119 protein-coding genes and 1 tRNA gene (1 of these 120 only partly in view) are annotated in these 113,466 nt (G+C 58.0%); 68 read left to right on the top strand and 52 right to left on the bottom strand.

Going from position 1 to position 113,466, the window contains the following annotated elements:
• Nucleotides 1–113: 113 nt before the first annotated feature.
• The 3 genes from RA28_RS20770 (at nt 114) to RA28_RS20760 (ending at nt 2,317) form a co-directional block, all read left to right on the top strand.
• Nucleotides 114–1,130, top strand: a complete 1,017-nt coding sequence (locus RA28_RS20770) for a Fe(3+) ABC transporter substrate-binding protein (protein ID WP_039532992.1) — start codon at nt 114–116, stop codon at nt 1,128–1,130.
• A 117-nt stretch (nt 1,131–1,247) separates the two neighbouring features.
• The gene (locus tag RA28_RS20765) at nt 1,248–1,802 is read left to right on the top strand and encodes a helix-turn-helix domain-containing protein (RefSeq protein WP_039532930.1); all 555 of its coding nucleotides are present in this window, start codon (nt 1,248–1,250) and stop codon (nt 1,800–1,802) included.
• On the top strand, nt 1,799–2,317 hold the full coding sequence (locus RA28_RS20760) for a GNAT family N-acetyltransferase (protein WP_039532927.1): 519 nt from the start codon (nt 1,799–1,801) through the stop codon (nt 2,315–2,317). The genes RA28_RS20765 and RA28_RS20760 overlap by 4 nt, the downstream gene beginning before the upstream one ends.
• Nucleotides 2,318–2,340: 23 nt before the next feature.
• Here the strand turns inward: RA28_RS20760 and RA28_RS20755 are convergent, their stop codons facing one another.
• The gene (locus RA28_RS20755; protein WP_039532925.1) at nt 2,341–2,595 is read right to left on the bottom strand and encodes a BolA family protein; all 255 of its coding nucleotides are present in this window, start codon (nt 2,593–2,595) and stop codon (nt 2,341–2,343) included.
• A 107-nt stretch (nt 2,596–2,702) separates the two neighbouring features.
• Between RA28_RS20755 and RA28_RS20750 the strand changes: the two genes are divergently transcribed.
• On the top strand, nt 2,703–3,329 hold the full coding sequence (locus RA28_RS20750) for a J domain-containing protein (RefSeq protein ID WP_039532923.1): 627 nt from the start codon (nt 2,703–2,705) through the stop codon (nt 3,327–3,329).
• A gap of 58 nt (nt 3,330–3,387) precedes the next feature.
• On the opposite strand, the gene RA28_RS20745 is transcribed toward RA28_RS20750, so the two are convergent.
• Nucleotides 3,388–3,900, bottom strand: coding sequence for a hypothetical protein (locus RA28_RS20745; RefSeq protein ID WP_039532922.1), 513 nt, complete (start codon nt 3,898–3,900; stop codon nt 3,388–3,390).
• A 413-nt stretch (nt 3,901–4,313) separates the two neighbouring features.
• Here RA28_RS20745 and cobS point away from each other — a divergent pair, with 413 nt between their 5' ends.
• The 15 genes from cobS to RA28_RS20670 all read left to right on the top strand — a co-directional run bounded on the left by cobS (nt 4,314) and on the right by RA28_RS20670 (nt 26,717).
• Nucleotides 4,314–5,300, top strand: coding sequence for a cobaltochelatase subunit CobS (gene cobS / locus RA28_RS20740; protein WP_039532919.1), 987 nt, complete (start codon nt 4,314–4,316; stop codon nt 5,298–5,300).
• A 23-nt stretch (nt 5,301–5,323) separates the two neighbouring features.
• Nucleotides 5,324–5,890 (top strand): hypothetical protein, encoded by a 567-nt coding sequence (locus RA28_RS20735; protein WP_039532917.1) that lies wholly within the window; start codon nt 5,324–5,326, stop codon nt 5,888–5,890.
• 82 nt (nt 5,891–5,972) lie between these two features.
• Nucleotides 5,973–6,674 carry an aspartate/glutamate racemase family protein gene (locus RA28_RS20730; protein ID WP_039532916.1) on the top strand — a complete coding sequence of 234 codons (702 nt, stop codon included), beginning with the start codon at nt 5,973–5,975 and terminating at the stop codon, nt 6,672–6,674.
• Nucleotides 6,675–7,012: 338 nt separating this feature from the next.
• On the top strand, nt 7,013–7,294 hold the full coding sequence (locus RA28_RS20725) for a hypothetical protein (RefSeq protein WP_193747444.1): 282 nt from the start codon (nt 7,013–7,015) through the stop codon (nt 7,292–7,294).
• A 95-nt stretch (nt 7,295–7,389) separates the two neighbouring features.
• Entirely contained in the window at nt 7,390–9,267 is a 1,878-nt protein-coding gene (gene cobT / locus RA28_RS20720; protein ID WP_039532912.1) for a cobaltochelatase subunit CobT, read from the top strand.
• 300 nt (nt 9,268–9,567) lie between these two features.
• A complete protein-coding gene (locus RA28_RS20715) occupies nt 9,568–10,734 on the top strand; it encodes a winged helix-turn-helix domain-containing protein (RefSeq protein WP_039532910.1) in 1,167 nt (388 codons plus the stop codon).
• Between the two features lie 76 nt (nt 10,735–10,810).
• Nucleotides 10,811–12,601: an aminopeptidase P family protein gene (locus RA28_RS20710; protein WP_039532991.1), complete on the top strand. Its 1,791-nt coding sequence runs from the start codon at nt 10,811–10,813 to the stop codon at nt 12,599–12,601.
• 63 nt (nt 12,602–12,664) lie between these two features.
• Nucleotides 12,665–13,009 (top strand): DUF427 domain-containing protein, encoded by a 345-nt coding sequence (locus tag RA28_RS20705; RefSeq protein WP_039532909.1) that lies wholly within the window; start codon nt 12,665–12,667, stop codon nt 13,007–13,009.
• Between the two features lie 157 nt (nt 13,010–13,166).
• The gene (locus tag RA28_RS20700) at nt 13,167–14,489 is read left to right on the top strand and encodes a nucleotide disphospho-sugar-binding domain-containing protein (RefSeq protein ID WP_039532907.1); all 1,323 of its coding nucleotides are present in this window, start codon (nt 13,167–13,169) and stop codon (nt 14,487–14,489) included.
• Nucleotides 14,490–14,610: 121 nt separating this feature from the next.
• Nucleotides 14,611–15,774, top strand: coding sequence for an acyl-CoA dehydrogenase family protein (locus RA28_RS20695; RefSeq protein ID WP_052261537.1), 1,164 nt, complete (start codon nt 14,611–14,613; stop codon nt 15,772–15,774).
• Between the two features lie 92 nt (nt 15,775–15,866).
• Nucleotides 15,867–17,015 carry a HupE/UreJ family protein gene (locus RA28_RS22315; protein WP_193747443.1) on the top strand — a complete coding sequence of 383 codons (1,149 nt, stop codon included), beginning with the start codon at nt 15,867–15,869 and terminating at the stop codon, nt 17,013–17,015.
• The gene (locus tag RA28_RS20685; RefSeq protein ID WP_039532905.1) at nt 17,015–18,532 is read left to right on the top strand and encodes an amino acid adenylation domain-containing protein; all 1,518 of its coding nucleotides are present in this window, start codon (nt 17,015–17,017) and stop codon (nt 18,530–18,532) included. Before RA28_RS22315 ends, RA28_RS20685 begins: the two co-directional genes overlap by 1 nt.
• Nucleotides 18,513–18,776: an acyl carrier protein gene (locus tag RA28_RS20680; RefSeq protein ID WP_039532904.1), complete on the top strand. Its 264-nt coding sequence runs from the start codon at nt 18,513–18,515 to the stop codon at nt 18,774–18,776. Before RA28_RS20685 ends, RA28_RS20680 begins: the two co-directional genes overlap by 20 nt.
• Nucleotides 18,777–18,784: 8 nt before the next feature.
• Nucleotides 18,785–22,885, top strand: a complete 4,101-nt coding sequence (locus RA28_RS20675) for a non-ribosomal peptide synthetase (protein ID WP_082029877.1) — start codon at nt 18,785–18,787, stop codon at nt 22,883–22,885.
• Between the two features lies 1 nt (nt 22,886).
• On the top strand, nt 22,887–26,717 hold the full coding sequence (locus tag RA28_RS20670; protein ID WP_039532901.1) for a non-ribosomal peptide synthetase: 3,831 nt from the start codon (nt 22,887–22,889) through the stop codon (nt 26,715–26,717).
• 4 nt (nt 26,718–26,721) lie between these two features.
• Here the strand turns inward: RA28_RS20670 and RA28_RS20665 are convergent, their stop codons facing one another.
• The 3 genes from RA28_RS20665 to RA28_RS20655 are packed head-to-tail and all read right to left on the bottom strand — an operon-like array spanning nt 26,722 to nt 29,107.
• A complete protein-coding gene (locus RA28_RS20665) occupies nt 26,722–27,105 on the bottom strand; it encodes a carboxymuconolactone decarboxylase family protein (RefSeq protein ID WP_039532899.1) in 384 nt (127 codons plus the stop codon).
• Between the two features lie 35 nt (nt 27,106–27,140).
• Nucleotides 27,141–28,223 carry an aromatic ring-hydroxylating oxygenase subunit alpha gene (locus RA28_RS20660; RefSeq protein WP_039532897.1) on the bottom strand — a complete coding sequence of 361 codons (1,083 nt, stop codon included), beginning with the start codon at nt 28,221–28,223 and terminating at the stop codon, nt 27,141–27,143.
• Nucleotides 28,220–29,107 carry a MurR/RpiR family transcriptional regulator gene (locus RA28_RS20655; protein WP_039532895.1) on the bottom strand — a complete coding sequence of 296 codons (888 nt, stop codon included), beginning with the start codon at nt 29,105–29,107 and terminating at the stop codon, nt 28,220–28,222. Before RA28_RS20655 ends, RA28_RS20660 begins: the two co-directional genes overlap by 4 nt.
• A 65-nt stretch (nt 29,108–29,172) precedes the next feature.
• Between RA28_RS20655 and RA28_RS20650 the strand changes: the two genes are divergently transcribed.
• From RA28_RS20650 to RA28_RS20615, 8 genes are read left to right on the top strand one after another with little or no spacing between them, the layout of a single operon-like run.
• Nucleotides 29,173–31,626 carry an FAD-dependent oxidoreductase gene (locus tag RA28_RS20650; RefSeq protein WP_039532986.1) on the top strand — a complete coding sequence of 818 codons (2,454 nt, stop codon included), beginning with the start codon at nt 29,173–29,175 and terminating at the stop codon, nt 31,624–31,626.
• Nucleotides 31,623–32,705: an alcohol dehydrogenase family protein gene (locus RA28_RS20645; RefSeq protein ID WP_039532893.1), complete on the top strand. Its 1,083-nt coding sequence runs from the start codon at nt 31,623–31,625 to the stop codon at nt 32,703–32,705. The genes RA28_RS20650 and RA28_RS20645 overlap by 4 nt, the downstream gene beginning before the upstream one ends.
• On the top strand, nt 32,702–33,280 hold the full coding sequence (locus RA28_RS20640; protein ID WP_039532891.1) for a dimethylsulfonioproprionate lyase family protein: 579 nt from the start codon (nt 32,702–32,704) through the stop codon (nt 33,278–33,280). The genes RA28_RS20645 and RA28_RS20640 overlap by 4 nt, the downstream gene beginning before the upstream one ends.
• Nucleotides 33,277–34,383, top strand: coding sequence for a mandelate racemase/muconate lactonizing enzyme family protein (locus tag RA28_RS20635; protein WP_039532888.1), 1,107 nt, complete (start codon nt 33,277–33,279; stop codon nt 34,381–34,383). The genes RA28_RS20640 and RA28_RS20635 overlap by 4 nt, the downstream gene beginning before the upstream one ends.
• Nucleotides 34,380–34,664 carry a cupin domain-containing protein gene (locus RA28_RS20630; RefSeq protein ID WP_039532885.1) on the top strand — a complete coding sequence of 95 codons (285 nt, stop codon included), beginning with the start codon at nt 34,380–34,382 and terminating at the stop codon, nt 34,662–34,664. The genes RA28_RS20635 and RA28_RS20630 overlap by 4 nt, the downstream gene beginning before the upstream one ends.
• On the top strand, nt 34,661–35,767 hold the full coding sequence (locus RA28_RS20625; protein ID WP_039532884.1) for a mandelate racemase/muconate lactonizing enzyme family protein: 1,107 nt from the start codon (nt 34,661–34,663) through the stop codon (nt 35,765–35,767). Before RA28_RS20630 ends, RA28_RS20625 begins: the two co-directional genes overlap by 4 nt.
• Nucleotides 35,764–36,867 carry a mandelate racemase/muconate lactonizing enzyme family protein gene (locus tag RA28_RS20620; RefSeq protein ID WP_039532881.1) on the top strand — a complete coding sequence of 368 codons (1,104 nt, stop codon included), beginning with the start codon at nt 35,764–35,766 and terminating at the stop codon, nt 36,865–36,867. The genes RA28_RS20625 and RA28_RS20620 overlap by 4 nt, the downstream gene beginning before the upstream one ends.
• Nucleotide 36,868: 1 nt before the next feature.
• Nucleotides 36,869–38,146 carry an aspartate aminotransferase family protein gene (locus tag RA28_RS20615; protein ID WP_039532879.1) on the top strand — a complete coding sequence of 426 codons (1,278 nt, stop codon included), beginning with the start codon at nt 36,869–36,871 and terminating at the stop codon, nt 38,144–38,146.
• On the opposite strand, the gene ureG is transcribed toward RA28_RS20615, so the two are convergent.
• The 9 genes from ureG to RA28_RS20575 all read right to left on the bottom strand — a co-directional run bounded on the left by ureG (nt 38,143) and on the right by RA28_RS20575 (nt 43,616).
• The gene (gene ureG, locus RA28_RS20610) at nt 38,143–38,796 is read right to left on the bottom strand and encodes an urease accessory protein UreG (protein WP_039532878.1); all 654 of its coding nucleotides are present in this window, start codon (nt 38,794–38,796) and stop codon (nt 38,143–38,145) included. The genes RA28_RS20615 and ureG overlap by 4 nt on opposite strands.
• On the bottom strand, nt 38,793–39,464 hold the full coding sequence (locus RA28_RS20605; RefSeq protein WP_241481182.1) for an urease accessory protein UreF: 672 nt from the start codon (nt 39,462–39,464) through the stop codon (nt 38,793–38,795). The genes ureG and RA28_RS20605 overlap by 4 nt, the downstream gene beginning before the upstream one ends.
• Complete coding sequence (locus tag RA28_RS20600; RefSeq protein ID WP_039532874.1) at nt 39,430–39,882, bottom strand: urease accessory protein UreE; 453 nt, start codon at nt 39,880–39,882, stop codon at nt 39,430–39,432. Before RA28_RS20600 ends, RA28_RS20605 begins: the two co-directional genes overlap by 35 nt.
• 34 nt (nt 39,883–39,916) lie before the next feature.
• Nucleotides 39,917–40,141 carry a hypothetical protein gene (locus tag RA28_RS20595; RefSeq protein ID WP_039532872.1) on the bottom strand — a complete coding sequence of 75 codons (225 nt, stop codon included), beginning with the start codon at nt 40,139–40,141 and terminating at the stop codon, nt 39,917–39,919.
• A gap of 130 nt (nt 40,142–40,271) precedes the next feature.
• Nucleotides 40,272–42,032: an urease subunit alpha gene (gene ureC, locus RA28_RS20590; protein ID WP_039532871.1), complete on the bottom strand. Its 1,761-nt coding sequence runs from the start codon at nt 42,030–42,032 to the stop codon at nt 40,272–40,274.
• Nucleotides 42,032–42,337, bottom strand: coding sequence for an urease subunit beta (locus RA28_RS20585; RefSeq protein ID WP_039532869.1), 306 nt, complete (start codon nt 42,335–42,337; stop codon nt 42,032–42,034). Before RA28_RS20585 ends, ureC begins: the two co-directional genes overlap by 1 nt.
• Nucleotides 42,334–42,495, bottom strand: a complete 162-nt coding sequence (locus tag RA28_RS22910; protein WP_206539642.1) for a hypothetical protein — start codon at nt 42,493–42,495, stop codon at nt 42,334–42,336. Before RA28_RS22910 ends, RA28_RS20585 begins: the two co-directional genes overlap by 4 nt.
• Before the next feature lie 19 nt (nt 42,496–42,514).
• Nucleotides 42,515–42,817: an urease subunit gamma gene (locus RA28_RS20580; RefSeq protein ID WP_039532867.1), complete on the bottom strand. Its 303-nt coding sequence runs from the start codon at nt 42,815–42,817 to the stop codon at nt 42,515–42,517.
• Between the two features lies 1 nt (nt 42,818).
• On the bottom strand, nt 42,819–43,616 hold the full coding sequence (locus RA28_RS20575; protein ID WP_039532865.1) for an urease accessory protein UreD: 798 nt from the start codon (nt 43,614–43,616) through the stop codon (nt 42,819–42,821).
• Nucleotides 43,617–44,033: 417 nt separating this feature from the next.
• On the opposite strand from RA28_RS20575, the gene urtA reads away from it, so the two are divergent.
• From urtA to urtE, 5 genes are read left to right on the top strand one after another with little or no spacing between them, the layout of a single operon-like run.
• The gene (gene urtA, locus RA28_RS20565) at nt 44,034–45,314 is read left to right on the top strand and encodes an urea ABC transporter substrate-binding protein (RefSeq protein WP_039532862.1); all 1,281 of its coding nucleotides are present in this window, start codon (nt 44,034–44,036) and stop codon (nt 45,312–45,314) included.
• A 60-nt stretch (nt 45,315–45,374) separates the two neighbouring features.
• The gene (gene urtB / locus RA28_RS20560; protein ID WP_039532860.1) at nt 45,375–47,327 is read left to right on the top strand and encodes an urea ABC transporter permease subunit UrtB; all 1,953 of its coding nucleotides are present in this window, start codon (nt 45,375–45,377) and stop codon (nt 47,325–47,327) included.
• A 3-nt stretch (nt 47,328–47,330) separates the two neighbouring features.
• Nucleotides 47,331–48,560, top strand: a complete 1,230-nt coding sequence (urtC, locus tag RA28_RS20555) for an urea ABC transporter permease subunit UrtC (protein ID WP_039532857.1) — start codon at nt 47,331–47,333, stop codon at nt 48,558–48,560.
• Complete coding sequence (gene urtD / locus RA28_RS20550) at nt 48,557–49,297, top strand: urea ABC transporter ATP-binding protein UrtD (protein WP_039532855.1); 741 nt, start codon at nt 48,557–48,559, stop codon at nt 49,295–49,297. Before urtC ends, urtD begins: the two co-directional genes overlap by 4 nt.
• 3 nt (nt 49,298–49,300) lie before the next feature.
• The gene (urtE, locus tag RA28_RS20545) at nt 49,301–49,996 is read left to right on the top strand and encodes an urea ABC transporter ATP-binding subunit UrtE (RefSeq protein ID WP_039532853.1); all 696 of its coding nucleotides are present in this window, start codon (nt 49,301–49,303) and stop codon (nt 49,994–49,996) included.
• A 36-nt stretch (nt 49,997–50,032) separates the two neighbouring features.
• On the opposite strand, the gene RA28_RS22310 is transcribed toward urtE, so the two are convergent.
• Complete coding sequence (locus RA28_RS22310) at nt 50,033–50,557, bottom strand: ZrgA family zinc uptake protein (protein ID WP_193747441.1); 525 nt, start codon at nt 50,555–50,557, stop codon at nt 50,033–50,035.
• 233 nt (nt 50,558–50,790) lie between these two features.
• On the opposite strand from RA28_RS22310, the gene RA28_RS20530 reads away from it, so the two are divergent.
• The 10 genes from RA28_RS20530 (at nt 50,791) to speB (ending at nt 61,842) form a co-directional block, all read left to right on the top strand.
• Entirely contained in the window at nt 50,791–52,059 is a 1,269-nt protein-coding gene (locus tag RA28_RS20530) for an imelysin family protein (RefSeq protein WP_039532852.1), read from the top strand.
• A gap of 134 nt (nt 52,060–52,193) precedes the next feature.
• The gene (locus tag RA28_RS22565; protein ID WP_082029874.1) at nt 52,194–52,487 is read left to right on the top strand and encodes a (2Fe-2S)-binding protein; all 294 of its coding nucleotides are present in this window, start codon (nt 52,194–52,196) and stop codon (nt 52,485–52,487) included.
• Nucleotides 52,435–52,920: a bacterioferritin gene (gene bfr, locus RA28_RS20525; RefSeq protein WP_039532850.1), complete on the top strand. Its 486-nt coding sequence runs from the start codon at nt 52,435–52,437 to the stop codon at nt 52,918–52,920. Before RA28_RS22565 ends, bfr begins: the two co-directional genes overlap by 53 nt.
• A complete protein-coding gene (locus tag RA28_RS20520; protein ID WP_193747440.1) occupies nt 52,880–54,427 on the top strand; it encodes a di-heme oxidoredictase family protein in 1,548 nt (515 codons plus the stop codon). Before bfr ends, RA28_RS20520 begins: the two co-directional genes overlap by 41 nt.
• Before the next feature lie 3 nt (nt 54,428–54,430).
• Nucleotides 54,431–55,441 carry an imelysin family protein gene (locus tag RA28_RS20515; RefSeq protein WP_039532847.1) on the top strand — a complete coding sequence of 337 codons (1,011 nt, stop codon included), beginning with the start codon at nt 54,431–54,433 and terminating at the stop codon, nt 55,439–55,441.
• Between the two features lie 4 nt (nt 55,442–55,445).
• A complete protein-coding gene (locus tag RA28_RS20510) occupies nt 55,446–56,534 on the top strand; it encodes a DUF1513 domain-containing protein (RefSeq protein ID WP_039532845.1) in 1,089 nt (362 codons plus the stop codon).
• A 100-nt stretch (nt 56,535–56,634) separates the two neighbouring features.
• Nucleotides 56,635–58,524 carry a biosynthetic arginine decarboxylase gene (gene speA, locus RA28_RS20505; RefSeq protein ID WP_039532844.1) on the top strand — a complete coding sequence of 630 codons (1,890 nt, stop codon included), beginning with the start codon at nt 56,635–56,637 and terminating at the stop codon, nt 58,522–58,524.
• 22 nt (nt 58,525–58,546) lie between these two features.
• A complete protein-coding gene (locus RA28_RS20500) occupies nt 58,547–59,758 on the top strand; it encodes a saccharopine dehydrogenase family protein (protein ID WP_039532842.1) in 1,212 nt (403 codons plus the stop codon).
• A gap of 75 nt (nt 59,759–59,833) precedes the next feature.
• Nucleotides 59,834–61,003 (top strand): carboxynorspermidine decarboxylase, encoded by a 1,170-nt coding sequence (gene nspC / locus RA28_RS20495; RefSeq protein ID WP_039532841.1) that lies wholly within the window; start codon nt 59,834–59,836, stop codon nt 61,001–61,003.
• Nucleotides 61,000–61,842, top strand: a complete 843-nt coding sequence (gene speB, locus RA28_RS20490; RefSeq protein ID WP_039532839.1) for an agmatinase — start codon at nt 61,000–61,002, stop codon at nt 61,840–61,842. Before nspC ends, speB begins: the two co-directional genes overlap by 4 nt.
• A 35-nt stretch (nt 61,843–61,877) precedes the next feature.
• Here speB and lptF read toward each other — a convergent pair whose 3' ends face one another.
• Together lptF and RA28_RS20480 are read right to left on the bottom strand one after the other, a co-directional pair.
• A complete protein-coding gene (gene lptF / locus RA28_RS20485; RefSeq protein WP_039532837.1) occupies nt 61,878–63,005 on the bottom strand; it encodes an LPS export ABC transporter permease LptF in 1,128 nt (375 codons plus the stop codon).
• 134 nt (nt 63,006–63,139) lie between these two features.
• A tRNA-Trp gene (locus tag RA28_RS20480) sits at nt 63,140–63,215 on the bottom strand.
• Nucleotides 63,216–63,360: 145 nt separating this feature from the next.
• On the opposite strand from RA28_RS20480, the gene RA28_RS20475 reads away from it, so the two are divergent.
• Nucleotides 63,361–64,065, top strand: a complete 705-nt coding sequence (locus RA28_RS20475; protein WP_039532980.1) for a lysophospholipid acyltransferase family protein — start codon at nt 63,361–63,363, stop codon at nt 64,063–64,065.
• A 71-nt stretch (nt 64,066–64,136) separates the two neighbouring features.
• On the opposite strand, the gene RA28_RS20470 is transcribed toward RA28_RS20475, so the two are convergent.
• Nucleotides 64,137–65,006, bottom strand: a complete 870-nt coding sequence (locus RA28_RS20470) for a transferrin-binding protein-like solute binding protein (RefSeq protein WP_039532836.1) — start codon at nt 65,004–65,006, stop codon at nt 64,137–64,139.
• Nucleotides 65,007–65,199: 193 nt separating this feature from the next.
• On the opposite strand from RA28_RS20470, the gene RA28_RS20465 reads away from it, so the two are divergent.
• Nucleotides 65,200–66,456 carry a surface lipoprotein assembly modifier gene (locus tag RA28_RS20465; RefSeq protein WP_193747439.1) on the top strand — a complete coding sequence of 419 codons (1,257 nt, stop codon included), beginning with the start codon at nt 65,200–65,202 and terminating at the stop codon, nt 66,454–66,456.
• A gap of 182 nt (nt 66,457–66,638) precedes the next feature.
• On the opposite strand, the gene tuf is transcribed toward RA28_RS20465, so the two are convergent.
• The 3 genes from tuf to parC form a co-directional block, all read right to left on the bottom strand.
• On the bottom strand, nt 66,639–67,814 hold the full coding sequence (gene tuf, locus RA28_RS20460) for an elongation factor Tu (protein ID WP_039529249.1): 1,176 nt from the start codon (nt 67,812–67,814) through the stop codon (nt 66,639–66,641).
• A gap of 112 nt (nt 67,815–67,926) precedes the next feature.
• On the bottom strand, nt 67,927–68,433 hold the full coding sequence (locus RA28_RS20455) for a hypothetical protein (protein WP_241481181.1): 507 nt from the start codon (nt 68,431–68,433) through the stop codon (nt 67,927–67,929).
• Between the two features lie 181 nt (nt 68,434–68,614).
• On the bottom strand, nt 68,615–70,963 hold the full coding sequence (gene parC / locus RA28_RS20450; RefSeq protein WP_039532830.1) for a DNA topoisomerase IV subunit A: 2,349 nt from the start codon (nt 70,961–70,963) through the stop codon (nt 68,615–68,617).
• 201 nt (nt 70,964–71,164) lie between these two features.
• Here parC and RA28_RS20445 point away from each other — a divergent pair, with 201 nt between their 5' ends.
• From RA28_RS20445 to RA28_RS20420, 6 genes are all read left to right on the top strand, one after another.
• The gene (locus RA28_RS20445) at nt 71,165–71,785 is read left to right on the top strand and encodes an SH3 domain-containing protein (protein ID WP_241481180.1); all 621 of its coding nucleotides are present in this window, start codon (nt 71,165–71,167) and stop codon (nt 71,783–71,785) included.
• Nucleotides 71,786–71,854: 69 nt separating this feature from the next.
• On the top strand, nt 71,855–72,682 hold the full coding sequence (locus RA28_RS20440) for an SDR family NAD(P)-dependent oxidoreductase (protein WP_039532828.1): 828 nt from the start codon (nt 71,855–71,857) through the stop codon (nt 72,680–72,682).
• Nucleotides 72,683–72,758: 76 nt separating this feature from the next.
• Complete coding sequence (locus RA28_RS20435; protein ID WP_039532826.1) at nt 72,759–72,962, top strand: twin transmembrane helix small protein; 204 nt, start codon at nt 72,759–72,761, stop codon at nt 72,960–72,962.
• Entirely contained in the window at nt 72,963–73,535 is a 573-nt protein-coding gene (locus tag RA28_RS20430; protein ID WP_039532823.1) for a cob(I)yrinic acid a,c-diamide adenosyltransferase, read from the top strand.
• 184 nt (nt 73,536–73,719) lie between these two features.
• Nucleotides 73,720–74,478: an electron transfer flavoprotein subunit beta/FixA family protein gene (locus tag RA28_RS20425; RefSeq protein WP_039532821.1), complete on the top strand. Its 759-nt coding sequence runs from the start codon at nt 73,720–73,722 to the stop codon at nt 74,476–74,478.
• Nucleotides 74,478–75,407: an electron transfer flavoprotein subunit alpha/FixB family protein gene (locus tag RA28_RS20420; protein WP_039532819.1), complete on the top strand. Its 930-nt coding sequence runs from the start codon at nt 74,478–74,480 to the stop codon at nt 75,405–75,407. The genes RA28_RS20425 and RA28_RS20420 overlap by 1 nt, the downstream gene beginning before the upstream one ends.
• A 47-nt stretch (nt 75,408–75,454) precedes the next feature.
• Here the strand turns inward: RA28_RS20420 and RA28_RS20415 are convergent, their stop codons facing one another.
• Complete coding sequence (locus RA28_RS20415; protein ID WP_241481179.1) at nt 75,455–76,273, bottom strand: DUF6473 family protein; 819 nt, start codon at nt 76,271–76,273, stop codon at nt 75,455–75,457.
• Nucleotides 76,274–76,435: 162 nt separating this feature from the next.
• Between RA28_RS20415 and RA28_RS20410 the strand changes: the two genes are divergently transcribed.
• Entirely contained in the window at nt 76,436–77,311 is an 876-nt protein-coding gene (locus tag RA28_RS20410; RefSeq protein WP_039532816.1) for a 3-hydroxybutyryl-CoA dehydrogenase, read from the top strand.
• Between the two features lie 80 nt (nt 77,312–77,391).
• On the opposite strand, the gene RA28_RS20405 is transcribed toward RA28_RS20410, so the two are convergent.
• From RA28_RS20405 to RA28_RS20375, 7 genes are read right to left on the bottom strand one after another with little or no spacing between them, the layout of a single operon-like run.
• Entirely contained in the window at nt 77,392–78,291 is a 900-nt protein-coding gene (locus RA28_RS20405; protein ID WP_039532814.1) for a lysophospholipid acyltransferase family protein, read from the bottom strand.
• 41 nt (nt 78,292–78,332) lie between these two features.
• Nucleotides 78,333–78,602: an HPr family phosphocarrier protein gene (locus RA28_RS20400; protein ID WP_039532977.1), complete on the bottom strand. Its 270-nt coding sequence runs from the start codon at nt 78,600–78,602 to the stop codon at nt 78,333–78,335.
• A 17-nt stretch (nt 78,603–78,619) separates the two neighbouring features.
• On the bottom strand, nt 78,620–79,012 hold the full coding sequence (locus RA28_RS20395; protein WP_039532812.1) for a PTS sugar transporter subunit IIA: 393 nt from the start codon (nt 79,010–79,012) through the stop codon (nt 78,620–78,622).
• Entirely contained in the window at nt 79,009–79,902 is an 894-nt protein-coding gene (gene rapZ, locus RA28_RS20390; protein ID WP_039532809.1) for an RNase adapter RapZ, read from the bottom strand. Before rapZ ends, RA28_RS20395 begins: the two co-directional genes overlap by 4 nt.
• Nucleotides 79,887–80,357, bottom strand: coding sequence for an HPr kinase/phosphorylase (locus tag RA28_RS20385; RefSeq protein ID WP_052261534.1), 471 nt, complete (start codon nt 80,355–80,357; stop codon nt 79,887–79,889). The genes rapZ and RA28_RS20385 overlap by 16 nt, the downstream gene beginning before the upstream one ends.
• A 4-nt stretch (nt 80,358–80,361) precedes the next feature.
• A complete protein-coding gene (locus tag RA28_RS20380) occupies nt 80,362–82,071 on the bottom strand; it encodes an ATP-binding protein (RefSeq protein WP_039532806.1) in 1,710 nt (569 codons plus the stop codon).
• A gap of 33 nt (nt 82,072–82,104) precedes the next feature.
• Entirely contained in the window at nt 82,105–82,809 is a 705-nt protein-coding gene (locus RA28_RS20375; RefSeq protein WP_039532805.1) for a response regulator transcription factor, read from the bottom strand.
• 347 nt (nt 82,810–83,156) lie between these two features.
• On the opposite strand from RA28_RS20375, the gene RA28_RS20370 reads away from it, so the two are divergent.
• From RA28_RS20370 to RA28_RS20355, 3 genes are all read left to right on the top strand, one after another.
• A complete protein-coding gene (locus RA28_RS20370; protein ID WP_039532975.1) occupies nt 83,157–84,755 on the top strand; it encodes a phosphoenolpyruvate carboxykinase in 1,599 nt (532 codons plus the stop codon).
• A 399-nt stretch (nt 84,756–85,154) separates the two neighbouring features.
• Nucleotides 85,155–85,445 (top strand): hypothetical protein, encoded by a 291-nt coding sequence (locus RA28_RS20360; protein ID WP_039532801.1) that lies wholly within the window; start codon nt 85,155–85,157, stop codon nt 85,443–85,445.
• A 23-nt stretch (nt 85,446–85,468) separates the two neighbouring features.
• A complete protein-coding gene (locus RA28_RS20355) occupies nt 85,469–86,017 on the top strand; it encodes a hypothetical protein (RefSeq protein WP_342585428.1) in 549 nt (182 codons plus the stop codon).
• A 4-nt stretch (nt 86,018–86,021) separates the two neighbouring features.
• Here RA28_RS20355 and RA28_RS20350 read toward each other — a convergent pair whose 3' ends face one another.
• Nucleotides 86,022–86,786: a sulfite exporter TauE/SafE family protein gene (locus tag RA28_RS20350; RefSeq protein WP_039532798.1), complete on the bottom strand. Its 765-nt coding sequence runs from the start codon at nt 86,784–86,786 to the stop codon at nt 86,022–86,024.
• 143 nt (nt 86,787–86,929) lie between these two features.
• On the opposite strand from RA28_RS20350, the gene RA28_RS20345 reads away from it, so the two are divergent.
• The 3 genes from RA28_RS20345 to RA28_RS20335 all read left to right on the top strand — a co-directional run bounded on the left by RA28_RS20345 (nt 86,930) and on the right by RA28_RS20335 (nt 89,807).
• Nucleotides 86,930–88,621: an acyl-CoA dehydrogenase family protein gene (locus tag RA28_RS20345; RefSeq protein ID WP_039532796.1), complete on the top strand. Its 1,692-nt coding sequence runs from the start codon at nt 86,930–86,932 to the stop codon at nt 88,619–88,621.
• A 198-nt stretch (nt 88,622–88,819) separates the two neighbouring features.
• The gene (locus RA28_RS20340) at nt 88,820–89,374 is read left to right on the top strand and encodes a hypothetical protein (protein WP_342585427.1); all 555 of its coding nucleotides are present in this window, start codon (nt 88,820–88,822) and stop codon (nt 89,372–89,374) included.
• A gap of 40 nt (nt 89,375–89,414) precedes the next feature.
• A complete protein-coding gene (locus RA28_RS20335; RefSeq protein ID WP_039532793.1) occupies nt 89,415–89,807 on the top strand; it encodes an META domain-containing protein in 393 nt (130 codons plus the stop codon).
• Here the strand turns inward: RA28_RS20335 and recO are convergent.
• Nucleotides 89,791–90,516, bottom strand: coding sequence for a DNA repair protein RecO (recO, locus tag RA28_RS20330; RefSeq protein ID WP_039532970.1), 726 nt, complete (start codon nt 90,514–90,516; stop codon nt 89,791–89,793). The genes RA28_RS20335 and recO overlap by 17 nt on opposite strands.
• A gap of 223 nt (nt 90,517–90,739) precedes the next feature.
• Between recO and RA28_RS20325 the strand changes: the two genes are divergently transcribed.
• Nucleotides 90,740–91,129 (top strand): VOC family protein, encoded by a 390-nt coding sequence (locus RA28_RS20325; protein WP_039532968.1) that lies wholly within the window; start codon nt 90,740–90,742, stop codon nt 91,127–91,129.
• 49 nt (nt 91,130–91,178) lie between these two features.
• On the opposite strand, the gene RA28_RS20320 is transcribed toward RA28_RS20325, so the two are convergent.
• Nucleotides 91,179–91,508, bottom strand: a complete 330-nt coding sequence (locus RA28_RS20320) for a DUF1491 family protein (RefSeq protein WP_039532791.1) — start codon at nt 91,506–91,508, stop codon at nt 91,179–91,181.
• On the bottom strand, nt 91,505–92,413 hold the full coding sequence (gene era, locus RA28_RS20315) for a GTPase Era (RefSeq protein WP_039532789.1): 909 nt from the start codon (nt 92,411–92,413) through the stop codon (nt 91,505–91,507). The genes RA28_RS20320 and era overlap by 4 nt, the downstream gene beginning before the upstream one ends.
• 162 nt (nt 92,414–92,575) lie before the next feature.
• Here era and RA28_RS20310 point away from each other — a divergent pair, with 162 nt between their 5' ends.
• Nucleotides 92,576–93,952, top strand: a complete 1,377-nt coding sequence (locus RA28_RS20310; RefSeq protein ID WP_039532967.1) for a multicopper oxidase family protein — start codon at nt 92,576–92,578, stop codon at nt 93,950–93,952.
• Here RA28_RS20310 and RA28_RS20305 read toward each other — a convergent pair.
• The 13 genes from RA28_RS20305 to folK all read right to left on the bottom strand — a co-directional run bounded on the left by RA28_RS20305 (nt 93,949) and on the right by folK (nt 103,799).
• Nucleotides 93,949–94,473, bottom strand: coding sequence for a GNAT family N-acetyltransferase (locus RA28_RS20305; protein ID WP_039532787.1), 525 nt, complete (start codon nt 94,471–94,473; stop codon nt 93,949–93,951). The two genes, RA28_RS20310 and RA28_RS20305, sit on opposite strands and share 4 nt — an antisense overlap.
• A 22-nt stretch (nt 94,474–94,495) precedes the next feature.
• Entirely contained in the window at nt 94,496–95,173 is a 678-nt protein-coding gene (gene rnc / locus RA28_RS20300) for a ribonuclease III (protein ID WP_039532784.1), read from the bottom strand.
• Entirely contained in the window at nt 95,170–96,009 is an 840-nt protein-coding gene (lepB, locus tag RA28_RS20295; RefSeq protein WP_039532781.1) for a signal peptidase I, read from the bottom strand. The genes rnc and lepB overlap by 4 nt, the downstream gene beginning before the upstream one ends.
• Nucleotides 96,010–96,069: 60 nt before the next feature.
• Nucleotides 96,070–96,489: a holo-ACP synthase gene (gene acpS / locus RA28_RS20290; protein WP_039532778.1), complete on the bottom strand. Its 420-nt coding sequence runs from the start codon at nt 96,487–96,489 to the stop codon at nt 96,070–96,072.
• Between the two features lies 1 nt (nt 96,490).
• Nucleotides 96,491–97,468 (bottom strand): NADPH:quinone reductase, encoded by a 978-nt coding sequence (locus tag RA28_RS20285; RefSeq protein WP_039532776.1) that lies wholly within the window; start codon nt 97,466–97,468, stop codon nt 96,491–96,493.
• Between the two features lie 16 nt (nt 97,469–97,484).
• Nucleotides 97,485–97,811 (bottom strand): Dabb family protein, encoded by a 327-nt coding sequence (locus RA28_RS20280; RefSeq protein ID WP_039532774.1) that lies wholly within the window; start codon nt 97,809–97,811, stop codon nt 97,485–97,487.
• Between the two features lie 16 nt (nt 97,812–97,827).
• Nucleotides 97,828–98,451: a LysE family translocator gene (locus tag RA28_RS20275; protein WP_039532772.1), complete on the bottom strand. Its 624-nt coding sequence runs from the start codon at nt 98,449–98,451 to the stop codon at nt 97,828–97,830.
• Between the two features lie 89 nt (nt 98,452–98,540).
• The gene (locus RA28_RS20270) at nt 98,541–99,161 is read right to left on the bottom strand and encodes a LysE family translocator (protein WP_052261532.1); all 621 of its coding nucleotides are present in this window, start codon (nt 99,159–99,161) and stop codon (nt 98,541–98,543) included.
• Complete coding sequence (locus tag RA28_RS20265; protein WP_039532770.1) at nt 99,158–99,904, bottom strand: pyridoxine 5'-phosphate synthase; 747 nt, start codon at nt 99,902–99,904, stop codon at nt 99,158–99,160. The genes RA28_RS20270 and RA28_RS20265 overlap by 4 nt, the downstream gene beginning before the upstream one ends.
• Entirely contained in the window at nt 99,897–100,595 is a 699-nt protein-coding gene (locus tag RA28_RS20260; protein ID WP_039532768.1) for a DUF2062 domain-containing protein, read from the bottom strand. The genes RA28_RS20265 and RA28_RS20260 overlap by 8 nt, the downstream gene beginning before the upstream one ends.
• A 16-nt stretch (nt 100,596–100,611) precedes the next feature.
• On the bottom strand, nt 100,612–102,744 hold the full coding sequence (locus tag RA28_RS20255; protein WP_039532766.1) for a RelA/SpoT family protein: 2,133 nt from the start codon (nt 102,742–102,744) through the stop codon (nt 100,612–100,614).
• 25 nt (nt 102,745–102,769) lie between these two features.
• Complete coding sequence (rpoZ, locus tag RA28_RS20250) at nt 102,770–103,123, bottom strand: DNA-directed RNA polymerase subunit omega (protein WP_010437681.1); 354 nt, start codon at nt 103,121–103,123, stop codon at nt 102,770–102,772.
• Nucleotides 103,124–103,217: 94 nt separating this feature from the next.
• On the bottom strand, nt 103,218–103,799 hold the full coding sequence (gene folK / locus RA28_RS20245) for a 2-amino-4-hydroxy-6-hydroxymethyldihydropteridine diphosphokinase (RefSeq protein WP_082029873.1): 582 nt from the start codon (nt 103,797–103,799) through the stop codon (nt 103,218–103,220).
• Nucleotides 103,800–103,924: 125 nt separating this feature from the next.
• On the opposite strand from folK, the gene RA28_RS20240 reads away from it, so the two are divergent.
• The 7 genes from RA28_RS20240 to RA28_RS20210 all read left to right on the top strand — a co-directional run bounded on the left by RA28_RS20240 (nt 103,925) and on the right by RA28_RS20210 (nt 108,403).
• Nucleotides 103,925–104,500 (top strand): LabA-like NYN domain-containing protein, encoded by a 576-nt coding sequence (locus tag RA28_RS20240; RefSeq protein WP_039532761.1) that lies wholly within the window; start codon nt 103,925–103,927, stop codon nt 104,498–104,500.
• A gap of 182 nt (nt 104,501–104,682) precedes the next feature.
• Entirely contained in the window at nt 104,683–105,633 is a 951-nt protein-coding gene (ispH, locus tag RA28_RS20235) for a 4-hydroxy-3-methylbut-2-enyl diphosphate reductase (protein WP_039532759.1), read from the top strand.
• The gene (locus tag RA28_RS20230) at nt 105,630–106,082 is read left to right on the top strand and encodes a DUF3429 domain-containing protein (protein WP_039532757.1); all 453 of its coding nucleotides are present in this window, start codon (nt 105,630–105,632) and stop codon (nt 106,080–106,082) included. The genes ispH and RA28_RS20230 overlap by 4 nt, the downstream gene beginning before the upstream one ends.
• Nucleotides 106,079–106,666, top strand: coding sequence for a class I SAM-dependent DNA methyltransferase (locus RA28_RS20225; RefSeq protein WP_039532755.1), 588 nt, complete (start codon nt 106,079–106,081; stop codon nt 106,664–106,666). The genes RA28_RS20230 and RA28_RS20225 overlap by 4 nt, the downstream gene beginning before the upstream one ends.
• Complete coding sequence (gene rnhA / locus RA28_RS20220) at nt 106,659–107,126, top strand: ribonuclease HI (protein ID WP_039532753.1); 468 nt, start codon at nt 106,659–106,661, stop codon at nt 107,124–107,126. Before RA28_RS20225 ends, rnhA begins: the two co-directional genes overlap by 8 nt.
• On the top strand, nt 107,123–107,746 hold the full coding sequence (locus tag RA28_RS20215) for a trimeric intracellular cation channel family protein (protein ID WP_039532751.1): 624 nt from the start codon (nt 107,123–107,125) through the stop codon (nt 107,744–107,746). Before rnhA ends, RA28_RS20215 begins: the two co-directional genes overlap by 4 nt.
• A 54-nt stretch (nt 107,747–107,800) precedes the next feature.
• The gene (locus RA28_RS20210) at nt 107,801–108,403 is read left to right on the top strand and encodes a COG3904 family protein (RefSeq protein WP_039532749.1); all 603 of its coding nucleotides are present in this window, start codon (nt 107,801–107,803) and stop codon (nt 108,401–108,403) included.
• Between the two features lie 3 nt (nt 108,404–108,406).
• On the opposite strand, the gene RA28_RS20205 is transcribed toward RA28_RS20210, so the two are convergent.
• Genes RA28_RS20205 through def (RA28_RS20185) form a run of 5 tightly spaced genes read right to left on the bottom strand, consistent with a single transcriptional unit; the run spans nt 108,407 to nt 110,857 of the window.
• Nucleotides 108,407–108,643, bottom strand: a complete 237-nt coding sequence (locus RA28_RS20205) for a GlsB/YeaQ/YmgE family stress response membrane protein (RefSeq protein WP_039532747.1) — start codon at nt 108,641–108,643, stop codon at nt 108,407–108,409.
• A 1-nt stretch (nt 108,644) separates the two neighbouring features.
• Nucleotides 108,645–108,881 carry a hypothetical protein gene (locus RA28_RS20200; RefSeq protein WP_039532745.1) on the bottom strand — a complete coding sequence of 79 codons (237 nt, stop codon included), beginning with the start codon at nt 108,879–108,881 and terminating at the stop codon, nt 108,645–108,647.
• A 6-nt stretch (nt 108,882–108,887) separates the two neighbouring features.
• Entirely contained in the window at nt 108,888–109,802 is a 915-nt protein-coding gene (gene fmt / locus RA28_RS20195; protein WP_039532743.1) for a methionyl-tRNA formyltransferase, read from the bottom strand.
• A 45-nt stretch (nt 109,803–109,847) separates the two neighbouring features.
• A complete protein-coding gene (gene def, locus RA28_RS20190) occupies nt 109,848–110,342 on the bottom strand; it encodes a peptide deformylase (RefSeq protein ID WP_039532741.1) in 495 nt (164 codons plus the stop codon).
• Nucleotides 110,339–110,857 carry a peptide deformylase gene (gene def, locus RA28_RS20185; protein ID WP_039532738.1) on the bottom strand — a complete coding sequence of 173 codons (519 nt, stop codon included), beginning with the start codon at nt 110,855–110,857 and terminating at the stop codon, nt 110,339–110,341. Before def (RA28_RS20185) ends, def (RA28_RS20190) begins: the two co-directional genes overlap by 4 nt.
• A gap of 94 nt (nt 110,858–110,951) precedes the next feature.
• Here def (RA28_RS20185) and RA28_RS20180 point away from each other — a divergent pair, with 94 nt between their 5' ends.
• On the top strand, nt 110,952–112,124 hold the full coding sequence (locus tag RA28_RS20180) for a MalY/PatB family protein (protein WP_039532963.1): 1,173 nt from the start codon (nt 110,952–110,954) through the stop codon (nt 112,122–112,124).
• A gap of 35 nt (nt 112,125–112,159) precedes the next feature.
• Here RA28_RS20180 and RA28_RS20175 read toward each other — a convergent pair whose 3' ends face one another.
• Nucleotides 112,160–112,513: a hypothetical protein gene (locus RA28_RS20175; protein ID WP_039532737.1), complete on the bottom strand. Its 354-nt coding sequence runs from the start codon at nt 112,511–112,513 to the stop codon at nt 112,160–112,162.
• Between the two features lie 210 nt (nt 112,514–112,723).
• On the opposite strand from RA28_RS20175, the gene RA28_RS20170 reads away from it, so the two are divergent.
• A protein-coding gene (locus RA28_RS20170) for a glutathione S-transferase family protein (RefSeq protein WP_039532735.1) crosses the window boundary here: on the top strand, nt 112,724–113,466 show its 5' portion. It continues 247 nt past the right edge of the window; 743 of the gene's 990 nt are visible here — the first part of the coding sequence; the start codon lies at nt 112,724–112,726; the stop codon falls past the right edge of the window.

Below are 113,466 nucleotides of genomic sequence, written 5' to 3'. Positions count from 1 at the left end.
ACCCTTTTTCCAACTAAATTTGTCGGTTTTTCTTGAATCATATGTGGAATCGTATAATTGAGAAAATCAGTCAGGTTATGACCTGCCCTGAAATCTCTAAGTTGGGACAAAAAATGTTGAAATCCTCCACTTGCATCGCCGTTGCGCTGACGGCTCTGATCGCAACCACGGCTGTTGCTGACGGCGAACTGAACCTCTATTCGTCGCGCCACTACGACACAGACGAGCGCCTGTACACGGACTTTGAAGAGGCCACAGGCATCACTATCAACCGAATTGAAGGCAAGGCGGATGAACTGATTGCGCGCCTTGAAGCCGAGGGCGCGAATTCCCCCGCGGATATCCTACTGACCGTTGACACATCGCGTCTGGAACGCGCCAAAAACGCCGGTATCTTGCAGCCTGTAGAAAGCGCTGTTCTGGAAGAGCGTGTACCGTCAAATCTGCAAGACAGCGACAATCAGTGGTTCGGTTTTTCCCAACGCGGTCGCATTATCTTTTTTGACAAAGAAAATGTCGCAAATCCCCCGGCGACCTACGCAGATCTGGCAAAACCCGAATACAAAGGCCTGATTTGCATTCGGTCCTCCAGCAACACCTACAACCAAACTTTGCTGGCTTCGATCATCACACATGAAGGCGCAGAGGCGGCCAAGACCTGGGCCGAGGGAATTGTTGCCAACATGGCTCGCGAACCACAGGGGGGGGATACTGATCAGCTGCGAGCCATCGTTTCAGGTGAATGCGATATCGCCGTATCGAACACCTATTACTTCGCCCGCGCGATCCGCAAGGATGTCAAAGGTCTGTCCGCAGAGCGCGACAAGGTCGGCTTTGTCTTTCCGAACCAGGATAGCTATGGAGCGCATATGAACCTGTCTGGTGCCGGTGTGGCCGCAAACGCGCCGAACAAGGAAAACGCCATCTTGTTTCTGGAGTACTTGGCAAGCGACAGCGCCCAACAGTATTTCTCGTCCGGTAACGATGAGTTCCCCGCCGTACCAAGTGTGGAACTTGCAGATTCGGTCAAACAACTGGGTGAATTCAAAGCCGATGATGTGAATCTGTCAGAAGTTGCCAAGAACATTCCCGAAGCGCAAAAAATCTTCAATGAAGTCGGCTGGAAGTAGCTCCACGACAACCCCAGAAAATGAGAGCGCGGTATTCTTCCGCGCTCTTTTCTATTGCGCCTGTCCATTTTTTAATAGATATTTCCCATAATTGGAAACTTTTCTCATATGTGATCTATGCTGGACACCTTTTCGGCCCGCCTTGCGCAACGCCTTTACGAACTGCGATCATCGCATGGATGGTCTTTGGACCAGCTTGCCGAGTTCAGCGGAATCAGCCGCGCGACGCTGTCCCGGATGGAGAAAGGCGAGGTCAGCCCAACTGCCGACTCTCTTGGCCGTCTGTGCGCCGTGTTTGGTTTGCCTATGTCGCGTCTGCTGATGATGGTCGAAGACACCTTTGTCCCTCGTGTCCCGTTCGAGCGACAATCGGAATGGCGTGATCCCGAGACTGGCTTTACCCGCAGATCAGTGTCCCCCCCGGCGCCTGATCTGGCTGGCGAGGTTCTGGAAGGGCACCTGCCGCCCGGAACGGTCATAACCTACGAGACGCCATTCAAACCCGGCCAGGAACATCACCTGATCATGCTGGACGGATCGCTGACACTGACGGTCGACGACACTCCGCACGATCTGACCGGCGGTGATTGCCTGCGGTATCATCTGTCCGGACCTACGCGATTTGAAACCAGCGCCACGCGTGGCGCGCGTTACCTTTTGGTGCTGATATGATCACACGCCTATCAACCTCCACTTTCGACAGCGCGGTCGAGGATTTGACCGACATTTTGCATGGTTGCGTTCACACTGGCGCAAGTATCGGGTTCATCCTGCCGTTTTCTCAGGCGGATGCTCGCAGGTTTTGGGTGACTTCAATACGCCCGGGACTGGTGACCGGTGCATTGGACTTGTTTGCAGCCTACAGCGGCGGTCGGATTTGCGGAACCGTGCAACTGATACCCGCCCGGATGCCAAACCAGCCACATCGCGCAGACGTCGCCAAGCTGCTGGTTCATCCGGACGCGCGGCGCAAAGGATTGGGTCGCGCCCTGATGGATGCCTTGCAGGCACGCGCAACAGAGTTGAACAGAACCACCCTGGTTCTGGACACGCGCAGCACAGACCCCTCGCGCATTCTGTACCAAAACCTGGGCTTTGAGATCGCCGGAGAGATTCCGAACTATTGCCGAAACCCGTTCGATGACCGTTTGGAACCGACCACCTATATGTACAAGCACTTGGGTTGAAACGGGACGCTTGGCTGCGGACGCTAGACGTCGATATCCAGCGCAAGGGCATGAATGCGCGGAACCACGTCGCCCAGCGCGGCGTGCACAGCACGGTGCCGGGCAACCCGCGACTGTCCCTGAAACGCGTCCGACCGGATGCGAACGTTAAAATGGCTTTCTCCGCCTTCGCGGAACCCTGCGTGACCTCTATGGCTTTCGCTGTCGTCCACCACCTCAAGCTCGCGCGGGGAAAATGCGGCCTGCAAGCGGCTGCGGATTTCGTCGGTCATGGTCATTTTTTTGCCCGGCGGCAAAAATTTTGCCGCTCCCCTCTTCTACTCTGTGCCCCTTACGTTAAACTGCTGCCTCCGAGTCGAAAAGACGCGTTCGCAGGAGCAGGCAAATGGAAAAGTCAGACCCGTTTGGATTCGATATGTCCGTATCCAGCGCCAAGAAAAAGAAGCCACGCGGGCGTCGGGGCATGTCTGGGGCGTCTGAAACATCGGTCCGAATCTGTGACCATCCAGGGTGCGAAGAACCCGGGAAGTTCCGCGCGCCCAAAGCGCCGGACGTTTTGGACGACTTCTATTGGTTCTGTCAAAAGCACGTGCGCGAATATAACCAGAAATGGAACTTTTTCGACGGCACGACCGAAGCAGAATTGAACGCGCAACGCTCGAAAGACAAGGTTTGGGAACGTGAAACCAAACCCATGGGCGATCCCGAAGCCCGTGCCTGGGCGCGGCTTGGCATCGAAGATCCGCATCAGGTTCTGGGCGCGAACGGCACACAAAACAAGGGGCGCACGTCCGGCGCAGGCGGCCGCCGCCTGCCACCAACCGAGCGCCGCGCCATCGAGATTCTGGACGCCAACGACAGCTGGACCAAAGCTGAGGTGCGCAAAGCGTACAAAAAACTGATCAAGGTGCTGCATCCCGATATGAACGGCGGCGACCGCTCGCAGGAAGAACAGCTGCAGGAAGTCGTCTGGGCCTGGGATCAGATCAAGGACAGCCGGAACTTCAAATAACCGGGGTCAAACACGTTGACGAATGCGCTCAGGTTGACTTGGGCGCGTTTGCGGCATGCTAGGTTGCCAGAACATCCGCCGTATCTGAATAAAAACGTTCCAGGCCTTCCAAGGTCAGGCCGGAATCCATCGGTCCGTCCGGCACTTCCAATCCAGCGGCCAGGACGATTGTGTTGATGAAGTCAAAGATACCGCAGACTTCGACGACTTCGTAAACGGCGCCTTCGCTCCACCCGGCGTCCATCGCCGCCTTTGATGTGCGCGCGATCTCGTCGCTGTTTCGTGCGCGCAGGCTCAATGCATAGGTCAGAAGCGGTTCAATCCGCTCGTTGATCTCTTCGATCGGTCCCGCGAAAACCTCAGCAAAAAGAGAGTGGTAGAATGTACAATACGGGGTGGTGTTGTGCGTTGAGATAAACGCGGCTATCGCCTCGCGTTCGCCCCGCGACAACTCTCCTTCCGAACACATAATTCCGTCCAGAAGTCGGATAAGCATCTCGGAATTGCGCGGAAACAACTTCAAAACATCTGTAAGATCGCTGCCTTGCTTCAGGCCGACGAAGTTTGTCATGTTAATTCAACCTTGTTCAAAATTGGTCTTTGCAGAAATCCACCTGACCTGTTTACTGACAGCAACCTAGTCGTCGAAATCTCAAATGTCACGAACTCCTCACGGTAGATTGGGATTCTTTTGGTTCAAGCCAGAATTGCAGGCTTTTAGCGAGATTTGTCGCGCATCCGGAGCGGTTTTCGCAGGATTTGCCAGACGGCGATCAAAAGCCGGTATGCCCTAGCGATGGCTACGCTTGGGGTCGGCAACACCATTCCTCGACAACCCGGCCCGCCTGCCAATAAGGCCAGATTCAAAGAAAAACCCGCTCAGCTTTTCAGGCGGTCGGCTTTCTCTTGCCCTTACCCGCAATATGTTGCACCACACACGAGTTCAAACCCGGGACTGCGGGCCAATTGATAAGGACAAGGCGAATGGCTGACGGATCGATCGATATCAACGCAAAACCAACCGAAGACATCTCGGTCCGTGAAGTGTTCGGAATTGACAGCGACATGGCTGTCAAAGGCTTTGCCGAGCGGAGCGATCGCGTACCGGTTATTGATCCGACCTACAAGTTTGACCCGGAAACGACGCTGGCCATTCTGGCAGGCTTTTCCCATAACCGCCGGGTGATGATCCAAGGGTATCACGGCACCGGTAAATCGACCCATATTGAACAAGTTGCCGCGCGTTTGAACTGGCCTGCCGTCCGCGTGAACCTCGACAGCCACATCAGCCGGATCGACCTGATCGGCAAGGACGCGATCAAGCTGCGCGACGGAAAACAGGTGACAGAATTTCACGAGGGCATCCTGCCTTGGGCGCTGCGCAACCCGGTCGCCATCGTGTTCGACGAATATGACGCGGGCCGCGCAGACGTTATGTTCGTGATCCAGCGTGTGCTTGAGCACGATGGCAAGCTGACCCTGCTGGACCAGAACGAAATCATCACGCCAAATCCGAACTTCCGCTTGTTCGCAACTGCAAACACCGTTGGCTTGGGCGACACGACGGGGCTCTACCACGGGACGCAGCAGATCAACCAGGCGCAAATGGACCGGTGGTCGCTGGTCTCGACGCTGAACTATCTCAGCCACGATGCTGAAACGATGATCGTCCTGTCCAAGGCGCCGCACTACAACACGGCAGAGGGTCGCAAGACAGTCAGCCAGATGGTGACCGTTGCCGACCTGACCCGGACCGCTTTCATGAATGGTGATCTGTCGACGGTTATGAGCCCCAGAACCGTTATCAACTGGGCCCAGAATGCCGAGATCTTCCGCAATGTGGGTTACGCGTTCCGCCTGAGCTTCCTGAACAAATGTGACGAGCTGGAGCGGCAGACCGTCGCCGAATTCTATCAGCGTTGCTTTGACGAGGAATTGCCGGAAAGCGCAGCCAGCGCAAGCCTGGGGTAGGTCGAAGTTCATAGGAGGTCGCTATGCTCGGGGATGTAATCTTGGCCGAGTGGATTGCCGCCGGCGTCGCAGCCATTGCGGCCGTCGCCAGCATAGCCTTCTCACTGAAGTCCGCGCGCAATGCCAAACTGTCTATTGAAACGGACAGGGTTGCCAACGAAATCTCTGACAGTGCCCTGAAATTACAGCAGCAGGCCGCGCATGGAACGCTGATCAGCGAAGTCAGGGATTGGGCAAAAGAATGCGTTTTTGCAATCTCTGAGGCGTCACATCTTGCGTCTCTTGATCCCGCCCGTGTTCCGGAGGGCGCGTTCTTTGAACGCCGTTTGAACTGCTTGCAACGCATTTCCGCACTGGTTGACATAGGGCGATGGTACTATCCCAACATCCTCACGGGTGACTACGGCGACTGGAAAGAAAAAAGCTTCAAAGGTTTCCGGCAGAAAGCGCTGGATCAGCTTGTTTACACCTATCTGGCGTTGCTTGAGTACAATTACGTCAGCCAATCCGAAAATCGCAATATCGGGAAAAAGATCGTTGCGTATCAAAGGACTTTTGTATCCGAGGTCTCAAAGAAGCTTGAAATCTAACCCCTTCAGGTTTTGATAGGCCCATACATGGAAGCCAACCCGGTTTCACATCTGTTTTCACACGGAAAGAGAAAGCCTGATCATGCATATCGGCCTAGTTGGCGGGATCGGAGTGGCGGCAACTGTCGTCTATTACCAAAGGCTTAGCGCGGCTATGGCAGCACGAGGTGCCACGTTGGAATTGACCATCGTGCACGCCGACGTGCAGGAGTTGATCCGCAATAATCTGGCAGATAACCGAGAGGCGCAGGCGGAAGTCTATGCCCGGCTGATTGATCGGCTCAAATCAGCCGGGGCAGATTGTGCCGCAATCACGTCGTTGGGTGGTCACTTCTGTTATGACCAGACGGTCGCGATTTCATCCCTGCCATTGATCTCTGCGGTCAAACCGTTGGACGCATATTTTGCAGATCAGGGATTTCAAACGGTCGGTTTGCTTGGCACGCGCGTCGTGATGCGCACGGGCCTTTACGGGCAACTGCAGCGTACCCATCCTGTTGCTTTGGTGGATGAGATCGAAGTTCTGGGGCAGACCTATCAGGACATGGCCGTGGCAGGCGAATGCTCGGACCAGCAGCGCGCAATGTTTCTGGATGCCGGTCAACGCATGGTCAAGGATCTCGGTGCCGATGCGGTTGTGCTCGCCGGAACGGATCTGAACCTAGCCTTCGATGGGCAGGAACCCGGCTATACGGTCGTTGATGCATTGGATGTGCATGTCGACGTCTTGGCAAGGCTTGCCTGCGGTGAGGCTTCGTTGCGTGACTCAGATGCGGATTTCTGATCCTCTGGTATTTTGCCAATGGGGAACTCAGGAAGACAGCTTAGATTAGCTTCGCGTCCATTGACACAAACACGACCTGAGCATCTTGCTTGACGTCCGACGCGGCCATTTTGGACTCCAAGGCCGAACGGCCTCGAATTGCGCGTCTGTCACAGAAACAGAGTTTTTCGTATATACTAATATTATACATTGCATATTTATGTTATATCCAATGCATGTCATATTTCTGGGCTTTCCTGATCTCATTTTCACTTTTACTCTTCCCGTTCAGTCCGGTGGAGGCGCTACCACAAGGCTCAAAAGACCGGGCCGAATTGTTTGCAACATGCTCGGGTCGGATGGAAGCTTTGGCCGCGCGACATCGCGGTCGGAAAGAAGATGACGCCATATTGGTTACGGACATGCAGCAGGAATTCGACCTGATGCTGCAGGCCGTTCTTCCCTGGGCGCTGTCTGACGGGGTGGACGAAATTCAGCCCGCACGTTGGCGCGTGCAGGGATGGGTCCAAGTCGCGTACTTACTGGCAGATATAGACTACAGCTTGGATGCCCAGATCACCGAAGGCGCGAAACGGCAGCTTCATCACCGAATTGCCGAGTGCCGAGCAGTTTTGTTATAGCGCGTGGTTCGGTGCGAAATCCGGGCTGGCCCTATGGTCAACGCAAGTGATTGGCTCTAGGTTGCCCCAACAGAACTAAACCGGACCTGCCGCCGATGAGCAAACCCAACGATAACCCCGCCGATCCGTTCAAGAAAGCCTTGGCAGAGGCGACAAAAGTCATGGCCGACGATCCCGAGTTATCGGTCACCTATACTGTCGATCCTTCCGGCATGTCGGGCGAGTCGATGCGTTTGCCGCAGGTCAGTCGCCGAATGACCCGCGAGGAAGTTTTGCTTGCCCGCGGGACGGCGGACGCTTTGGCGCTTCAGCGTAAATACCACGACGACGCAACCCATGCACGCTATGCACCCCCCGGCGACATGGCCCGGGATCTTTACGAGGCGATGGAAACCGCCAGATGCGAGGCTATGGGCGCTCGAGACATGCCCGGAACCGCTTCGAACATCGACGTCAAGATTGGTCACGAAGCAATTCGTCGCGGATATGATCAATGCAAACAGCCAGCGGACGCGCCCCTGCCTGTCGCCGCAGGTTATCTGATCCGCCATCTTGCGACGGGTCGGGAATTGCCACCTGCTGCTGAAAACGTCATGAACCTGTGGCGCGGCTTTATCGAGGAACAGGCGGGCGGTACGCTGGAAAACCTCGACGAGATCCTTTCGGATCAGGCCGAGTTCGCGAAATTCGCCCGTCAGATGATCAAGGACCTCGGATACGGCGATCAGTTGGGCGATGACCCCGACGAGCTTGACGACGAACAAGAAGATCAGGCCGAAGATGACGCGGACGAACAGCCCGATCCTGACAGTACCGGACAGGATGATCAGGACGAGCAGGACGCGGACGCCACGCCGGAACAAACGCAGGAAGAACAACAGGATCAGTCCCAGGCCCAGGTCTCGATGGATGAGATGGCCGATGAGGAGATGGGTGATGAGACAGAGATGCCCGAAGGCGAGGCCCCGCTGGAGCCTCCTGCCCCACCGCCGGCATCCGAGGCCGACCCGGACTACAAGGTCTATCTGAACACCTATGACGAAGAGATTGCTGCCGAGGATCTGGCGGAACCGGCGGAGCTGGAGCGGTTGCGCGCCTATCTGGATCAGCAGCTGGAGCCGCTGAAGGGCGCGGTCAGCCGATTGGCCAACAAGCTGCAGCGTCGTTTGCAGGCGCAGCAAAACCGCAGCTGGGAATTCGACCGCGAGGAAGGGATTCTTGACGCCGGTCGTCTGGCGCGCGTAGTGGCAAACCCGACCACGCCGCTTAGCTTCAAGGTCGAGAAGGACACCGAATTCCGGGACACGGTTGTGACGCTGTTGCTGGACAATTCGGGATCGATGCGCGGACGCCCGATCTCGATCGCCGCAATCTGCGCCGACGTTCTGGCGCGGACGCTGGAGCGTTGCAATGTGAAGGTCGAAATCCTGGGCTTTACCACCCGGGCGTGGAAAGGCGGACAAGCCCGCGAGGCCTGGTTGAACGATGGCAGGCCGCAGCAGCCCGGCCGCCTGAACGACTTGCGGCACATCATCTACAAGGGCGCGGACGCGCCTTGGCGGCGAGCCAGGCCCAATCTCGGTCTGATGATGAAAGAAGGGTTGCTCAAAGAGAACATCGACGGCGAAGCACTTGAGTGGGCGCATCGCCGGATGGTGGCCCGCCGCGAACAGCGCAAGATTCTGATGGTGATATCCGACGGCGCTCCGGTCGATGACTCAACCTTGAGCGTGAACCCGGCAAACTATCTGGAAAAACACCTGCGCGACGTGATCGCCATGGTCGAAAAGAGAAAGGCCGTCGAATTGCTGGCGATCGGGATCGGCCATGATGTCACCCGCTACTATGATCGTGCGGTGACAATTACGGATGTAGAACAGTTGGCTGGCGCGATGACCGAACAATTGGCGGCACTCTTCGACAGCGATCCACGGGCGCGGGCTCGCGTGATGGGGATGAAGAAAGCCAGCTAGGTTTCCTGACGCCGGCCCAATGGGACGGGTATTGAGGTCAGAATCCACATCCGAAACGCCCGAAGTCTTCTCGGCTTGTGCATGTTTCGCAAAGCTGCAGCGCTTCGGCGATGCCGAACTGCGGGGTGGTACAACAATGCTGTATCAAAGGGCTGTATCATCGGAACCTCCGGGTGACTTCCCCGAAAATGGCCGACGTAACGCCGCCCCGCTTGAAGGTGGTCCTGAGAAATACCCGAGAAACCCTTGGGATTGCTTTTGAACCTTGTGACCGGCACCAAAAGCAGGTGTATTCGGCCCATGCGCTATGAATTTGCAGATTGTGTCCTGGACGCAGACCGCCACGAATTGTTGCGCGGGGGTCAGGCCGTTCCGGTAGAGCCGCAAGTTTTTGACCTGTTGGAGTTGTTGGCGCAAAGCCCCGGCAAGCTGGTCACGCGGGACGAGGTCATTGAGCGGGTCTGGAATGGTCGATTTGTGTCGGATTCAACAATCAGCGCGCGCATTGCGGCGGCCCGCAAAGCCGTTGGTGACGATGGCAAGGCACAGCGCATCATACGGACCATCGTGCGACGTGGATTGCAATTGGCGGTCTCGGTCAGCACGGATGGCGATACGGCGATCACCGACAGCACACGCAATCAACAGTTGCGTTTTGCGCCCGGTGGTGATGGCCGGGTGGTGCCGTACACGCTGTTCGGCGACGGGCCACCCCTTCTTCGAATTGGGTCTGTTATCCATGATCTTGAGGCTGAATGGCGACTGCATTCCGAACGAACACGCCTGACGGACTTGGCGAACCGCTTTCGCCTGCTGCGCTACAACAAGGACCACAATGCCAGATCCAACGAAGACCATCAGGCCGTTTTTGACCATAGAATCAATGAAATTCTGACCGTCACCAAAGCTGCCGGATTTGATCGGTTCTCAATTCTGGGCGAGTTCAGCGGGGCGTTCCCCGCTCTGCATTTTGCCAATCAACACCCTGATCGGGTGGAAAAGCTCGTTATCGTTGGCGGCTGGGCAGAGGGAAGAGATCACCGACCGGATACCAAAGAGCCCGATTCCATCCGCACGCTGATTGCAGAAGGATGGCAAACACCTGGCGGTGGTTACGCAATCGGCTCGACGCTCAGCTATTTCCCGGATGGGCCGCTGGATGATGTGCGCAGCATGGTGACCGAGATGCAGGCGCTGTATTCGCGGGAACAGAAACTGCAATCCCGCGACATCGGTAACAGCATGTCCGCCATGCATTTGTTGTCACAAGTCAAGTGCCCGACGCTGATCCTGCACGGTCGACGCACTGCGGTGCATCCCTTGGAAGAGGCGCGCAAATTGGCCGCCGGCATTCCTGACGCCTCGCTGGTTGTTCTGGAAACCGCGAACCAGATTCCGCTTCCCGGCAACGACTCCTATCCCACCTATCTTCAGGCGATAGACAGTTTCCTGAACGCCCAAGCGTGACGCGTTGGTTCCCGTGCTGGACATTTGACAGCACAGGTCGCAATTTGCAGCGCACCAAGACATGAATGAGGCCGAGATGTTCCAGTCTTTCGAAGTCACCGCCCGCCCGGAACAGGGGCCCCCGCGGCTTGCAGCATTGCGACAGGAACTGGCGCGCGAAGGACTGGACGGGTTTTTGATCCCGCGCGCCGACGCCCATCAGGGAGAGTACGTGGCCCCAAGAGACGAAAGGTTGGCGTGGCTCACAGGTTTCACCGGGTCCGCCGGGTTTTGCGTCGCGCTGACCAATGTCGCGGGTGTCTTTATCGACGGGCGATACAGAACGCAGGTCAAGGCGCAGGTGGCGCAGGACTATACCCCGGTGCCGTGGCCCGACATCAGCCTGAGCGCCTGGTTAAAAACCCAACTGCCAAATGGCGGCAAGGTCGGCTTTGATCCGTGGCTGCATTCCGTTGGACAGATCTCGGCCGCTGAAAAAGAGTTGCACGGCAGCGGGATTCAATTGGTGCGCTGTCCCAACCTGATCGACCGAATTTGGCAGGACCAACCCGACCCGCCAGCCAACCCTGTAAAGACCCATCCAATTGAATTTGCAGGCGAAAGCGCCGATAGCAAAATCGCCAGACTTTCCGCGGCGCTGAAGAAGGCCGGGCAAATGGCCGCCGTAATAACGCTGCCCGACTCGATTATGTGGCTTTTGAACATTCGAGGGTCGGACATCGCTTACAACCCGGTCGCGCACGGGTTCGCCGTTCTCCATGCCAACGGAACCGTCGATCTGTTCATGGCGGCAGAAAAGCTGCGGGACCTGAGCCAACCGCTTGGGCCGAACGTCAATCTGTTGCCGACCGAGACCTTTCTTGACGCGGTCGAAAAGTTGGAGGGCCCGGTTCAAGTTGATCCCGGCACGGTGCCGCAAATCGTTGCGGACGCGTTGGGCGAACGAATGGTCGAAGGCGGCGATCCTTGCGCCCTGCCCAAAGCCTGCAAAAACGAAGCCGAGATCGAAGGAACCGCGCAGGCTCATTTGCGGGACGCTGCCGCGGTTGTCGAACTGCTGTGCTGGCTTGACGCGCAGACGCCCGGCAGCGTGACCGAAACTCAGGTCGTCACCCAGCTTGAAAAGTGCCGTAGCCGCAACAACGCCCTGCAAGATATCTCGTTCGACACCATAGCCGGAACCGGGTCTCATGGTGCGATCATGCACTATCGCGTGACCGAGGAAACAGATCGCAGTCTCGAACCCGGTCACCTGTTGGTTCTCGACAGCGGCGGCCAGTATCTGGACGGTACAACCGATATCACCCGCACCGTGCCAATCGGCGACGTCGATGAAGAAGAGAAAACCTGTTTCACCCGCGTCCTAAAGGGCATGATCGCGATGTCGATGCTGCGCTGGCCGGTTGGAATGGCGGGGCGCGACATCGAATGCGTCGCGCGGCTGCCTCTGTGGATGGCAGGTCAGGATTTCAACCACGGCGTCGGCCACGGCGTTGGCACCTACCTCAGCGTGCACGAAGGCCCCCAGCGGCTATCCCGTGTCAGCCACGTCCCGCTTGAGCCGGGCATGATCCTGTCCAACGAGCCGGGATATTACCGCGAAGGCGCGTTTGGCATTCGCCTGGAAAACCTGGTGGTCGTTGAAAACGCGCCCTTGCTCCCGGGTGGGGACGACGATCGCGCGATGCTGTGTTGGCGCACCCTGACCTATGTTCCGATTGATCGACGGCTGATCCTGGTGGACATGTTGACGCCCGAGGAACGCAACTGGTTAAACGCCTATCATCGCGACGTTGCGGAAAAAATCCGTCCAAGGCTGGGCCCCGACGCGCAACTGTGGTTGGATGCCGCAACTGCGCCAGTCTGACACCGGGCTGTTACATAAATTGGGCAGAGGAGTGGCCCTGACAAGACGAGGTAAGGAGCAAAAATGGCTGATCACATCACAATCCGCAAAGCGCCGGGGAAATGGAGCGTTCGGTCTGGCGGGGCGATTCTGGGTGAAACAACAAACGCTTTGGAACTGCTGGAAGGCGACCGGGCTCCTGTGATTTATTTTCCTCGGGCTGACATCGCGATGGCATTTTTGGACCGCACTGAAAAAGTCACCCATTGCCCTCACAAGGGGGATGCCGCGCATTTTTCGATCGTCAACAAATCCTCCGTTACCGAAAACGCGGTCTGGAGCTATGAAGACCCCATCCCCGCTGTTACCGAGATCAAGGAATACATGGCGTTCTACCCATCCGATTCTGTGAAAGTCGAACAAATCTGACCTAAGCGGCACCTTGGGATTGGATCAAAGCTAGGGGTTCCCACCACTCACCAATCATTGATTTCGCACAGAGCAGAGCTTTGAGGAACGGCGTTCTGTTTCTTGACGGGGGCCCGGAACGGTATACCTGCGGCGATCATGACCGGACGAGTGAGCCATGGCAAAACGTTTAGCGATCATCGCTAGCGGCATCTACAGCCCGCTAAGCAGTGCCGTAGAGTTTGCTACGCGTTCGCGACGTTTTGGATATGAGATTAAGTTCTTTGCGCCATCTGCGGCAACCGAGTTGCTGTCCTACTCAGGTTTGGCGCATCAAGTCATTCCAAAACCCAAAATCCACACCCAAACGCCCCTGCTGCCTCCGGCGAAACAGTCCGAAAAAACGGCCGAGGCGCGCCAGGCCCGGCTAAATTCTGCCATCTCCAAGCTGGGCGTGGATGACCTTGGCGCACAGCTTTTGGACTTTGAGCCTGATGCGATTTTCGTCGATTGCGAGTTGCACGCCCATATAGTCGTATCGCTTTCTTTGGGCATCCCGGTTGTCCAGTACAGCAATATGTTCCTTTCACCGCCGGGTTTGCGGGCGCCACCGCTCCATATGCGGGCTTACCCGGGTCAGGGATTACGTGGCAGCCGGGTTGCGGTTCTTCTGACCTGGGCACTTTATCTGGTGCGCAAAACGATGCGCATCCGGCGCAATCGGCGTAAGGATTTTGGGGCAGATCACCCCACTGCGTTGGCCGAACTGGCCCGGCGCTATGACGTACCCCTCGACAATCTAAAGCGCAGGGTGTGCTGGCAAATGCCATGGACCTATCGGATTCCAACGGTTTTGTTTTTACCGCAAGCGCTGGACTTGCCGACCCGTCCTTACCCGGACATGACCTATTTGGGGTCCATGATCCTCGGGGACCGCCCGCAAAGGGATCACGATGCAGCCCGTGTTGCCCGGTTTTGCATCCGGGAACCAAACCGCAAGCGTGTTTTCGTCGGTTTCGGGTCGATGATGGGACCGGACAGCCAGTTTATCACCAATCTGTTGGACGTCGCCCGTCACCACCCTGAGTGGGAGTTCCTGTTCGCGGCTGGAAAAAACTGGGACAAGGTTCAAGAAGATACACTTCCGAGCAATGTCGGAATGGTTGACTGGGCGCCTCAAACCAAAGTGTTACACCATGCCGATCTTGCCATCATGCATGGCGGAACCGGTGGCTTGACTGAAGCTGTCGAAGCTGCGACGCCAATGCTGATCGTTCCTCATGTCAATGACCAGAAAGGCGGAGCAGCCCGCGTGATTTTTCACGGGCTTGGCCAAGCCTGTCGAAAGACAGATTCAGCTCAACACATCGAAGCGAAGCTCCAGTACCTGTTGAACGATCCAGCGGTAATCAGAAACTGTCAGGCCATGCAGGCCCGATGCCAGACGAAAGCGACGGAAACGGGCATTGAACAGTACCTGAATCGTCTCACCACAGCATGAGCGGTTCCGGCGTCGACGCAGGCGTCTGGCCCGCGCGGTCTGCAGTGAGAAAGTGAAAATTTTGATCCAAGGGACGACGTCTGGCGTATCCTTCTCAATACCAACTTTTTGACCAACGCCAGTGACAGTTTCGGGTTCATCCATCAGCGCCGCCAATATTGACGCGATCAAGGACTTCGCGGCCTCGCTTCCGAAAGTGACTTCGGAAAACTTCGGCACCGTGTGGAAAGCTGTGGCGGATTTTGGTCTGTTGGGCATGATCACCCCGCAGGAGTTCGGCGGCGCCGCCGTAACAGCGCGCGAGTTTGTGCGGCACATGTCGGCATTCGGGCACGGCTGCAACGACAATGGGCTCGCCTTGGGTATCAACGCGCACATCTGGACAATCCAACATCTGCTCATTCGATTTGGAAGTCCTGAACAAAAGGACGCCTATCTGCCGGGTATGCTTGCGGGCGAGACAATTGGCGCGTTTGCTTTGACCGAACCGTCATCCGGGTCCGACGCCCTTTCGGTCAGCACAACGGCCATAGAGACGGACGAAGGGTACGTCTTGAATGGATTGAAATCGTTCATCGGCATGGCACCGGTTTGCGATCTTGCCGTTGTATTCGCAAATACAGCGCCGGACAAAGGCCGATGGGGACTTTCAGCATTTCTGGTGAATGCCGACGATGCTGGTTTCCAAAAGGTTGAGACGCAGCCCAAGATCGGGTTGACGTCGGTGCCGATGGGTCAGCTTTTGTTGAAAGACTGCTTTGTGCCTGCCGCGCGTCGGATTGGCCCTGAAGGGGTCGGATCAGCGATCATTCAGACAGTACTGAACTGGGAGCGCTGTTTTATCCTGACATCTCAGGTCGGGGCCATGACCCGCCAGCTTGAAGAATGCGCCGCGTTCACTGTCAACCGCCAGTCCTTCGGCCATAACATCGCAGAGTATCAATCTGTTTCCAATCGCCTGGCGGACATGCGTGTGCGTCTGGAAACCTGCAGGTTGATGCTGAACCATGCAGCCGAACTGTACGACACCAATCAACCGCTGACGCAATTCGCAGCAATGGTCAATCTTCATATCTCCGAGGCTTTTCTCAGCTCAAGCATGGACGCGATGCGGACATTTGGCGGTCGCGGGTATTTGCAGGGATCAGAAGCAAGCCTGGATCTGAACGACGCGATGGGCGGCGTCATCTACTCTGGGACATCAGACATCCAGCGGCAAATCATTGCAAAGATGGAAATTGGACAATTGCCGCTGGTCAAAAACGGCGAAAGGAAGAGTTCGTGAAACACATGTCGCCGAGCCTTTCCGCAATTGCGCGCACGTTGATTCCCGACCACCTCTTGGCCCTGAGGTCATGCGTTCTTTTATGGCTCTTCGTGGTCTTTTCATCAGTGGCGCAGGCCCACAGCTATAACCAAAGCTATGTCTATTTTGATGTTACCCGCGAAACGCTAAGCGGGCGCATTGAGGTAACGCTGAGCGACTTGACCAAGATCGAGCAGAACTCGGCCGAGGTCGACGCCTTGATGACCGATGATCAAGTGCGCGCCGCCGCAGACAAGTTCCATACATATTTTCAAGACCGCTTGCAGCTGTCGCACCAAGGCCAACCCTATCAGATCGAGTTCGATGATCTGACCTTTTTTGGCACCAAGGTCGGCAGGTTCGCCCAGTTTCATTTCAATGTGATCGGCGTTGAGCAGACACCAACCACCATCGACATGTCCTATGACGGGCTGTTTTCGGACATAGATCCCACGCATCGTGGCTTTGCTTTGATCGGAAGCAATACGCGCAACGGGATGGACGAGAACGAGGGTTACATCTCGTTGATTTTCAGGACCGGCGATGGTTTCAAAAGCCTGTACCTGAACGATGAACCGACCAAGGACATCGCGCGTACGTTCTTTGAGCATGGGATCTGGCACATCTGGCTGGGGTTCGACCACGTTCTGTTTCTGCTGACCCTGTTGCTGGGCGCCGTCATGCGGATCGAAAATGCGCACTGGGTCCCGTCTGAAAGCATCCGGGACAGCCTGCTTGCAACCGTCAAAATCGTGACGGTGTTTACGATCGCGCATACGATCACGCTGTGTCTTGCGACCTTCGAAGTCATCACATTGCCGATCACCCTGGTCGAGGCGGTCATCGCGATTTCGATAGCGGTCGTCGCCCTCGGCAACCTGATCCCGCGGTTTCATGCAAGCTCGTGGAAGGTCGTCTTCCTGTTCGGCATATTCCACGGCTTTGGGTTCGCCAACGTTCTCGAGCCTCTGGGCCTGGATCCGGCACGCAAGGCGCTGGGACTGGCGACATTCAATATCGGGGTCGAAGTTGGCCAGCTTGCCATCGTTTTGGTGCTTTTCCCGATCTTCTTCGCCCTGCGCAGACTGACAGCGTATCGCGTCATATTCCTTCAATACGGATCAATTGCGCTGATCGCTGTGGCGCTGTTTTGGTTTGTTGAACGGACCGTCGGCGCCTTCCCGGGGATAGGAATCGCGGCAGCAGGGGTGATCAACTGATGCTGAACGCGGTCTTCCTGGATGATCCACTTGCGCATTTCGCCGATGCAACGCCACAGGCCGATGCCATCAGCATGGTTGGTGGCGCGACCAGTTATAACGCGCTGGAACGCCATGTGAACCGGATCGCCGCGCATCTACTGTCTCAGGATGTTCAGCGCGGCGACAGGGTGATCCTGTCTGCCGCCAAATCACCGCACGTCGTTGCAGCTTTGTATGCGATCCTGCGGGTCGGTGCCGTTTACGTCCCGATCGACCCAGCAGCCCCTTCCGAACGCATGCTGGCACAGATCAAGGCTGTCGCCCCCAATTGCGTGTTGGCGGATACCGCGCGCGCGAAAATCTATGCAGACTTAGCGCCTGCGATGCGGGTTTTTGACTTTGCGGAATTACCAGATGCGAGCGGCGCGAGCTCTGCGATCCAATCACGCGCGGAGCAGCGCGACCCCGAGGACCCCGCGTACATCCTCATGACATCGGGCACCACCGGGGCGCCAAAGGGGATCGTGCACACGCACAAAAGTGGGTTGGCCTATGCCAGAATGGCGGCGAACCTGTGCGGTTTGCGCGCAACGGACCGCGTCAGCAACCACACACCCGTGCACTTCGATATGTCGATCTTCGACATTTTCAGCACGGCATTGGCAGGGGCCTGCGTGGTCATCATTCCGGAAATGCACACCAAATTGCCCGCAAGCCTGTCGCAATTGGCTGAGGAAGAACGCATTTCGGTCTGGTATTCGGTTCCGTTCGCTCTGATCCAAATGGCAGAACGTGGCGCTTTGGCCAGTCGGGACCTGTCGGCCCTGAGGGTTGTTATGTTCGCCGGGGAGAAGATGCCGCCTGCACCACTCAAGTCTTTTGCGGCACACGCGCCCAATGCGCAGTTCCTGAATGCCTATGGCCCGACCGAGACGAACCACTGCACCACGGCCAGAATGACCTATGATGATCTGGACGGGGTCAGCCCGATCCCCATTGGATATGCCGACACCGGGGTCACCGCGCGGATCGGTGAAACTCTGCCAGAGCCGGAAAGCGGCGAACTGCTCATCTCTTCGGACCAGGTCATGCGTGAGTATTGGCAGGACCCGGCCCAAACAGATCAGCGATTTTGTGTTTTGCCGGATGCAAATGGGTCGTCAAAGAGGTTCTATCGCACCGGCGACATCGTGCGCCGCGCGCCGGATGGGCAGCTGCTGTTGGTCGGGCGAGAAGATCGCCAGATCAAACTTCGCGGGTTTCGCATCGAACTGGATGAGGTTGAACTGGCGCTGACCGTCGCGACCGCTGTGACTGAAGCCGCAGTCGTGGTTTCTAATAACCAAATCCACGCTTTTGTATCAGGCGGTACGCAGCCCGATGTCGCAGAAATAAAAACTAACATCGCGGCCATTTTGCCTTGGTACGCCATACCGGAAAGCATCGAGTGGCTGGAACAAATGCCGCGCACCTCGACCGGGAAAATCGACAGGGTCACATTGCTAGGACGAGCTCATGCCAGACACGCTGCCTGAAGCGCCTGCAGGCGTGCTCAGAACCTACGTTGAGTCCACGTTTCTTGGTGGGCAGTCAGTGTCGGATACCGACGAGCTGTTGCTGAGCGGCATGATTGACTCGCTTGGCGTGATGTCCTTGGTGGCCTTTATCGAGCAGACCTTCGGCATCGAGATCCCGTTCGAGGATGTCACACTCGAGAACTTCAGCTCGATCGCGGCGATGACCGAATATGCCGGTTCCAAGCGCGCGACGTCGGGTTAGGTGGTCGAATGTATCCGTTGACCGCAAGCCAAAGCCGCTTTTGGAGGGGGCACCAACTGCACCCAACCGAGCCATTATACAACATGGCGTGGCGCTTTGACCTGCAATTCGCGGTTGATCCCGATATTTTTCAAAAGGCATTGCACGCGACTGCGCAAGAAAATGAAGTGCTACGTGCGGTGTTTGTCGATACTGACAACGGTCCTATGCAACGGGCAGCGGACAGCTCTGTTGCAGTGCAGGCTGTCGATCTCAGTAACGAAGTCGCCCCCGAGGCGGCGTTGGCACAGCTGTTGCCGGATTGGGTGCAGGCTCCTTTCGACTTGCGCACCGGTACGATGCGAAACCATTTGGTGAAATTGGCCGAGTCCCATTGGGTCTGGATTTTGTGTCAGCACCATATTGTTTGCGATGCACAATCTGGGGCCGTTCTCTTTGAGCGGGTCTCACAACGCTATCAGTCGTTTTCGGAAGGCAGCCACACCGACGCGCCACCAACGCCAAATTACTTCGAAAGTGCGCCCTTTCAGGCGACCGATGTTGAACCGCGCAAAACTACACCAAGCCTTCTTGCAACGCCGCCTTATGGCATCACCTCAAATCGGGGGCCGCGCTCCACACGCATTCAGGTGCCGTTTCCTGATCCCACCCAAAAGGCTTTTGAAGCTGCCATAACCGACCCAGCCTTACGCCTTTTCACACCCGACCTGTCAAAGATGGCAATCTACCTGGCGGCCTATTCCGCCTATTTGCATCGGGTCACGGGCGACGAACAGATCACGCTTGGCCTGCCCTCGCACAACCGTCTGTCGGAAACTGATCGCAGAACACTTGGCCTGTTCGTCGAAGTCTTGCCGTTTCAAGTTGAGGTGAACCCGGCAGACAGCCTGCTGGAATTGCATGGTAAGATAAAAAACAGTCTGGGAACATTCCTTCGGCAGGCCCGCGCCGGTGCCATCGCTGGCCAGGATGATGGTGGGATCAGTGCGGTTTGCAATTATATTCAAGCCCGGTTTGGCGACTTTGCCGGACACCCGGCATCTGTCCAATGGTTGCACAGCGGTGCCCATGACGCGGCCCATGCCATTCGCTTGCATGTAGCGGATTTTGTCGGCGAGGGGCTACCAGATTTATCGTTGGATGTGCACAACGAGATCCTTGAAAAAGTCCCCGGCGACCGGATCGCCGCGCATTTCAACGCCATATTGAACGCGGTTCTGTTGGCTCCTGAAACTCTGGTCGCTTCGGTGGAAATGACCGCCGATTCAAGTGATCGCGCCTTGCTGATCGGCCCGAAAGAACCTGATGTGCAATCCGCGACCGTTTTGGACGCGTTCTCGAAGCAGGCCGAAAAAACGCCAGACGCGGTCGCGCTGAGCGGAACTGGTCAGCCGCTCAGCTTTGCCACTGTCGATGCGCTTAGCAATCAGATTGCTGCTGGCCTTATTCGGCAAGGGATTTCAGTGGGCGCACGGGTCGCGATCCATCTCCCACGGTCTTACGACTTCGTTTTGGCCGCTCTGGCGATCATGAAGGCGGGGGCGAGCTTTGTCCCGATATCAGCCCAAACACCCTTCGCGCGCGCCCAGCGTATTGTCCAAGGCTGCAACGCCGCCGCAATCCTTGTTGGAGCGAACGACGACAAGGCGTATTCCTGTCCTAGCTTCAATATTGCAGAACTCACAAGCGATCTTGTCGCTTTGCCAACCGTCACGGGGTTTGACACGGCTTACGTGCTCTTTACTTCGGGCTCGACCGGCACGCCCAAAGGCGTCGCCGTCGCCCATCGCGATTTCGCACGCTACATCCAATGGGCGGCAGAAACATTCAGCAGAAAGCCCGCGCGTTACCCATTCTTTTCGTCGGTTTCCTTCGACCTCACGCTGACCTCCCTTTTTGTTCCCTTGATCACTGGCGGGTCTGTCACCGTCTACCCCGAACGGTCAGATCCTGATCTGGCTGTTCTCGATGTCTTTGCAGATGACAACGTCGACGTCGTCAAACTGACGCCTTCGCATCTGGCGCTGGCATGCAAACAGGGCCATCCCGTCAAGCAGATCGAAACACTGGTTTTGGGGGGCGAAAATCTGACGAGCCAGCTGTGCCGAACGGCTCAGGATGTCCTGTCCCCGAACCTGACGATCATCAACGAATATGGACCGACCGAAAGCGTTGTCGGGGCCATGCATCATGTGTTTGACCGACACGATGACGCGGGGGCATCTGTCCAGGTTGGCAAGCCCGCATCTGAGATGTCGATCAGCATCCGCGATAGTTCATTGAACTTTTGCCCTTTGGGCGTCACCGGCGAAATCGTCATTGGCGGGCGTTTGGCCCAAGGATACATAAACGCACCCGATGCCGAAGACGGGCCGTTCCTGAGCGATCCTGCGAAGGTACAAGGACGCATCTACAAAACCGGCGATCTGGGCCGCATAAATCACGATGGCAGCGTTGATTATCTGGGCCGCGCGGATCAGCAAGTCAAGCGTGGCGGCGTCCGGCTTGAGGTTGCTGAAATCGAACAAATTGCCAGAGAGCTTTCCGGCGCTGATGCTGCATATGTCGGTTTCAACACGCCTGATCAAAAGCGGCAGGCAACTAAAGAATGCCGAAAATGCGGATTGTCTGACAGCGTGCCCTCCATTCGATTTGTCGAAGATGATCTTTGCGCCATCTGTGCCGAATTTGACGGCTACAAAGACCGCGCGCAGGCGTATTTTAGACCGGAACCTGAATTGGAAACCGTCATTGCACGTGCGGCAACGGCCCGAACTGGCGAGTTCGATGCCGTTATGCTGCTGAGCGGCGGCAAGGACAGCACCTATGCAGCCTACCGACTGGCAGGTCACACTGCGCGTGTTCTCGCCGTTACGCTGGACAATGGGTATATCTCGGACGAGGCAAAAGCGAACATACAAAGGGTTACGCAAGATCTGGGCTGGCCGCATCGGTATTTGCAGACCGACAAAATGAACCAGATCTTTGTCGACAGCCTCAAGACCCATTCGAATGTCTGTCAAGGTTGCTTCAAGGCGCTTTATACGCTCGCCTTCCGGACGGCTTTGACCGAAGGCGCACCACTGGTCGTCACCGGCTTGTCCCGTGGGCAGTTCTTCGAGACCCGCCTGACGCCCGAACTGTTCCGAGATGCCGCACCGACCTGCGCCCAATTGGACGCCATGGTTTCGCAGGCCCGCCGGGCCTATCACGCCGAAAACGATGCGCTGTCTCATTTACTGGAGACACATGACCTGAGAGATGGGGCGTTTCTGGACCGGATCGAGGTGCTGGATATCTACCGCTATATCGACGTTCCCGTGTCCGAGATCTACAGCTTTCTGGACACCCAAACCGCTTGGGTCCGACCCTCGGATACGGGCAGGTCGACCAACTGCCTGATCAATGACACTGGCATTCACCTGCACAAAACCCGCGAAGGGTTTCATAACTATGCTGTTCCCTATGCCTGGGATGTTCGCATGGGGCACAAAACGCGCTCGCAAGCTCTGGATGAACTGAACGACGATATTGATGTCGGCAAAGTGAACCAGATTCTGGATGAAATCGGTTTTGACGAGCCAATTGACCGCCCCGCTTTGCTGACGGCTTACATTGCGGGTCGAAACCTTAAGGAGAGTGACATCTGGACCGAATTGCGGGCCCATTTGCCACGGGAAATGCTGCCAGACAGCGTTGTCATTCTGGATCAGATGCCGCTGACGGGAAACGGCAAGGTCGATACAAGCCAGCTGCCATCAGGCAGGAAGCGATCCACGGAACTCATCGAATTTGCTGCCCCTGAAACCCCTATGGAACTCCGGCTGGCTGAGATCGTGGGCACTGTACTAAAAACCCCCCGCGTAGGCGTGACGCATGATTTCTTCGATCTGGGCATCGACAGCCTCACCGCAATTCAAATTGCAATGAAGGCCAACGAGCGCGGGCTTGCGCTGCAACCCATTTCGCTCTTTGAACATCGCACGATCCGAAGTCTGGCAAACCATGCCGACGGGGTAATTCCGTCCAAAGAGGTGTCAGACGAGGAGCCCGCGTTGATTGATCTCGACGATGACGACCTTTCCGCGATCGCAAGGGCTTTGGACTGACATGGGACATCCGAAGGGCGTTGCCGACATTCTTCCGCTGACATCGGCGCAGAAAGGCATGCTGTTTCACGCTGTCCAGCGTAGGGGAACACCCGGCGCTTACGTGGCGGTCGTTTCGTGCGCAGTGGACGGCCCACTTGAACCCGAACGCCTGAAGGCTGCGATACAATCTGTCATCGAAGCCCGCGATGCCTTTCGCGCCGGTTTTGTCTGGGAGGGTACCAAGCAGCCCGTGCAGGTCGTCCGCGAACGGGCTGACTTGCCCTGGACAGAATTGGATTGGCGCGACGAACCGAATGTAAAGGACAAGCTGCGCGACCTGGAAAAGCAGGAACAACTGCGCCAGTTTGATCTTAAAACGCCACCGCTGATGGCGATTGCCTTGATCCAAATCTCTGATACTTCGTGGCGACTTGTTTGGACGATGCACCATCTGATCAGCGACGGTTGGTCCACCGAAGTCGCATTGAAAGACGTCTTCAATCGCTACAACAACGCGCCGCCTTTGGGCCCGTTGCCGCCGAGTTTCAAAAGCTACCTCATCTGGTTGCGAAAACAGTCACCGTTGACCGATCACGAATTCTGGACCGAACAGTTCTCCGGTCTGGATGCCCCCAGTTTGCTACCGGAACCCGGCGACACCCGGGTTGGAACCCTGCAGCAGTCGCGCTCGGATTTGCTGGGTGCGGATCTTCTGGAAAGGGTTGAACAAATCGCTGCCCGGCTGAAGATGACAACGAACACGGTGCTGTCAGCCGCGTGGGCATTGGTGTTGCGTCGCATGCTTGGGCAGGATGATGTGGTTTTTGGCACCGTGACCGCCGGCCGTCCGGCAGACATCGCCGGGATTGGGGACGCGGTCGGCGCATTCGTCAACACGCTGCCGGTTCGTCTGACAATCGATCCTGAACAACCGGTCGACGCGCTGCTGCACACCCACGCGCGATCCGAGAACGCGCGGCGAAGGCACGAGTTTGCGTCTTTGCCCGAGGTTCAGGCCTGTGCACCATTCCCGGCTGGAACACCTTTGTTCGACGCGCTGTTCGTCAACGAAGGCGTTGCAAACGTTTCACTGGAATTTGGCAACATCCGCTTGTCCGATCTCAGAACGTCCCAGTTCAGCAACTACCCGTTGGCGTTGCTGGTAACTCCGCAAGGGTCCTTTAAGGCGGAAATCTATTTCGACCCTGCCAAAATCAGCGGCGAAAAGGTCGAGACCTGCCTGGACTCCTACAAACAAGTTCTGATCAAATTGTCCGGCAATCCAGAAATTCGTATCAAGGACCTGTTTCAAAGCGCGCAGTCTTTCGCGACCACCGCGCCCGCACCGGACAACGAAACCGTCGTTCAGCGGTTTCTGCAACAGGCAGGAACAAACCCGAACGCGCCCGCGCTGTCCGATGAAAATGGAACACTCACCTACTCTGACCTGTCGTATCGCGCACGGCAGATTGCGCATGCGTTGCGGGCGAAAGGCGTCGGCCCGTCAGATATCATCCCGGTCGCACTGCCGCGGGGTGCCGACTCGGTTGCGGCTTTCTTAGGCGTCATGATGTGTGGCGCCGCTTACGTGCCGCTTGATCTGACCTATCCCGCGCAACGTATTGCGCAGATATTCGATGTGGTTTCGCCCAGGCTTTTTGTGACGCAATCCGACTGTGAAATGGATGTGTCCGAAACCGCTGCTCAAGCGGTTCTGGTGGACAACTTACAGGTTGCCATTGATCCGGCATCCGCGACCACCGGCGAACGTGCCTACGTGATGTTCACCTCTGGTTCGCAAAACCGCCCAAAAGGCGTCGAGATCACGCAGACCGGCTTGGCAGTGTCCACTGCGGCCCGTGACATTGTGCATGGTGCGCCGCCCGAGGCTTACCTTCTGCTGTCGTCGCTCGCGTTCGACAGTTCGGTTGCCGGCATTTACTGGACACTGTGCTCTGGCGGCCATTTGGTCATTGCTGCCCGCAGGGCCGAGCAAGAGCCATTGCAACTGGGCAAACTGATCCGGCAGCACCAAATCACGCACACGCTCTGTTTGCCCAGTCTGGCCCAAGCCCTATTGCTTACCGTGCCAAAGCAAGACTTGCAAAGCCTGCGCATGTTGATTGCTGCTGGCGAAGCTGTGCCGACGGAATTGATCGCTCAGTGCCAAGCCGCACTGCCGCTCTGCAGGTTGATCAACGAATACGGTCCGACAGAGGCAACTGTTTGGTGCACCTCGTTCGACGCAACTGGCTTTGACGGTTCACATGTACCAATCGGTTCCCCCATCCCAGGCACATGGGTCGGAATTGTTGATCCCGACGATTGTCAGGCCGAGCCGGGCGACGTCGGTGAAATCGTGGTCGCAGGTAAAACGGTCGCGCAAGGGTATCTTAACGACCCCAGGCAGACGGCCGAGCGGTTCTTTTCGATGGGTCCTGACGCCCTTCCGGCCTACCGCACAGGTGATCTGGGCGTTGCTGATGCCGCGGGCTGTATCACCTTTCTCGGGCGGAAGGACAAACAAGTCAAAATCCGCGGACACCGGATCGAATTGTCCGAGCTTGAAACAGTTGCAAGGTCGGTCGCAGAAAACACTCGCGTCGCGGCCCTGATAACCGAAACAGATGGAATGCGCGCCATCACGCTGGCCTTGGAGTGTCGCGATGGCGACGCGCTCTGTGAACGCGTCAGATCCGAAATCGAGGCTACTTTGCCCGCGCCGTTTCATCCTAAATCTGTCGAAGCAGTCGCGGAATTTCCGAACCTGCCAAACGGTAAGTTGGATGAACGCGCCTTGGCCACGCTGTTGGCCGAGCGCATGACATCAAAGGACAACGTACCGCTGCGGGATGATCTAGAGACCCGCATCGCAGCATTGTTTGCCGATGTGCTGAAAGTGACTTGCACCAGCCGGGATGACAACTTTTTTGAAATGGGCGGCGACAGCCTGATGACTCTCAAAACAAGCGCCCGCGCGCGCGAGGGTGGACTTCGTTTCGAACCGATGGACCTGTTCAGCTTTCCCACGGTCGGCGGGCTGGCCGACCACCTCAGAGCCTTGCAGCAAGGTGACGTGGATCAGACCCGCTGGAAAGTTTTTCGCACAGCTAACGAAAGAGGGCAGGAAACGCCTGTTGCGCTGGTTCACTGTCTGATGCCCTTTTTCAACCATGTTGCGGAACATCTTGGCCCCGATCACACTGTCGTGCATATGCCGGGGCATCGCCTACCGGGAATGCCCGTGCCTTTCGACAAGTCGCTGGAAGATCTGGCGGATGAAGCGATAGCGACGCTTAGAGATGTTGCGCCCGACCGACCCATCCTGTTGTGCGGGTTTTCTGCCGGTTGTGCGCTGGTTTTGGCGATTGCCAAGCAATTGGGTCCCGAAAACGTCGCTGGTATCGTTCTTCTCGATCCGCCCTACAAGATGATCGGCGCGGAGCCAGCATTGCAACCCCTGTACTACCGGACATACAAACGGTGGAGGTATCAGTTCCGACGGGCCAAACATCGTCGGAAAGCGCAAGTCGCAGTGCCGGAGGCCAAGGCCCAATTGGACAATCCGAACTGCACCGAGGATCAAAGGATTGATGCGGTTTCGCTGACTTACGGACTCGCGATCAACGATTACCATGTTCAGCGCGTAGACCACCCAACCCGCGTCTTTTTGACCCCGGGCAATCCGGCGATGACCAAGGGCGACGTCCTGGATACACACCTGACGAACAAACGCATTCACCAGGTAGAGACGAAACACCGCCAGCTTCTGCGCGAGACAGAGTCGCAAGCCCGCATCGCGGCTTGCATCAAAAGCTTAATTGACAAATCCGCCGAAAGTTTGGGCTGACGGTTCAGCTCGCTTCATCGATCACCTTGCGTGCCACGCGAAAACACTCCAGCGCCTGCGGAACGCCGCAATAGATGCCCACGACATGGATGATGGCGCGGATTTCCTCGGTGGTGACGCCATTGTTGATTGCGCCCCGGCAATGGATTTCCCATTCATGCATTTTGCCCAACGCGCCGATCATCGACAGGTTCATCATCGACCGCGTCTTTGGGTCGATCACATCGTCGCCCCAGCCGAAACCCCAGCACCACGCGGTCATCGCCTCTTGAAACGGGCGGGTAAACTCATCGGCGGCAGACAGGTTCTTTTCGACATAGGCCGCGCCCAGCGTCGCCTTGCGCTGTTCCAGACCTTTCAGGAACAGGTCTTCGTCAAATGCACTCATGCTGTTGTCCTTCTCGTTCCGGCATGCACGCGCAGTTATGCACCATCCACCGCCTCACGCATCCATTTTTGCAGATGCATCACAGGATGTTCCGAATTCACCCCGCCTTTGGGGTCTACGACCAGGGGCCCCGGACGATAACCGCGCGAATGCAGGCCCCGCTGTACGGATTCGACCAGCCGTATATCCTCTTCGACCGTGGTCGCCCGATCCTGCGCCGCCAGTTGCCGTATCTTGGGGTCATCCACGCCACCAACAGAATACCAGCCGCGCCAGACCACCACGTGATCGGCATCCACGGCGCGCCAGTGATAGGTGTTCAGCACGTTCCCCGGGTAGACCTGAAACGAAAACATGGGCCAGAGGAACCAGCTTGAATATTCATCGAAATGCTCGAACCCCGACTGGATGTCATAGGTCATGTTTTCAAGGCTCTGGCACTCCGTCGTGTGGCGCAGGCACATGCCCTGAGGCTGAATGTCGTAGGTTTCAGGCCGGACCACACCATTGGCAAATGTCGGGTGGTTTAGCGAACAGTGATAGCATTCCGAGTAATTCTCGACCGAGACTTTCCAGTTGCACAGCTCTGGTATCTCAACCCATTCCAACGGCTTCAGATCGGCCCAGTTCGGCACCCATTCTTCAAGTTCGGCACGGGCGTTCGGGAACCAATCGTCCATCGGCGCGGCGTCGGGATCGAGGTTGACGAAGACAAAACCCAGAAACTCTTCGGTGCGAACCTCGTTCAAACAGACCGAGGATTTGTCGAACCCCTCAACCGCCTTCAGGTTCGGCCCGGCCCGCAACTCGCCGGTCAATTCATAGGTCCAGGCGTGATAGGGGCAGACCACGACGCGTGTGGTGCCCGTACCCTCGACCAACTGGTGCGCACGGTGCTGACAGACATTGTAGAAGACGCGGATCTTGGAATCGCGGCCCCGGATCGCAAACAAATCCTGCCCGGCAACTTTGAACGCGACATAAGCGCCGGGTTCAGGCAATTCAGACGCATGGCAGCCAAACTGCCAAGTCCGCGCAAGCAACCCGTCGGTTTCCAGCCGGAACACGGCTGGGTCGGTGTAATACCGGGCTGCGAGAGATTGGATAGGTGCTGTCACGAGTCCTCCGAGTGGTAAAGGCCAAGCTGATGGCGTCGTTTGTGAAAGGTTTCGACCCGCTCGACGATCTCATTGCTGGCAACGGCGATCACGAAGGACAGCAGCGTTTCCAGCAACGCAATCGTACTGACCGAAGACGGGAAGAACTGGGGCGTATCCGCCGAAATGACAAAGCCGTGCTGGGCATTGCGCAGGACAGGGCTGGCCGGGCTGTCAGACAGGCCCACCACCGTCAGCCCCTGCTCACGCGCGACCTGAACGGCCTCGACCACTTCGTTCCGGTAGGGTTTGCACGTCATGGCGATCAGGACGTCGCGCTTGTCCGCCCAGGCCAAGTCGTCGATCGGGTTCGAGCCGGGGCGCGGGATCGCGTGGAACTGCACCATCCCGGTCGACGCCAGATAGACAAAGTTCCGCGCGTTCGAGTTGTTCACGCCAACGCCCAGCACAAAGACGTTGCGCGAATTCCAGATATCTTCGGCCGCCGCTTTCAGTTGCTCGGACGAGATATTGGCAAAGGTCTCTTCGACATTGCGCAACGCGTCCTGAACCATATCGGCATAAAGCCCGCCCATGTTACCGGACTTGCGAATATCCTGCAGCCATCGCGCACGATCCGGGAAATCGGCTTGCCCGCGTCGGATCGCCTCGCGAAACGGAATGCGGAAATCGTCATAGCCTTCGAACCCCACCTGCCGCGCCATGCGGACGATGGTGTTGGGCTTTACATTCGCGGCCTCGGCGATTTCCCGCACGGTCGAGACCCCAACGTCGCGGGGATTTTCCAGCACATAGGTGGCGGCCTTTCGGGCCTCCGGCGTCAGATCCGAAAGCTCTTCCGCCAGCCTCTCCAGAATCGTATTTGATACATTTGTCCCATTCATGATTGACGATGGTATTTTTGTTTGCTTACGGTGTCGAGACAAAATCGACTCGAAGGAACGATCCGATGGCATCTGATTTCCCGACCCAGGCACGCGTTGTAATCGTCGGCGGTGGCGTGATGGGCGTTGGCCTGGCTTATCATCTGGGGCATGAGGGCTGGGGCGAAGACACCGTTCTGCTGGAAAAGGCTGAACTGACCAGCGGCAGCACCTGGCATGCGGCGGGGCAGATCACGCATTCGACCTCCAGCTTCGGGCTGGGAAAGTGTGTCGATTATAATATCGGGCTGTATTCCGGTGTTTTGGAGGCCGAGACCGGGCAGGCCGTGACATGGCATGGCTGCGGCTCGTTCCGGCTGGCCTATACCGAGGATGAGATGGACTGGCTGCGCCACACTTTGTCGGTCGGGCGGTCGCTGGGCTTCAACATCGAACTGGTCGGGCCGGAACGTGTGGCAGAGTTGCATCCGTTCTACAATCTGGACGGTGTGCTGGGTGCATTGCACACCCCGGATGATGGCCATGTGGACCCCACAAACGTGACCATGGCGATGGCCGCGGGCGCGCGTCAGAAAGGCGTTCGGATCATCCGGCAGTGTCAGGCAACCAACATCACCCAGGCCGAGAATGGGGAGTGGATTGTCGAAACGCCCAAGGGCACGATCACCTGCGAACACGTGGTCAACGCGGGCGGCACCTATGCAAGGCAGATGGGCGAATGGTCGGGGCTGCAATTGCCGATGACGTCCATGACGCATCATTACTTCGTGACCGAACCAGTGCCGGAGTTTGAAGCGCTGGAAAAGGAACTGCCGGTGATCCGTGATGACAAGAAAGTCTCGGGCTATATCCGCATGGAACAAAAACGTGGCCTGATCGGGATTTACGAGAAAGAGAACCCCAACTCGGTCTGGCATGATCATTGCCCTTGGGACTATGAGAACTGGCTTTTCGATGCGGATTACGACCGGGTGATGCCGTGGCTTGAGGAAAGCCTGAACCGGATGCCGATCTTTGCGGAACTGGGGATTCAGCGCGAGGTACATGGCGCGATCAGCCATCCGCCGGATGGCAACCCGCTGATCGGGCCCGCGCCGGGCGTGCAGAATTATTGGTGCTGCTGCGGCACCCAGATCGGCATCGGCTGGGGGCCGGGCCTGACGCGCGAGCTGGCGCGCTGGATGGTGCACGGGGCCGCCGATATCTCGATGCGCGAGTATGATCCGCGTCGGTTTGGCAGCTATGCCACGAAGGACTGGCAAGTGATCAAGGCCGAGGAAGACTATTGCCTGCGTCACGAAATCCCTTTCCCGCATTTCAATCGGTTGGCGGGGCGTCCGATCAAGCCGTCGCCCTTGCATGATCTGCTGAAATCGAAGGGCGCAGTGCATGAAGAGGTCTACGGCTTCGAACGCCCGCGCTGGTTTGCCCGCAACGGGGTGGCGCAGCAGGATCACTATTCCTTCCGCCGGACCCAAGCGGATGACATGGTTGCGTCAGAAGTTGCGGCGGTGCGCGAGCGGGTCGGCATCATGGACGTCACCGCCTTTACCAAGGTCGAGGTGTCGGGCCCGGACGCCTACGACCTGCTCGACCGGTTGACCGCAAACCGGATGCCGCAGAAAGACGGCTCCATCACTCTGACCCACATGCTGAACCGCCGAGGTCGGATCGAGCTTGAGACAACCATCGTCCGCATGGCATCGGATCGCTATTACCTTGTTTGTGCAGCGTTCTTCGAACAACGTCTGTTGGATCATCTGGCGCAGCAACGCGATGGGGAAGATGTGGTAATCACCGCACTTTCGGCTGACAGGTCCGCCCTGTCGCTGAACGGACCGCGATCGCGTGACGTGCTGGGCGCCTGCACCGATGCTGACCTGAGCAATGCCCGGTTCCGCTGGCTTTCTGCCCAGCGGATCAAGGTCGCGGGCCACGATGTCTGGGCGTTCCGCATGTCGTACGCGGGTGAGCTGGGTTGGGAGTTGCACATGCCCAACGAGGCCTGTCTTGACGTCTACAACGCGCTCTGGACTGTGGGTGAGGCGCACGGGATCGCTGATTACGGCAGCTTCGCCATGAACGTCATGCGGATGGAGAAAGGCTTCAAAGGGGCCGGTGAATTGACCAACGAGGTCACGCTGGCCGAGGCCGATGTGTTACGCTTTGCCCGTGCCGATAAGGACTATCTGGGCAAGGATAAAACCCTGAACACAGATCTGCCTTGGATCTGCGCCTACCTGGAAATCGAACCGGATGGTGAGATCGATGGGCATGGCGGTGAGGCCGTTCTGCTGGACGGGCGTGTTGTTGGCTCGACCGCCTCCGTGGCCTATGGGCACAGTGTCGGCAAAACTCTGGCATTCGCCTATATCAAACCCGAAGCCGCCGGTGCGGGCACGCAGCTTGAGGTCATCATCCACGGCACGCCCCGCGCCGCGCGGGTCCTGTCCGAGCCTGCTTATGATCCGCAAAGCCTGTTGCCTCGCACCGATGCCGCGTTGGAGGCCGCGCAATGACACAGCCGACCACAATGCAGGCGATGGTCACGATGGGGCATGGCGATCTGGACCAGATGGTCTGGCACGAGGATTGGCCTTGCCCCACGCCCGCTTCGGGCGAGGTGCTGATCAAGGTCGGAGCGTGCGGGCTGAACAATACGGACGTGAACACACGGTCCGGCTGGTATTCGAAAACCGTGAGCGACGCGACAACCGGTGGCGCTTTTGAAGAGGTGGGCGAGGACGACCCGACATGGGGCGGTGCGCCGCTGGTCTTTCCGCGCATTCAGGGCGCAGACGTCTGTGGGCAAATAGTCGCCGTTGGCGAGGGCGTGGACCCGCGCAGGATCGGCGAGCGGGTGATCACCGATTGCTGGCTGCGCGATCCGGCCGAGCCTTTGAACAAGGACAAGACCGGCTATTTCGGGTCCGAGCGGGATGGCGGGTTTGCGCAATACGCAACCATTCCGGCTCAGAACGCGATTGCGATCGACTCGCCGCTGTCTGATGCGGAACTGGCAACCTTTTCCTGCTCTTATTCGACCGCCGAAGGGATGCTGACCCGCGCACAGGTTACCGAAGCCGACACGGTTCTGGTGCCCGGCGCATCGGGTGGCGTCGGTGGCGCGTTGGTGCAACTGGCCAAACGCCGCGGCGCGCGGGTGATTGCCTTGGCGTCGGAGGCCAAACATGGCGACGTCGCCGCGCTCGGGCCCGATCGCATCCTGCCCCGCGCCCCGGATAACTTGCGCGCAGCACTCGGCGATGAAAAGATCACTGTGGTTGCTGACGTTGTGGGTGGCCCCTACTGGCCGACGCTCATCGACATTCTGGAGCGCGGCGGGCGCTATACCTGTTCAGGCGCGATTGCCGGCCCGATGGTGGAGTTCGATCTGCGTACATTCTACCTGCGCGATCTGACCTTTACCGGTTCGACCGTGATTGACCCTCAGGTGATGCAGAACCTCGTGCGCTATATCGAGGCGGGAGAGGTCAAACCCGCGCTTGCCGCAACTTTTCCGCTCAGCGAATTGCACGCGGCGCAAACCGCCTTCATCGCCAAGAAACACACCGGCAACATCGTGGTGATCCCATGACGCTTGAGGACGTACTGGAAGCCGCGCGGCACTTGCACCAATCGCATCCCGATCTGGCGGCGTTCGCGGACTGGCCCACCGACCTGGCCGCCGCACCCCTGCCCGCGACGCCAGTCCCCGCCACGCGGCTGGTGAGCGAGTTTGACCTGACGGGCACCGAGGCCACGCAACATCTGATTTCAGCCGTAGCCGCGACAGCGGATCAGGCACATTGGAAGCTCACCTACAGTGAGGAAGAAGTCGGCGCGGATTTTCTGGCACGCTACGGGTATTATGAGTTGTTCGGCCCCAAGGGGCATTTCCACTCGAACCAACTCCGCGGCTATATCGCCTACTGGGGTGCGGGGTTGCTTTATGACTGGCACAGTCACGAGGCCGAGGAGATTTATCTCGCGCTGGCGGGTGGAGCGCGGTTCAAGAGCGAACAGGACGAGGCATTTGTCGGGCCGGGCCAGACCCGCCAGCATCACGGCAGGCAAAGTCATGCGATGATCACAAAAGACCAACCCATCCTGAGCTTTGTGCTGTGGCGCGGCGCGGGCCTCGGTGATTTGCCTCGGATGGATGCCGCATGAAAATCACCCGCATCCGTATCTACCAGACCAGGCTGCCCTATGTGGGCGGCGCTTATGTCTGGGGTGCAGGGAATGCGATTGAAACGGCCATCGCATCCGTCGTGGTCATCGATACCGATGCAGGCCTGCAAGGCTGTGGCGAGTTCACGCCCTGCGGCGAGAATTACATGGTGGCCCATTCCGAAGGCGTCTCTGCGCTGGCACGGCTGGTGGCTCCGAAGCTGCTGGGCGAAGACCCGCAGCAGGTCGGGCGGATCGAGCAGTTGATGGACCACCTTGTACAGGGCCACGGCTATGCCAAGGCCCCGTTTGATGCGGCCTGCTGGGATATTTTGGGGCAGGCTTGTGATCAGCCCGTCTGGATGCTGCTGGGTGGTAAACTGACGGACGGCGCACCGATGTACCGGGTCGCGCCGCAGAAACCAACCGATCAGACCATTGCTGAGATGAACGCCTATCGCGATCAGGGCTACCGCCAGTTCCAGATCAAGGTTGGCGGAGATTGGGCCGCAGATATCGACCGGATCCGCGCGACCGTTCCGCTGCTGAACGCGGGGGAAAAGGCAATGGCGGATGCCAACCAGGGCTGGCGCGTCGACAATGCGATCCGGGTGGCCCGCGCGACCAACGATCTGGACTTCATCCTTGAACAACCCTGCAAGACCTACGAGGAATGCCAGCAGGTGCGCCGCGTGGCGGAGCAGCCGATGAAGCTGGACGAGTGCCTGACCGGCATGCACATGGCCCACCGGATCGTGGCGGATCGCGGGGCTGAAATCTGTTGCCTGAAAATCTCGAACCTCGGCGGTCTCAGCAAGGCGAGGCGAGTGCGGGATTATCTGATCGAGAACCGCATTCCCGTGGTCAGCGAGGATACGTGGGGCGGTGAGATTGCCACCGCCACTGTCGCTCATTTTGCGGCCTCGACCCCAACTGACTACCTGCAGAACACAACCGACCTGATGAATTACAACACGCGCTCCACCGGGATCGGTGGCGCGGTCGCGCGGCAGGGCAAACTCTACGCGCCTGATACGCCCGGCATGGGGGTCGCTGCTGACTTTGAAAGCCTTGGCACCCCGATTGCAGAGTTCCGCTCATGAGACAAAAGGCTGTAGCGACCGAAATAATTGACGACGCCCGCGTACGGGTCACGCGGTTCGATTTCGCACCCGGCGCCGAGACCGGATGGCACCGCCATGCGCTGGATTACGTCATAACGGCGGTGACTGATTGCCATATGCGATTGGAACTGCCTGATGGTTCGGAAAACGAAGTTACCGTGCCTGCCGGCACCGCCTATCGCCGCGACAAAGGCGTCGAGCATAATGTGATTAACGCGGGTGACGCGCCCATGTCGTTTGTTGAGGTTGAATTGAAATGAAGATTATACGGATTTCGGTCTATCAAATCGATTTGCCGTTGGAATATCCATATTGGCTGTCCGGTGGCCGGCTGAAGTTTGAGACCCTGGACGCGACATTGGTGAAAGTCGAAACCGACGCCGGCTTGACGGGTTGGGGTGAAGGTACACCGTGGGGCCATACCTATGTTCCCGCCCACGGGCCGGGCATTCGAGTTGGCATCGAAACGATGGCACCGTTCCTTATGGGGCTTGATCCGCGCCGGGTACTGGACGTGGAACGCGCGATGGACCTTGCGCTGCCCGGGCATCTTTATGCCAAAAGCCCAATCGACATGGCGTGCTGGGACATCGCCGGTCAGGCTGCGGGCGTGCCGATTGCTGATCTGATGGGGGGCGGATCAAGGACACCGCGCCCGATTGCATCCTCGGTCGGTGCGAAAACCGTCGAAGAAACCCGGACAGTGATGGAGCGCTACCGGCAAAGAGGCTACATCGCGCATTCCGTCAAGATCGGTGGTGATGTTGAACGCGACATTGCGCGGGTTCGTGATGTCGAGAGCCTGCGGAAATCCGGTGAAATCGTCCTGTACGACGTCAACCGCGGCTGGACACGTCAGCAGGCCCTGCGGGTCATGAGCGCGTGCGAAGACATGAATGTGATCTTCGAGCAACCATGTGAAACACTGGACGATATCGCTGCGATTTCCGGTCGTCATGCATCGCCGGTTTCAGTGGACGAAAGCCTTGTGACTTTACAGGACGGCGCAAGAATAGCACGTGACGGATTGGCCGAGGTCTTTGGTATCAAGCTGAACCGCGTAGGCGGATTGACCAAAGCGGCCCGACTGCGGGACATGGCATTGGCGCATGGCATCGACATGTTTGTGATGGCAACAGGCGGTACCGTTTTGGCGGATACCGAGGCGTTGCATCTGGCCGCAACGGTTCCCGATGACAATTGCCATGCTGTTTGGGCCTGTCAGGATATGATCACCGTCGACATCGCCGGAGGTCGCGGACCACGCAATGTCGATGGGCACCTGCACCTGCCCGAGGCACCGGGGCTCGGTGTGCATCCCGACGAAGACGCGTTGGGGTATCCGGTCGGAGCGTATCAATGAAAATTACCAAGATAACCCTTTGGTCCGTGGACTTGACCAGTCATGAGACCTATCGCATGGCCGAAGGCAAAACCTGCGCAACGGTGACGTCTCAGGTCTTGTGCCTTGAAACGGATACCGGGCTCAAAGGGTGGGGCGAGGTGTGTCCCATCCCGAATTATTTGCCTGCTTATGCCGGTGGCGTGCCAGCCGCGATCACTGAAATGGGGCCGGAGATTCTGGGTATTTCTCCGTTTGGCGTCGATGCACCGATGCGCAAGCTCGACGGTTTTTTGCAGGGCCATCGCTATGCCAAGTCAATTGTCGACCTCGCGCTGTGGGACCTGTTCGGGCAGGCAACGGGCCAACCGGTTTATGCCCTGCTGGGTGGGCGCACGCGGAAAGACATGCCCCTTTATCACTCGATAACCTGCATCGCACCGGATGAGATGGCGCGGATCGCTCAGGCCGCGTATCAGACGGGCATTCGGCAGTTTCAGGTCAAATTGGGCGTCGAAGGCGACTGGCAGGCGGATGCCGAGCGCCTGATCAAGGTTCGGGAGGCCGTTGGGTCCGGACCGCTGGTATACGGCGACTGGAATTGTGGGGCGTCGCGACTGCAGGCAACTCGCACCGGGCGTGCCGTGGCCCATCTTGATGTCATGCTGGAACAGCCCTGCAAAACTCTGGAAGACTGCGCCGCCGTGCGTCAGGCCACAGGTCTGCCCATGAAAATCGACGAGAACGCCCATGACCTTGCCTCTCTCTTGCACGCGCACGAGTTGGGTTGCCTGGATGCCGTTGCTTTGAAACTGTCAAAGTTCGGCGGCTTGTCCGCGATGCGCCGGGCGCGGGATTTGACCGTACATTTGGGGGCCGAGATTTGCGCCGAATGCACGTGGGGATCAGACATCGTGACGGCAGCTTCGCTGCATTTCGCAGCCTCGACACCGCAGGGCTCGTTGCTAAACACCTGCGATCTGTCGTCCTATGTGTCACCGCGACTCTGCCCGGATGCGCCAAACCGTGAAAATGGTCGGATCGCACCACCCGAAGGTCCGGGGTTGGGCGTAACACCAGACCCAAATGTGCTTGGTTCCCCGATTTTGGAGATCGTTTGAGATGCTGAAAATCAATACTCAACCCGAATGGATCGCCCGTGCCCAACAGGTTCTACCCGCAGGCGGATTTGGCAACTTCGACCCGGGCATCATAATCGCACGCGGCGAAGGCAGCCACGTCTGGGACGAAGACGGCAAAGAATACATCGACTACCTGATCGGTTCGGGACCGATGTTGTTGGGTCACGGCCACCCAGAGGTGATGGAAGCCGTCCTGGAGCAACTACCCAAAGGAATGACGTTTTTTGCCAATAACAGCAAAGGGATCGAATTGGCCGAGGCAATCATCGAGGCCGTGCCCTGCTGCGAGCAGGTGCGGTTTGTCGCATCGGGTGGCGAGGCCGACATGTATGCGATCCGTCTGGCCCGCGCCTATACCGGGAGCGACAAAATCCTGAAGTTCGAAGGCGGTTACCACGGTATGAGCGCCGAAGCGCAGATGAGTCTGGCGCCTGCCAAGCGCGTTAACTTTCCCCAGGCTGTGCCGGACAGTGCCGGGATTCCCCAAGGCGTCGCGGATCAGATGTTGATCGCCCCGTTCAACGATCTTGAAGCCGTCTCTGCATTGCTTGCGGAAAACAAGGACGTCGCCGCCATCATCGTTGAACCTTTGCAGCGCATCATTCCTGCTGAGCCCGGCTATCTTCAGGGTCTGCGCGACCTTTGCGACCAGAACGATGTTCTGCTTATTTTCGACGAAATCGTCACCGGCTTCCGGCTGGCTTATGGTGGCGCGCAGGAGCGATATGGAGTGACGCCCGATATCTGTACGCTCGGAAAAATCATTGGCGGCGGGTTCCCGCTGGCTGCGCTGGGGGCAAGCGCCGAGATCATGCAACACTTCGATAAAGGTCAAGTCGGGGCCGACAAGTGGTTGATGCAGCTTGGCACTCTGTCAGGAAATCCCGTCGCGGCCGCCGCTGGACTGAAAACGATGGAGGTTTTGGCACGCGATGGAACCTATGATCATTTGCGGTCTATCGGTCGCACATTACAGGACCTTCAATCTCATGCCCTGAACGACGCCGGAATTGCCCACCAGATTTGCGGCGATGAAACGCTGTTCGATATCTACTTTACGGGCCAAACCTGCCGCGACTACCGAAGTGCCGCTCATGACGATCCGGCCCGAAACGCACAGTATAATTCTGTTCTTAGGGCAAACGGCATCTTCAAAGCACCAGGGAAACTCTATCCCTCGCTGGCAGTGACCGAGGAGGATCTGGAGCACACCCGCAAGGCTGTTCAATTTGCCGTGGAGGCCTTGCAAGCGGCCTAGACTGCCGCGTGATGCGAGGGCGCCACTGCACCGTTCAGGTCGAGCCCGCCGATCTGGGCCAAAAGATCGACTATCGCAGCTACGCCCTGACGGTGGCGCAGCGCAGTGAACACAAAGGGGCGACCGTTTCGCATTCGTGTTGCGTCCCTTTCCATCACCTCAAGCGACGCGCCCACATACGGGGCGAGGTCGGTTTTGTTGATGATCAGCACATCGGATTTCGTGATCGCGGGTCCGCCTTTGCGGGGTATCTCTTCCCCAGCGGCTACGTCAATCACGTAGAGTGTTACGTCCGCCAGCTCGGGGCTGAAGGTGGCTGACAGATTATCCCCACCGCTTTCGATCAGAACAACCTCGACATCCGGATGGCGCGTTTGCATCTCTGCGACCGCAGCAAGGTTTATCGAGGCATCTTCGCGGATCGCGGTGTGCGGACAACCGCCGGTCTCGACACCGATGATGCGGTCTTGCGGCAGAATCTGCTGTCGCATCAGTTCTTCGGCATCTTCGCGCGTATAGATATCGTTGGTAATCACACCCAGCGAAACCTTGTCTCGCAATGCTTCGGAAAGTGCAGCCGTCAAAGTTGTCTTACCAGCGCCGACTGGTCCGCCAATACCCACGCGCAACGGTCCGTTCATGCTGTTCATGTTCTGAATATCCTCGAATATTGTGTCTCGTGCCTCATCGAAGCTATGTCCGGCAAAAACGTCGTGGACCGCAGATCATTCAGATCGGCATTCATCGCTTCTTCTGCGACCGAAGCGCAGACAGGCGTCATCTTTCGAATAAGGCGTTGGCTTTCTGTTTGCCCCAAAGGAACCAACCGCGTTGCACAGGCAACCAGATTGCCCATGAACCCTTGCAGAAACAGCTTTGCCGTCAGCGCGACCGGCAAGTTCTGCATGCGCGCCGCCACACCGACGGCAACCGGATAAGTCAATTGGAACAAATCCAGCGACCAAACCTCTGCCGTGACATCGCAAAACGCCTGCCCCAGCAATTGTGTTTCCTTGAGACGCTCGGCAGAGGCACAGAATGCACAGGCTTGGGCGTCAATTTCCGCAACCTCGTCGCCGGTCACAGCACCGAAGGCCGCAAAAAGAAACAGGCAGTCATTCCATCCCGTGCCATATTTTACGACGTCTTCGATCCAGCCCTGAACATCGGCGGCGCTCGATACGTCGCCGCAATCAATTGCCCATTCCAGCCCGTGCGAATAGGCGAACCCGCCGATCGGATAGGCGGGAGACAACCATTGCGTCAGGGTCAGGATATCGGCGTCAGTGGGCGTGACCATGGGTCCTGCCGTGGCCATATGCGCCACCTTCCGGCGTAAAGGGCTCGACGACTTCGCGGGTCTTCGCTCCCAATTTATCCAGCATGTCGCGAATGACATGATCCACTTGGATCAACAGACGATCCTGTTCCACCTGACACGGTGTGTGCCTGTTGCCGATATGCCAGGCAATACGTGTCAGATCAGGTCCGGTAACTTCCAGCAGAGTTTCCGGCGCCGCCTGAATTTCGATAAAGCGCCCATCTTCAAGGATCAGCGCACCGCCGTGATCCAGCGACATGGTCTGGCTGAGATCAACAAGGATTTGCTCTCCGCCCTCGCACGTCAGAACCTTGCGGCGCAAAAACCTTTGGTCATACGTCAAGGACAGATGATCCGATGGCTCGACGTGAAAGTGGTCGGAATAGCGACGCGCTGCGCAAAGGGGGGCGTTCATGGGCTCACCCCCTCTGTGCACAATATCTTTTGGCTCAGAACGCCATGCTGTCGGCAAAGACGTGATGCACGATCCGCTCGCGTTTGATGCCGCGTTCCGCCAGTTCCTGATCGCTCAGTGACTGCAGGTATTGAATTTTCCGAACCCGCGACTGAGCTTCTGCCAGGCTTATCAAAGCCGAAAAAATGGATGATCCGACTGACCGAAGAAGACCAAAGACAGAAATGCCGGTCTGCGTGTGTTGAACTGAATGTGCCATAAGGACTCTCTAACCCTCGAGTTGGAATGGTCCTCCCTTGGTTTTCATATATCCTCATTTTCATCTCGTTTAGTAGTGGGCTATGGAACATGGCTGCATTGCGCTTGCTGCAATGCAGCACAACATTTGGTCAAAACAGGAAATATCGTTGCGCAATGGGCAGTTCCTCGGCGGGTTGGCAGGTCAGCAATTCGCCATCTGCGCGCACTTCGTAGGTTTCCGGGTCGACGTCGATCTGCGGTGTTGCGTCGTTCAACACCAGATCGCGCTTGCCGATGTTGCGGGTATTTTGAACGGCGACCGTTTGTTTCGCCAATCCAAGCGCATCGCCGATGCCGTCTGCCCATGCGGCCTCCGAAACAAAAGTGATCGCTGAATTCTCCACTGATCGCCCATACGCACCGAACATCGCACGGCTGTAGACCGGCTGCGGCGTCGGGATCGAGGCATTCGGATCGCCCATCTGCGCACATGCGATGGTTCCGCCCAAAAGAACCATCTCGGGCTTCACGCCAAAGAACGCCGGGTTCCACAGAACCAAATCGGCGCGCTTGCCTTCCGCGATGCTGCCGATTTCATGGCTCAGACCATGGGCAATCGCCGGGTTTATCGTGTATTTCGCAACATAGCGGCGCACCCGCAGGTTGTCGTTGTCACCGGTTTCCTCGGGCAAGCGGCCGCGCTGCTTTTTCATCTTGTCCGCTGTTTGCCACGTACGGATCAAAACCTCGCCCACGCGCCCCATCGCCTGACTGTCCGAGGCGATGATACTGAATGCGCCCATATCGTGCAGGATATCCTCAGCCGCGATGGTCTCGCGCCGAATGCGACTTTCAGCAAAGGCCACGTCTTCGGGGATGGATTTGTCGAGGTGATGACAGACCATCAACATGTCCAGATGCTCTTCGACCGTGTTCACGGTAAAGGGCCGCGTGGGGTTGGTCGAGGACGGAAGCACATGGTCTTCGCCGCAGATTTTGATGATGTCCGGGGCATGCCCACCCCCTGCGCCTTCGGTATGGAAGGCATGAATGGTCCGGCCCTTCATGGCGGATACCGTGTTCTCGACAAAGCCGCTTTCGTTCAGTGTGTCCGTGTGGATCATCACTTGGACATCCATTGCATCAGCAACGGACAGACAGCAATCAATCGCAGCGGGCGTTGTCCCCCAGTCCTCATGCAGCTTCAGGGCACAAGCCCCCGCTTTGACCTGTTCTTCCAGCGCGTCGGGCAGCGAAGCATTTCCCTTGCCTGCAAACGCCAGATTCATGGGAAACGCATCAGCGGCTTGTAACATCCGGCCAATATGCCAGGGCCCGGGCGTGCAGGTGGTGGCCAGCGTACCATGCGCGGGGCCTGTGCCGCCGCCCAGCATCGTGGTCAGCCCCGAATGCAGTGCGTCCTCTATCTGTTGCGGGCAGATGAAATGGATGTGGCTGTCAAAACCACCCGCTGTCAGAATGCGTCCTTCGCCAGCGATGGCCTCTGTTCCCGGTCCGATGATGATGTCGACGCCGGGTTGCGTATCCGGGTTTCCGGCCTTGCCGATCTTTGCAATTCGCCCGTCCTTCAGACCGACATCCGCCTTGTAAATGCCGGAGTGGTCCACAATCAGAGCATTGGTGATGACGGTATCAACGGCCCCTGCCGCCCGCGTGGCTTGCGACTGCCCCATCCCGTCGCGGATCACTTTGCCGCCACCGAATTTGACCTCTTCACCATAGAGCAGAGCATTTTCTCCGCGACCGCCCGTTGATGACGCGCCTGCGCGTTCGGCGGTCAGGTCACGCTCAACCTCGATGATCAGATCCGTGTCCGCAAGCCGCAGTTTGTCACCGATCGTGGGACCGAACATCGCGGCATAGTCAGAGCGTTTTATTTGTGCCGGCATCAGAGCGACCCCATGACTTTCTGATTGAACCCAAAGACCCGACGCGCACCACTGATCGGGATAAGGTTCACTTCGCGGGCCTGCCCGGGTTCAAAGCGAACGGCCGTTCCGGGGGCAATATCCAGTCGCATTCCGTGCGCAGCAGATCGATCAAATTCCAACGCCGGATTTGTTTCCGCAAAATGATAGTGTGAACCCACCTGCACCGGACGATCACCGGTATTGGCAACCATCAGCGTCACGATGGTTGCATCGGGGTTGAGCGTAATCTCACCCGCAGCCGGAAAGAGCTGGCCGGGGATCATTTTGGCAGCTTCGAGATCAGAACGGACGCAATCAATGCGAACGCTGCCAGCCCTAAGGCCAATGCAGCGTAATCCGCATTGTGCGCGTGTAAATGGCCGTCCTGATGCGCCATGGCCGGGCCGGACAAAACAAGGGCGGGAAACAGCATGCGGGTCATCGGAAGTCCTTTTCTCTTTTTAGCGAATTGGGTTGTGCACGGTCACAAGTTTGGTGCCATCGGGAAAAGTGGCCTCGACCTGAACCTCGTGAATCATCTCGGGAACACCTTCCATGCATTGGCTGCGCGTGATCACCTCGGCGCCCGCCTGCATCATGTCTGCGACCGAACGGCCATCACGGGCCCCCTCGACCACCGCATCGGTAATCAAAGCGATGGCCTCAGGGTGATTGAGTTTAACGCCGCGCGCCAACCGCTTGCGGGCTACCTCGGCGGCCATGGCCACCATCAGCTTATCTTTTTCGCGTGGGGTGAGGTTCATGTCAGATCATCCAGCATCGAGGGAGATTGTCGTCGTTCAACTGCCTGAGGATCGGCATCAGGGTCTTGCGCAATTCAAAACTGCTTTCTGCCAGGATCCGAATGACCAGCAGATCGCTGCGGATCAGGCTCACGCCCGCACTTTCGGGCAGCAGTCCGCGCACCACTTCCAATTGCCCCTCGGCGGTCGATGACGCAAAAACAATCAAGGCCATTGCACCGGCACCATCGGCGATATTGGGTTTCGAAAGGTGGGCTTGCAAATCGCCGTCGAATTGCAGCGCATCGGCAAACAAAGCCTTGCCGCTCCGCCGTAGTTCGATCCGATCACACAGGCGGATGTCCGTCAGAACCTCGCCCATGGCCCTGCGACCATAAACCAAAGGCTCGACCAACAAGACGGACGCATTTGCGTCCATTTCTATCAGCAGTCGACGATCAAGGGCGCTCCCGTTGTATAGAATAGTCTCTTGCGGCAGCCAGTTCAGCCGGGCACCAGCATCAACCGTCACGTGGTTCACGACCTTACCGGGAGGTCCATTAGGTGCACGGTAAACACGTTCGCAAGCTTGTGTGGTCAGCGTCAACATCGTGTCGGCATCAGCACGTCCATGAAACCTGAACGAGTCACCGCCCGTTATCCCGCCCGCCGTATTCAGCAGAACCGCGTCCAACGCAGTGCCGTCTGTTCGCGGGAATAGGCACTTGTATGATCCGGACTGACGAAAGGCGTCCAGTACCGACTTTGGCCCCAGTTTTTTGGCGCTCAGCCGAATCGCTCCGTTTGCGCGCGGCAGCATCGTATCTGGAGTGCTGGATATGGAGGCATGTTGATTGATGGCGCACCTGCGGGTTCGGAAACTGTGCCACTTGTTTCACCGCTCAGGCGTCGGAACTCTATTCTGCAACGCCGCATTTGGACGGTTTTCCCAAGTGCGCGGTGAATTTTTAATCACAATCGGCAGCAGCGGCTCAAAATTTAATCACTGAGGGCCAAATTCATAGGGTCCCCGGCTCCCTAATTTGCCAAATTCTCTGCGATGCAGAAACCGTATGGGTGCCCGCCGCGGAGACGACCTCGGGGGTGTGTGACGGCTGCGCGAATTGGACCTCGAACACAACCGCCACACGGATCGCAACAATAGTTGCGGGGATCAGGTAGAAGAAGAGCACGCTTTTGCGCAAGCCCTCTCCTTTGGCCCCGCCAGGAGGATTACATGAAATCTCTCAAGTCTACACTCGCCGGATCGGCGGTATTTGCTGCCATGGCCACAGCCGCGCTGGCGGACGAAGACACCATCAAGATCGGTGTCCTGCACTCGCTGTCGGGCACCATGGCGATCTCGGAAACCACGCTCAAAGATACCATGCTGATGCTGATTGATCAGCAAAACGAAAAGGGCGGTGTATTGGGCAAACAGCTTGAGGCGGTTGTGGTCGACCCTGCCTCCGACTGGCCCCTGTTCGCCGAGAAGGCGCGTGAACTGCTGACAGTACACGATGTCGACGTGATTTTCGGCAACTGGACTTCCGTGAGCCGCAAATCGGTCCTGCCGGTGATCGAAGAATTGAACGGTCTGTTGTTCTATCCGGTGCAATACGAGGGCGAGGAATCCTCGAAGAACGTGTTTTACACCGGTGCGGCCCCGAACCAGCAAGCTATCCCAGCGACGGATTATTTCCTGGACGAGCTGGGGGTCGAAAAATTCGCTCTGCTCGGCACGGATTACGTCTACCCGAGGACCACCAACAACATCCTGGAAAGCTATCTGAAGCAGAAGGGTATCTCGGATGAGGACATATTCGTTAACTACACGCCTTTTGGCCATTCGGACTGGTCCAAGATCGTGGCTGACGTCGTTGCGTTGGGGGCAGACGGCAAGAAAGTCGGCGTGATCTCGACGATCAATGGCGACGCAAACATCGGGTTTTACAAGGAACTGGCTGCGGCTGGCGTGTCTGCCGATGACATTCCCGTTGTTGCCTTCTCGGTCGGTGAGGAAGAGCTTTCGGGTCTGGATACGACCAACCTTGTCGGTCACTTGGCTGCATGGAATTACTTCCAGTCCGCGGATACAGACGTGAACGCAGACTTCGTCGATACCTGGAAAGCCACAATGGGCGATGAGCGCGTGACCAATGACCCGATGGAGGCGCATTACATCGGTTTCAACATGTGGGTGAACGCCGCAACCGAGGCCGGTTCTACCGAGGTCGACGCTGTACGTGCGGCGATGTACGGGCAGGAATTCCCGAACCTGACGGGCGGCACCGCCGTCATGCTGCCGAACCACCACTTGGCAAAGCCGGTCCTGATTGGCGAAATCCAGGAGGACGGCCAATTTGACATCATCAGCGAAACCGATGTCGTACCGGGTGATGCCTGGACCGACTTCCTGCCGGAATCGGCGGTTCTGAAGTCGGATTGGAAAGAACTGGGTTGCGGGATGTACAACACCGAGACCGAGACCTGCGTTCAGACCCTGTCGAACTACTAAACAGCACGCAAGGCGGGCCTCGTCGCTCGCCTTGCCCACACGACACTTGGGCTTCACCACATGTTACGACACTTTCTTGCGGGCCTGGCTTTCCTGTGCGCCTGCGTGACTGCAGATGCGCAGAATCCGGGGCTGCAGACCATCCTGCAAGAGCATCAGGAGATCATCGCCAAAAGCTCGCGCAAGACAATCAAGCCGGCGATTGATGCAATTGCGTCCAGCGGGTTGCCGCAGGCACAGGAAATGCTTGAGACATGGGCCGCGAAGGACATGTGGATGCGCAAGTCCGACGGTCTGTTTTTTGCGGGTAAGAAAGGTGAAGGACGGACATACGAGTTAACGGATTTCGACACCGGCGATGTTGTCGGCACTTTTGAGAAATCCGAGTTGAAGCAGCTGAAGCCCAACAGCGGCATCCGCGCAATGATCGGGACCGCTCTGGTTCAGTTTCAACTGACTGACCCCGATCGCGCAAAGCGATTGGCGGCATTGCAATCCATCCAGCGCGACCCCGAAGGTGTTCTGCTCGAACCGTTGCGCGCCTCGATCAAAGACGAGCCCGACGCAGGTTTGAAGGCTCAAAAGCAGCGGATCGAACGATTGCTGACAATCGGCTATGACGAGAGCACAGCAGCCCGTGTAAGCGCGATCGAGGAAATCTCCGGCGACCTGAGCGTGGATGTCCGCGCCGCGTTGAACCCTTTGGTCGTGACTGCGCGAAAGGCCGCCGCGGTGCTGCCGACGGATGCGAACATCGCGGTCATTCTGGAACCCGGCTCCGAAATGCTGACGCGCGACCAAGCCTATGATCTGCTGGTTGCCAGCGATTTGGCAGCACCGCGCGTATCTGCCGGTGACATCCGCGCGGCACTGGCCGCAAACATAGAAGGTGGCCGGGTGGCCGGCATTCCGGTCGCGCAGTTGAACGATGACGCGACCCGCGCCCGGGCCTATGCAGCGCTGGCCGAGGCTGGCGTCGTGCCGGCTTTGGTGACAGACATTGAAATCAATGCCGCGCTCGACACCCATGTGTTCTTTGAAACCTATGCCGAACCATCGCCCGAAGTCACAGCCGCAGCGGCACGAGCATTGGAACAGATTGAGTTGAAAGTCGGCTTGAACCAGACGCTAGATTTGACGCTCGACGCCATATCGCTGGGTTCGATCTATTTTCTGGCCGCCATCGGCCTCGCCATAACCTTTGGAGTGATGGGCGTCATCAATATGGCCCACGGCGAGTTCATCATGATGGGCGCTTATACTGGCTATGTCGTCCAACAATTCATCCCCGACCATACGCTTTCCATCATCGTCGCGATCCCGATGGCATTTGCGGTGACATTCGCCATGGGCGTCGCGATGGAGCGGCTGGTGATCCGTTGGCTATACGCCCGCCCGCTTGAGACCTTGTTGGCGACGTTTGGGATCTCCATAGCCCTTCAGCAACTGGCTAAGAACATATTCGGCACGCAGGCCCGACCGCTGACCGCGCCGGGGTGGCTGGACGGGGCGTGGGTGCTGAACGACGTCGTCTCGATCAGCTATATCCGCATCGCGATCTTCGTGTTGGCGATGATTTTTCTGGGGCTGTTTCTCTACATCATGAAACGCACACGGCTGGGGCTTGAGATGCGCGCGGTGACGCAGAACCCGCGCATGGCGGGATCCATGGGGATCAATCCGGGGCGGGTCAATATGCTGACCTTTGGCCTGGGGTCCGGGATTGCGGGCATCGCCGGGGTGGCTATTGGGCTGTTCGCCAAAGTCACTTCGGACCTGGGCAGCGATTACATCGTGCAGAGTTTCATGACCGTTGTGGTCGGCGGCGTCGGCAATATCTGGGGCGCGCTGGCAGGTGCCGGGATGATCGGCTTCCTGCAAAAGGGGATCGAGTGGATGAACCCGTCGAACACCCTCGCCGCGCAGACCTACATGATCATCTTCATCATCATTTTCATCCAGTTCCGGCCAAGGGGCATTATCGCCCTCAAAGGTCGTGCGGCGGGGGATTGAGCCATGGAACGCAGCTTTGTCGCCAAGAACCCGTCGGTGCTGGTTTTTCTGACAATCCTGTCGCTGTTCACAATTGCGGTCACGGTCCTGTCGGAAGGGTTCGGGATCGGTGTGATTTCGACCAGTTTCGTGAAGACCTTGGGCAAGACTCTGTGCCTGTGTCTGATCGCGGTGGCCATGGACCTTGTCTGGGGTTTCACCGGCATCCTGTCCCTGGGTCATTTCGCTTTCTTCGGGCTGGGCGGGTATATGATCGGGATGTGGCTGATGTACGAGCGGACCCGCCTGATCGTGGTCGAGTCGCTGTCGCAGGGTGAAATCCCTCCGACACCTTCCGAGGTTGTCGACGCGGTCGGGACACAAATTTTCGGGGTTGTCGGATCGTCTGATTTCCCATTGGTCTGGGCCTTTTCGGACAGCCTGATCCTCCAACTGATACTTGTGGTTCTTGTTCCGGGGCTGCTGGCCCTGGTTTTCGGGTGGCTCGCATTCCGCAGCCGGGTGACCGGCGTGTATCTCTCGATCCTGACCCAAGCGATGACACTGGCGCTGGCACTTTACCTGTTCCAGAACGACAGCGGGCTGCGGGGTAACAACGGCTTGTCCGGCCTGCAAAACCTGCCCGGCGTGACGGCATCGCAGGATATTGTGTCCATCTGGTTTCTATGGGCTTCGGCCCTGGCCCTGGGATTGGGGTACATGCTGGCTGCGTGGATCGTTTCAGGCAAGTTCGGTTCCATCATCCGCGGCATCCGCGACAACGAGGCGCGCGTTCGGTTCCTCGGATACTCGGTCGAGGTCTACAAGCTTGCGGTTTTCACGCTGACCGCGTGCATCGCTGCCATCGCCGGTGCGCTCTATTACCCGCAGGCGGGGATCATCAACCCCGAGGAGATGGCACCCATTGCCTCGATTTACCTCGCCGTCTGGGTCGCCATCGGCGGGCGGGGCCGGCTTTATGGTGCGGTGATCGGCGCCGCTTTTGTCAGCCTTCTCAGCACTTGGTTCACCGGCGGACAGGCACCGGATATCCCTCTGGGTTTCTACACGATCAAATGGGTGGATTGGTGGCAGGTCCTGCTGGGCGTTTCTTTCGTGTTGGTCACATTGTTCGCCCCGCAAGGCATCGGCGGGTTGTTCGACTTGTGGACCAATCGCCGTCACCCCGACCGGCATGGTGCCAATCTGGGCCCCGATGACGGATCACTGCGCGAGAAGGAGGCAACCGAATGAGCACCTTGCTTGAAGTAAGTGGCGTCTCCGTGTCGTTTGACGGGTTTCGCGCGATCAACAACTTGTCCTTTCAGATCGGACAGGCGGAACTGCGCGCCGTAATCGGACCGAATGGCGCAGGAAAAACCACCTTCATGGATATCGTCACCGGCAAGACCCGACCGGACGAAGGCCGCGTTATCTGGGGCGAAAAATCCGTGTCCCTGTTGCGCATGAGCGAAGCGAAAATCGCTCAGGCCGGGATCGGCCGGAAGTTTCAGAAACCCACGGTTTTCGAGGATCAGACGGTACAAGAGAACTTGCTGATGGCACTGAAGAACAAGCGTGGCTGGCTCGGCGTTCTTCTCTACCGCCCCTCGGCATCTGATCTTGCAAGGGTTGAAGAACTTGCCGCGGAAATTGGATTGCGGGATGAACTGACCCGCAAGTCCGGTGAGTTGAGCCACGGACAAAAGCAATGGCTGGAAATCGGTATGCTTCTGGCGCAAGAGCCGCGATTGCTGCTGGTTGACGAACCTGCAGCAGGCATGACCCCGCAGGAACGTGAGCACACCACAGACCTGCTTGTTCAAGCGGCCAAGACGCGCGCTGTGGTCGTGGTGGAACATGACATGGAATTCGTGCGTCGCCTAAATTGCAAGGTCACGGTTCTGCACGAGGGCGCAGTTCTGGCTGAGGGGTCGCTTGATCATGTGACATCCAATCAAGACGTCATCGACGTTTATCTGGGGCGCTGAGCGATGTTGAAACTGAACGATCTGACGCTTCACTACGGCCATTCGCAAATCCTGTACGGCATCTCAATGGAGGCAGCACAAGGTCAGATCACCTGTGTGATGGGGACAAACGGTGTTGGCAAAACAAGCCTGATCAAGGCCATTTCCGGGACACACCCCCGGTCAGGTGGCACGCTCAGCTTGAACGGCGAAAATCTGGGTATTCTTCCTGCTCACAAGATGGCGTGGAAGGGGGTCGCATATGTGCCTCAGGGGCGCGAGATTTTCCCGTTGCTGACGGTCCGCGAAAACCTTGAGTCGGGGTTTGCCTGTTTGCCCGCCGACAAACACTTCGTCCCCGACGAGATTTTCGAACTGTTTCCGGTTCTCAAAAAGATGCAGAATCGCCGCGGCGGCGATCTGTCAGGCGGACAACAACAGCAATTGGCCATCGCGCGGGCTCTGATCGCAAAACCGCGCCTTCTGTTACTGGATGAGCCCACGGAAGGCATTCAGCCCAATATCATACAGCAGATCGGCGAAGTTATCCGACATCTTCGAACGAAAGGCGAAATGGCAATTGTGCTGGTCGAACAGTATTTTGAATTCGCCTACGAACTGGCCGATCAGTTTGTCGTGCTGCGGAGGGGCGAAATCCTGATGCAGGGGACCAAAGCGCAACTGACAAAAGATCAGGTCCTTCAAGGCGTCACTGTTTGAGCAGCGGCTTGATTGGCCGCAGGGTGAAAGCGCAAGTTATTGCGCATCAAGCAGGTTCAGGACCGGCATTTCCCGGGACACTTCGAATGTGCGTTCGTCTGTGCTGGTCGCCATTTTGACGGTTAGCCGTTGCGCCATCTCAAAGCGTTCAAAGTACGGGAATTCCATCACCGTTGCCGCGTTGATGTCGTCACACTGCACCACGTAATCCGCTTGAAACTCTGTATGCGACTCTTCCGCAGTATCGGTCTGCGGGCGAAGCCCCTCGCCCACCAAGGCAACGTTTGCAGAGACGGCAGCGCACCCTGCCTCGGTTGGCAATGCAAACAGCTCAAGCGGCTTTGACAGGTCCGAAACGGCTGCCGCGACCCGTTCCCGATCCGCATCAGTTTCTGCAGCCTCCTCAAAGCCGACGACATCTGCGCCTGGAACCTGCAACATCAACGTGAACGCGCCCTCGGAGATGATGATGGAAAGATGACCGGTTCCGTGAATGTGCGAACCTGACGGCAGCGCCTCCTGCGCCAACAAGGCCGCAGGCAGGAAAGTTAGGGCAATCACAGCACTCTTCATACACGCACCAGAACTCAAACACATCCTGCTTAAGTCTAGTGCATTTATGAATCCACGCAATGCAGTTCACTGTGGGGCCAACCCCCTAAATATGGGGGTATTGCGATTTCCCGACAATAAAACTCAGGTTGACTTAGTTTACAAATTCACTCAGATATCTTTTGTCCGTGGCCGCGACTGCGCGGTCCCGATTCCGGTTCCAACAGGAAAGTTCAAAACTCATGACAAGATTCTTTGCAGCGACCAGCGCACTTACCTTGTGCATCGCAAGCGCCGCAGTCGCCGACGCCCCAGCCAAGGCAGATGTTCTCGCAAACTATGCCAATATTGCCGAAGCCAAATACGATGACAGCCTGATCGCAGCGAAAAAGCTGCAGGCCGCTGTCAATGCGCTCATCGAAAATCCTTCGGATGCAACTCTGAATTCCGCCCGCGCCGCCTGGCTTGCGGCGCGCGTGCCTTATCAGCAGACCGAAGTGTATCGCTTTGGCAATGCCATCGTCGACGACTGGGAAGGCAAAGTGAACGCATGGCCACTGGATGAAGGTTTGATTGACTACGTTGACGCGTCATACGGCGGACCCAGCGACGAAAACGAATTCGCCGTATTGAACGTAATCGCGAACCCAAGTTTCGAGCTGTCCGGCGAAGCCGTGGACGCGAGCGAAATCACCCCCGAACTGCTCGCGGAAACCCTGCACGAGGCAGACGGGATCGAGGCAAATGTCGCCACCGGTTACCATGCCATCGAATTTCTGCTTTGGGGTCAGGACCTCAACGGCCACGGCACTGGGGCAGGCAATCGCCCGTGGAGTGACTATGCACAGGGCGACGACTGCACCGGAGGCAACTGTGACCGCCGCGCCCAATACCTGAGCGCTGCGACCGACCTGCTGGTCAGCGATCTGGAATGGATGGCGGCCCAATGGCAGGACGGCGGTGCTGCGCGGGCGGCACTGGCCGAGAACGAGGCAGCCGGTATTAGCGCCATCCTGACTGGCATGGGGTCTTTGTCCTACGGTGAAACCGCGGGTGAGCGCATGCGTTTGGGCGTTATGCTGAATGACCCCGAAGAAGAACATTCCTGCTTCGCTGACAACACGCACAACGACCACTATTACAACGGCGTTGGCATCCAGAATGTCTATCTGGGCACCTACACCCGGATTGACGGAACCCCGATCAGCGGTGCTTCGTTGTCCGATCTGGTGATTGCAAGCGATCCCGCTCTGGACACCGAAATGAAGATGAAACTGGCGAACACGATGCTGGCGCTGGGCCTGATGAAATCCACAGCCGAGGCGGGTTTCGCGTACGACCAGATGCTTGAACGCGGTAACGCCGGTGGCGAGGCCCTGATTATGGGCGGCGTGAACGGGCTGGTTGATCAGACAAAAACGATCGAACGCATCGTCACGGCCTTGGAACTTGATCAGATCGAGTTCGAGGGTTCGGACAGCCTCGATAACCCCGACGCAGTTTTCCAATAAAAGAGCAGCAAGGGCGAAGGCGTTCCGGAAGGGCGCTTTCGCCGGTCCTTCACGAAAGATTTGCCTCTTCCATCTGGACCTGAAAGTAATAACCTACTATTTGCGTAGGAAATAGCCGAGCAGCCTGAGTCGCCATGATCGTTTGCCACTGTACCAACATCTCTGACCACGACATCCGCGCCGCAATTGACTGGATGCGGACGTCCGACCCACAGACGATAATCACACCGGGAAAGATCTATCACGCCCTAGGCAAGGCCGCTGACTGCGGCGGGTGCATGCCGCTTTTTCTAGACACAATGCGCTCAGACGATAATCTGGAAGTCCCCATGCAGCTTCGGACATTGCGGTCCGAGGCAACACAGGAGAAGTCAAATGAAGGGCGATCCCAAGGTCATAGAATACCTCAACAAATCTCTGCGGCATGAACTGACGGCGGTCAGCCAGTATTGGCTACATTACCGCCTGCAGGAAGATTGGGGTCTTGGCCACATGGCTAAGAAAAGCCGCGAGGAATCCATCGAAGAGATGGAACATGCGGACAAACTGATCGAGCGGATCATATTCCTTGAGGGGCACCCCAACCTGCAAAAGCTGGACCCTCTGCGGATCGGCCAAACCCCCAAGGAAACACTGGAATGCGATCTGGCGGCCGAAATAGACGCGCGGGCTTTGTACAAGGAAGCTAGAGAATACTGCCGGGAAGCAGGAGACTATGTATCGATGTCTTTGTTCGAACAACTGATGTCGGACGAAGAAAGCCATATCGACTTCCTCGAAACGCAGCTTGATCTGTATGAAAGGATTGGCGAAGCCAACTATGTTCAGCTTAACGCCTCGAAAATGGACGAAGAAGAATAGCGTTCGTTTACTTGCGGTGGCTGCGTTTGCGGCCACCCCGTCCCTTGCTCAAGAGCTTGGTGACCCCCACCTGAATACCCTTCCCCGCACCGAAGAAGAACGCACCCGGATCGAGGCTGTTATCGCCGCGCCGCAAGATTTCTCTGCGGCTCAACGGTTTGAACATCTCAGCGCAGGCGCCGCGACCGTGAGGGTGCGAAACGATGCCGATGCGTTCTCGCAACCTTCGGCCAATATCACTTTCGTGCAGGAGCTGGACTTCAAGGTCGGCAATGGGCTGTTCAAGAAAATCTGGGTTTCATCGCCATCTTCCACTCTGGCGTCAGACGGGCTTGGCCCTTTGTACAACGCCCGATCCTGTCAGCGGTGCCACATCAAGGACGGGCGCGGGCATACACCCAACGGCCCGGATGACACCGCTGTTTCAATGTTCCTGCGCGTCTCAGTCCCCGGTCTGCCCGAGGATGCACCAGCAGGCATAGCCGACTATATCGCAACCCGCCCGGACCCGAACTACGGTGGACAGCTGCAGGATTTTGCACTTGCAGGCCATCCGGCTGAGTATCGTTTGGACATTACCTATCAGGAAGTTCCGGTCGCATTGTCCGAAGGCGAGACCGTGTCCCTGCGACGCCCAACTTATGAGGCGGCGGACTTGGGTTACGGCCCGCTGCACCCGCAGGCCATGCTGAGCCCGCGTGTTGCGCCACCGATGATTGGTCTCGGGCTACTGGAGTCCATTCCGGTCGAGGACCTTCTGGCCAACGCGGACCCCGACGATTTGGACGGCGACGGAATATCGGGCCGCGCCAACATCGTGTGGTCCGAGGAGTTCGACCAACCCATGATGGGGCGTTTTGGCCACAAGGCCGGGATGCCAACGGTTATGGAGCAATCAGCAGCAGCATTCTCGGGCGATATCGGAATATCGACGCCTCTGTTTCCAGCCCCCCAGGGTGACTGCACGCCAGCCCAGACAAACTGCATCGCAGCACCGCATGGTGACACCGATATTCGCGGGGCAGAGATTGACGCTGTCGGTATGGACCTTGTCGCCTTTTACAGCCGCAACTTGGGCGTTCCCGCGCGTCGTGACGTGGACGATCCGCAAGTCCTGCGCGGGAAAGAAGTGTTTCATAACGTCGGATGCGCGTCGTGTCATACACCGGCTCATGTGACCCACCGAATGCCGGACAGACCCGAGCACAGTTTTCAGTTGATTTGGCCGTACACAGACCTGTTGCTGCATGACATGGGTGAAGGCCTTGCCGACAATCGCCCCGAAGCGCGTGCGACGGGGCGGGAATGGCGCACGCCGCCGCTTTGGGGAATTGGTCTGACAGAACGCGTTTCAGGTCACACGCAATTTTTGCATGATGGACGCGCCCGATCCTTGATCGAAGCCATTCTTTGGCATGGGGGCGAAGCACAAGCTGCCCGCGACGCCGTCGTGTCCATGTCCAAAGCCCACCGCGATGCCCTGATCCGATTTCTGGAGAGCCTCTGATCCATGCGTAAACTAGTCCTGCTTGCTGCGCTCGCGCTTCCACTGACAGCCTTTGCACAAGATCGCGAACCAATCCTTTTGGACATAGCACAGTCGCATATCCTACCGTCTTATGCGCGGCTGGCCGATACGGCACAGGTGCTCAGCGAAACGGCAAAGGCCGATTGTGCACCGAATTCCGATGCCCTACGCGCGGCGTATGCGGATGCGTTCGACAGCTGGATATCCGTCAGCCACATGCGGTTCGGCCCTTCAGAAGTCGATGACCGCGCCTTTTCGCTGGCATTCTGGCCCGACACCAAAGGGTTCACACCCAGAGCCCTGTCCCGCCTGATTGACGATAATGACAACGCCGTTCAGACAGCCGCGGAGTTTGCTGAAACGTCGGTAGCCGGTCGTGGTTTCTTTGCGCTGGAACAAATGCTCTACGATCCAGCTTTTGCCGATCAGGGCAGCGCTGAGTACCGATGCGATCTGATCCGCGCGATCGCCGCGGATATCGCCGCCAATGCCACCGCAATCGACACTGATTGGCAGACCTACGCGCAATCTCTGACCCGGACCGGAGAAAACAGCCGCTATCGCAACGACGATGAAGCCATGCAGGAGATGTTCAAGGCCCTGTCCACTGGTCTGGAATTCACTGCGGACACGCGGCTCGGACGTCCGTTAGGCAGCTTTGAACGACCACGCCCCAAAAGGGCCGAGGCCCGCCGATCCGCCCGATCCCTGCGCCATGTCGAACTGTCGCTGATTGCCCTGCAAGACTTGGCTTTGCGGCTGTCTGCCGATCACCCTGACGTTACCGAGGACTTTCAGGCGGCATTTGACCGCGCCATCCAACGTGCACAATCGCTGGGCGACCCGAATTTTGCGGGCGTATCCACTCCCGAAGGGCGATTCCGGGTTGAGGCATTACAGCAAACCGTCTCGGACATCCGCCGAATTGCCAATACCCAGTTGGGTCCCGCGCTGGGTATCGGCGCGGGTTTCAACTCATTGGACGGGGATTGAAGCGATGACCAGCCGCCGCCGTTTCCTGCAGGGGCTTGCCGCAGCCAGTCTAGGCCCAATGCCAGGTTGGTCTGCTGTAGGGGCACCCGATTTTCTAGCCGCGGCCTTGTTTCCAGACGGGTCCTATCGGCTTGCGGGATTGACCGCGTCGGGCGCGGTTGTCTTCACGCTGCCCTTGCCGGGAAGAGGCCACGCCGCTGCAGCCCACCCGCAATATGCCCAGGCGGTCGCTTTTGCGCGACGCCCCGGAACGTTCGCGCTGGTCATTGACTGTACATCAGGTTCAGAAGTCGCGCGCCTTTCGGCCCCGCCGGGGCATCACTTTTACGGTCATGGGACGTTCTCGACCGATGGCCGATTGTTGTTCACAACAGAAAACCGGTTTGAACAGGGCGATGGAATGATCGGGGTCTGGGATGTCGGCAATGGATACGCCCGACTGGGCTCCTTCAGCTCGGGCGGAATAGGCCCGCACGACATCGTTCTGATGCCAGATGGCGCTTCGATCGCCATCGCCAATGGTGGCATCGAGACCCATCCGGATACCGGCCGGACAAAACTGAACCTGCCGACGATGCGCCCAAATCTGACCTATTGCGATCTGAATGGATCGGTCATTGAACAGGTCGAGCTTCCGCATCGGCTGCGAAAGAACTCGATCCGACATCTGGCGGTGCGCGATGACGGCCTCGTTGCATTTGCGATGCAGTGGCAAGGCGACTTGTCCGAACACCCTCCGCTGCTGGGCCTGCATCAGCGTGGCGGAACACCCGTTCTGCTGGCAGCCGGAGACAGTGACCAGAGCACCTTGCAGGGCTATGCCGGCAGCGTAGCCTTTTCATCGAACAACCAAACCGTCGCGATCACTTGCCCGCGCGGAAATTCATTGCACGGGTTTGACGTGGAAAGCGGTTCATTCAAAGCTGCCTATGCTTTGGAGGACGTCTGCGGATTGGGCGCAGGGCCAGACGGTTTGGTCTATACGACCGGGACTGGCCAGGTCGGACGACTGTCCGAAACGCGGACCGAACGGATGGCTTTGTCCGAATGCCAATGGGACAATCATCTGGTACCGGTGCAGACCGGAATTTAGTTCCTGAATTTGGCGGCCCATAGATTACACTTGGACGAATCAAGCTGCTGCCGTATTGGCGGGCGCAAATCCGGCACCCCACAGCGAAGGACGAACCTGATTGAAACACACGCCCGACGCACCGCATTCCATCTACGGGGTTGAAAAATGGGGCAAGGGCCTCATTGAGGTGACGGATCAGGGCGAGATCGGTTTGCGCAACCCGCTGGAACCCGACGCCGCGGCGATCAGCCTTCCCAGCATCCTGCGCGACCTGGACGAACGCGGCATCAAGGCACCGATGCTTTTGCGGATCAGTTCCTACCTTGAAAACGAGATCGCCCACATCAACGAAAGCTTTGCCGACGCGATTGCCCGAACCAACTATCAGGGCAGCTATCGTGGCGTCTTTCCCATCAAGGTGAATCAGCAGGCGCAGGTGGTCGACCGGATTGTCGAGTTCGGAAAGAAATACAGTTACGGGCTCGAAGCCGGGTCAAAACCTGAACTGGTTGTTGCCTTGGCACATCGACTTGCGCCCGAGGCGCTGATCGTCTGCAACGGGGTAAAGGATACCGAATTCATCCAGTTGGCGATCCTAAGCCGCAAGATCGGATTCAATACCGTGATCGTGCTGGAAAGCCCGAAAGAGGCGGACACCGTGATCGAGGTCTATGACGAGTTGGGCATCGAACCGCTAATTGGTGTGCGGGTCAAACTGACCAACCAGATCAGCGGCAAGTGGGAAGAAAGCTCGGGCGACCGGTCTGCCTTTGGCATGAACACCGATCAGCTGGTCACCACGGTGGACAAGCTGAAAGCTGCGGGTTTGCTGCATTGCCTCAAGCTGCAGCATTCGCATCTAGGCAGCCAAGTGCAGGACGTCAACGACGTGCGCCGCGCCGTGGGTGAGGCATGCCGGTACTACACCGAACTGACGCGCGAAGGCGTGCCGCTCACCCATCTGGACCTCGGCGGTGGCATGGGTGTGGATTATACGGGCGAGAAGAAGGCTGCCGAGAACTCGATCAACTATACGGTCGAGGAATACTGCGCCAATGTGGTCGAAACGGTTGCTTATGCGATGGATGAGGCCGAGGTCGCCCATCCCACTCTGGTCACCGAAAGCGGTCGCGCTGTTGTCGCAACCTCGTCCTTGCTGGTGTTCAATGTTCTGGAAAGCACGCTCTATGACGCGCCGAACGGACCCGAAGTTGAACCAGACGATCACCACATGGTCTCGGACCTTGCGGCGGTGCATGGCTATCTCAGCAAGGTTCGCCTGCAGGAATGCTGGAACGACGCCACGTTCTATCGCAACGAGCTACGCGCCCTCTTTCGCCGCGGCTATGTCGATCTGCGCCAGATGGCGCGGGCCGAACGTATCTACCTATCGCTCATGGCCCGCCTGAAGGCGCTGGCCGCCAGTGATGATCTGGAAACGGATGTGGACGATCAGCTTGAGAAAGTGGCCGATATCTATCACTGCAACTTCTCGCTGTTCCAATCCCTGCCGGATGTCTGGGCGATCGACCAGTTGCACCCGATCGTTCCGCTGCAGGGGTTGAACCAGACCCCGGACCGCCGCGCGGTCCTGTCCGACATCACCTGCGACAGCGACGGCAAGATCGACCGTTTCATTCTGGCCGATGGCGTCTCGCCCAGCCTGCCGGTACATTCCCTGCCCGAAGACGATGAATACTACATGGGCGTCTTCTTTGTCGGCGCCTATCAGGAAACCCTTGGTGATCTGCACAACCTTTTTGGTGACACCAACGTCGTCACCATCGACCTGCGCGCCGATGGCGGTTTTGACCTGCTACATGAACAAGAGGGCGACACGATCAGCCAGGTGTTGTCTTACGTAGAATTCGACCCGCAAGACTGCGTCGCCGCCTTCCGCAAAATGGTGGACGAGGCCATCTCGACCGGTACTCTGCAAGCCAAGGACCGCAAAACCCTGATGAGCGCCTATCGCGACTCGATCAACGGCTACACCTATTACGAATAACCCCCTGAGAGGAGACGACCCCATGGGCAAAACACTGGTTGTCGGCGCAGGCGGCGTATCCCACGCCGCTGTGCACAAGATGGCGATGAATTCGGACATCTTCACCGAAATCACTCTGGCTAGTCGTACCAAATCGAAATGCGACGCCATCGCCAAAGCAGTGAAGGAACGTGTGGGCGTCGATATCGCCACGGCGGAACTGGATGCTTACAAGGTCGAAGACACGGTGAAGCTGATCCGCGAAACCGGCGCCGAAATCCTCGTGAACCTCGCCCTGCCCTATCAGGATCTGGTGCTGATGGACGCCTGCCTTGAAGCAGGATGCCATTATCTGGACACCGCCAATTATGAGCCCGAAGATGAGGCCAAATTCGAATACCACTGGCAATGGGCGTATCAAGACCGGTTCAAAGAGGCTGGCCTGACCGCCATCCTCGGCTCGGGCTTCGATCCGGGCGTGACCAGCGTATTTGCCAAATGGCTCAAGAAACACAAGCTGGACACGATCCGCCAGATCGACGTGCTGGACGCCAATGGCGGCAGCAACGATCAGGAGTTCGCCACCAACTTCAACCCGGAAATCAACCTGCGCGAAGTGCTGGCCGAAGTGCGCCACTGGGAAAACGGCGCGTGGCAGCACAGCCCCGCAATGACCCACAAGGTCGAGTTCGACTTCCCTGCCATCGGCCCAAAGAACATGTACCTGATGTATCACGAGGAACTGGAGTCGCTCAGCACCCACTTCCCCGAGATCGAGCGCGCCCGCTTCTGGATGACCTTCGGCGACGCCTATATCACCCACGCCAAGGTACTGGAAAACGTTGGCATGACCCGAATCGATCCGGTGATGCATGACGGCAAGGAAATCATCCCGATCCAGTTCCTGAAAACCCTTCTGCCCGATCCCGGTGATCTGGGCGCAGAAACCAAAGGCAAGGCGTGCATCGGCGATATCGCCACGGGTCAGGCCAAGGACAGCTCGGGTGAGAAAACCTTCTACATCTACAACATCTGCGACCACGAAGAATGCTATGCCGAAGTCGGCAGTCAGGCCGTCAGTTACACCACCGGCGTCCCCGCCATGATCGGCGCGGCCCAAGTGCTGAAGGGCAATTGGCGCGACCCGGGGGTGTGGAACATGGAACAGCTCGACCCGGATGACTTCATGGACATGCTGAACACCCACGGCCTGCCGTGGCAGGTCCACGAACTCGACGGCCCAGTCAAGTTCTGACTTCATCTTTTTCCAAATACTCCGGGGGTCCGGGGGCAGCGCCCCCGGCCTCTCCACCCAACGGAGACACCAGACATGTCCGACATGATGACCACACAGGCCGGAGACGCTGGAGCTTTGCGCAGTTTCGACCTCAGCCGTGTGCCCAGCCCCTGCTTCGTGGTTGACGAAAAGGCTGTCGAGCGCAACCTGACGATCTTATCGGATATCGGCAACCGATCCGGTGCGCACATCCTCAGCGCGCTCAAGGCGTTTTCGATGTTTTCCCTGGCGCCATTGGTGCGCCAGCATCTCGGCGGTACCTGCGCCAGCGGCGTCTACGAGGCCCGACTTGGCCGCGAAGAATACGGCGGTGAGGTCGCGACCTTCTGCGCTGGCTACAAGGATGCAGATATCGACGAAATCCTGTCGCTATCTGACCACATCATCTTCAACTCTCGGGCACAAAAAGATCGGTTTCAGACCAAGGCCCAGACCGCCAAGGTTCAGGTCGGCCTGCGCATCAACCCGGAACACTCGGAGGGTGAAATCCCCAAATACGATCCCTGCGCGCCGTGTTCGCGTTTGGGCACACCGATCAGCCAGTTGACCGAAACGGCGTTGGCCGGCGTGGACGGCCTGCATATGCACACGCTCTGCGAACAGGGGTTCGAACCGTTGCTGCGCACGTGGCAGGCGGTTAAGCCAAAGCTTGCGCCTTTCATGGGCCAGCTCAAATGGCTCAACTTCGGCGGTGGCCATCACATTACGCGTGGCGATTATGACCGCGCCGGACTGGTGGCCTTTATCAAAGACATCCGTGCGACGTACGGAATCGATGTCTATCTCGAACCCGGTGAGGCCGTGGCACTGGACGCTGGTATTCTGGTGGGCGAAATCCTCGACCTGCCCACCAATGGCATGAATCTGGCTATCACCGATATCTCCGCCACATGCCACATGCCCGATGTGATCGAAGCCCCCTATCGCCCCGCCCTGATGGACGAGGCCAAGGCAGGGCACACTTATCGTCTGGGCGGGCCGTCCTGCCTGGCAGGTGATGTGATCGGCGATTACACATGGGAAGAACCGCTGGAAATCGGCCAACGTTTCGCCTTTCTCGATCAGGCGCATTACTCGATGGTCAAAACCAACACCTTCAACGGGGTGCCTCTCCCCGCGATCGCCCTGTGGAACAGCGAAACGGACGCGCTGAAGATCATCAAGCAGTTCGGTTATGACGATTTTAAGGACCGCCTTTCATGAGTGTTTTTCTCGATAGCGAACTTACCGCGTCCGAACGGACCGAGGACGCCCGGTTCCGCGTGATCCCGGTTCCGCTGGAGCGCACTGTGTCCTACGGATCAGGCACCGCCAAAGGCCCCGATGCGATCATCGAAGCCAGCAATGAACTTGAACGTATCACCGGCCACGCAGAGCCATGCGTCGAAGGGATCTTTACCGAGTCTCCGTTGGATTGCGACGGCCCGCAGCCCGAGGTGATGGAGCGCCTTGCCCAACGCACCGAGGCTGCGGTTCAAACGGGCAAAGTACCTGTCACGCTGGGCGGTGAGCATTCGCTCAGCTTCGGCGCGGTGATGGGCGTGGCACGTGCGCTCAAGCAACCTATCGGCGTCGTCCAGATCGACGCACATGCCGACCTGCGCGACGCGTACCAGGGCAAGAAACACAGTCATGCCTCGGTCATGCATCTGCTCGCAGAAGAAGGCATCAGGCTCGCTCAATTCGGCGTCCGTGCCTTTTCGACCGAAGAAGCGCAGAGCCGTCTTAGAAATCACGTCTTCCATGTGGATGCCGAGGAGTTGGTCACGGGCAACATCCATTCCGTCGATTTGCCGGGCGATTTCCCCGAACTGGTCTATGTCAGCTTTGACGTCGACGGGCTCGACCCGTCGCTCATGCCCGCAACCGGCACACCGGTGCCGGGGGGCCTGGGCTACTATCAGGCCCTGCATCTGGTCGAACATGCCTTGAAAGGCCGCAAATGCGTCGGCTTTGACGTGGTCGAACTTGCCCCAGACGGCAATGCGGCGTGGGATTTCACGGCCGCCCAGATCGTCTATCGCCTGATGGCGGCGTGTTAGAGATTGGCAAACGCGCTCAGCTCGGCTTGATACCCTTACCTCACCGGATCTGGAGTAGGTCGCTTCCTTAACAGGGGCCGCCCTGCCATCAAAAGGAACACCACGGACAGGGCAACGCCAAGGCCGGATGGCAGGTATAGAACCGGCCAAAGCTTAGGATCTGCGATCACGACAGGCGAAACCATTCCGCGAAACCCTTCCAGAAGGACGAGAATGGTAAAGGCCACAAAGATCTGTGGCCAAAGCCCGAACCGCGAAAAGCTGCCAAGCATCAGGGCCGAATATCCAACCAGCGCAACGGCGATGTTGATGGCGATCCATGAGAACCGTTGATGCAACTCTTCGACCAATTGACCTTCGGTGTGCCAATCCAGTTCGGCCACTGAATCGCGATCCTTGAACAGCTCGGATGTTGGAATCGCTTCCAGACTGCGCCTGTTTTGTTCTGAACTTTCCGCCATCGTCGAGATGTCATAGGTCGCATCCTGAAACAGCGTCGATGACAAGCGGTTGCCATTGCGATCAAGTCGCAGCGCGATCCCGTCAACCATCACCAGATTGACCCCGCCGCCGGAATTCACAAGATACGCCGTGGCGCTTGAATAGCTGACGGGGTTTTCCCGGTCTCGCCCATCGGACACAAATACCTCGTGCAAAGTGCCATCCAGATCCACGCGTCCGATGTAAACCGTCACACCGGGCGTCGGGTGCATAAACTCGCCTTCGTTGAGCAATTGCGCCGTCACATCACCTGCGACCTCGGCCTGACGCCGTTCCAATTGATCCAACGAGGCAGGCCGCAGAAAGACGCTGATCACCGCCATCATCAGGCCGGTGCACAAACCAAAGGCAAACACGGCGCGCGCCAGCCGCCAGGGGCTGGATCCGGTTGCCAGCATCACGGTCAGCTCGCTTTCCCGGCTTAACCGATTGGTGGCATAAACAGCGGCAGCAAAAACCGCCATCGGCATCACCGTTCGGATAAGCGTCGGCAAAGTCAGCGCCGTAAACTCAAGAAACACCAAAGCGGACTGTCCGCCGCTAATGACACGGTCGAACAGACTGACCGAACGCGTGATCCAGAAAACGCCCACCAGTACCAGGGTAAAGAACCCAAACAGCACCAATAACTGTCGCAGGAAATACCCATCGAATCGCGACATGTTACCTCTTGAATGAAAGACTGCGGACGTGCCGGGACTTTATGCCATTGGTCGGGCGGTGGAAACCACCATCAGCACATCAACGTCCGGACAACTGACCTCAGACCGGGGTGTATTGATTAAATCTTAAGGGATGGCAGGGGCAGCAGGGTTCGAACCCGCGACCTACGGTTTTGGAGACCGTCGCTCTACCAACTGAGCTATACCCCTACGGTGCGCCCCCAGATATTCCAGCCGCGCAGCGGACTCAAGAGGGTTTTTTCCTAAATCACACATGCGCGGATCAATGACAAAATCATTGCGCCTGACGTCAGGTTCAGTAAGACATGCCTCGCCCGGGACAAAGGACCACGCCGTGAGCTTCCGCAAGAAAATCGCCGACAGCGAAACCATTCTGAACTGGGTCGCACGCAGAATTGCGACATATATCCGGATGGTTCATCGCAATACGCGCTGGGAACGGATCGGGTATGAAGAACTGGACCAACTGGTCGAACAGGACGAACCTGTGATCGTCGTTCTTTGGCACCAACGTCTGGCGCAGTCCCCGTATTTCTTCCCGCTGGACAAGGGGCGTATCTGTTCGATCACGTCGTCCGCCCGCGCCGGCAGCATGGTTGGCCGTGTGCAAAGCCTGTTCGGAATGGATACGATTGCCATGGCCAGCAAAAAGCGTCATGTGGCGCTGTCCCGCGAAGTTCTGGGAAAAATGAAACAGGGAATATCCATTGGCATTGCTGCCGACGGCCCGCGCGGGCCCGAGCGCGTATCGTCGAACGTGCCTCTGATCTGGGCGCGCACATCCGGCAAGCGCGTTTTCGGGATCACCTTTTCCGCCCGTCATGGTCGCGAAGCTGGCACCTGGGATCGCCTTTTGATGCCCCGTCCATGGCGGAATGAGGGCGTTTTTCTGTGCCGTGAGTGGACCGAAAAGGTCCCACGCAAGGCGAGTGAAGATCAAATCGAAACCCTGCGGTTAAGCCTTGAACAACACATGAACCAGATCACCGCCGAGGCTGATGAGATGGTTGGCCGGGCACCGTGGACGCCCAATAATTAGTATTCAGAAGACGGCCGAAAACCCCGCCGTATAAACGGCGGAGTTTAGTCTATGTGACACCTTTTGAGTGATCAGTCGGCGCCAAAGGCTCCGACATGGGACACGCCGCCAGAACCAGTCGCCTGGAATGTGCCGCCGACCTCTTCGGCGTTGCGGCCGTAAAAGATACCATCCGCCGTACCGCTTGTGCCCGTGCCTGCAATATTGGCGCGAAAGGTATTGCCGGAAACGTTACCCGACCCGGAAAAATCCAACTCGGGCGCATTTACAACTGTTCCATCAGACAACCGACTTGCGATTGTATCAGAACTTCTGATCGTCGCGTTTCGGAAGTTGGTTGTTACCTCAATTTCCGAAGCTGTGACATAACCGTTGCCATCGGCAAGAAGCGCAATACCCGTGCTGACGCCTTCGTAAGTCGCATTCCGGCCCGTCGGGACATCACTGGAATCAGTGCGGTACCCATAAGAACCAGCACCCACAACGGCGACCGGTCTGTTACGATCCTCAAGCCAGACGCCAAAGGTCTGATGCTCGAACCTCGTTTGGGATGGATCAATGAGCACCGCGCCATCATTCAGATCCGCCGAGTCGAATGCCAAAAGAACACCGCTGGAACTGCGCACAAGCGAATCGCCAGAACGGGAATCCAATGAAACACCTGACGCGGGCGCCCTGAAGCTGGCCGCAACAATATCACCGTCTTCAGTCGTCATTCTCAGTGTCGATGTTTGCCTTGTGGCAATGTTCGACACGGTTGTACCGGCCACCTCGGCGGTAATTGCCTGCCCATCCAGTTCGAGCGTTCCGTTCTGCGGCAGCGTAATCTCGCTGGTCGCGTTGCTTCCCCCGTCTGATGACCCACTGCTACTTGAACTACATGCGCTTAATGAAAATCCGGCAACCAATGCAATTGCACAAAAACCAAAATTAGTCGTCATATCCCCTCCAATTTGGTTTGAAATTCCGCACTAGGTTAATATTCCATTAAGCGGGTACAAGTTAATTTTTAAATACAATCTTCGCGTGTCGGTTTGGCCACAGCCGTTACACGAGAGGGGTGCGCTCTGTTCAAAACCAGGAGCACGCCTTAGAAGCAGTATTGGTTGACCTGTTAAGTTGGGTGCTCGTGAATTGCGCAAAAGATTTTTTCTGATCGTCTGCTGGATACTACTGGCCTTTCCTTTCAACAGTGGATTGGCTCAAGATGGTATTGATGTCAGATCGGAAACACTCTCCAAGGAATCGCAAATCGAAGTCGTATTCCTGAGTGGGCTGCGTGACCTGGAGCAGGGAAACTCCGACGCCGCGATCGAGAAGTTCTCGTCAATCCTGGCGATAAATCCGAATTTGGTCCGGGTCCGGCTTGAGCTTGGCTTTGCATACTATCTTGCGCGACAGTGGAACCGCGCCAGAAACGAGTTCTTTACGGCCTTGTCCGGTGACTTGCCCGAACCGGTTCGCATCAAGGTTCTGGGGCTGATCCGCGATATCGACGCGCGACGCGGCTTCGATTGGGACCTCAGCATCGGCATAACCAATGCCGGCGATCAGAGAGACTATGATACAGACGAAATATTACTGGATTTCTCGGGGCTTACCCTTCCGTTCAGGCTGAATCGTGAGACATCGAATGAGATCGGCTTGCGCGCCACTGGATCTGCGAATTTTCGCAGACCGTTGAACTGGCAGATTCTCGGTGCCGACACATCTGCCTTTGCCTCAGCTACGTTCGACGTAACCGAAGCGCCAACCTCGCAGTACGACGATTACGTTTTTGGAACGCGTTTCGGGTTGCGGACATTCACGCAGAACACAACGGCTTCCTTTGGTCCCCTCATCTCGACCCGCCTGCTGGGTGGAAACGTTTACGAAAACCGGATCGCCCTACAGGCTGCCGTGGAACGTCGCAATCAATCGGGCGGATCGGTTTTTGCAATTCTAAGTGTCGCGCGTTTGCACAACCCGACCTCCAACCGATTGGACGGGCACGAATTCGACGCTGAAATTGGTGTGCGGCGCTCGCTGGGCGGCAAAGGGGTGATTGGCGCAAGTTACTTCCACGAAGACAAGTCCACCGACGACACATTCGAGAACTTCACCCGCCATCGTTTTACAATCTTTGGGCAAGTGGATACCCGCGGAGGCTTTACCTTTCGGCCCTCAATTTTTGCCGAGCACCGGAAATTCAAAACGCCCAGCAGCCTATTTACGGGAAATCCGGACGAGGACTCATGGGGTGGGTCGCTCAGAGTCGAAAAAAACGACCTATTCTTTGGAAACGGCTTTTCGCCGTTTCTGCTTTTGTCATACCGGCGGACGAAGTCGGGTATCGAGGCGTTCAGCTACACCGAGTCGGGCTTTGAAATTGGGATCGAGAGGCGTTTCTGATCCAATAGCATTTGGACTTCGCTGGCCCAATACGGCGACAGATGCCTCGCCAGCCGCAGATACCGTGCCGAAGGCCGATGCGTATTAACCACGCCCGAACGACCCACCCTCTCACTCATTTCAGGCACAAAAAAGGGCGTCCCTTGGGACGCCCTTTCTGATTGATCATTCGCTTACGCGACTTACTCGATGATCTTCGACACAACGCCCGCGCCGACGGTGCGGCCGCCTTCGCGGATGGCGAAGCGCAGGCCGTCTTCCATCGCGATGGGCGCGATCAGTTCGACGGTGAAGCCGACGTTGTCGCCGGGCATGACCATCTCGGTGCCAGCCGCCAGAGTCACGGTGCCGGTCACGTCAGTTGTACGGAAGTAGAACTGCGGGCGGTAGTTCGCGAAGAACGGGGTGTGACGACCGCCTTCTTCCTTGGTCAGGATGTAGGCTTCGGCTTCGAACTTGGTGTGCGGGGTCACCGAGCCGGGCTTACACAGAACCTGGCCACGCTCAACACCGTCACGGTCGATACCGCGCAGCAGGGCGCCGATGTTGTCGCCGGCTTCACCGCGGTCCAGCAGCTTGCGGAACATCTCAACACCGGTACAGGTGGTTTTCTGAGTGTCGCGGATGCCGACGATTTCAATCTCGTCGCCAACATTGATCACGCCACGCTCGACACGACCGGTCACAACCGTACCGCGGCCCGAGATCGAGAACACGTCTTCGACCGGCATCAGGAACGGCTTGTCAACTTCACGCTCAGGGGTGTCGATATACTCATCAACAGCCGCCATCAGTTCCTTGATCTTCTCTTCGCCGATTTCCGGGTTGTTGCCTTCCATCGCGGCCAGAGCCGAGCCTGCGATGATCGGAACATCGTCGCCGGGATAGTCGTAGCTGGACAGCAGCTCGCGCACTTCCATCTCAACCAGTTCCAACAGCTCTTCGTCGTCGACCTGGTCAACCTTGTTCATGAACACGACCATCTTCGGGATGCCAACCTGGCGGCCCAGCAGGATGTGCTCGCGGGTCTGAGGCATCGGGCCGTCAGCAGCGTTCACAACCAGGATCGCGCCGTCCATCTGGGCGGCACCGGTGATCATGTTCTTGACGTAGTCGGCGTGGCCGGGGCAGTCGACATGCGCATAGTGGCGGTTGTCGGTCTCGTATTCCACGTGGGCGGTCGAGATGGTGATGCCGCGCGCTTTCTCTTCCGGCGCACCGTCAATCTGATCATACGCTTTGAAGTCACCAAAATACTTGGTGATCGCTGCCGTCAGCGTCGTCTTGCCGTGGTCAACGTGGCCAATCGTGCCAATGTTGACATGCGGTTTTGTACGCTCAAACTTTTCCTTTGCCATTCCTCAGGCGCCCTTTTGCGATTTGGGGGACCCTTGGTCCCGTGGTTACATCTGCGCGCGCGAGATATTTGGTTCAAAGGCGAAAATCAAGCACATCCTGCGGCAAAGGTGGTTACGACGCCGGATTTTGCGTGACGGCGCCGGATTCGAGCGGCTGGTTCAGGTCCGGGCGGCGATCAAACCAGCCATTGTCCTTGTGTTCTTCGGCCAACCACTCTTCGATCTCATCTGCGACTTTCAAAGCAAGTCCGTTCAACTGCTCTTCTTTGGTCCTGACACGGCCAGATCCGATAAGAGCGGTTTCTTTGGTGGTATCTTCCAAAACAGTAAACTGTTTTTGCTTGGCCAAAAATTCCTTCGTGTCATAGTCATAAACGTTCACAAGAACGATCGCAGCGCTTCTTGGATTGTAAACAACGATACCCGGCGGACCCAGCATATAGCCTTCAAGGCTTATACCAATAATGTAACGCTGTGATCCCTCATATCTTCCCAAACGAATATCAATGGCCTTCTCTAAAGCGTCGGTCCATTCCTGCGATGTAGCGTCACGCGAAATTGGACCTTTTTTGGCCTTGTCTGCGAAGGAAACGATCTTAACGAGGCGAAACTCGCCCAACTCCTCCGGTTCCTCATACAGCTGCGTTTGCGTACACGCGCCCAACAGGGCCAGTCCGGTGATCAGGGTCAGAATGCGCAACATATGTCTCGTCTCGATAGGCCGTTTTTCTTTGACTTAGCGCACCCATGCCGCTTGTGCCAAGCCGCATCGGCAGAAATCCACTTTCAGCGGGTCGCGATCACGAGAATTTATAATCGCGCGGGAAGCCATAGGGTGGTTTTTTCCCGACACTGGCGCGTTTTGACAGCCACTGGGACATATCCGCCTCGTGTCGCGTCTTGTCACCGCCCATCGACCATTTCAGGCCCTCTTCCCAGTTGAATGTGGTGATATCCGACAACCCGCCATCCAGTTCGAGTGTTCCCTGTCGACCGCGGGCCATATTGTATTTTTGCAGCCGCACACCCTTGCCGCGGTTCATCTCGGGCAGTTCCTCGGTCGGGAAGACCAGGAACTTGCCGTTCTGCGACACCACGGCGACGTGATCACCATCAACCGGTTTGCAGATCATCGCGGTCTCGTCACCTTTGACGTTCAACACCTGTTTACCGTTGCGGGTCTGTGCCAGCACCTCATCCTCGGGCACCATAAAGCCGTTGCCCGCGTCTGAGGCCACCAGCAGTTTGCGCCCCGGCGTATGGATCAGGATATCGATGATCTGCGCCTCGTTCGGCAGGTCCACCATCAGGCGCAGCGGCTCGCCCATGCCCCGCCCGCCGGGCAGGTTGGCGGCGCTGACAGTGTAGAACCGCCCGTTTGATGCAAAAACCAGAAGGCGGTCGGTCGTCTCGGCGTGAAAGATGAACCGGGGGCCGTCACCATCCTTGAACTTCAACTCGCGGGTCAGATCGATATGACCGGTCATGGCACGAATCCAGCCCATCTGAGAGCAGACAACCGTGATCGGTTCCTTGTCGATCATCGCCTCAAGCGGCACCTCTTCGACCTCGCATGCGACGGCAAATCGCGTGCGGCGCGCGCCACCCTCGTAGTCTTTGCCAAAGGTCTTCTTGGTTTCCCTCAACTGCTCGGCGATCTTGGCCCATTGCAGGGCCGGGTCGGCCAGCAGGTCTTCGAGGTTGGCGCGTTCCAGCATCAAGTCATCGCGTTCGCGCACCAACTCCATCTCTTCCAGACGGCGCAAGCTGCGCAGGCGCATGTTGAGGATGGCGTCGACTTGAACCTCGGACAGTTCACCCTCGCCCGGTTTGGGCGTGATGTAGTCGGATTCATCCGCGGCGCGGATGTGGTCAACACCCCAATCCTCGCGAATCAGCGCGGCTTTGGGATCGTCGTCGTAGCGGATGATGTCGATCACGCGATCGAGGTTCAGGAAGGCGACGATAAAGCCCTCCAACACCTCCAGCCGGTGATCGATCTTTGCCATGCGGTGGCGCGAACGGCGCAGCAGCACCTCTTGCCGGTGATCAAGGAACGCGCGCAGCACTTCCTTCATCGAGCAGACTTTGGGCGTCACCCCGTCGATCAGCACGTTCATGTTCAGGCTGAACCGCACCTCAAGGTCCGAGTTGCGGTAGAGCATCCCCATCAGCACCTCGGGGTCCACGTTCTTGGAACGCGGTTCGAGGATCAGGCGGATGTCATCCGCGGATTCGTCGCGCACATCGGCGAGGATCGGGATTTTCTTGGTCTGGATCAGTTCGGCGATCTTTTCGATCAGCTTGGATTTCTGAACCTGATAGGGGATCTCGGTGACAACGATCTGCCATTGGCCGCGGCCCAGATCCTCCACCTCATACTTGCAGCGCAGGCGGAACGAGCCGCGCCCGGTGCGATAAGCCTGTGCGATATTCTCCGGCGGCTCAACAATCACGCCGCCGGTCGGGAAATCCGGGCCGGGCACGTAGTTCAACAGCGTGTCATCCCGTGCATCCGGCGTCTTGATCAGATGCAGGCAGGCGTCACACAGCTCGGCGATGTTATGCGGCGGAATATTCGTCGCCATGCCCACCGCGATCCCGCTGGCACCGTTCGCCAGCAGATTCGGGAATTGCGCGGGCAGCACGACGGGCTCGGTCAGCGTGCCGTCATAGTTGTCGCGGAAATCAACGGCGTCTTCGTTCAGACCCTCGAGCAGCGCCTCGGCCACGATGGTCATCCGCGCCTCGGTATATCGCGAGGCCGCCGGGTTATCGCCGTCGATATTGCCGAAATTCCCCTGTCCGTCGACCAGCGGGTAACGCACGTTGAAGTCCTGCGCCAGTCGCGCCATCGCATCGTAAATCGCAGCGTCGCCGTGCGGGTGATAGTTACCCATCACATCGCCGGAAATCTTGGCGGACTTGCGGAACCCACCCGTCGCGCTGAGTCGCAGCTCGCGCATTGCGTAGAGGATTCGCCGATGAACCGGCTTCAGCCCGTCGCGCGCATCCGGCAAGGCGCGGTGCATGATGGTGGACAGCGCATAGGTCAGATAGCGCTCGCCAATCGCGCGGCGCAGTGGTTCTGCTACCTCTCCCCCGCCTTCAGGGGTCTCCATATTGGGGTCGTCGATCGTGTCGTTCATATATGATGTGATACGACGCAAGAGCGCGCGGGTAAAGCAATCGGGGCATATTTTGCTGGGGACAAGTCGCGCTTTTTGCAACAGGGGGAGGCAAGTATCGGATTTCCCCCATTTTTCGACTCCTCGCCCAAAATATGCTAGGGTTTCTACAATTGAATTGCTGCCAGATTTAGTTGTTACGATTGACCCGGGGGAAGCGCCATGACGCGCCTTATTGTTATTACATTCGCTGCACTTGGATGGACTTTTTACGTAATGAGCGGAGGGCCGGATTTTGAACCGCGTGGCGAACGCGGGTCTCAGCCCGAGCTTATCGCGTCAATTTCCGAAACCGAACCACAAGCAACCGAGGCCGACAGGGCGCAAGATCTTGTGACCAACGTGGCTTTGCGCGCCGTACCCGTCCGCGCTACGCCGGAACCGGCACCCACGCCGCAGGAGGTGGTCGTTTTGGTTGAGGAGCCTGAGACAAATTCTCTGTCCGGGTTTTCCACCTTCGCCGATCAGGGGGCCAATTTGACCCTTGCGTCCCTTGAGGAAGGCGCTGCCGGTTTGCGTCAGGTCGAAACCGCGACCCAAACCGACGCGACCCCAACATCCACGGTGCCCGAAGTGGAAAAAGACATTCGGGAGATTTCGGGCACGCGCGTGAATATGCGTGATGGCCCAGGCACGATCTATCCGATCATCGGAAAGGTCACCCTTGGTCAAAAGGTTGAAGTCCTCAGCGAGTCGGGCACCGGCTGGTTGCGCCTTCGCGTGTTGCCTGCGCAACAGATTGGATGGGTTTCCGCATCGCTGGTCCGTAAATCCTCGTTCTAACACAGCTGCATCATTGCCCTGACCGGACACGCGCCCTAGCAATGGGCTGGGGACAGATTCGGAAGCGCAATGCAGAAAACGATTCTCATTACCGGCTGCTCGTCCGGAATTGGTCTGGATGCGGCACACGGGATGCGTGCACGCGGTTGGCGTGTCTTTGCGTCGTGTCGTCAGCAACGCGATTGCGACCGCCTTCGCGCGCAGGGGTTCGAAAGCCCTTTGATCGACTATACCGACGCGAACACAATATCGTCCGGCCTCGCCCAGGTCCTTGAGGCCACGGGCGGCACCTTGACGGCGCTGTTCAACAACGGCGCACATGGCCTGCCGGGCGCGGTAGAAGATGTGCCCACAGATGGTTTGCGCCAAATCTTCGAAGCCAATTTTTTTGGCTGGCACGAGCTGACGCGGCAAGTGATTCCCGTAATGCGGGAGCAAGGGCATGGTCGGATCGTTCAGAACTCGTCGGTTCTTGGGCTGGTGGCTTTTCCGTGGCGGGGCGCCTACGTCGCCACGAAATACGCGATCGAAGGCCTGACGGATACTTTGCGCCTGGAATTGCGGGGAACCGGGATCAAAGTTATCCTGATTGAACCCGGCCCAATTACCAGCAAAATCCGCGAAAACTCGATCCCCATGTTCGAGCGATTCATTGATTGGGAAAACTCGGCCCTTCGACAGAAATATGAAGAATCGCTGCTCAAACGTCTGTACGAGTCGTCGGGTTCTGATCGGTTCGAGCTTCCGGCCTCTGCGGTGACTGAGAAACTTGCCCACGCTGTCAGCGCAAAGCGGCCGCAGGCACGGTACTATGTAACGACACCGACCTACATCGCCGGATACCTGCGCCGCATTCTGCCAACGCGGTCGATCGACCGAATCCTCAGTGGCATATGACGCAAAAAAACCGTTCGCTTTTGCTGTCTTTGAGGCTAGATGAGAGCCAGCGAAACAAAACACGGACGGTGTAGACATGGACCTGTTGATGGTCGTCCTGTTGTTGGCCATGGCGGCGGTCGTCGTAGTGCTTGCAATCGGCATCTCCAACTTCGGCAAAGCGGGCACGGATGCCGCAATGAAAAGCAACAAGATGATGCGTTTGCGCATCCTGTTTCAGTTCATTGCCGTGGTGCTGATCGTGATTTACGTCTGGTTGCGTGGGCAAGGGGCTTCTTAAATGGTCGTTCTGAACAAAATCTACACACGTACGGGCGATGACGGCAAAACGGCGCTGGGTAACGGCGAACGTGTCGCCAAGTATTCCGGGCGCGTGACGGCCTACGGCACAGTGGACGAGCTGAACGCATTTGTTGGTGTCGCCCGCACCCAGGCGCAAGGAGAGGTCGAGGTCGCGCTGTCCCGCATCCAGAACGATCTGTTCGACCTTGGCGCTGATTTCTGCCGCCCCGACATGGACAAAGACGCCGAGGCGGATTACCCGCCGCTTCGCATCGTAACCTCACAGATCGACCGGCTTGAGGCCGAGATCGATGCGATGAACGACACGCTTGAGCCACTGCGCAGCTTTATCCTGCCGGGCGGTTCGCCGTTGGCGGCACAGCTTCATGTCTGCCGCACCGTTTCGCGCCGAGCCGAGCGTTTGGCCGTCGAATTGACGAATATGGAACCGGTGAACGAAGTGGCGGTCAAATACCTCAACCGTCTGAGCGACTGGTTCTTTGTTGCGGCGCGGTGCGCCAACAACAACGGACGCGACGACGTGCTTTGGGTTCCCGGCGCAAACCGTTGAACCTGCCGGGTTTGACTAATTTTCCGACTGTCGCAACGTCGAAAAAAGCGAAACGCGACGTCTCAACGACATGACGTGACGATTTTGCCCTGTTGTGGTCGGGATTGAGTCGTTATTCAGACGTCCGAGAGCATTGGTGGAGTCGCTTTGCGGCTTACCGTTTTTTTGAGGAGAAAGCGCCAAAATGAAGGTACTCGTGCCTGTAAAGCGCGTGATTGACTACAATGTGAAGGTTCGCGTCAAAGCGGATGGTAGCGGTGTTGATCTCGCCAATGTGAAAATGTCGATGAACCCGTTTGATGAGATTGCAGTAGAAGAGGCGATCCGTCTGAAAGAAGCGGGCAAGGCTGACGAAGTCGTTGCGGTTTCGGTTGGCGTCAAGCAGGCGCAGGAAACGCTGCGCACCGCGCTGGCCATGGGTGCCGATCGAGCAATTCTGGTTGTTGCAGCCGACGACGTGCACACCGATATCGAGCCTCTGGCCGTTGCCAAAATCCTTGCCAAAGTGGTCGAGGAAGAGCAACCGGGTCTGGTTCTGGCGGGCAAGCAGGCGATCGACAACGACATGAACGCCACCGGTCAGATGTTGTCGGCCCTGCTGGGTTGGTCGCAAGGCACCTTCGCGTCCGAAGTCGACATCGAAGGCGACAGCGCCAAGATCACCCGCGAGGTGGATGGCGGCCTGCAGACCATCAGCGTCAAGATGCCGACCATCGTGACCGTTGACCTGCGCCTGAACGAGCCGCGCTATGCGTCGCTGCCCAACATCATGAAGGCGAAGAAAAAGCCGCTGGACGAGAAAACCGCCGCCGATTACGGCGTCGACGTCACTCCGCGTCTGGAAGTCGTCAAAACCGAAGAACCGCCGGCACGCGCCGCCGGTATCGTCGTGGGCTCGGTCGACGAGCTGGTCGAGAAACTCAAAGAAGCGGGGGCTGTGTAATGGCTGTTCTTCTTCTGGCTGAAGTCAACAATGGTGAGCTGTCGCTGGACGCTACCGCCAAGGCCGTCAATGCCGCAAAGGCACTGGGTGACGTGACCGTTCTGGCCGCGGGTGGCTCTGCCGCCGCTGCGGGTGAGGCTGCCTCGAAGATCGAGGGCGTGTCGAAAGTTCTGGTCGCCGAAGACGAGTCGCTGGGCCATCGCCTCGCGGAATCAACCGCAGCGCTGATCGTGTCGCTGGCCGATGGCTACGAGCATATCGTTGCCCCTGCCACAACCGACGCCAAGAACGTGATGCCGCGCGTTGCCGCGCTGCTGGACGTGATGGTGATCTCGGACGCGTCCGGCGTGGTGGACGGCTCGACCTTCGAGCGTCCGATCTATGCAGGCAACGCAATCCAGACCGTGAAATCGAACGACGCCAAAAAGGTTGTCACCCTGCGGACCGCAAGCTTTGATGCCGCTGGCGAAGGTGGCTCGGCCCCGGTTGAGACGATCTCGGTTCCGGCTTCGGAAGGCCTGTCTGCGTGGGTCGAGGACAAAGTCGCCGAAAGTGATCGTCCGGAACTGACGTCGGCAGGCGTCGTTGTATCGGGCGGTCGCGGCGTTGGCTCGGAAGAAGACTTTGCGCTGATCGAGAAACTGGCAGACAAGCTGGGTGCCGCAGTTGGCGCGTCGCGCGCGGCGGTCGACTCGGGCTATGCGCCGAACGACTGGCAGGTGGGTCAGACCGGCAAGGTTGTCGCCCCCGATCTTTATGTTGCTGTCGGAATCTCGGGTGCGATTCAGCACCTTGCCGGTATGAAAGATTCGAAGGTCATCGTCGCGATCAACAAGGACGAAGAGGCGCCGATCTTCCAGGTTGCCGATTTCGGGCTGGTTGCTGACCTGTTCCAGGCCGTGCCGGACCTAACCGAAAAGCTCGGCTGAGTGCAGAGTTAGCGAAAATCAGAGGCCTGCCTACCGGCGGGCCTTTTTCATGACCGCAAGTTTTGGATCGCTTGCGACAATGCGTCCGCGATCTTTTGGTGCGTTGCGGGGCCAAGCATAAACTCGGCCCTGGGCTGTTGCAGGGTTCCAAAGAGCAAATCTTCCAACTCGTCTGAGTCACCGGCAACACGCACCGTCAGTGTTATTGCGTCGGCGCAAAACGGGCGCAATGCGTCCAACATTTCCGCCCGCACGTGCTCGTGTTCAATGGGTCCTTCGCTCAGGCTTCCGTTTTGTACGTCAAGCCACAGCAAAACGGTCTGTGACGAAACGGATTGTAGAAAGCCCCTTAGTCTCGCGACCCAGTTTCGACGCAATTCATCAACGACTTCCGCATGGCGATCGCCCGAAATACTGTACAGGCGGTTCATCAAATGCCGGACGAAATGAATGTCCGTAAAGTCCGCCTCGGGGAAAAGCGTGATCAGATCCTGCGTGGGGGCGACAAACCGGTCGTTGCGGCGCGCATGAACTCGGTAGAAACGATTGTTCTGTCCGGCAAGCCCGGGCAACTGCAACACGCAGATCTCGGCCCTGTCGGCCAATTCCCGAAGGCCATCATCGGAATGGACGGCGTCAACGCCGCAAAACAGGCTGCCAAAGTTCAGACACCGGCGTTGCATCAGCCGTTCTAGCCGAGCGGGAAAGGGGTCTTCGACAAAGCGCCCAAAAGTTTCCTGGCCGCCAATGCACGCCACAAAAGGCTTATCCAGTGACCGCTGAGGTCCGCGAAACCACAGATTGGATTGACCATAGCGGCAAAACGACTCGACAGCGTTTTCCGCTGCCATCGGTTGATAGCTCATCACTCACACTCACATTTTTCACCCAATTGCCATCTTGCGACCCTAGAACTTACGAAATCCCTAATGTGCGCATTTGAAGCGAATTTGACCGGGTCGATGCTCTTGCCGCCGGACCGGAACTGCCGATAATGTCGCCATAATCAGCAGCAAGGGCACCTGAATATGGATGTGAAATCTGTCGGAGTTATCGGGGCGGGTCAGATGGGCAACGGGATCGCTCATGTCATGGCTCTGGCGGACTATGACGTTCTGCTAACGGACGTAAGCCAGGACGCCCTCAACAATGCGCTGACAACGATTGAAGCAAACCTGGCGCGCCAGGCTGCGCGGGGAAAGATCGCGGATGATGCGGTTAAGGCTGCGCTGAGTCGGATCAAAACGACGTTGAACCTGCCGGATCTGGGTCAAACCGATTTGGTCATCGAAGCCGCGACAGAGCGCGAGACCGTCAAGCAGGCGATTTTCGAAGATCTGCAGCCGCATCTGTTGCCCCATACGATTTTGACTTCGAACACCTCGTCTATTTCCATCACGCGCCTTGCAAGTCGAACGGACCGCCCCGAGCGCTTCATGGGGTTTCATTTCATGAACCCGGTTCCGGTGATGCAACTGGTCGAATTGATTCGTGGCATCGCAACAGACGAAGCCACATTCAAATCCTGCAAAGCTGTGGTGGACCGGCTTGGCAAAACAGCCGCAAGCGCAGAGGACTTTCCGGCCTTCATCGTGAACCGAATTCTCATGCCTATGATCAATGAGGCCGTCTACACGTTGTACGAAGGTGTCGGAAACGTCCAATCCATTGATCAGTCCATGAAATTGGGGGCCAACCACCCTATGGGGCCGCTGGAGCTGGCGGACTTTATCGGACTGGACACCTGCCTTGCGATCATGAACGTTCTGCATGACGGGCTGGCCGACACCAAATATCGCCCGTGTCCCTTGCTGACAAAATACGTCGAGGCGGGTTGGCTGGGTCGTAAGACGGAACGCGGATTCTATGACTATCGGGGCGAGGTTCCCGTTCCAACGCGTTAGATAAACAGGGGGCCAGCCCCCTCGCCCGGATATAATCCGGGCTCACCCCCGGGATATTTTTGGCCAGATGAAGAGGCGGATCAGGGTTTTGGCGGTTGGCCGAGTCCCATAGTGTGTTCTCTGAGCCATGCCATGAACCCGCGCGGGTCCCGCTCGAGCAGGGCCATGTCATCAGCAGAAACCGGTTCACCAATCACCGGCGATTGCGGTCTGTTGCAAGACCGCACGATTTCATGCAGCAGCAAACCTTGACGCAGAATTGGCGAGAGGCGGTTGGCAATCTGATACCAACGCGAGTTGCTTCCGGGGAAGAATATCGGAACCACCTGAGCGCCAGAGCGGCGGATCATTTTTGCGGTGAAGACGTTCCATTCCCGTTCCTGGGCCGGGCCGAACCAGTCATCCGACGACATTACCACCCCTGATGGGAACAAGGCGACCACGCCACCTTCTTTCAGGTGATCCATGGATTTCCCCCGCATTTCCAGCATCTTGGCTTGCGCCTCGGGGTCATGGGGGAAAGGGACAGGGATCATGAAGGACGTCGCGGCCTCGTCCAGACCGGTCAGGACCGAGCGTGTCAGAATGCGGTAATCACTGCGAACGCGCCCGATCAGTTCGGCCAGGATCATGCCGTCGACCATACCGTGGGGGTGGTTGGCGACCACAACCACCGGACCTTCCTTGGGTATCCTGGCAATTTGCTCGGCCGGGGTCGTCAGGGTGATGCCCATGATTTTGAGCGCCCCGCCCCAGAATTTTTGTCCGCGATACAGTTCGTTTTGCTTTTCGAACTTGTTGACCATGCGAAGAATGGTCAGCTTGCCTGTCAGCCATTCGATCGCGCGGATTGCATTTGCAGTCCACACGTCGTCAAACGAGTTTGCGTAGGTCAGGGTTCTGCGGTCGTAGATTTCACCTTGATCGGTGCTGTCGCCTACAATCGGGCCTGTCTTGGTATCGTGCGTGGTTTCCGCCAATTCCTGGTCTTCCCGTCCTTCGTATCGTGGCAGTGTTGGGCTTAGTAACCTTCTCCGAACTTGTCGTTCACCAGAGTTTCCAAAGCATCCGCCAACGCCTCAGCATCCGGGCCGGACGTCTCGACGTCAATAGTGGTTCCGCGCGACGCTGCCAACATCAAAAGGCCCATAATGCTGTCGCCTGATGCAGAAAGGCCCTCACGTGAAACTTCTACATGCGCATCGAATCCCTCGACCACTTCGACCAGCTTGGCCGAGGCGCGGGCATGCAGGCCCTTTTCATTGATTATTTTCAAGCTCTTGTTGGCCATATTCAAATATTCCAGTTTCAATCCAATGTCACATTTTGCGCATTGATGTATTTTCGTCCAGCCTCAAGCGCGAGGCGTACGGCTTCGGGCACCGGCAGGTGGCGGCTTTTGGCCAGTTTGATCAACATCGGAAGGTTTGCGCCGTATAGGATTCGCCGGTCCTGTGGCGCACAGGCCCGCAGACTCAGGTTGGATGGGCTGCCGCCAAACAAATCCGTCACAACGACAACCCCGTCGCCGACATCGACGTCATCAGCCGCGCGACAAATCTCGGCCTGCTTTTCTTCGCGGTTATGGTCCGCCTCGATCGGAACGGCGACCAGTCCCGGCTGTTTACCCACCACATGCTGTGTGGCGGACAGGTATTCCTGTGCCAGCCCCCCATGTGCAACGATAACGATCCCGATCAATCCGGCCTCACATTCAACGCGCGTCGTTCCATTTCGCGGTGCCTAATTGCCACCTGCTGCCCCCCTTCTGCAAGGGCCTTTGCGACGGCTTCTGCGACCGCAACCGACCTGTGTTGCCCCCCGGTGCAGCCAAAGGCGACCGAAAGGTGCGCTTTCCCTTCGGCCTGGAACGCGGGCAACAGTTCTGTCAGCAGGTCGACGACCCGGTCAAAGAAGGCGGTATAGTTCATGTCAGACTGAACATAGGACGCGACATCGGGGTTTCGACCATCCGCCTCGCGCAGTTCCGGACGCCAGTAGGGATTGGCCAAAAACCTGCAATCAAAAACCATGTCCAGCCCGCGCGGCATGCCACGTTTATACGAAAACGACTCGACGGATACAGCCAGATGCCGGCCTCCCTTTGGGGCGAACCAGCGCTCCACTTCGTCGCGCAATTGGTGGATGTTCAACGCGCTGGTGTCGATCAGCGTATCGGCAATTTCGCGGATCGGTTGCAGTTGGTCCTTTTCGCGTCGAATTCCGGTCGCGGGACTGGCGTCTGCAGCCACGGGGTGCCGTCGGCGCGTTTCCGAGAACCGGCGCAACAGGATTTCATCGTTGCAGTCCAGATAGAGGATCGACAGGTCCACGTGTTCCATCCGGTTCAATTTGGCCGCCAGTTCAATGAACCCCATTGTCGAGAAGTCGCGGTTTCGCGCGTCGATACCCAGCGCCATCGGCTGTGACGGATCGGGGCTATCGAGAAGCCGCATCAGCAACCCCATGGGAAGGTTGTCGATGGCTTCAAAGCCCAGATCCTCAAGCACATGGATTGCAGTGGAACGGCCGGCACCGGATGGGCCCGTTACCAGAACAATGCGTTGTTGCGCAGTCAATCGCTCGGCCATTCAGGATCCACGCGTCCCATTTTCAAAAGTTGTATCAGTCCTGCCGCCAAGTTGGGCAGGCCATGGCCGCGAAGCAAGGGAACAGTTTGCCTCAGGACCTGAATATTTGCGGGCTCAGGCAGGCGCTTCGTCTCGCTCTGGCCCAAATCCACCACCAGCGTCACCGGGCTCGGACCGGCGGGTATTGCCCGGAGCAACCCTATCCCACGTGCCTCAACCAGACCGCGAATGGATGGCGGCGCATCTGCGATGACCTGACCGTCCTGCATTTTCAGCGTGACCTGGTCGTCCGACACCAGTTCCGCCCCAAGCGCCATCATCTGAAGCGCCACGGCCGATTTACCAATCCCAGATGGACCAAAAAGCAGCACGCCCTTCCCATCCACGGCAACACACGTCGCGTGGACACAGGCATCATCCTGTCCCGCTGTATCTGGCAGGGATTTTATGTCCATTTGTCTAGATCGGAAGCCCAACGACAAACCGTGCGCCCAGCGGGTCCGAGGTGATGTCGGCTTCGGTCGGGCGGATGTTTTCCGCCCAGATCACGCCGCCATGTGCTTCGACAATCTGTTTCGAGATCGCAAGACCGAGACCGGAGTTATTGCCAAAATGCTCTTCGGGGCGTTGTGAATAAAACCGTTTGAAGACCTTGGTCAAAGCCTGATCCGGAATGCCGGGGCCGGTGTCTTCGACCACGACCAAAACCCGATTGTCGCGTTGGCGCACCCAAACGCGGATGGCATCGCTTTCCTCGCAGAAGGAAATCGCATTCGTGATCAGGTTCACGAAGACCTGTGCCAACCGCGCCTCAAGACCGTTTACGACGATCGGGCCTTTTGGCAGATCAGTGATATAGTCGATCCCCTTCGACCGCGCATCTTCTCCAAGAAACTGGCCGATATTGTTCAACAGATTCAGCAGGTCAAACGGTTGTTCCTGCTCCTTGACCAGTTCAGCGTCCAACCGGGACGCGTTGGAAATGTCGCTGACCAGACGGTCCAACCGGCGCACATCATGCTCTATGACGCCCAGTAGTTTTTCCCGTTGATCGTCCCGCTTGACCATGCGCAACGTACCTACGGCAGACTGCAGGCTGGCCAGGGGGTTTTTGATCTCATGCGCAACGTCCGCAGCAAATTGCTCGTTCGCGTCAATACGGTTGTACAACGCCGTCACCATCCCCCGTAACGCGCTGCTAAGACGCCCGATTTCGTCGGGACGTGCGCTTAGATCAGGAATGCGAATCCGACCGGGATTAACCCCGGCGCCTCGGTCTTTGCCCATTTCCGCCGCTGCGGCCAGATCAGCCAGTGGATTGGCGATGGTCGAAGCAAGGACGAGGCTGAGGCCAACGGAAACCAAAAGGGCCACGACGAACATTTGCAAGATGCGTTCTTGTTCCTGCCGCGCGAGCGCATCAACCTCGCCAGCCGGACCGGCCATGGCGACTGCACCGACGGGTTCGTCATCCAGAATAATCGGTGCCGCGGCCACAATCACGGTAGCGCCTGTATCGTCCTGAACGGCCTGTACGGTCAGGCCACCGCCCAGCGCCTGCGGCACCATATCCTGAACACGTTGCGCCAAGGTCGGCGCGGCGTCCGTCGCGGTTCCGCTGAAGATCGATGACACACCGTTCCACACGGCGGTCAAGGCATCGCTGATCAGCGTTCCGCCGTTTTGAATATCGCTGTCAGACCGAAGCAAGCTTGGCAATTCCGAGGCAGGCGAAGCCCCACGCGTCCAGCCAATCAGTGTACCGGACCCGTCATAGACGAACACTTCACCACCTTCCGGCAAAGTCAGGCCGGACAACGTATCCCGCACGTCCAAACCGCCCGCACTGCCGACACCCGGTTGGCGCAACTGCGTTTCAAAGACGTTGCTGACCAGTTGCGCATCGCCGATCAAATTTCTGGCTGTTTGTTGCACGCGTTCCTTACGCGTATCGTCCAGATACAAAAGCCCGGCAACCAGCAGGACCAAAGCAATCACATTGAAGGTGATAATCCTGCGTGCCAGTGGCGAGCCGCGCAGCGAAAACAAGCTGCGCCGCGATCGCTTTGCGTGCAGTTCGGCAGAATCCGGGTCTTGGGGAATAACCCAATCATCCCCCAGTACCACGTCACCGTCGCGTAAATTGGTGTCCTGTTCGGTATCTCGCACGAGACCCCTATTACCACTTAATGGCAGTCGCGCCTATTCTTCGTTGTACCGATAACCGATACCATAAAGAGTTTCGATGGCCGAAAACTCGGGGTCTGCGGCCCGCATCTTCTTGCGCAGGCGTTTGATGTGGCTGTCGATTGTCCGATCATCCACATAGACCTGATCGTCATAAGCGACGTCCATCAGCTGATCACGGCTTTTGACAAACCCCGGTCGTTGCGCCAAAGCCTGCAACAGCAGGAATTCCGTGACGGTCAGCGAGACATCATTGCCTTTCCAGGTGACGGCATGGCGCAGCGGGTCCATGCGCAGTTCGCCACGTTCCATTACCTTGGCGTCACCGGCGTTGACATTCGAAGCGTCACCCTCGGTGGCTTCCTGACGGCGCAGCAAAGCGCGGATGCGTTCGACCAGCAGTCGCTGCGAAAAGGGCTTTTTGACATAGTCATCCGCGCCCATGCGAAGGCCCAGGACCTCGTCGATTTCATCGTCTTTGGACGTCAAAAAGATGACCGGCATCTGGGTTTTCTGCCGCAGGCGCTGCAGCAAATCCATGCCATCCATCCGCGGCATCTTGATATCCAGAACGGCCATGTCGGGTAGTTTCTTGTTGAACGCGTCAAGCGCGGCCTGCCCATCGTTGTAAGTTTCAACCTCAAAGCCCTCGGCTTCGAGCGTCATGGATACTGACGTAAGGATGTTTCTATCGTCATCCACAAGTGCAATCTTCGACATCGGGTTCACCCCTATTCCTGCTCACATACGCAATAATACGCTTTTTTATGAGGTATTGTTGGCGGTTTTAAGGCGCCGAATCAATCCGTAACTGCGAATCGTGCCTTTCTTGCGGCAGCTATGCGGCAAAAATGCCTTGCGGCCCGCAAAAAGCTGCCCGGATTTCCGCCGTTAAAAAACTGGTGGCGCTAAACTTTAGCTTGGTTGCGCTAACTGCGCCAAACCGTCCTGTTCATGCCCCAAATGACCGTGATAAGAGGCCGTGTCCGCCGGAATTCCCCGGCACGAATGCCCCAAGAGCGCACCCCGGCCCAACCGCCGACGCGCCGCCACAGGAGAAGACAAACATGACATCTGGACGGGTTAACCCGCAATTCCGCCTCGAAGATCAGGGCATCGAGGGTCTGGGCAATGTCTATTACAACTACATGGAACCGGCGCTGATTGAAGAGGCGCTGAAGCGCGGTGAAGGTACTCTTGGCAACGGCGGCGCATTTCTGGTCACCACCGGCAAATTCACTGGCCGATCCCCCAAGGACAAACATGTCGTAAAGACCGACAGTGTTGCCGAGAATATCTGGTGGGAAAACAATGCCGCGATGAGCCCCGAAGGGTTCGAAGCGCTTTATCAAGACATGCTTGCGCACATGAAGGGCCGCGACTATTTCGTTCAGGACCTCGTCGGCGGCGCCGATCCGACCTATTCCATCAATGTGCGCATGGTGACCGAACTGGCCTGGCACAACCTGTTCATCCGCCATCTGCTGCGCCGTCCGGACCGCGAAGATCTGGATGAGTTCACCGCAGACTTCACAATCATCAACTGCCCAAGCTTCAAAGCCGATCCGGCCAAACATGGCTGCCGCAGCGAAACAGTGATCGCGCTGAACTTTGACCGCAAGCTTATCCTGATCGGCGGCACCGAATATGCGGGTGAAAACAAGAAATCCGTGTTTACGTTGCTGAACTATATGCTGCCCGAAAAAGGCGTCATGCCGATGCATTGCTCGGCCAATCACGCGGTCGGCAATCCCGTCGACACGGCCGTGTTTTTCGGTTTGTCCGGCACCGGCAAGACCACATTGTCAGCCGACCCCGCGCGGGTTCTGATCGGCGATGACGAACATGGCTGGTCTGATCGCGGCACCTTTAACTTTGAAGGTGGCTGTTATGCCAAGACCATAAATCTAAACGCCGAAGCCGAGCCCGAGATTTATGCCACCACTTCGAAATTCGGCACTGTAATCGAGAACATGGTTTTCGACCCCGAAACCAAGGAACTGGATTTCGACGATGACTCGCTCACCGCGAACATGCGCTGTGCCTATCCGCTCGAATACATTTCGAATGCATCCAGCACGGCGCTTGGTGGCCATCCCAAGAACATCATAATGCTGACCTGCGACGCGTTCGGTGTGCTGCCTCCGATTGCCCGGTTGACCCCGGCGCAGGCGATGTATCACTTCCTGTCCGGCTTCACGTCCAAAGTCGCCGGAACAGAACGCGGCGTGACCGAGCCGCAACCGACTTTCTCAACCTGCTTTGGTGCCCCGTTTATGCCGCGCCGCCCCGAGGCCTACGGCAATCTGCTGCGTGACAAGATCGCCCAGCACGGCGCGACCTGCTGGTTGGTCAACACAGGCTGGACCGGTGGCGCATACGGCGTAGGCAGCCGGATGCCGATCAAGGCAACGCGCGCGTTGCTGACCGCAGCACTTGAGGGGTCTCTGGCGGATGCTGAATTCCGCAAGGACGCGAATTTCGGGTTTGATGTTCCGGTTTCCGTGCCCGGCGTGCCCGAAGTTCTGCTGGACCCGCGACGCACCTGGGACGATCAGGCAGCGTTCGACAAGCAGGCCGAGAAACTGGTTCAAATGTTCTCCGAGAACTTCGAGCAATATTTGCCGTTCATCGACGAGGATATCAAAGCCGTCGCAATCGGGTGATGGAATCCATCACCGTCCGAGACAAATTCAACGACCAGCGCGGGCCCGCTGGTCGTCTTTTTTTGGCCAGGTCGGGGATGTCACGGGCGTTAGACCAGCACGTTAAGGTCGAAACCCAAACGCGTGCGGACATACGCGTTGCTGAAAAGCGCGATTTGAGGTATTCCGTCCACGTCGAAAGACAAAAAATACCCGGCGCTGACGCGCCGGGCTTCAACTAAAATACCTTTGGGCAGCTCGGGCAAATTCACTCAATTGCATTCCGTCGGGCTACCTAATTGATAAGGAAGAGTACTAAGAGGGGAACCGGTGTCAATATGATACTTGGAGACTGCCAATTTAGGCCGTCTTCAGGTGGGCCGATTAACAGCACAAGGCACCAACTAAGATGGGTAAGTAATGACTGAAATTTCGAAACTGACCGAATTGCGTAAGCTCATGCAAAGCATGGAACGTACGTTGGGACTTGAAGAACTCTCTCCGGTTGAGCGCGATATTTACTACGCTGCCGAGGAGCTTTCCAAAACCGGTCGGGAAGTTCGTACATTCGGGTTGATCGAACATACGCTGGTATCCAGCGTATCGCGCCCGACCTTTTTTCGCGCGCTGAAGTCTTTGGTGCAAAAGGGCTACATGTCGCAAAGCGGTAGCGCAAATCGGGGGCGATACATCGTACATGCCCCCAAGTAGCGCGTATTTGGCATAACAGCGCCGTGCAGTTGAAGGGTTGGGCCTTAGACACGGTACTGGCGTCGTCTGCCTATTTCGCGGCTTCGATTTTGACGTTCGAAGTGCTGATGCCATTGCAGAACGTGTTCTTCCCGGAATACCCCAGCCATGCGAGCCTGTTGTTTCTGCCGCATGGCGTACGGGTCTTGGCCGCTTGGCTGTTGGGATGGCGCGCAATTTTTGCACTGTTGCCGGGTGTGTTCCTGGTTTTCGCCATGGTCGGCGGCTGGGACGTTTTCCTGCCAAATCGGCTGCTGGCGATTGGTATTGCCGTGACAACGGTCCCTGCTGTGCTTTACGCCTGTAAATGGGCAGGTTGGGACCTGTTCCCAAGTCCGGATCGCAAACCATGCTGGTTGTGTATCATGGTGGTCGGGATTGTGACCTCATTCCTGGTCTCGGCCCTGACCAACATGGCGTTTGGCAGTTCCATGGCCGAGTACATTGCTTTTCTGATCGGTGATATTTCCGGTCTGTTTTTCCTGATGCTGGGCCTCTATCTCACCTTCCGGTTCATTGACAGGCGCAGTTGATCAATCAGCCGACAAGCCCGCGCCGCAACAGGTTGAGCCCTGCGACCAGCAAAACCAGCAGTGTCAGCCTGCGAAACGCGGCCTGATCAATGCGATCCTGCAAGCGCAACCCGCACCACATCCCTGCCATCGCGGGCAGGACCAAAGTGGCCGAAAAGACGGCAGACTGCCCCCAGAGAATCCCTGATCCAACATGCGCAATAACCAGCGCCACGGACCCAAGCCCGTAAATCACACCTTGAACGCGCATCTGATCCTTCTTTGGTGTGTTCAGCGCCGTCAGATAGGCTACGGTTGGCGGCCCCCATACTCCGGATATCCCGCCGATGACGCCTGCAATGGCGCCAGCAGTAGCCTCGACCCGGGCAGAGGGTTTGTTCAGAACCAGCTTTAGTCCCAACAATTGGATCAATGCGAAAAAAGATACCGGTATCCCGATGATCAGCAGGAAGCTGGATGCAGACAGAAAGCTCACCAACTGCGCGCTTGTTAACAGACACAACAATCCAGTCAGCAGAAATACCCGGAACTTGCGAATTGATCCAAACGCCGCAGACGCGCCTTCTTGAAAAGCTTGTTGCGCGTTTGTCGCCAGCGTTGGCAAAATCAAACCAGCCAGTGCCAAGCTTGGCGGCAAAAACACACTCAGTCCAGAAATTATGACCATCGGCAGCGCGAAGCCGACCATCCCTTTGATCCACCCGGCGACAAAGGCGACTGCCAGAGCAAAAACAAATTCTGTTGGAGACATAAGAGAAAACAGTGACATGCCCCTTCATAGCACTCCGTGAATTCTCTGCACCGCCAAAATCGTCACGTAATTTTTGAACTTTTTCCTTGAGTCTTGCGCATTTTTGTTGCGCTGCACTTGCAGCGTGCTATGACCAGACGACCCTAAGAAGGACATGATTCATGGCCCATGACGGACAAGATATGACCAGCGCGACGCAAACTGCAGTTCTGCCCGACCTTCTGGCGCTGACGCAAAAGGCCGTTCCCGCGGTTGAGGCTGTTTATGACCGTGCGTGCGCCTCGGTGCGTTCGATGGTGACGAGCGACGGACGTATCTCGGGTGCATTGATCGAGGAACACCAGACCGCCGCGCATGGTCTTGCCTGGCTGGCCACCTATCACCAGTCGCTAAAGCAAATGCAGCGATGGGCCGAGGCTTTGTCGTCGGACGGCAAGTTCGGCGAGATGGAACAGCTTTTGCTTCAGATCGCCTTTGGCGAGTACCTGCACCAGGTCGCCGGTGGAATTCCAATGAACCAGGGCGAAGTTGTCCGGCTGCAGGATCTGGGCCTGGGATGGGATGCATTGTCTGGCTTCGAATGCTCCGAAGTACAGACGCTGATGGCACAGGGCAATTCTCAGGCTGCGCGCACCCGGTTGGTTGAACTGATGCAGGATCAGGCGGGCTCGACGATGTATGGCGCATCCGGATTGGATGAAGAGCTGGAAATGATCCGCGAGCAGTTCCGGCGTTATGCGCAGGAAAAGGTGGAGCCAAACGCGCATGATTGGCACCTCAAGGACGAGTTGATCCCGATCGAGATCATTGAGGAACTCGCCGAAATGGGTGTGTTTGGATTGACCATCCCGGAAGAGTTCGGTGGCTTCGGCTTGTCAAAAGCGTCGATGTGCGTTGTCTCTGAGGAGCTTTCGCGCGGGTACATCGGTGTCGGATCGCTGGGCACGCGGTCAGAGATTGCGGCCGAGTTGATACTTGCGGGCGGCACAGATGAGCAAAAGGCAAACTGGTTGCCAAAACTCGCCAGCGCCGAAATATTGCCAACCGCTGTGTTCACCGAGCCAAATACCGGGTCGGACCTTGGCAGCCTTCGTACCCGCGCCGTTAAGGACGAAAACGGCGACTATCAGATTACCGGCAACAAGACATGGATCACCCATGCGGCGCGCACCCATGTGATGACGCTGCTGGCCCGCACCAATCCTGACACAACCGATCATCGCGGTCTGTCGATGTTTTTGGCCGAAAAGACACCTGGGACGGATGACGCCCCCTTCCCTACCCCGGGCATGACCGGTGGCGAGATTGAGGTTTTGGGCTATCGCGGAATGAAGGAATACGAGCTTGGTTTTGACGGTTTCCACGTCAAGGCCGAGAACCTTCTGGGCGGTGAAGAGGGCAAAGGCTTCAAACAGCTGATGGAAACCTTCGAATCCGCCCGCATTCAAACTGCCGCGCGGGCCATCGGTGTCGCGCAAAGCGCCTTGGATATCGCGATGCAGTACGCGCAGGACCGCAAACAGTTCGGCAAGTCGTTGATCCACTTCCCGCGTGTTTCGGGCAAGCTGGCGATGATGGCGGTTGAGATCATGATCGCACGCCAGTTGACCTATTTCTCGGCCTGGGAAAAGGATCACGGACACCGCTGCGACCTTGAGGCCGGGATGGCCAAGTTGCTGGGCGCACGGGTCGCATGGGCGGCGGCGGACAACGGTCTGCAGATTCATGGCGGCAACGGATTTGCGCTGGAATACAAAATCAGCCGCGTCCTGTGCGACGCACGTATTTTGAACATCTTCGAAGGGGCCGCTGAAATTCAGGCACAGGTCATCGCGCGACGACTGCTTGGATGACCATTTAGGCAGGCCCGTTTCCCCAACTGACCCGGCCACTGCGCCGGGTCTTTTTCTTCTCGGGGTAACCGACCGTTGAATCCGGCGCTGACTGTCCCTTATTCAGTCAGGTTTCGCTGATCACGCAAACTTCCCCTTTGATCCGGTCGCAATCACCGTTAGACGACAACTCGGACCCGAGCAGTTGGCACCAAACACATGATCAGACGATTCCTTGCACTTTGGGCGACCCTGGCCGCCCTCATTCTTGTCGGATGTAGCACCGCGCCGCCGACGGCAGGTCAGGGCGATATCGACGCTTTGGCCCACGCGATCCAGGCACTCGACCCGGGTGTCGACGCGGCCGAGGCACAACGCGCGGCAACCATCGCCTATTCCTATTCGCAACAGTTGACGCGGGACTGGAACGTCACAGACCCCGCGATTATCCACAATGCAAAGGTCATCAATGGGCTCCGGGAATACGGGCTGTGCAATGACTGGGCCGAGGCGATGACCAAGCGCCTGCAGCAGGAGGGATTCCGCACGCTGGATTTGCATTGGGCGACGTCTCCACCCACAGCGTTCCGGATCATCCACCATTCCGCCGTGATCAGTGCCAAGGGAGATTCGATGTATGATGGCATCATTCTCGACCCGTGGCGCAACAGCGGCGCACTGTTCTGGGCACCGGTCCGCGCGGATACGCGATACAATTGGCGGCCAAGGCTTGAAGTTCGGGAAGAACTGATAAGCGGCGAGAACCCCTATTGAAACTGTTTTGTCCGCCTCCGCGTTGCGGTAAGACGCGCACATGATGCGTTTGATCCTGACCTTGCCCCTGTTGGCCCTGTTTCAATGCAATAAAGACGAAACTGTCGCGGCCTACGGGGCAGCCGACCAAACGTGGTCCCTTCAGGAAATCGACGGTCAACCCTATGAGGCCAGTGCCCTCTTGCGCTTCCCCGAAGAGGGCAAAATTGCCGGGAACGCCCCGTGTAACACCTTTCAGGGCACGCTCAGCGCGCCTTATCCGTGGTTTGGCATTGACGATCTGACAGCCACCCGCGCAGCCTGTGCCGGATTGGAAGCCGAGGGCTTTTTCTTCGCGGCCCTGATGACCATGACACAGTCCGAAGTCTCGGGAAGTGTTCTGATCCTGCGAAACGATGACGGGCACGAGATGGTGTTCACAGCCGTCGAATGAACTTTTCGACAAATCGGGCCCGAGCTTCGGGCAGCGGGCTGTGACCCAGCGATGGCGCCAGACGGTGCTCAAGAAAATAGCCGGTTGTTTGCAGGCCCTGCGCGATCTCTTCGTCCGGCGCGGCCCCTTCGCCGCGCAAACATGGGGGCAACGGCAGCAATTTGTCCGCCCATTCCCCGGCACCTTCGGCGCTGACGGCGCGCCCTGTCTTGGGTGAGACATAAACCAGCCCGGACTGCGCTCCTGTTACTGCGCAGACCGTAAGATCAAGACCAAATCCCAATTCTTCCAACAGGGCCAATTCCCAACGCAAATACGCCAGGGGCCAAATCTCGTCCTGGCCAAGCAAGTCCATCAGTTGCTCGGTCTGTTTGTAGATCGCCGGATGGGGTTCGCGTTCCGGTAAACAGAAGGACAACAAGGCGACAACCGCGTTCAGCCCGGCCAGCGCCAATCGCCCCGAAAACGCGGCCGCCGCGCGCGAGCGGAGTGGTTCCACTTGAAAGCTGCCCAGATGTTCTTCGAGCCGGGCACGCCAATGCACATCCACCTGCGCACCCGGTTGCAGGGTCGGGGCGATCTTGCGGCTGGCCCCACCGCGTACGACACCGGCATGACGCCCGTGGCCTTCGGTAAAGACCTCGACAATAGCGGCGGTTTCGCCATGTCTGCGTGACGTCAGTAGAATACCGTGATCGCGCCAGTCCAAGGTTGGCTCCGTCAATTCAACAGGTCAGTGCGCAGAAAATCCCAAGCCCGTTACGTGCGCAAGGTGTAAACCGGCCTATCCTGCCAGATACAACCTCGAACACGCTCGGCACCAATTTCGTTTTTGATACGGCAACCTTTGTGAAGCGCGGTAAAGTTTGCATTGCGTGTGAACGGTGCGCGCATTAATGTTCGCTTTATGTTCCAAAAGCAGGATTGAAGTTATGTCTCTTAATTATGTCATGATCGGCTCGAACGATGTGATTAACGCACGGACCTACTATGATGCGGTCGTGCCGCGCATTGGCGGTAAAGTTGTCGCCGAATACATGCCCCACGCCGTATGTTACGAGTTGCGCGACGGCGGTTGCATGTGGGTCGCAACACCCTTCAATCAAGAGACTGCGACGGTCGGAAACGGAAACATGGTCGGTTTGTTGTGCCAAAGCGAGGCCGAAGTTCGAGAGGCGCACGAAACGGCGCTTGCCAATGGTGGAACCAACGAAGGTGATCCCGGCACCCGCCCGCAGTACGGCCCGAATTTCTATGGTGCTTATGCACGCGATCCAGATGGCAACAAAATGAGTTTCGTTTATTTCAGCGACAAAGACTGACAACCGAACTTGGTTGTTAGTCTGGCTGTGATCGGGCTGGTCAGTTGGTTTAGTCCAGCCCTACTTCGCCCAGCAAATGCCGCCCCTGCCGGTCCTCGACTTCAATCACCCAAAGGTCTGGGTCAAAGCTGCGTTGGCGGGTAATAGCGGCATCGACGTAAGACTCAGCACCGGCACACAGCTCCACCCACTTTCGCTCTCCGCTCATCAGGTCGAAACTGCGCTGAAACGCAACCGCATGACCATCCAGTGTATTCAGTTTGACCAACACCGCGCCGGCTGTGTCATCACCATGGGCCACGACAAACGCTGGGATTTCCTGAAACCGCAGCCGCGCCAGGTAGGCATGCACCCAGAATTCGGCTGTAAGGCGAGTCATGCGTTGCCGTCTTTGAAATCCAGCCCCATTTCCGAGTAGCGCTCGGATTCTTCCAGCCAGTTGGGCCGGACCTTCACCTGCAGGAACAGGTGGATCTTGCGGTCGAGGAACTCTTCCAGTTCGGCCCGCGCCGCCTGACTGACGGCTTTGATGGTCTCACCCTTCTTGCCCAGAACGATACCCTTGTGGCCGTCGCGCATAACATAGATGACCTGATCGATCTTGGCAGAGCCGTCCTTGCGCTCCTCCCAGTTCTCGGTCTCGACGGTCAGTTGATAGGGCAGTTCCTGATGCAGGCGCAGGGTCAGTTTCTCGCGCGTCATTTCCGCTGCGATCATGCGAAGCGGCAGATCAGCGATCTGGTCTTCGGGGTAGAGCCAGGGGCCTTCGGGCAGGTTCGAGGCCAGCCAGTGACGCAGGTCGTCAACGCCGTGGCCTTTTTCAGCCGAGATCATGAAGGTCTCGGCGAAGGGATAGCGCGCGTTCAGATCACTGGTCAGCGCCAGCAGTTTCTCGGACGGAACCTTGTCGATCTTGTTGATGGCCAGCGCGATGGTGCGGCCCTGCCCGATCTCTTCCAGTCCTTCAAGGATGCGTTCGACCCCTTCGGTGATGCCGCGATGCGCCTCGACCAACAGGACCACGATATCCGCGTCGGCCGCCCCGCCCCACGCAGCGGCGACCATCGCACGGTCGAGGCGACGGCGGGGTTTGAACAGACCCGGCGTGTCTACAAAGACCAGCTGCGCATCGCCTTCCATCGCCACGCCACGGATGCGGGCGCGGGTGGTCTGGACCTTATGCGTCACAATCGAGACCTTGGCCCCGACCATGCGGTTCAGAAGGGTGGATTTGCCTGCGTTGGGCTCTCCGATCAGGGCGATAAATCCGGCGCGTGTGGTCATGTATCCTGCGATCCTGTTTGCAAGTGCGCACCCCTATAGCAGAATGGCAGAACGGACCAGAGGGATTTGTCGCATTGCTGCCATGCGCAACGGATGCCAATCATATCCCCAGCGCCCAGCCAATCACAGCCCGGTTTGCTTCCCATCATCAAGGGGTCTGACATGAATCGTCGCGAGTTTCTTTTGGGCAGCACCGCCACTGCCGGAGCGTTGGGTTTGGGCGGCATGGAACTTGTTGCCGGGGCGCAGGAATTGACCATTCAACCGGCAAGCTTTGCCCTGCGCGATCAGGTGACAAACGGCATGGTCAGCTTGTCACCGGACGCGCCACCGCCAGTTTTGTATGGCAGGCAGGGTGAGGTAATGCGGCTGCCGGTACGCAACACCCTGGCCGACTATACGGCCATGCACTGGCACGGATTGCGCATCCCGAACGACATGGACGGCGTCCCATATCTGACGCAAATGCCCATCGGCGAAGGCGAGGTCTATGACTACGCGTTCACCCCGCCTGATGCGGGTACCTATTGGTATCATCCCCACTGTATGACGATGGAACAGATGGCCCATGGCCTGACAGGTGTCATGGTGATTGCCGAACCTGAGGACCCCGGGTTCGACAGTGAGCAAGTGATCAATCTGCGCGACTTTCGGCTGGATGAGAATGGCGCCTTTCTGCCTGCTTACACGCCGCGCGGCGCGGCGCGTGCCGGAACGTTCGGAAATGTACATACCGCGAACTGGCTAAAAACACCTGTCTACGACCACGGCGCGGGTCATTTGGTCAGGCTGCGCGTCGTGAATACGGATACAACACGCATATACCGCCTGCATCTGATGGGTGGTGATGCGAAAATCATCGCTTGGGATGGCCACCCTGTCGAAGTTGAGGTGCCAATTCCAACAGCTGATGCGCCTTTGCTGGTCGGCCCCGGGCAACGTGTTGATTTCGCGGTGGCCATGCCGGACCAAGAAGGTGGCCGCGTCGATCTTATGGCCAAGCTGCCCGGTCGACCAGCGCAACCGATGGCGACGTTGCGTGCCGTCGGCGCATCCGTATCGCGTGACCTGCGCGAGCTTGGGCCATTGCCAGCGAACCCTGCAGCAATGCCCGACTTGGCCAATGCAGACCTGCACGAGTTCGTCTTTGGTTGGACCCCGGAAGGCGGTCAGCCGGACAACGGGTTCTGCGGCTCGCTGGGCTATAACTTCTGGTCCATCAATCGCATCCCGTGGCCCGGCGATGCCGCGGCCGATGTTGGCCCACTCGCAACACTTGAACGCGGCAAGAGCTATGTTCTGCGGCTGCGCAATGAATCTCCCAACTTGCACCCGATCCACCTGCACGGGCTGGTCTTCACACCCATCAAGTCGAACCTTCGAAAACTTCCGCCACTGCTTACGGACACGATGCTGCTGCTGAAGGGCGAGGTCGCGGAAATCGCCCTGGTGGCGGACAATCCGGGTGACTGGGCGTTCCATTGCCACGTGATTGAACATCAGAAAACCGGTCTGACCGGCTTTATCCGGGTGGTCTAACCTTGGATATGACTTGGCGTCTTTAGGGCCAGAACATGATTTGGATAGGATTGTTCCCCGATACGGAAATCCGTTGTACCAACCTGCAAGAATCCCTTGGACAGGTAGAAGTCGATCGCGGGTTGGTTCTCGGAATTGGTGGTTAGCCAGATCGAGTTTCGGTTGTTGGCCTGTGCATGGTCGATCGCGCAATCCAACAACGCTGATCCGATACCCTTTCCGTGATGCCTGGGCTGCACGTAAATGGTCGCAATCTCAAGGTCAGAAAGCCCTTCGACCGGTGCAACGCGTTCTTTAGCGACGCGAATATAACCGTCGATCCCATCGCGGTTTTCCGAAACCACCAGAAGGTCATTCCCTTCCTTAAGCAGCCTTTCGAACCGGTCTGTGGTGAATTCGGATAGAGCATATTGGGCAAAAAACGAACTCACGCCATAGCGCAGGTAAGTGCCGATCCAAACCTCGATCGATAGCGCCGCAAGGCTGGCTGCGTCCACCTGATGTGCGGGTCTGATCTTCACGCCGAAGGATCAGCGAAGCGGCTCATCCCAACCGCTCCAACATCGCTTTTGCCGCGGCCTGCTCGGCCTGCCGTTTTGACCCGGCAGTGGCTTGTGCCTCGGTTCCGTCCTGAAGGCGGGCGGCGATGGTAAACACGGGCGCGTGGTCGGGGCCGCTTCTTTTGATTTCGACATAGGACGGGGGCTTTTGCCCCCTTGCCTGCGCCCACTCTTGCAGTGAGGTTTTGGCATCCCGCGCGTCCGCCTGGACATTGTGAACGCGATCACCCCACAATCGCAATATGACATCACGCGCTGCCTCGAACCCTGCATCACGGTAAACGGCGGCGATCACCGCCTCCATCGCATCACCCAGAAGGGCCTGTTTGCGGCGCCCCCCGGACAACATCTCGGACCGTCCCAGCTTGAGCACTGCACCCAAATCTATCTGTCGGGCCACGTCCGCGCAGGTTTCCTTGCGCACCAAAGCGTTGAAACGCGGCGCCAGTTGCCCCTCTGATGCGTTTTTGTCCGCTTCCAATAGCGCGGAGGCCATAACAAGGCCCAGCACACGGTCGCCCAGAAACTCCAACCTTTGATTGTCAGGGCGGGTCGGCGACGAAACGGAACCGTGTGTCAAGGCACGCACCAACAGCTCTGGGGTCTCAAACGCGTACCCAAGCCGTTTCTGGAACGCCTTTATCTCGGCTGAAAGCTTCAATTCACCGCCTTAAAGAACCGATCGCCGCGCCAGGTCCAGAAGAACAGCATCGAGCGACCCGCAGACGAGAACATAATCCGATCTGCACGCCCAATCAGGTTTTCGTAGGGCACGTAGCCGACCCCACCGACGGATTGCGGCAGGCGGCTGTCTGCCGAATTGTCGCGATTGTCGCCCATAAAGAAGTAGTGACCTTCCGGGACAACATAGACGCCTGTGTTGTCGGACCCTTGATTGCCGATATTCAGCACTTCGTAGGAAACACCATTGGGCAGGGTCTCGATAAATCGCGATTTCTCGCAGGTGCCGCCAAACCCGACAGGGCCATTTTCGCACCGAGGCCGCAGCCCCTGTGGGCCTTGAGGTTCCGCAACCTCTGTGAACACGCCGTCAGGTTCCTGCGACAGGGCAGTCCCGTTCAGAATTATCGTTCCGTCCCGAACCTGAATGCGGTCGCCGGGCAGCCCGATAAGACGTTTGATATAGTCCCTGCCTGTAACCGGGTGGCGGAAGACGATTACATCGCCGCGTTCGGGGTCGCCGCCCCAGAAGCGGGTATTTCCGTCACCTTGCATCCAGCCACAGATGTCCTCGGCATCAATATTCAGACCCACGCTGGGGATGATCAGGCTGGGACAGGACGCATATGAATAGCCGTATGACATCTTGTTCACGAACAGGAAATCGCCAATCAGCAGCGTTGGTTTCATCGATCCGGACGGAATCCAGAAAGGCTGAAAGAACAGCGTGCGGAAAACGCCCGCGATCAGCAGTGCATAGACGATGGTCTTGATCGTCTCCCAGACACCGCTTCCTGATTTGGCTTCCTCGGCCATACTGCTCTCTCCGGTCCTTCCATTCGTTGGGGTGCTACATGCGGGGCCGGTGGGGGCAAGTCAAGGCTGCTCAGGCGCTTCTTGAAGCGGGCGCGCCTCGATCATCACAATGGCCTGCGCCCATGGGTGATCGTCGGTCAGTGTAACGTGGATGATCGCCTTGTAACCGGGGGGCGTCATCTTTGCCAGACGGTCGGCCGCCCAGCCCGTTACGTGCATTACCGGCTGACCCGAACGCAAGTTGGTCACCGACATGTCCTTCCACGCGATCCCCATGCGAAGACCGGTGCCCAAGGCCTTGGAACATGCCTCTTTCGCGGCCCAGCGCTTGGCGTAAGTACCGGCTGTGTCTGCGCGGTACTCTGCTTTGCGTTGCTCAATCTCGGTGAAAACCCGGTTTCGAAAACGATCTCCGAACCGATCCAGCGTGCGCTGAATGCGTTCGATGTTTGCAAGATCCGTTCCGATTCCAAGGATCACGCTAGACCTCCAACACCACTGTGCCCAGTTTCTGACCGGCCTCGACCATCTGATGCGCGGCGACGGCATCGGCAAGCGTTCCGGCAGGAACCACCGCGTGTTTCAACGCGCCCTGCTCCAGCCATGTCCCCAGTTGAGCTTCACCAAGCCGACGCTCAGCCGCATCCAGCATGTAAACGATAAGCATGTGCAGACGGATGTTCTTGAACATGAATCCATAGAAATCCAATTCCGGCCGCATTTGCGAAGCAGAGGCATAGCTGGCGATTGTGCCGCCGGGCCGTATCAGCGACAGTGATGTGCTTTGGTTGGCGGCAAAATCAACTTCGACGATGCGGTCGACCCCCGCGCCCCGGGTCAGGTCCATTACAGCCTCGGTAACGTTCTGCGTGCGATAGTTGATCCACTCTGCCGCACCGGAATGCGCCGCTTTGTCCTCAGAGCTGACGGTCGTAATGACACGCGCGCCACCCAAGGCTGCCATTTGACACGCGTAACGCCCCACCGTGCCCGCACCGCCCGTGACCAAGACCGTCTGATCGGAAATCGGACCATCGCGGTACAGCGCGTACCAAGCCGTCATAGCCGGAATGCCAAAACAGGCGCCTTCGGTGAAACTGGTCGTGTTGTGCAAGAAAACGGCTTGCTCGGACGGCAAAGAAACGTATTCGGCTGCTGTCCCAAATGCGCGTTGCCATTGGCCGTTCCAGATCCAGACCCGTTCGCCGACCCGTGCCGGGTCAACGCCTTCGCCCACCGCCTCGATCACCCCTGCTCCGTCGGAATGCGGGGTAATGACCGGGAATTGCATTGCTGCACCGGGGCGTGCACCCGCCCGCAATTTGACGTCAGAAGGATTGATACCCGAGGCACAGACGCGCACCAAAACCTCGCCTGCGGCGGGCGTCGGCGTAGGCAGGTCGACCAGCTCAAGGACATCCGCCGCTGCGCCGAAACCGCGATAGGTGATTGCTTTCATGACGTTCCCTCGTTTGTTATTGGTCGGTCAGGGCAGGCATTTCCAAATCGAAAACCAGAATCCCCTCTGCGCCACCCTCACACATCGCCACGAGCCGCGCTCCCAGCTTGCGGTGCGTTTCGTCATTGGCGTACCGTTTCAAGTCGGCAGCATCGGCGAAGTCCAACGAAAACCCATAAGGGTAGTCGGATGACTTCGCTTCGAAGTCACGGTTGGGGCCATGCACAAAGCCCCCGCAACCCTGCAGACGATCCGCAACGCGACCCAATCCCCTCATAACGGCGTCGAGTTCCGAAGGGTCGAAATCGGACGTCAGGCGCAGCATCACGCAGTGTCTGATCATCGCTGCCCCTCGGCCTTCATGACAAGCGCACCGTCAGGATTTTATAACTGGCGACGCCAAAAAACCCTGCAAATGCAAAGTCAAACCAGCGGCGGGCGCGGCGGTAGGCGTTGACCATCCGCGCTGAGGAAAAGAGGAAAGCGTAGCCTATGAAAATCAACAATGAACCCGCGTAAAGCAGCGCAAAATAGCTCAGCAGCATTCTCAGGCTGGCATCATTTGGGGCCACGATGGCATAGATCGACCCCCAGCTTAGGATCGCTTTGGGGTTGGTCAGGTGAATAGCCGCGCCTTTGGCAAATATCGTTGCCAAAGAACCGCGGACCGGATTTCCCAACGCAACCTCGTCCGACGTCAGCGCACGGCGCAAGGCATTCAGGGCAAGCCAACTCAGGTAAGCCACGCCGACATAGCGGATCACTTCGAACACCCAGACATTGGCCAACATGATTGCCGATAATCCCAATGCCGCCGCTATGCCCCAGGCGGCAGAGCCGGCGCAGATGCCTAGCGCAAACGCCAGACCCGCCGTGCGCCCCTCGTTCATGGCGGTGCCCGCTATTCCCATGGTCGCCGGTCCGGGCGAACCGCCGGCCATCAACCAGGCGAGCCAGATTGCAACGAAACCTGCCGTGATCATGTTGGTGCGTCCCCCGTCCGTCTGTCCTGTTGGGAATAACATGTCATACACGTAAAGAGATCAAGGGCCTGCGGGCGGCAGACCCTTTTTCATCTGGCAAAGGCAGACCTGATCAAGCCCAGACCCGCAATGGCGAACAGACCCGCGACAACCCCATCGATCCTTCGTCTTAGCCTACGGTAGCCGGCCATCATTCCACTGACCGAAAACAGAAGCGAATAAAGCGCGTTGTTGATGAATCCCGCGATCACACATACCAGCGTCGCTGCGGCGACAGCCAGGATACCGTCATTCGGGCCCAAACCAACAGACAGCGCCGCCATCCAGGCAATGACCGATTTCGGATTGGACAAATTCAGAATCAGACCACGCCAAAACCACCTGCCCTTGTCGGGTGTCGCGACTTTGCCCGCATCCGAGCGCAACGCAGAGCGCCCGGATTGCCAAGCCAGCCACAAAAGATAGAGCCCGCCCAACACCTTCAAGACCATCAAGACGTAAAGCGAGCCTTGCAGGACCGCGCCCATCCCGCTGGCGGCGACCAGCCCCCAGAACACCAAACCGCAAGATAGACCTGCACCGTAGATCAGGCTTGTCTTGCGCCCATAGCTCATCGCCACGGCAGCGTTTGAGATATTGGCAGGGCCCGGCGAAACGGCAACGACAAAAAAGGCAAGCGCCGAAACCGCAAGAGACGCAAGGTCGATCACGCCCGCGCCTCGTCCATCAGGCGGCGCATTTCCTTGATCGCGGGGTCCAGTCCCAGAAAAATGGACTCGCCAATCAAGAAGTGACCGATATTGAGTTCTTTGACTTCGGGAAATGCCGCGACGGGTTGCACGGTGTCATAGGTCAGTCCATGGCCCGCGTGCACCTCAAGACCCAACGAATGGGCAAAGCTGGACATCGCGCGAAGGGACTCCAACTCCTGCGCGGCCTCCTCTGTCCGGCCTTCAGCACAGGCATCGCAATACGCGCCAGTGTGTAACTCGATCACTTCGGCCCCGATGCGATGCGCTGCTTCGATCTGACGCTGATCGGCAGCAATGAAGATCGAGACCCGGCACCCGACATCCCGAAGCGGTGCGATGAAATGGGCCAGCTTGTTCTCTTCGCGTGCCACTTCAAGCCCGCCTTCCGTGGTGCGCTCCTCTCGCTTTTCCGGGACAATACACACAGCATGCGGCTTGTGACGCAGCGCAATTTTCTGCATTTCATCAGTTGCTGCCATCTCGAAGTTCAGCGGGACTGAAAGCACCTCCATCAGCCCGTCAATGTCTGCGTCCGAGATGTGCCGGCGATCTTCGCGCAGATGCGCCGTGATCCCGTCCGCGCCAGCCTCTTCCGCCAGTTTGGCGGCCCTTAGGGGGTCCGGATACGCCCCGCCGCGCGCATTGCGCACTGTGGCGACGTGGTCAATATTCACACCCAGACGCAGATAATTGTCAGACATCCTTCGAATCCTTCATAAGCTCGTGGGCAGAGCCTAGTTCGTTTACCCGCGGAACGGCAGTCTCTGCCTGCGCCAATTGCTTGATTTCTTCGAATTTCGCTTTGATCTTTGTCCGGCGGCGTTTTTGGTAGGTTCGGATCACGGGCAAGCTGAGATACGCGCATATGATACCGGCTACGATCCCCGGGATGATCCCGCCGATCAGATAGGGAAAGAACACCTCATCATAAAACACACCGAGGCCGCGCCAGTCAGCAACGCGGTCGGTGAACATGGCTATGAAGTTGTTTTTGAGATCACCGATTGCGTCGGCAAACTTGCCCATCAGTCCGTGGGTGTCACCCTCGTCAAACTTGGTGCCCAGCAAGAAATGCCCGGCCTGCAAGCAGATCACACCAATTGGCACGTAGGTCAGCGGATTCCCAAAGAATGTCCCGCTGAGCGCGGCCAGAATGTTCCCGTTGAGCAAACGGGCCAACACGGCAGCGACGACAAAATGCAAACCGTAAAACGGTGTGAACGCGGCAAAGACCCCCGCGCCAATCCCGCGCGCAATCCGTTCCGGAGTATCAGGAAGGCGACGAACACGATGTTTGACGTAGTGGAAAGCCCGGGTCCATCCGCCGCGGGGATAGACCAACTCTGATGCGATCTGGACAGGCGAGCGTCGATCTCGGCGCTTGAAAACCACTCCTGATCACCCCTTCTCAGCTTGCCGCGACCGTCGTTTTGGCCCGATCCCGATACCTTTCGACCGCGGCGACATCGCTTTCGGCCTCAAGCATCAGCATCAACGAATGCAATTGTTCAAGGTCGCGCAGCTCGACGCTGATCTGCAAGCGGTAAAAATCGGGTTTACGGTCGATAAATACCAGGTTCGAGATATTGGCCTTTTTCTCACCGATCAATGTGCAAATACGTCCCAGAACACCTGCGTCATTTCCGATGGTGAGGTCCAGCGTCGCGCCATAAACAGCGGGATGCGTTCCCGAGTGCCAGTGCAGATCAACCCAGCGTTCGGGTTCGTTTTCAAACTCGGATAGACGGTCGCAATCAATTGCGTGTACTACGACACCCTTGCCGCGATAGGTAATGCCGACGATGCGCTCTCCGGGCAGGGGCTGACAACACGGGGCGCGGTCGAACTTCTGTCCGGGCTCAAGGCCAATCACGGCACGTCGCATCGGAATGGCGTCGCCTTCGTCCTTGGCCAACTCGGGGTAAACGGCCTCGACGACGTCATGGGCGGTAAGTTCCGCGCTCCCCAAACGGGCCAGTAACTCGTGACGGTCTTTCAGGCGAAGGTGTTTGGCGGCCGTATCCAACGCCTTGTCGGTGGCCTTGCGGCCGATATTCTCGAACCCTGCGCGGGCCAGTTCCTTGCCCAGTTTGATAAACCGTTCGCGGTCGACTTCACGCAGAGCCCGACGGATTGCCGTGCGCGCTTTGCCGGTAACTGCAATCTCCAGCCAGGTCACCTGCGGTGTTTGGCCATCAGCCGTGATGACGTCAACCGACTGCCCGTTTTTCAGCCGCGTCCACAAAGGCACGCGGATGCCATCGACCTTGGCACCGACACAGGCGTGACCGATACGGGTGTGAATGGCATAGGCAAAGTCAATCGGCGTCGCCCCGCGCGGCAGTTTCACCACGTCTCCCTTGGGGGTGAAACAGAACACCTGATCCGAATACATCTCAAGCTTGACGGCTTCGAGAAAATCCTCGTGATCGTCTTCGCTGTCGAATTGTTCTGTGAGGTTGGAAATCCACTTGGCCGGATCAACCGCAAACGGGTTTTCCGAGCGCACGCCGTCACGATAGGACCAATGCGCCGCAACGCCGGTTTCGGCCACATCATGCATCTGGCGGGTGCGAATCTGAACCTCGACCCGTTTACCGTCACGCCCCGACACAGTGGTGTGGATCGAGCGGTAGCCGTTCGATTTTGGCTGACTGATGTAATCCTTGAACCGCCCGGGAACCGCGCGCCAACGCTGGTGGATCGCGCCGAGGGTGCGATAGCAGTCTTCCTCGGTCTGGGTGATGATGCGGAAACCGTAGATATCGGACAGGCGCGAGAAGCCCTGATCCTTTTCCTGCATCTTGCGCCAGATCGAATAGGGTTTCTTGGCGCGGCCAAATACCTCGGCTTCGATCCCGGCCTTCTCCAACTCGTGCCGCATGTCGCCGGTGATGCGGTGGATCACGTCACCGGTTTCGCGCTGTAGCGTGATAAAGCGCCGGATGATCGATTGGCGGCCTTCGGGGTTCAGCACGCGGAAGGCGAGGTCCTCAAGCTCCTCGCGCATCCATTGCATCCCCATGCGGCCCGCAAGCGGCGCATAGATGTCCATCGTCTCGCGCGCTTTCTGCACCTGCTTTTCAGGGCGCATCGCCTTGATGGTGCGCATGTTGTGCAGACGGTCGGCCAGCTTGACTAGAATGACCCGCAGGTCCTTGGACATCGCCATGAACAGCTTGCGGAAGTTTTCGGCCTGCTTGGTCTCGCGGCTGGACAGCTGCAGATTCGTCAGCTTGGTGACACCATCGACCAGCTTGGCGACCTCATCCCCGAACAGCTCGGACACGCGTCCGTAATTGGCCTTGGTGTCCTCGATCGTGTCGTGCAGCAGGGCGGTGATGATTGTTGCATCATCCAGACGCTGTTCGGTCAGGATGGCGGCTACGGCAACGGGGTGCGAGAAATAGGGCTCGCCAGAATGGCGGAACTGCCCTTCGTGCATCTGCTGGCCAAATTCATAGGCCCGCTCGATACGTTCGGCGTTTGTCTTGGGATTGTAATTGCGGACCAGCGCAATCAGGTCTTCAGCTGAAATCATCCGGTCCGCACCTTTGTCGCTGGGGTTACCCCTGGCCCTGAGCCTCCATCAGAGCGCGCAGGAGCTTTTCTTCCGACATATCGTCATCCGCGGGTTTGTCGGATTCAGCACCCATCAGCAGCGCCATCTGATCTTCTTCCGGCTCATCAACCTCGATCTGGGTCTGGTTGGCCTCGATCAGGCGTTCGCGCAGCTCATCGGCGCTTTGGGTTTCGTCGGCGATTTCGCGCAGCGAGACAACGGGGTTCTTATCGTTGTCGCGGTCAACGGTGATCGGGCCACCGGCAGAAATCTCGCGCGCCCGGTGGGCGGCAAGCATAACCAGTTCGAACCGGTTCGGGACCTTGTCTACACAATCTTCGACCGTAACGCGGGCCATAGGGCGCTCTCCGTAAATGAATCCGTGGCAGGAAGGGGTTTATCTAAGCGCGAATCCCCGCCTTGACAAGCAGGAAATGCCGCAAATGCGAGGATCACAGCGGTGTGACAGCGGCAACATCCGCAGGCGGCAAAGCGGCAACCATCTGACGCGCCGTCAGCCCCAGCACCGGATGACTCCAATCCGGCGCAACATCCGCCATCGGAACCAGGACAAAGGCGCGATCCTGTAGCCGGGGATGGGGCAGGATCAACTGCTCGGGCGCGGATTTGACCTGATCCTCGGGCGCAAGGGTCAGCCAGCGTTGATGTTCGAGCTCATCGGGCAGCACAAGATCGCCCCAACAGACCAGATCAAGGTCAAGCGTGCGCATCCCCCAGCGTTGTTCGCGGGCGCGGCCAAAGTCATGTTCGATGCGGTGCAGCAGGTCCAGAAGCTGCCCCGGATCGAGATCGGTTTCGATCAAAACCGCAGCATTCACATAGTCAGGCCCGGCGCCTGCTGGAAAGCAGGGTGTGGCAAAAAACCGGCTTGCGGCACGAATCACCAGCCCGGCCTCAACCATTGCGGATAGCGACTGCTCAAGTGTCACCCTGGGTCCATGACCTCTCAGACTGAGATTTCCACCCAGCGCAATGACGGCTTCCGACAAGGATTTGTCCACTTCAGACCCCATATTCTGTTCAGAGAATGCTTGCGATATAGGCTAAAAAGCCTATTTTAAGGATACCATTGCACTGACCAATTTCTTTTCACTCACGGAGCTCACGGTGCGGTGGATTATACCGGAAGGACCATTTTATGTTTTACAAGGACGAACGGCTAGCGCTGTTCATCGACGGCTCGAATCTTTATGCCGCCGCAAAAGCACTGGGGTTTGACATCGACTACAAGTTGCTGCGCCAGGAATTCATGCGCAGAGGCAAACTGCTTAGAGCTTTCTACTACACAGCGCTACTGGAAAATGACGAGTATTCTCCGATCCGGCCCTTGGTGGACTGGCTGCACTACAACGGCTTCACCATGGTTACCAAACCGGCAAAAGAATACACCGACAGCATGGGGCGTCGGAAAGTCAAAGGAAATATGGATATCGAACTGACGGTCGATGCCATGGAACTGGCACCGCGTGTCGATCATATCGTGCTGTTTTCGGGCGATGGGGATTTCCGCCCGCTGATAGCCAGTCTGCAACGGCAAGGCGTGCGCGTGTCGGTCGTGTCGACCATCCGCAGCCAACCGCCGATGATTTCGGACGAACTGCGCCGCCAGGCAGACAACTTTATCGAGTTGGAGGATTTGCGCGACGTGATCGGCCGCCCTCCGCGTGAAATGCCAGCCGAAACCCGCAGCGTCATGGCTGCCGGCGGCAAGTAAGGTCCAAAAATTGTCTAAGTGGCGGTCAGATTCCGGGGAGAATCTGGCCGCCTTGCTTTAACGATAGATGCGTTCTCAAATGCCGATCGAATAGCAGCCGTCTGTATCAGCTAAATGACACATCCGGGATCACTGGACCCTCAGCCGCAAAAGCCTTACCTGTCCCTATCAAGGAGACAGCCATGACCAAGCCGCCACTGACATTGTATCTGGCCGCACCGCGCGGCTTCTGCGCCGGTGTCGACCGCGCCATCAAAATTGTCGAGATGGCGCTGCAGAAATGGGGTGCCCCGGTCTATGTCCGGCACGAAATCGTTCACAATAGATTTGTTGTGGATGGTCTGAGGGCAAAAGGCGCCGTGTTCGTCGAAGAACTGGACGAATGCCCGGATGACCGTCCGGTGATTTTTTCGGCCCATGGTGTGCCCAAGTCGGTCCCGGCCGCAGCAGAAAAGCGTGAGATGATATTCGTCGACGCGACCTGCCCATTGGTGTCGAAAGTACACATCGAGGCACAACGCCATTTCGATGCCGGACTGCAAATGATCATGATCGGCCACAAGGGTCATCCCGAAACCGTTGGCACCATGGGCCAGCTGCCCGATGGCGGGGTGCTGCTGGTCGAAACGGTCGAGGATGTGGCCAGCGTCGCGGTCCGCGATCCCGAGAAGCTGGCATTTGTCACCCAAACCACCCTGTCGGTCGATGACACCAAGGATATCATCACCGCGCTCGAGGCGCGGTTTCCGGCCATCGTCGGGCCACACAAGGAAGACATCTGTTATGCCACCACCAACCGGCAGGAAGCGGTGAAGGCGGTTGCGCCAAAATCCGACGCGCTTTTGGTGGTAGGTGCGCCGAACTCGTCGAACTCGCGCCGACTGGTCGAGGTCGCTGCGCGCGCCGGGTGCAGCTACGCGCAACTGGTGCAACGCGCGACCGACATTGACTGGCGCGCGCTTGAGGGGATTTCAAGTATTGCCATTACCGCCGGGGCCTCGGCCCCCGAGGTGCTGGTCAACGAGGTGATTGACGCCTTCCGGGATCATTATGACGTCACCGTCGAACTGGTCGAAACCGCCGTTGAGAATGTCGAGTTCAAAGTTCCCCGCGTGCTGCGGGTGCCCGCATGATAGGTATCCCCCGCGCGCCGCTCTTGCTGGGGCTGGCGGGACTGATCCCGTTTGTCTGGGGCGCACTGACCTATCTGAGCGGTGATCTGAACGACTGGGGCCGTCAGGAACTGGGGTCGCGCTTTGTGGGGCCTTACGTGCAACTCTTCTATGGCTCGGTGATCCTGAGCTTCATGTCGGGCGTGCTGTGGGGGTTTTCCACCAAAACCTCGGGCAGCAAGGCGGCGACCTGTTATACCTTGTCGGTCCTGCCCGCGCTTTGGGCTTTTTTTATGACCGGCGGCGGCCCGGTCAGTGCCGGTACGAACCTGATGTATGGGTTCGCGGGGTTGCTTTTGCTCGACGCTTTGTTCTCATACTGGCGGCTGACCCCGGTCTGGTGGATGCGGTTGCGCATCCTGCTGACCGCCATCGTTCTGATCTGTCTTGCCATAGGGGTAAATCTGTGAGTGATAAGCGGACCATCAACGCCTATACCAACCGGGTTTCCGATTACCTGAGCATGCCGCTGCCCGCCGAACAGATCGAGGCACGACAGGCCTTTGCGGATGCCGTGGGCAAAGGGGGATATGTGCTGGATCTCGGCTCTGGCCCCGGATCGGACAGCGCGTTTCTGATGCGGCAAGGGCTGAAAGTGCGGGCGCTGGATGCCACGCCCGCCTTTGTCGAGCATGCAAAAAACAATGGTGTCGATGCCCATCTGGGGACGTTTGATGACGTCACCGAGGTGGACGAGTATGACGGCGTTTATGCAAGCTTTTCACTGCTGCACGCCCCCCGCGCCGATTTCCCGCGTCATCTGGCCGCGATCCATGCTGCGTTGAAGCCCGGAGGCCGGTTGTCTCTGGGGATGAAGCTGGGCACCGGCGAACATCGCGACCATCTGGATCGCTATTACACCTATTACTCGCGGACCGAGATCGAAGAGGCCCTGACCGATGCGGGGTTCACGGTTGATGGTGCGGTGACAGGGATGGGAAAGGGTTTGGCCGGGTCCTATGACGGGTTCATCGTGGTGTCGGCCCATGCCTGAACTGTTTGCCTATACGGACGGGGCCTGTTCCGGCAATCCCGGCCCCGGAGGCTGGGGTGTGCTGTTGCGTGCGATGGACGGCGAAACCGTCCTGAAAGAGCGCGAACTGAACGGCGGAGAGGCTGAAACCACCAACAACCGGATGGAACTGCTGGCCGCGATCAGCGCGTTGGAGACGCTTGAGAGGGCCTCGGACATCACCATCGTCACAGACAGCGCTTATGTGAAAAACGGCGTCACCGGCTGGATTTTCGGCTGGAAGCGGAACGGCTGGAAAACCTCGAACAAGAAACCGGTCAAGAATGTTGATCTGTGGCAGCGGCTGGACGCGGCGCAAGAGCGTCACACCGTGACCTGGGAATGGGTCAAGGGCCATGCGGGACATCCCGAGAACGAGCGCGCCGATGAACTGGCGCGTGCGGGCATGGCCCCGTTCAAACCCAATAAGGCGCAGGCGTGAGCGGGCTTGCCCTGCTGGATTACGCCTCGGTCCTTGTTTTTGCGCTGACCGGAGCCTTGGTGGCCAGTCGGGCGCAGCTGGATCTGGTAGGCTTTGCCTTCATCGCCTGCCTGACAGCTGTGGGCGGCGGTACGGTGCGTGACCTGCTGCTGGATCGGCACCCCGTTTTCTGGGTCGATCAACCCACTTACATTATGATTGCGTGCGCCGCTGCCGTGATCGTTTTCTTTACCGCCCATCTGATGGAAAGCCGGTACAACTGGCTGATCTGGCTGGACAGCTTTGCCCTGTCCATCGCCGCTGCAGCCGGAACCGGTGCGGCCATGTCGATGGGACAATCCGGCGTCATCACTGTTTTGATGGGCGTGACCACGGGGTGTCTGGGTGGATTGATGCGCGACGTGGTCTGCAACGAGGTCCCGTTGGTACTAAAACAGGGCGAGCTTTATGTGTCCTGCGCTTTCACTGGCGCTCTGACCGCCGTATTTGCCACACGCTTGGGCCTCGACGTACTGCCCGCGCTCGCGCTTTGCGCATTTGTTTGCTGGGTGCTGCGGGCCGGCTCGCTGCTTTTGGGTTGGAAACTGCCGGTCTACAAGGCACGCCCGCCGCGCCGGTAGACGCAAAACCCAATCGTTGATATCACATGAGATCAACAAATTGCGAGGTGTCCGATGAACCACCGCATTCCTTTCCTTGTTTTTGGCCTGTCCCTTCTGACCGCCTGTGCCGAGCAGTACACGCCGGTGACCTTCGTTGCCGACGGTGACCAGATCATCGCAAGTGGCACGATAGACGAAACGACGCTGCAGTCGTTTCTGGAGGTCACATCTGAAAACCCGGACGCCAAGACCCTTGTTCTGCAGAATATCGACGGGTCGGTTGATGACGATGCAAATGTCGTTTTCAGCCGTGTTGTGCGTGTGAAAGGGTTTGATACGGTTGTACCTTCGGATGGTTTGGTGGCCTCTGGCGGGACCGATCTTTTCCTTGCCGGAAACCAGCGTGTACTTGGCCCCGGTGCCTGCGTCGGAGTCCACAGCTGGAGCGGGTCAGGGATTGTCGCGACCGATTTGGCCGAAACGGATCCCGAGCATGGCCGGTACCTTGATTATTTCCGGGATATCGGTGTCGAGGATGACTTTTACTGGTTCACGATTGCTGCGGCGCCGGCGGACGGTATGCACTGGATGACGGCGGCCGAAGCCGATCAGTTCGACCTGACCACGCGCGGTGCTCCGCAGCTTGGATCTGCCGCCGCATGTGACGCGCGATAGACTTCAACGGCGGATGTAGGTCTGCCAGAGCCAGATTATCAACAACGCACCAAGCACCGCGCCGACAAATCCCGAAAGCCAACCCATAACCGCAAGCAAAGTGCGCAGGACCAGACCCCCAACCAAGGCACCAATGATGCCAATCAACATGGTTGTGGGAATGTCCGCCTCGATCCTCATAAGGCGCGTGGCAAGAAAGCCGGCTGCTGCGCCGATGATGATCAGGGCAACCACGGACATCCTATTTCCTCCAATGCGTGGGCACGATGATCAGTGCGCCGATGGATGACAGCACCGCGTCCAGACCGGGCGGACCAAAGCTGATGCCGAACATGATGCGGATGAAGTAGAACAGGAACGCGCCGCCCACGCAGATGATGATCGATTGCAGGTAGCCATTGTGGGTAAAGCCGGTCTTTTCCGACAGATAGCCCACTATCCCGGCAATCACGACGGTGCCCATGAGGACCAAGAACATCTGCGGCTACTCCGATGACAGGCGGGTGCCGACCGGGATGGGCCAGCCCCGCAGAAATGTTTCCTTATCCTGCGCGCCTTTGCCCGCCCTTTGCAAGCGCAGCAGTTCAACGGCCCCCACGCCACACGCAACGTTGAACTGGTCGTCCAGAACCTCGCCCGGTATGCCCTGCCCTTCGGCCAGTCGCGAGGCAAGCAGCTTGATCCGGTCGCCCGCAGCTTCGGTCCATGCGCCGGGAAACGGGGACAGGCCGCGGATTTGCCTGTCGACTTCGGCGGCGGGGGAGGACCAGTCGATCCGCGCCTCGGATTTGTCGATCTTGGCGGCATAGGTCACGCCGATGTCGGGCTGAGGCTCGGGGGTCAGATCGGGCAGCTTGGCAAGCGCCTCAACAATCAGCGCCGCACCCATGTCCGACAGGCGGTCGTGCAGGTCTGCGGTGGTCTCCTCGGGGCCGATATCGGTTGTTTCACGCAGCAGGACGGGGCCGGTGTCCAACCCGGCCTCCATCTGCATGATACAGATGCCGGTTTGCGCATCGCCTGCCATGATCGCGCGGTGGATCGGCGCGGCCCCGCGCCAGCGTGGCAAAAGGCTGGCGTGGATGTTCAGGCAGCCATGGATCGGCGCGTCCAGTATGGGTTGCGGCAGGATCAGGCCGTAGGCGACAACCACGGCCACATCGGCCTTTAGCGCCGCAAATCGCGCCTGCTCATCCGGGGATTTGAGCGATGTGGGATGGCGCACCTCAAGCCCCAGCGCCTCGGCACGGGCATGGACCGGGGTTGGGCGGTCTTTCTTGCCGCGACCGGCGGGGCGCGGCGGTTGGCAGTAGACAGCCGCGATCTCGTGCCCGGCCTTGACGAGTGCGTCCAGAACAGGGACCGAGAAATCAGGCGTTCCCATGAAGATGATGCGCATTGTCGGCTCCGGGGGGATGGGGCGAGTGCCGGGCTGAAGCCCGGTCTACGCGTTTTTTTTGGCTTTGCGCAACAGCATGTCGCGTTTGACCTTGCTGAGCCGGTCGAAATACATCCGCCCGTTCAGGTGGTCGATTTGGTGCTGCACGCTGGTGGCCTCGATCCCCACAAAATCGCGGCGATCGATCTGGCCCTGTTCATTGAGAAACTTCACGGTGACCGCGCGGGGCCGTTTCACCTTGGCCGAGACGCCGGGCAGGTTCGGGCTGGCCTCATCATGTTCACGCAATTCGACCGAACTGTGCAGAATCTCGGGGTTGGCCAGCCGCACTGCTCTGCCCCGCTGGGTCGAGCCATCGACAACGGCCAGCCGCAACATCACCCCGATCTGGGGCGCGGCGAGGCCGACGCCCGGCATCGCCTCCATCGTGTCGATCATGTCGTTCCAGATCGCGCGAATCTCATCGGTGATTTCGGGGACCTTCTCGGCCTTGGTTCGCAGGCGCTTGTCGGGCCAGGGCAGGCAGGTGCGGACGCTCATGCGCGGGCTTTCTCGCGCTTGAGTTTCTGCATCTTGCGCGTGATCATCTGGCGCTTGAGCGGCTTGAGGTAGTCGATAAAGAGCTTGCCGTTCAGGTGATCGATCTCGTGCTGAACGCAGGTGGCCCAAAGGTCGTCAAAGGTTTCCTGCTGCAGATTGCCGTCGCGGTCCATCCATGTCACATCCACGACCTTGGGGCGGGTCACTTCGGCATATTGCTCGGGGATCGACAGGCAGCCTTCCTCGTAGACATTGGTCTCGTCCGAGGCGGCGATGACCTCGGGGTTGAACATCACCAAGGGGCGCGGGGCCGCGCCTTCTTCCTTGATGCAATCCAACACGATCAGCCGGTCGAGCACGCCGATCTGCGGTGCGGCAAGTCCAATGCCGGGCGCGTCATACATCGTCTCCAGCATGTCATCGGCCAGTTTGCGCAGGTCATCGGTGATGTCGGCCACCGGCGCGCAGACCTTTTTCAGGCGGGGATCGGGATGGATCAGGATATTGCGTTTCATGGGGCTGATTTAGGCCATCAGGCCCGTCACCGCAACGGCCCCCTTGCACATGGTGGAATTGTGGTTAGCTTTCGCCGCGACAGATGGAGATGACATGACTTTCAACAACCCGATCGACCGCCGTGGCACCCAGAGTTCAAAGTGGGACAAGATGGAGCAGCTGTATGGCGTCTCGCCCAAAGACGGGCTGGCCATGTGGACCGCGGACTCCGATTTTTCCACGGCACCCTGCGTGATCGACGCGGTGCGTCAGGCTGCTGATCATGGTGTTTTCGGGTATTCCTGGATGCATCCGGAATATCTGAATGCGATCCAGTGGTGGATGAAGACGCGCCACGACTGGGAGATCGATTCGGATTGGATTCTGACGTCGCAGGGATTGGGCAACGCGATCGCACTCTGTCTCGATGTCTGGAGCGAACCCGGCGATGGGGTCGTGATTTTTCCGCCCGTTTACCACGAATTCGCCAACAAGGTGAACAAGGCGGGCCGGCGTGTTGTCGAATGCCCGCTCGTGCGCGAAGGCAACAGCTATGCGCTGGATCTGGACGATGCGCAATCGCGGCTGGATGGCTCTGAAAAAGTTCTGCTTTGGTGTTCGCCACAGAACCCGTCGGGCCGGGTCTGGACTGCGGATGAATTGCGCGCAGTTGCAGATTTTGCCCGGCGCAATGGCTTGATCCTGGTCGCGGATGAGATCCATCACGATCTCGTCTATCCCGGCAACACCTTCGTGCCGATGGATGTGGCCGCCCCGGACGCCCGCCCATGGACCGTTACGTTGACCGCCGCGTCCAAGACGTTCAACATTGCGGGCCAACGCACGGGCAACATGATCATCCCGGATACAAAGCTGCGGGCAGACATGCGGCAACGGCAGATTTCGCTGGACTACGACCCAAGCGCCTTGGGCGTGGCGATGATCACCGCGGCATACTCACCGGAAGGCGCGAAATGGGTTGATGAACAAATCGCCCATCTGGATGCCAACCGAAAACTGTTCGACGCAGCCATTGCTGACATTCCGGGGCTCTGGTCAATGCCGCTGCAGGCAACGTATCTTGCCTGGGTCGATTTCTCGGGCACCGGAATGGACCACGCCGAATTCGTGAAACGCCTGCGCGATGATGCGCGGATTGCAACCTCTTCCGGGCCCGGCTTCGGTTCCGGCGGCGAGACGTTCGAGCGGTTCAATCTGGCAACGCAGCACGCAAGGGTCGAAGAGGCGTGCAAACGGTTGAAGGCCGCGTTTGGCGATTTGCAGTGAACGGCTGACCCGGCGGTCGGCCTGCTGGATCAGCCCTAATCCTTGAAGCCCAGCAACGCGATGGGCGCATCCGGTGCGCGATAGAAATCGAGCGGCGCCTTGTCCGTCGCAACGGTGTTGCGTTTGAACTCGTACTGCATTTCGCCGCCATCTTCCTGCGCTGCAACGATCAGGCATTGATAGAGATGGTTCGCGCCGTCGAAGATATCGACAAGCCCGCGCAGACGGGGCGTTTCGGCGGCTTCTACAGCAAACCCATCACGCCACAATCTGAGTATTTTGAAGCTATTGTCGCCCAACTCGACACGCAGACGGCTGGACTTCTTTAGGGAAGCGATTCGCGCGGCATCCAACTCTGCGCGTATTTCCCTTGAAACATAGGTACTCATCCAACGAACTCCCCCGGGCTGCTTCTTATTTTGAACCTTTAATCGTAAAATTCCAGTGAACCGTGTCACACTGCCTCACATCAAATGTGGGTTTGGTGCGTTCAGGTCGGATGGACCTGTGCATCGGCGCAGGGAATATGCGCGTGCGACGGCATAGGAAGACATAGCATTCAAGCCTATCTTTGCCCCAGCGATGACGGGGAGAACGGCATGGGACTACTTGTAGACGGTGAATGGCACGACACTTGGTATGACACCAAATCCACGGGCGGCGCATTCAAACGCTCGGCGGCGCAGTTTCGCAACTGGCTAACTGCGGACGGCAGTGCCGGACCATCTGGACAAGCAGGGTTCAATGCCGAAAGCGGGCGCTATCATCTCTATGTCAGCCACGCCTGTCCCTGGGCGCACCGCACATTGGTTTTTCGCGAACTGAAAGGGTTGAGCGATCATATATCGGTATCTGTCGTGCATCCCGACATGCTGGATCAAGGCTGGACCTTTGAAGCGGATGACCACGGCGCAACCGGTGATACGATCTATGGTCTGGAGTTTGCGCATCAGATCTACACCAAGGCTGATCCAACCTATTCGGGTCGCGTGACTGTCCCAATCCTGTGGGACAAGGAACGGGAAACGATCGTGTCGAACGAAAGCTCTGAAATCATCCGCATGTTCAATTCGGCGTTCGACGGGATAACCGGAAACACGGGCGATTATTGGCCCGAAGCACTGCGTGATGACATCGAAGCGGTCAACACCCGCATTTATTCGGACGTGAACAATGGCGTCTACAAATCCGGTTTTGCCACCACGCAAGAGGCGTATGATGCGGCGGTAAACCCCTTGTTTGACACGTTGGATTGGCTTGAGGAGCGTCTTTCAAGCAACCGCTACCTGATGGGTGACCGGTTAACCGAGGCTGACTGGCGGCTTTTCACGACCCTGATCCG

Origin of the sequence: Ruegeria sp. ANG-S4 (assembly GCF_000814005.1) — a bacterium.
Taxonomy (GTDB): Bacteria; Pseudomonadota; Alphaproteobacteria; order Rhodobacterales; family Rhodobacteraceae; genus Ruegeria.
The sequence above is the reverse complement of the archived record's forward strand: the minus strand, read 5'-3'. Positions and strand labels throughout refer to the sequence as shown.

Bases quoted from the DNA above. Each gene is read 5' to 3' on its own strand.
- RA28_RS20755 (WP_039532925.1), bottom strand. From the start codon at position 2,595: ATGACCATGACCGACGAAATCCGCAGCCGCTTGCAGGCCGCATTTTCC.
- urtA (WP_039532862.1), top strand. From the start codon at position 44,034: ATGAAATCTCTCAAGTCTACACTCGCCGGATCGGCGGTATTTGCTGCC.
- RA28_RS20605 (WP_241481182.1), bottom strand. From the start codon at position 39,464: ATGGCCACGGCAGGACCCATGGTCACGCCCACTGACGCCGATATCCTG.
- RA28_RS20210 (WP_039532749.1), top strand. From the start codon at position 107,801: ATGAACCACCGCATTCCTTTCCTTGTTTTTGGCCTGTCCCTTCTGACC.
- def (WP_039532741.1), bottom strand. From the start codon at position 110,342: ATGAGCGTCCGCACCTGCCTGCCCTGGCCCGACAAGCGCCTGCGAACC.
- RA28_RS20595 (WP_039532872.1), bottom strand. From the start codon at position 40,141: ATGGCACATTCAGTTCAACACACGCAGACCGGCATTTCTGTCTTTGGT.
- RA28_RS20350 (WP_039532798.1), bottom strand. From the start codon at position 86,786: ATGTCACTGTTTTCTCTTATGTCTCCAACAGAATTTGTTTTTGCTCTG.
- RA28_RS20600 (WP_039532874.1), bottom strand. From the start codon at position 39,882: ATGAACGCCCCCCTTTGCGCAGCGCGTCGCTATTCCGACCACTTTCAC.
- RA28_RS20180 (WP_039532963.1), top strand. From the start codon at position 110,952: ATGACTTTCAACAACCCGATCGACCGCCGTGGCACCCAGAGTTCAAAG.
- RA28_RS20430 (WP_039532823.1), top strand. From the start codon at position 72,963: ATGGTCGTTCTGAACAAAATCTACACACGTACGGGCGATGACGGCAAA.
- bfr (WP_039532850.1), top strand. From the start codon at position 52,435: ATGAAGGGCGATCCCAAGGTCATAGAATACCTCAACAAATCTCTGCGG.
- fmt (WP_039532743.1), bottom strand. From the start codon at position 109,802: ATGCGCATCATCTTCATGGGAACGCCTGATTTCTCGGTCCCTGTTCTG.
- folK (WP_082029873.1), bottom strand. From the start codon at position 103,799: ATGGGGTCTGAAGTGGACAAATCCTTGTCGGAAGCCGTCATTGCGCTG.
- RA28_RS20275 (WP_039532772.1), bottom strand. From the start codon at position 98,451: ATGATCACGGCAGGTTTCGTTGCAATCTGGCTCGCCTGGTTGATGGCC.
- RA28_RS20425 (WP_039532821.1), top strand. From the start codon at position 73,720: ATGAAGGTACTCGTGCCTGTAAAGCGCGTGATTGACTACAATGTGAAG.
- RA28_RS20320 (WP_039532791.1), bottom strand. From the start codon at position 91,508: ATGACTCGCCTTACAGCCGAATTCTGGGTGCATGCCTACCTGGCGCGG.
- lepB (WP_039532781.1), bottom strand. From the start codon at position 96,009: ATGGCCGAGGAAGCCAAATCAGGAAGCGGTGTCTGGGAGACGATCAAG.
- RA28_RS20655 (WP_039532895.1), bottom strand. From the start codon at position 29,107: ATGAATGGGACAAATGTATCAAATACGATTCTGGAGAGGCTGGCGGAA.
- RA28_RS20470 (WP_039532836.1), bottom strand. From the start codon at position 65,006: ATGACGACTAATTTTGGTTTTTGTGCAATTGCATTGGTTGCCGGATTT.
- RA28_RS20770 (WP_039532992.1), top strand. From the start codon at position 114: ATGTTGAAATCCTCCACTTGCATCGCCGTTGCGCTGACGGCTCTGATC.
- RA28_RS20310 (WP_039532967.1), top strand. From the start codon at position 92,576: ATGAATCGTCGCGAGTTTCTTTTGGGCAGCACCGCCACTGCCGGAGCG.
- RA28_RS20760 (WP_039532927.1), top strand. From the start codon at position 1,799: ATGATCACACGCCTATCAACCTCCACTTTCGACAGCGCGGTCGAGGAT.
- RA28_RS20175 (WP_039532737.1), bottom strand. From the start codon at position 112,513: ATGAGTACCTATGTTTCAAGGGAAATACGCGCAGAGTTGGATGCCGCG.
- RA28_RS20625 (WP_039532884.1), top strand. From the start codon at position 34,661: ATGAAGATTATACGGATTTCGGTCTATCAAATCGATTTGCCGTTGGAA.
- RA28_RS20515 (WP_039532847.1), top strand. From the start codon at position 54,431: ATGCGTAAACTAGTCCTGCTTGCTGCGCTCGCGCTTCCACTGACAGCC.
- RA28_RS20620 (WP_039532881.1), top strand. From the start codon at position 35,764: ATGAAAATTACCAAGATAACCCTTTGGTCCGTGGACTTGACCAGTCAT.
- RA28_RS20435 (WP_039532826.1), top strand. From the start codon at position 72,759: ATGGACCTGTTGATGGTCGTCCTGTTGTTGGCCATGGCGGCGGTCGTC.
- rapZ (WP_039532809.1), bottom strand. From the start codon at position 79,902: ATGGCCGAGCGATTGACTGCGCAACAACGCATTGTTCTGGTAACGGGC.
- RA28_RS20280 (WP_039532774.1), bottom strand. From the start codon at position 97,811: ATGATCAGACACTGCGTGATGCTGCGCCTGACGTCCGATTTCGACCCT.
- urtB (WP_039532860.1), top strand. From the start codon at position 45,375: ATGTTACGACACTTTCTTGCGGGCCTGGCTTTCCTGTGCGCCTGCGTG.
- ispH (WP_039532759.1), top strand. From the start codon at position 104,683: ATGACCAAGCCGCCACTGACATTGTATCTGGCCGCACCGCGCGGCTTC.
- nspC (WP_039532841.1), top strand. From the start codon at position 59,834: ATGTCCGACATGATGACCACACAGGCCGGAGACGCTGGAGCTTTGCGC.
- RA28_RS20715 (WP_039532910.1), top strand. From the start codon at position 9,568: ATGCGCTATGAATTTGCAGATTGTGTCCTGGACGCAGACCGCCACGAA.
- RA28_RS22565 (WP_082029874.1), top strand. From the start codon at position 52,194: ATGATCGTTTGCCACTGTACCAACATCTCTGACCACGACATCCGCGCC.
- RA28_RS20205 (WP_039532747.1), bottom strand. From the start codon at position 108,643: ATGTCCGTGGTTGCCCTGATCATCATCGGCGCAGCAGCCGGCTTTCTT.
- RA28_RS20580 (WP_039532867.1), bottom strand. From the start codon at position 42,817: ATGAACCTCACCCCACGCGAAAAAGATAAGCTGATGGTGGCCATGGCC.
- RA28_RS20575 (WP_039532865.1), bottom strand. From the start codon at position 43,616: ATGCTGCCGCGCGCAAACGGAGCGATTCGGCTGAGCGCCAAAAAACTG.
- RA28_RS20665 (WP_039532899.1), bottom strand. From the start codon at position 27,105: ATGAGTGCATTTGACGAAGACCTGTTCCTGAAAGGTCTGGAACAGCGC.
- RA28_RS20645 (WP_039532893.1), top strand. From the start codon at position 31,623: ATGACACAGCCGACCACAATGCAGGCGATGGTCACGATGGGGCATGGC.
- RA28_RS20240 (WP_039532761.1), top strand. From the start codon at position 103,925: ATGTTTTACAAGGACGAACGGCTAGCGCTGTTCATCGACGGCTCGAAT.
- rpoZ (WP_010437681.1), bottom strand. From the start codon at position 103,123: ATGGCCCGCGTTACGGTCGAAGATTGTGTAGACAAGGTCCCGAACCGG.
- RA28_RS20650 (WP_039532986.1), top strand. From the start codon at position 29,173: ATGGCATCTGATTTCCCGACCCAGGCACGCGTTGTAATCGTCGGCGGT.
- RA28_RS20335 (WP_039532793.1), top strand. From the start codon at position 89,415: ATGATGCGTTTGATCCTGACCTTGCCCCTGTTGGCCCTGTTTCAATGC.
- RA28_RS20440 (WP_039532828.1), top strand. From the start codon at position 71,855: ATGCAGAAAACGATTCTCATTACCGGCTGCTCGTCCGGAATTGGTCTG.
- RA28_RS20765 (WP_039532930.1), top strand. From the start codon at position 1,248: ATGCTGGACACCTTTTCGGCCCGCCTTGCGCAACGCCTTTACGAACTG.
- RA28_RS20680 (WP_039532904.1), top strand. From the start codon at position 18,513: ATGCCAGACACGCTGCCTGAAGCGCCTGCAGGCGTGCTCAGAACCTAC.
- RA28_RS22910 (WP_206539642.1), bottom strand. From the start codon at position 42,495: ATGACCCGCATGCTGTTTCCCGCCCTTGTTTTGTCCGGCCCGGCCATG.
- RA28_RS20640 (WP_039532891.1), top strand. From the start codon at position 32,702: ATGACGCTTGAGGACGTACTGGAAGCCGCGCGGCACTTGCACCAATCG.
- RA28_RS20670 (WP_039532901.1), top strand. From the start codon at position 22,887: ATGGGACATCCGAAGGGCGTTGCCGACATTCTTCCGCTGACATCGGCG.
- RA28_RS20750 (WP_039532923.1), top strand. From the start codon at position 2,703: ATGGAAAAGTCAGACCCGTTTGGATTCGATATGTCCGTATCCAGCGCC.
- RA28_RS20230 (WP_039532757.1), top strand. From the start codon at position 105,630: ATGATAGGTATCCCCCGCGCGCCGCTCTTGCTGGGGCTGGCGGGACTG.
- urtC (WP_039532857.1), top strand. From the start codon at position 47,331: ATGGAACGCAGCTTTGTCGCCAAGAACCCGTCGGTGCTGGTTTTTCTG.
- RA28_RS20385 (WP_052261534.1), bottom strand. From the start codon at position 80,357: ATGGACATAAAATCCCTGCCAGATACAGCGGGACAGGATGATGCCTGT.
- RA28_RS20745 (WP_039532922.1), bottom strand. From the start codon at position 3,900: ATGACAAACTTCGTCGGCCTGAAGCAAGGCAGCGATCTTACAGATGTT.
- RA28_RS20375 (WP_039532805.1), bottom strand. From the start codon at position 82,809: ATGTCGAAGATTGCACTTGTGGATGACGATAGAAACATCCTTACGTCA.
- cobS (WP_039532919.1), top strand. From the start codon at position 4,314: ATGGCTGACGGATCGATCGATATCAACGCAAAACCAACCGAAGACATC.
- RA28_RS20360 (WP_039532801.1), top strand. From the start codon at position 85,155: ATGACTGAAATTTCGAAACTGACCGAATTGCGTAAGCTCATGCAAAGC.
- RA28_RS20520 (WP_193747440.1), top strand. From the start codon at position 52,880: ATGTTCAGCTTAACGCCTCGAAAATGGACGAAGAAGAATAGCGTTCGT.
- rnhA (WP_039532753.1), top strand. From the start codon at position 106,659: ATGCCTGAACTGTTTGCCTATACGGACGGGGCCTGTTCCGGCAATCCC.
- urtE (WP_039532853.1), top strand. From the start codon at position 49,301: ATGTTGAAACTGAACGATCTGACGCTTCACTACGGCCATTCGCAAATC.
- RA28_RS20630 (WP_039532885.1), top strand. From the start codon at position 34,380: ATGAGACAAAAGGCTGTAGCGACCGAAATAATTGACGACGCCCGCGTA.
- RA28_RS20410 (WP_039532816.1), top strand. From the start codon at position 76,436: ATGGATGTGAAATCTGTCGGAGTTATCGGGGCGGGTCAGATGGGCAAC.
- RA28_RS20500 (WP_039532842.1), top strand. From the start codon at position 58,547: ATGGGCAAAACACTGGTTGTCGGCGCAGGCGGCGTATCCCACGCCGCT.
- RA28_RS20635 (WP_039532888.1), top strand. From the start codon at position 33,277: ATGAAAATCACCCGCATCCGTATCTACCAGACCAGGCTGCCCTATGTG.
- parC (WP_039532830.1), bottom strand. From the start codon at position 70,963: ATGAACGACACGATCGACGACCCCAATATGGAGACCCCTGAAGGCGGG.
- RA28_RS20735 (WP_039532917.1), top strand. From the start codon at position 5,324: ATGCTCGGGGATGTAATCTTGGCCGAGTGGATTGCCGCCGGCGTCGCA.
- RA28_RS20415 (WP_241481179.1), bottom strand. From the start codon at position 76,273: ATGAGCTATCAACCGATGGCAGCGGAAAACGCTGTCGAGTCGTTTTGC.
- RA28_RS20340 (WP_342585427.1), top strand. From the start codon at position 88,820: ATGATCAGACGATTCCTTGCACTTTGGGCGACCCTGGCCGCCCTCATT.
- RA28_RS20445 (WP_241481180.1), top strand. From the start codon at position 71,165: ATGACGCGCCTTATTGTTATTACATTCGCTGCACTTGGATGGACTTTT.
- RA28_RS20325 (WP_039532968.1), top strand. From the start codon at position 90,740: ATGTCTCTTAATTATGTCATGATCGGCTCGAACGATGTGATTAACGCA.
- RA28_RS20530 (WP_039532852.1), top strand. From the start codon at position 50,791: ATGACAAGATTCTTTGCAGCGACCAGCGCACTTACCTTGTGCATCGCA.
- RA28_RS20255 (WP_039532766.1), bottom strand. From the start codon at position 102,744: ATGATTTCAGCTGAAGACCTGATTGCGCTGGTCCGCAATTACAATCCC.
- lptF (WP_039532837.1), bottom strand. From the start codon at position 63,005: ATGTCGCGATTCGATGGGTATTTCCTGCGACAGTTATTGGTGCTGTTT.
- RA28_RS20345 (WP_039532796.1), top strand. From the start codon at position 86,930: ATGGCCCATGACGGACAAGATATGACCAGCGCGACGCAAACTGCAGTT.
- RA28_RS20705 (WP_039532909.1), top strand. From the start codon at position 12,665: ATGGCTGATCACATCACAATCCGCAAAGCGCCGGGGAAATGGAGCGTT.
- RA28_RS20370 (WP_039532975.1), top strand. From the start codon at position 83,157: ATGACATCTGGACGGGTTAACCCGCAATTCCGCCTCGAAGATCAGGGC.
- era (WP_039532789.1), bottom strand. From the start codon at position 92,413: ATGACCACACGCGCCGGATTTATCGCCCTGATCGGAGAGCCCAACGCA.
- RA28_RS20265 (WP_039532770.1), bottom strand. From the start codon at position 99,904: ATGTCTGACAATTATCTGCGTCTGGGTGTGAATATTGACCACGTCGCC.
- RA28_RS20710 (WP_039532991.1), top strand. From the start codon at position 10,811: ATGTTCCAGTCTTTCGAAGTCACCGCCCGCCCGGAACAGGGGCCCCCG.
- def (WP_039532738.1), bottom strand. From the start codon at position 110,857: ATGAAACGCAATATCCTGATCCATCCCGATCCCCGCCTGAAAAAGGTC.
- RA28_RS20585 (WP_039532869.1), bottom strand. From the start codon at position 42,337: ATGATCCCCGGCCAGCTCTTTCCGGCTGCGGGTGAGATTACGCTCAAC.
- ureG (WP_039532878.1), bottom strand. From the start codon at position 38,796: ATGAACAGCATGAACGGACCGTTGCGCGTGGGTATTGGCGGACCAGTC.
- RA28_RS20615 (WP_039532879.1), top strand. From the start codon at position 36,869: ATGCTGAAAATCAATACTCAACCCGAATGGATCGCCCGTGCCCAACAG.
- RA28_RS20700 (WP_039532907.1), top strand. From the start codon at position 13,167: ATGGCAAAACGTTTAGCGATCATCGCTAGCGGCATCTACAGCCCGCTA.
- tuf (WP_039529249.1), bottom strand. From the start codon at position 67,814: ATGGCAAAGGAAAAGTTTGAGCGTACAAAACCGCATGTCAACATTGGC.
- RA28_RS20420 (WP_039532819.1), top strand. From the start codon at position 74,478: ATGGCTGTTCTTCTTCTGGCTGAAGTCAACAATGGTGAGCTGTCGCTG.
- RA28_RS20285 (WP_039532776.1), bottom strand. From the start codon at position 97,468: ATGAAAGCAATCACCTATCGCGGTTTCGGCGCAGCGGCGGATGTCCTT.
- RA28_RS20400 (WP_039532977.1), bottom strand. From the start codon at position 78,602: ATGGCCAACAAGAGCTTGAAAATAATCAATGAAAAGGGCCTGCATGCC.
- RA28_RS20685 (WP_039532905.1), top strand. From the start codon at position 17,015: ATGCTGAACGCGGTCTTCCTGGATGATCCACTTGCGCATTTCGCCGAT.
- ureC (WP_039532871.1), bottom strand. From the start codon at position 42,032: ATGCCGGCACAAATAAAACGCTCTGACTATGCCGCGATGTTCGGTCCC.
- RA28_RS20675 (WP_082029877.1), top strand. From the start codon at position 18,785: ATGTATCCGTTGACCGCAAGCCAAAGCCGCTTTTGGAGGGGGCACCAA.
- RA28_RS20730 (WP_039532916.1), top strand. From the start codon at position 5,973: ATGCATATCGGCCTAGTTGGCGGGATCGGAGTGGCGGCAACTGTCGTC.
- cobT (WP_039532912.1), top strand. From the start codon at position 7,390: ATGAGCAAACCCAACGATAACCCCGCCGATCCGTTCAAGAAAGCCTTG.
- RA28_RS20510 (WP_039532845.1), top strand. From the start codon at position 55,446: ATGACCAGCCGCCGCCGTTTCCTGCAGGGGCTTGCCGCAGCCAGTCTA.
- speB (WP_039532839.1), top strand. From the start codon at position 61,000: ATGAGTGTTTTTCTCGATAGCGAACTTACCGCGTCCGAACGGACCGAG.
- RA28_RS20725 (WP_193747444.1), top strand. From the start codon at position 7,013: ATGGAAGCTTTGGCCGCGCGACATCGCGGTCGGAAAGAAGATGACGCC.
- urtD (WP_039532855.1), top strand. From the start codon at position 48,557: ATGAGCACCTTGCTTGAAGTAAGTGGCGTCTCCGTGTCGTTTGACGGG.
- RA28_RS20200 (WP_039532745.1), bottom strand. From the start codon at position 108,881: ATGTTCTTGGTCCTCATGGGCACCGTCGTGATTGCCGGGATAGTGGGC.